Origin of the sequence: Pseudomonas sp. 57B-090624 (genome assembly GCF_003234055.1) — a bacterium.
Lineage (GTDB): Bacteria > Pseudomonadota > Gammaproteobacteria > Pseudomonadales > Pseudomonadaceae > Metapseudomonas > Metapseudomonas tohonis.
On record NZ_QKRU01000003.1, the window covers coordinates 55,892 to 162,533 of the forward strand.

General features: G+C 67.1%; 89 protein-coding genes (1 of these 89 only partly in view). 44 read left to right on the plus strand and 45 right to left on the minus strand.

Annotated features, from left to right (window positions below; genetic code table 11):
- The 7 genes from DMX10_RS02240 to DMX10_RS02265 all read left to right on the plus strand — a co-directional run.
- A protein-coding gene (locus DMX10_RS02240; RefSeq protein ID WP_111259576.1) for a PolC-type DNA polymerase III crosses the window boundary here: on the plus strand, window positions 1-349 show its end. 359 nt of this gene lie to the left of the window's left edge; 349 of the gene's 708 nt are visible here — the last part of the coding sequence; its start codon lies beyond the left edge, outside the window; the stop codon is at window positions 347-349.
- Between the two features lie 128 nt (window positions 350-477).
- Window positions 478-996 carry an RNA polymerase sigma factor gene (locus tag DMX10_RS02245; RefSeq protein ID WP_111259577.1) on the plus strand — a complete coding sequence of 173 codons (519 nt, stop codon included), beginning with the start codon at window positions 478-480 and terminating at the stop codon, window positions 994-996.
- A complete protein-coding gene (locus tag DMX10_RS02250; RefSeq protein ID WP_111259578.1) occupies window positions 993-1,943 on the plus strand; it encodes a FecR family protein in 951 nt (316 codons plus the stop codon). Before DMX10_RS02245 ends, DMX10_RS02250 begins: the two co-directional genes overlap by 4 nt.
- 155 nt (window positions 1,944-2,098) lie before the next feature.
- Window positions 2,099-4,525 (plus strand): TonB-dependent siderophore receptor, encoded by a 2,427-nt coding sequence (locus tag DMX10_RS02255; protein ID WP_111259579.1) that lies wholly within the window; start codon window positions 2,099-2,101, stop codon window positions 4,523-4,525.
- Window positions 4,526-4,592: 67 nt separating this feature from the next.
- Window positions 4,593-5,717, plus strand: a complete 1,125-nt coding sequence (locus tag DMX10_RS02260; protein WP_111259580.1) for a PepSY domain-containing protein — start codon at window positions 4,593-4,595, stop codon at window positions 5,715-5,717.
- Window positions 5,714-5,878, plus strand: a complete 165-nt coding sequence (locus tag DMX10_RS32925; RefSeq protein WP_178082911.1) for a hypothetical protein — start codon at window positions 5,714-5,716, stop codon at window positions 5,876-5,878. Before DMX10_RS02260 ends, DMX10_RS32925 begins: the two co-directional genes overlap by 4 nt.
- A gap of 79 nt (window positions 5,879-5,957) precedes the next feature.
- Window positions 5,958-6,908 (plus strand): lyase, encoded by a 951-nt coding sequence (locus DMX10_RS02265; RefSeq protein WP_111259581.1) that lies wholly within the window; start codon window positions 5,958-5,960, stop codon window positions 6,906-6,908.
- Between the two features lie 257 nt (window positions 6,909-7,165).
- Here DMX10_RS02265 and DMX10_RS02270 read toward each other — a convergent pair whose 3' ends face one another.
- From DMX10_RS02270 to DMX10_RS02285, 5 genes are all read right to left on the minus strand, one after another.
- Complete coding sequence (locus DMX10_RS02270) at window positions 7,166-9,241, minus strand: TonB-dependent siderophore receptor (RefSeq protein ID WP_111259659.1); 2,076 nt, start codon at window positions 9,239-9,241, stop codon at window positions 7,166-7,168.
- Between the two features lie 185 nt (window positions 9,242-9,426).
- Entirely contained in the window at window positions 9,427-9,594 is a 168-nt protein-coding gene (locus DMX10_RS32730; RefSeq protein ID WP_158545563.1) for a hypothetical protein, read from the minus strand.
- Complete coding sequence (locus DMX10_RS02275) at window positions 9,584-9,910, minus strand: hypothetical protein (protein ID WP_236206594.1); 327 nt, start codon at window positions 9,908-9,910, stop codon at window positions 9,584-9,586. The genes DMX10_RS32730 and DMX10_RS02275 overlap by 11 nt, the downstream gene beginning before the upstream one ends.
- Window positions 9,911-9,965: 55 nt before the next feature.
- The gene (gene creD, locus DMX10_RS02280; protein WP_111259582.1) at window positions 9,966-11,318 is read right to left on the minus strand and encodes a cell envelope integrity protein CreD; all 1,353 of its coding nucleotides are present in this window, start codon (window positions 11,316-11,318) and stop codon (window positions 9,966-9,968) included.
- 349 nt (window positions 11,319-11,667) lie between these two features.
- A complete protein-coding gene (locus tag DMX10_RS02285) occupies window positions 11,668-12,105 on the minus strand; it encodes a CBS domain-containing protein (protein ID WP_021217056.1) in 438 nt (145 codons plus the stop codon).
- A gap of 144 nt (window positions 12,106-12,249) precedes the next feature.
- Between DMX10_RS02285 and DMX10_RS02290 the strand changes: the two genes are divergently transcribed.
- Window positions 12,250-12,972 (plus strand): hypothetical protein, encoded by a 723-nt coding sequence (locus DMX10_RS02290; RefSeq protein ID WP_111259583.1) that lies wholly within the window; start codon window positions 12,250-12,252, stop codon window positions 12,970-12,972.
- 94 nt (window positions 12,973-13,066) lie between these two features.
- Here DMX10_RS02290 and creC read toward each other — a convergent pair whose 3' ends face one another.
- The 4 genes from creC to DMX10_RS02310 all read right to left on the minus strand — a co-directional run bounded on the left by creC (window position 13,067) and on the right by DMX10_RS02310 (window position 17,126).
- Window positions 13,067-14,491 carry a two-component system sensor histidine kinase CreC gene (creC, locus tag DMX10_RS02295; protein ID WP_111259584.1) on the minus strand — a complete coding sequence of 475 codons (1,425 nt, stop codon included), beginning with the start codon at window positions 14,489-14,491 and terminating at the stop codon, window positions 13,067-13,069.
- 13 nt (window positions 14,492-14,504) lie between these two features.
- Complete coding sequence (gene creB / locus DMX10_RS02300) at window positions 14,505-15,200, minus strand: two-component system response regulator CreB (protein ID WP_111259585.1); 696 nt, start codon at window positions 15,198-15,200, stop codon at window positions 14,505-14,507.
- Between the two features lie 89 nt (window positions 15,201-15,289).
- Window positions 15,290-15,808 (minus strand): ATP-dependent zinc protease, encoded by a 519-nt coding sequence (locus DMX10_RS02305; RefSeq protein WP_111259586.1) that lies wholly within the window; start codon window positions 15,806-15,808, stop codon window positions 15,290-15,292.
- A gap of 61 nt (window positions 15,809-15,869) precedes the next feature.
- Window positions 15,870-17,126, minus strand: a complete 1,257-nt coding sequence (locus DMX10_RS02310) for an HD-GYP domain-containing protein (protein WP_111259587.1) — start codon at window positions 17,124-17,126, stop codon at window positions 15,870-15,872.
- Window positions 17,127-17,290: 164 nt separating this feature from the next.
- Between DMX10_RS02310 and DMX10_RS02315 the strand changes: the two genes are divergently transcribed.
- Window positions 17,291-18,184 (plus strand): acyltransferase, encoded by an 894-nt coding sequence (locus DMX10_RS02315; protein ID WP_111259588.1) that lies wholly within the window; start codon window positions 17,291-17,293, stop codon window positions 18,182-18,184.
- A gap of 304 nt (window positions 18,185-18,488) precedes the next feature.
- Complete coding sequence (gene betT, locus DMX10_RS02320) at window positions 18,489-20,447, plus strand: choline BCCT transporter BetT (protein ID WP_178082912.1); 1,959 nt, start codon at window positions 18,489-18,491, stop codon at window positions 20,445-20,447.
- Window positions 20,448-20,648: 201 nt separating this feature from the next.
- Here the strand turns inward: betT and fdhA are convergent, their stop codons facing one another.
- The 7 genes from fdhA to glyA all read right to left on the minus strand — a co-directional run bounded on the left by fdhA (window position 20,649) and on the right by glyA (window position 29,565).
- Entirely contained in the window at window positions 20,649-21,848 is a 1,200-nt protein-coding gene (gene fdhA / locus DMX10_RS02325; RefSeq protein ID WP_111259590.1) for a formaldehyde dehydrogenase, glutathione-independent, read from the minus strand.
- A 176-nt stretch (window positions 21,849-22,024) separates the two neighbouring features.
- Window positions 22,025-22,882, minus strand: coding sequence for a formyltetrahydrofolate deformylase (gene purU / locus DMX10_RS02330; protein ID WP_111259591.1), 858 nt, complete (start codon window positions 22,880-22,882; stop codon window positions 22,025-22,027).
- A gap of 109 nt (window positions 22,883-22,991) precedes the next feature.
- Complete coding sequence (locus DMX10_RS02335; RefSeq protein WP_111259592.1) at window positions 22,992-23,633, minus strand: sarcosine oxidase subunit gamma; 642 nt, start codon at window positions 23,631-23,633, stop codon at window positions 22,992-22,994.
- Between the two features lie 57 nt (window positions 23,634-23,690).
- Window positions 23,691-26,711 carry a sarcosine oxidase subunit alpha gene (locus tag DMX10_RS02340; RefSeq protein WP_111259593.1) on the minus strand — a complete coding sequence of 1,007 codons (3,021 nt, stop codon included), beginning with the start codon at window positions 26,709-26,711 and terminating at the stop codon, window positions 23,691-23,693.
- Entirely contained in the window at window positions 26,708-27,034 is a 327-nt protein-coding gene (locus DMX10_RS02345; RefSeq protein ID WP_111259594.1) for a sarcosine oxidase subunit delta, read from the minus strand. Before DMX10_RS02345 ends, DMX10_RS02340 begins: the two co-directional genes overlap by 4 nt.
- A gap of 11 nt (window positions 27,035-27,045) precedes the next feature.
- Complete coding sequence (locus DMX10_RS02350) at window positions 27,046-28,296, minus strand: sarcosine oxidase subunit beta family protein (protein ID WP_111259595.1); 1,251 nt, start codon at window positions 28,294-28,296, stop codon at window positions 27,046-27,048.
- 15 nt (window positions 28,297-28,311) lie between these two features.
- The gene (gene glyA / locus DMX10_RS02355) at window positions 28,312-29,565 is read right to left on the minus strand and encodes a serine hydroxymethyltransferase (protein ID WP_111259596.1); all 1,254 of its coding nucleotides are present in this window, start codon (window positions 29,563-29,565) and stop codon (window positions 28,312-28,314) included.
- A gap of 504 nt (window positions 29,566-30,069) precedes the next feature.
- Here glyA and DMX10_RS02360 point away from each other — a divergent pair.
- Entirely contained in the window at window positions 30,070-30,375 is a 306-nt protein-coding gene (locus tag DMX10_RS02360; protein WP_111259597.1) for an NIPSNAP family protein, read from the plus strand.
- 167 nt (window positions 30,376-30,542) lie between these two features.
- Here DMX10_RS02360 and DMX10_RS02365 read toward each other — a convergent pair whose 3' ends face one another.
- Window positions 30,543-30,842 (minus strand): hypothetical protein, encoded by a 300-nt coding sequence (locus DMX10_RS02365; RefSeq protein ID WP_111259598.1) that lies wholly within the window; start codon window positions 30,840-30,842, stop codon window positions 30,543-30,545.
- A 233-nt stretch (window positions 30,843-31,075) separates the two neighbouring features.
- Between DMX10_RS02365 and DMX10_RS02370 the strand changes: the two genes are divergently transcribed.
- Window positions 31,076-32,119 (plus strand): low specificity L-threonine aldolase, encoded by a 1,044-nt coding sequence (locus DMX10_RS02370; protein ID WP_111259599.1) that lies wholly within the window; start codon window positions 31,076-31,078, stop codon window positions 32,117-32,119.
- 806 nt (window positions 32,120-32,925) lie between these two features.
- On the opposite strand, the gene gbcB is transcribed toward DMX10_RS02370, so the two are convergent.
- On the minus strand, window positions 32,926-34,029 hold the full coding sequence (gene gbcB / locus DMX10_RS02375) for a glycine-betaine demethylase subunit GbcB (protein ID WP_111259600.1): 1,104 nt from the start codon (window positions 34,027-34,029) through the stop codon (window positions 32,926-32,928).
- Between the two features lie 348 nt (window positions 34,030-34,377).
- On the opposite strand from gbcB, the gene gbcA reads away from it, so the two are divergent.
- On the plus strand, window positions 34,378-35,667 hold the full coding sequence (gbcA, locus tag DMX10_RS02380) for a glycine-betaine demethylase subunit GbcA (protein ID WP_111259601.1): 1,290 nt from the start codon (window positions 34,378-34,380) through the stop codon (window positions 35,665-35,667).
- A 249-nt stretch (window positions 35,668-35,916) separates the two neighbouring features.
- On the opposite strand, the gene DMX10_RS02385 is transcribed toward gbcA, so the two are convergent.
- On the minus strand, window positions 35,917-36,294 hold the full coding sequence (locus tag DMX10_RS02385; RefSeq protein ID WP_111259602.1) for an NUDIX hydrolase: 378 nt from the start codon (window positions 36,292-36,294) through the stop codon (window positions 35,917-35,919).
- A 532-nt stretch (window positions 36,295-36,826) separates the two neighbouring features.
- Between DMX10_RS02385 and DMX10_RS02390 the strand changes: the two genes are divergently transcribed.
- Window positions 36,827-37,135, plus strand: coding sequence for a hypothetical protein (locus tag DMX10_RS02390; RefSeq protein WP_111259603.1), 309 nt, complete (start codon window positions 36,827-36,829; stop codon window positions 37,133-37,135).
- Window positions 37,136-37,480: 345 nt separating this feature from the next.
- Here DMX10_RS02390 and DMX10_RS02395 read toward each other — a convergent pair whose 3' ends face one another.
- From DMX10_RS02395 to DMX10_RS02405, 3 genes are all read right to left on the minus strand, one after another.
- Window positions 37,481-40,036, minus strand: coding sequence for a fimbria/pilus outer membrane usher protein (locus DMX10_RS02395; protein WP_236208548.1), 2,556 nt, complete (start codon window positions 40,034-40,036; stop codon window positions 37,481-37,483).
- A 167-nt stretch (window positions 40,037-40,203) separates the two neighbouring features.
- Window positions 40,204-40,938, minus strand: coding sequence for a molecular chaperone (locus DMX10_RS02400; RefSeq protein ID WP_111259605.1), 735 nt, complete (start codon window positions 40,936-40,938; stop codon window positions 40,204-40,206).
- 176 nt (window positions 40,939-41,114) lie between these two features.
- Entirely contained in the window at window positions 41,115-41,750 is a 636-nt protein-coding gene (locus tag DMX10_RS02405; protein WP_111259606.1) for a response regulator, read from the minus strand.
- 167 nt (window positions 41,751-41,917) lie between these two features.
- On the opposite strand from DMX10_RS02405, the gene DMX10_RS02410 reads away from it, so the two are divergent.
- Window positions 41,918-43,126 carry an EAL domain-containing protein gene (locus DMX10_RS02410; protein ID WP_111259607.1) on the plus strand — a complete coding sequence of 403 codons (1,209 nt, stop codon included), beginning with the start codon at window positions 41,918-41,920 and terminating at the stop codon, window positions 43,124-43,126.
- 23 nt (window positions 43,127-43,149) lie between these two features.
- Here the strand turns inward: DMX10_RS02410 and DMX10_RS02415 are convergent, their stop codons facing one another.
- Window positions 43,150-46,761 (minus strand): ATP-binding protein, encoded by a 3,612-nt coding sequence (locus DMX10_RS02415; RefSeq protein ID WP_111259608.1) that lies wholly within the window; start codon window positions 46,759-46,761, stop codon window positions 43,150-43,152.
- A gap of 503 nt (window positions 46,762-47,264) precedes the next feature.
- On the opposite strand from DMX10_RS02415, the gene DMX10_RS02420 reads away from it, so the two are divergent.
- The gene (locus tag DMX10_RS02420; RefSeq protein ID WP_111259609.1) at window positions 47,265-47,891 is read left to right on the plus strand and encodes a response regulator transcription factor; all 627 of its coding nucleotides are present in this window, start codon (window positions 47,265-47,267) and stop codon (window positions 47,889-47,891) included.
- Between the two features lie 19 nt (window positions 47,892-47,910).
- Here the strand turns inward: DMX10_RS02420 and DMX10_RS02425 are convergent, their stop codons facing one another.
- From DMX10_RS02425 to choX, 4 genes are all read right to left on the minus strand, one after another.
- The gene (locus DMX10_RS02425; protein WP_111259610.1) at window positions 47,911-48,390 is read right to left on the minus strand and encodes a thioesterase family protein; all 480 of its coding nucleotides are present in this window, start codon (window positions 48,388-48,390) and stop codon (window positions 47,911-47,913) included.
- Window positions 48,391-48,463: 73 nt separating this feature from the next.
- Complete coding sequence (locus tag DMX10_RS02430) at window positions 48,464-49,429, minus strand: L-carnitine dehydrogenase (protein ID WP_111259611.1); 966 nt, start codon at window positions 49,427-49,429, stop codon at window positions 48,464-48,466.
- Between the two features lie 62 nt (window positions 49,430-49,491).
- Window positions 49,492-50,379 (minus strand): 3-keto-5-aminohexanoate cleavage protein, encoded by an 888-nt coding sequence (locus tag DMX10_RS02435; RefSeq protein ID WP_111259612.1) that lies wholly within the window; start codon window positions 50,377-50,379, stop codon window positions 49,492-49,494.
- A 91-nt stretch (window positions 50,380-50,470) separates the two neighbouring features.
- Complete coding sequence (gene choX, locus DMX10_RS02440; RefSeq protein ID WP_111259613.1) at window positions 50,471-51,409, minus strand: choline ABC transporter substrate-binding protein; 939 nt, start codon at window positions 51,407-51,409, stop codon at window positions 50,471-50,473.
- 238 nt (window positions 51,410-51,647) lie between these two features.
- Here choX and DMX10_RS02445 point away from each other — a divergent pair, with 238 nt between their 5' ends.
- The 8 genes from DMX10_RS02445 to DMX10_RS02485 all read left to right on the plus strand — a co-directional run bounded on the left by DMX10_RS02445 (window position 51,648) and on the right by DMX10_RS02485 (window position 61,002).
- Window positions 51,648-52,658, plus strand: a complete 1,011-nt coding sequence (locus tag DMX10_RS02445) for a GlxA family transcriptional regulator (RefSeq protein ID WP_111259614.1) — start codon at window positions 51,648-51,650, stop codon at window positions 52,656-52,658.
- 218 nt (window positions 52,659-52,876) lie between these two features.
- Window positions 52,877-53,854, plus strand: coding sequence for a dipeptidase (locus DMX10_RS02455; protein ID WP_111259616.1), 978 nt, complete (start codon window positions 52,877-52,879; stop codon window positions 53,852-53,854).
- Window positions 53,855-53,993: 139 nt separating this feature from the next.
- The gene (locus DMX10_RS02460; RefSeq protein WP_111259617.1) at window positions 53,994-54,524 is read left to right on the plus strand and encodes a 4-vinyl reductase; all 531 of its coding nucleotides are present in this window, start codon (window positions 53,994-53,996) and stop codon (window positions 54,522-54,524) included.
- Between the two features lie 16 nt (window positions 54,525-54,540).
- A complete protein-coding gene (gene dgcA / locus DMX10_RS02465; protein WP_111259618.1) occupies window positions 54,541-56,601 on the plus strand; it encodes a dimethylglycine demethylation protein DgcA in 2,061 nt (686 codons plus the stop codon).
- Window positions 56,602-56,712: 111 nt separating this feature from the next.
- Window positions 56,713-58,677 carry a dimethylglycine demethylation protein DgcB gene (gene dgcB, locus DMX10_RS02470; protein WP_111259619.1) on the plus strand — a complete coding sequence of 655 codons (1,965 nt, stop codon included), beginning with the start codon at window positions 56,713-56,715 and terminating at the stop codon, window positions 58,675-58,677.
- Window positions 58,678-58,723: 46 nt separating this feature from the next.
- Window positions 58,724-59,956, plus strand: coding sequence for an electron transfer flavoprotein subunit alpha/FixB family protein (locus tag DMX10_RS02475; protein ID WP_111259620.1), 1,233 nt, complete (start codon window positions 58,724-58,726; stop codon window positions 59,954-59,956).
- Window positions 59,946-60,725, plus strand: a complete 780-nt coding sequence (locus tag DMX10_RS02480) for an electron transfer flavoprotein subunit beta (protein ID WP_111259621.1) — start codon at window positions 59,946-59,948, stop codon at window positions 60,723-60,725. Before DMX10_RS02475 ends, DMX10_RS02480 begins: the two co-directional genes overlap by 11 nt.
- Window positions 60,726-60,756: 31 nt before the next feature.
- Window positions 60,757-61,002, plus strand: coding sequence for a hypothetical protein (locus DMX10_RS02485; protein WP_111259622.1), 246 nt, complete (start codon window positions 60,757-60,759; stop codon window positions 61,000-61,002).
- 246 nt (window positions 61,003-61,248) lie between these two features.
- Here the strand turns inward: DMX10_RS02485 and DMX10_RS02490 are convergent, their stop codons facing one another.
- The gene (locus DMX10_RS02490; RefSeq protein WP_111259623.1) at window positions 61,249-62,349 is read right to left on the minus strand and encodes a GlxA family transcriptional regulator; all 1,101 of its coding nucleotides are present in this window, start codon (window positions 62,347-62,349) and stop codon (window positions 61,249-61,251) included.
- Between the two features lie 415 nt (window positions 62,350-62,764).
- Window positions 62,765-64,141: an L-serine ammonia-lyase gene (locus tag DMX10_RS02495; RefSeq protein ID WP_111259624.1), complete on the minus strand. Its 1,377-nt coding sequence runs from the start codon at window positions 64,139-64,141 to the stop codon at window positions 62,765-62,767.
- A gap of 269 nt (window positions 64,142-64,410) precedes the next feature.
- Between DMX10_RS02495 and DMX10_RS02500 the strand changes: the two genes are divergently transcribed.
- The 6 genes from DMX10_RS02500 (at window position 64,411) to betI (ending at window position 70,888) form a co-directional block, all read left to right on the plus strand.
- Window positions 64,411-65,349, plus strand: coding sequence for a choline ABC transporter substrate-binding protein (locus DMX10_RS02500; RefSeq protein WP_111259625.1), 939 nt, complete (start codon window positions 64,411-64,413; stop codon window positions 65,347-65,349).
- Between the two features lie 672 nt (window positions 65,350-66,021).
- Entirely contained in the window at window positions 66,022-67,218 is a 1,197-nt protein-coding gene (locus DMX10_RS02505) for a glycine betaine/L-proline ABC transporter ATP-binding protein (RefSeq protein ID WP_111259626.1), read from the plus strand.
- A 2-nt stretch (window positions 67,219-67,220) separates the two neighbouring features.
- Window positions 67,221-68,105 carry a proline/glycine betaine ABC transporter permease gene (locus tag DMX10_RS02510; protein WP_111259627.1) on the plus strand — a complete coding sequence of 295 codons (885 nt, stop codon included), beginning with the start codon at window positions 67,221-67,223 and terminating at the stop codon, window positions 68,103-68,105.
- Window positions 68,106-68,156: 51 nt separating this feature from the next.
- Window positions 68,157-69,101 (plus strand): choline ABC transporter substrate-binding protein, encoded by a 945-nt coding sequence (locus tag DMX10_RS02515; protein WP_111259628.1) that lies wholly within the window; start codon window positions 68,157-68,159, stop codon window positions 69,099-69,101.
- Between the two features lie 132 nt (window positions 69,102-69,233).
- Complete coding sequence (locus tag DMX10_RS02520) at window positions 69,234-70,091, plus strand: glycine betaine ABC transporter substrate-binding protein (protein ID WP_111259629.1); 858 nt, start codon at window positions 69,234-69,236, stop codon at window positions 70,089-70,091.
- 203 nt (window positions 70,092-70,294) lie between these two features.
- Window positions 70,295-70,888, plus strand: a complete 594-nt coding sequence (gene betI, locus DMX10_RS02525) for a transcriptional regulator BetI (RefSeq protein ID WP_111259630.1) — start codon at window positions 70,295-70,297, stop codon at window positions 70,886-70,888.
- A 639-nt stretch (window positions 70,889-71,527) separates the two neighbouring features.
- Here betI and DMX10_RS02530 read toward each other — a convergent pair.
- Window positions 71,528-73,063, minus strand: a complete 1,536-nt coding sequence (locus DMX10_RS02530) for a BCCT family transporter (protein WP_111259660.1) — start codon at window positions 73,061-73,063, stop codon at window positions 71,528-71,530.
- Window positions 73,064-73,425: 362 nt separating this feature from the next.
- Here DMX10_RS02530 and betB point away from each other — a divergent pair, with 362 nt between their 5' ends.
- Window positions 73,426-74,898 carry a betaine-aldehyde dehydrogenase gene (gene betB / locus DMX10_RS02535; RefSeq protein WP_111259631.1) on the plus strand — a complete coding sequence of 491 codons (1,473 nt, stop codon included), beginning with the start codon at window positions 73,426-73,428 and terminating at the stop codon, window positions 74,896-74,898.
- 77 nt (window positions 74,899-74,975) lie between these two features.
- Window positions 74,976-76,667, plus strand: coding sequence for a choline dehydrogenase (gene betA / locus DMX10_RS02540; RefSeq protein WP_111259632.1), 1,692 nt, complete (start codon window positions 74,976-74,978; stop codon window positions 76,665-76,667).
- A gap of 57 nt (window positions 76,668-76,724) precedes the next feature.
- On the opposite strand, the gene torT is transcribed toward betA, so the two are convergent.
- Window positions 76,725-77,756, minus strand: coding sequence for a TMAO reductase system periplasmic protein TorT (gene torT, locus DMX10_RS02545; protein WP_111259633.1), 1,032 nt, complete (start codon window positions 77,754-77,756; stop codon window positions 76,725-76,727).
- 128 nt (window positions 77,757-77,884) lie between these two features.
- Between torT and mdtD the strand changes: the two genes are divergently transcribed.
- The 3 genes from mdtD (at window position 77,885) to DMX10_RS02560 (ending at window position 82,075) form a co-directional block, all read left to right on the plus strand.
- Complete coding sequence (mdtD, locus tag DMX10_RS02550; protein ID WP_111259634.1) at window positions 77,885-79,300, plus strand: multidrug transporter subunit MdtD; 1,416 nt, start codon at window positions 77,885-77,887, stop codon at window positions 79,298-79,300.
- Window positions 79,301-79,383: 83 nt separating this feature from the next.
- Window positions 79,384-80,766, plus strand: coding sequence for an ATP-dependent RNA helicase DbpA (gene dbpA / locus DMX10_RS02555; protein ID WP_111259635.1), 1,383 nt, complete (start codon window positions 79,384-79,386; stop codon window positions 80,764-80,766).
- A 70-nt stretch (window positions 80,767-80,836) separates the two neighbouring features.
- Window positions 80,837-82,075 (plus strand): diguanylate cyclase, encoded by a 1,239-nt coding sequence (locus DMX10_RS02560; RefSeq protein WP_111259636.1) that lies wholly within the window; start codon window positions 80,837-80,839, stop codon window positions 82,073-82,075.
- On the opposite strand, the gene DMX10_RS02565 is transcribed toward DMX10_RS02560, so the two are convergent.
- The gene (locus DMX10_RS02565) at window positions 82,072-82,806 is read right to left on the minus strand and encodes an ABC transporter substrate-binding protein (RefSeq protein ID WP_111259637.1); all 735 of its coding nucleotides are present in this window, start codon (window positions 82,804-82,806) and stop codon (window positions 82,072-82,074) included. The two genes, DMX10_RS02560 and DMX10_RS02565, sit on opposite strands and share 4 nt — an antisense overlap.
- A gap of 153 nt (window positions 82,807-82,959) precedes the next feature.
- Here DMX10_RS02565 and DMX10_RS02570 point away from each other — a divergent pair, with 153 nt between their 5' ends.
- Together DMX10_RS02570 and yccS are read left to right on the plus strand one after the other, a co-directional pair.
- A complete protein-coding gene (locus tag DMX10_RS02570) occupies window positions 82,960-84,138 on the plus strand; it encodes an NAD(P)/FAD-dependent oxidoreductase (RefSeq protein ID WP_111259661.1) in 1,179 nt (392 codons plus the stop codon).
- Between the two features lie 155 nt (window positions 84,139-84,293).
- Window positions 84,294-86,471, plus strand: a complete 2,178-nt coding sequence (gene yccS / locus DMX10_RS02575) for a YccS family putative transporter (RefSeq protein WP_111259638.1) — start codon at window positions 84,294-84,296, stop codon at window positions 86,469-86,471.
- 142 nt (window positions 86,472-86,613) lie between these two features.
- On the opposite strand, the gene DMX10_RS02580 is transcribed toward yccS, so the two are convergent.
- The gene (locus DMX10_RS02580) at window positions 86,614-87,045 is read right to left on the minus strand and encodes a transposase (protein WP_111259639.1); all 432 of its coding nucleotides are present in this window, start codon (window positions 87,043-87,045) and stop codon (window positions 86,614-86,616) included.
- A gap of 112 nt (window positions 87,046-87,157) precedes the next feature.
- A complete protein-coding gene (locus tag DMX10_RS02585) occupies window positions 87,158-88,606 on the minus strand; it encodes a PLP-dependent aminotransferase family protein (RefSeq protein ID WP_111259640.1) in 1,449 nt (482 codons plus the stop codon).
- Between the two features lie 179 nt (window positions 88,607-88,785).
- Between DMX10_RS02585 and DMX10_RS02590 the strand changes: the two genes are divergently transcribed.
- Window positions 88,786-89,019, plus strand: a complete 234-nt coding sequence (locus DMX10_RS02590) for a DUF1127 domain-containing protein (RefSeq protein ID WP_111259641.1) — start codon at window positions 88,786-88,788, stop codon at window positions 89,017-89,019.
- A gap of 39 nt (window positions 89,020-89,058) precedes the next feature.
- Here the strand turns inward: DMX10_RS02590 and DMX10_RS02595 are convergent, their stop codons facing one another.
- Both DMX10_RS02595 and DMX10_RS02600 read right to left on the minus strand, forming a co-directional pair.
- Window positions 89,059-91,086, minus strand: coding sequence for a methyl-accepting chemotaxis protein (locus DMX10_RS02595; RefSeq protein ID WP_111259642.1), 2,028 nt, complete (start codon window positions 91,084-91,086; stop codon window positions 89,059-89,061).
- Window positions 91,087-91,277: 191 nt separating this feature from the next.
- A complete protein-coding gene (locus tag DMX10_RS02600) occupies window positions 91,278-92,057 on the minus strand; it encodes an HDOD domain-containing protein (RefSeq protein ID WP_256604744.1) in 780 nt (259 codons plus the stop codon).
- A gap of 255 nt (window positions 92,058-92,312) precedes the next feature.
- Between DMX10_RS02600 and DMX10_RS32735 the strand changes: the two genes are divergently transcribed.
- Window positions 92,313-92,570, plus strand: a complete 258-nt coding sequence (locus DMX10_RS32735; protein WP_158545564.1) for a DUF1652 domain-containing protein — start codon at window positions 92,313-92,315, stop codon at window positions 92,568-92,570.
- Window positions 92,571-92,576: 6 nt separating this feature from the next.
- Here the strand turns inward: DMX10_RS32735 and DMX10_RS02610 are convergent, their stop codons facing one another.
- Together DMX10_RS02610 and DMX10_RS02615 are read right to left on the minus strand one after the other, a co-directional pair.
- Entirely contained in the window at window positions 92,577-93,329 is a 753-nt protein-coding gene (locus DMX10_RS02610; protein ID WP_218281306.1) for an ABC transporter substrate-binding protein, read from the minus strand.
- Between the two features lie 244 nt (window positions 93,330-93,573).
- The gene (locus DMX10_RS02615) at window positions 93,574-94,074 is read right to left on the minus strand and encodes a M48 family metallopeptidase (protein ID WP_111259646.1); all 501 of its coding nucleotides are present in this window, start codon (window positions 94,072-94,074) and stop codon (window positions 93,574-93,576) included.
- A 509-nt stretch (window positions 94,075-94,583) separates the two neighbouring features.
- On the opposite strand from DMX10_RS02615, the gene DMX10_RS02620 reads away from it, so the two are divergent.
- Window positions 94,584-95,273 (plus strand): polysaccharide lyase family 7 protein, encoded by a 690-nt coding sequence (locus DMX10_RS02620; protein WP_111259647.1) that lies wholly within the window; start codon window positions 94,584-94,586, stop codon window positions 95,271-95,273.
- A gap of 79 nt (window positions 95,274-95,352) precedes the next feature.
- Here the strand turns inward: DMX10_RS02620 and fba are convergent, their stop codons facing one another.
- The 7 genes from fba to DMX10_RS02655 form a co-directional block, all read right to left on the minus strand.
- Window positions 95,353-96,417, minus strand: coding sequence for a class II fructose-bisphosphate aldolase (gene fba / locus DMX10_RS02625; protein WP_021222606.1), 1,065 nt, complete (start codon window positions 96,415-96,417; stop codon window positions 95,353-95,355).
- A gap of 150 nt (window positions 96,418-96,567) precedes the next feature.
- Complete coding sequence (locus tag DMX10_RS02630) at window positions 96,568-96,888, minus strand: MliC family protein (protein WP_111259648.1); 321 nt, start codon at window positions 96,886-96,888, stop codon at window positions 96,568-96,570.
- Between the two features lie 42 nt (window positions 96,889-96,930).
- A complete protein-coding gene (locus tag DMX10_RS02635) occupies window positions 96,931-97,125 on the minus strand; it encodes a hypothetical protein (RefSeq protein WP_111259649.1) in 195 nt (64 codons plus the stop codon).
- A 68-nt stretch (window positions 97,126-97,193) separates the two neighbouring features.
- Window positions 97,194-98,357: a phosphoglycerate kinase gene (locus tag DMX10_RS02640; RefSeq protein WP_111259650.1), complete on the minus strand. Its 1,164-nt coding sequence runs from the start codon at window positions 98,355-98,357 to the stop codon at window positions 97,194-97,196.
- Between the two features lie 4 nt (window positions 98,358-98,361).
- Window positions 98,362-99,429, minus strand: a complete 1,068-nt coding sequence (gene epd, locus DMX10_RS02645; RefSeq protein WP_111259651.1) for an erythrose-4-phosphate dehydrogenase — start codon at window positions 99,427-99,429, stop codon at window positions 98,362-98,364.
- A 93-nt stretch (window positions 99,430-99,522) separates the two neighbouring features.
- Window positions 99,523-101,520 carry a transketolase gene (gene tkt, locus DMX10_RS02650; RefSeq protein ID WP_111259652.1) on the minus strand — a complete coding sequence of 666 codons (1,998 nt, stop codon included), beginning with the start codon at window positions 101,518-101,520 and terminating at the stop codon, window positions 99,523-99,525.
- A gap of 113 nt (window positions 101,521-101,633) precedes the next feature.
- On the minus strand, window positions 101,634-102,767 hold the full coding sequence (locus tag DMX10_RS02655) for a TDT family transporter (protein ID WP_111259653.1): 1,134 nt from the start codon (window positions 102,765-102,767) through the stop codon (window positions 101,634-101,636).
- A 105-nt stretch (window positions 102,768-102,872) separates the two neighbouring features.
- Here DMX10_RS02655 and DMX10_RS02660 point away from each other — a divergent pair, with 105 nt between their 5' ends.
- The 4 genes from DMX10_RS02660 (at window position 102,873) to DMX10_RS02675 (ending at window position 106,544) form a co-directional block, all read left to right on the plus strand.
- Window positions 102,873-103,754 (plus strand): LysR family transcriptional regulator, encoded by an 882-nt coding sequence (locus DMX10_RS02660; protein ID WP_111259654.1) that lies wholly within the window; start codon window positions 102,873-102,875, stop codon window positions 103,752-103,754.
- Window positions 103,755-103,830: 76 nt separating this feature from the next.
- On the plus strand, window positions 103,831-104,835 hold the full coding sequence (locus DMX10_RS02665) for a metalloregulator ArsR/SmtB family transcription factor (protein WP_111259655.1): 1,005 nt from the start codon (window positions 103,831-103,833) through the stop codon (window positions 104,833-104,835).
- Between the two features lie 12 nt (window positions 104,836-104,847).
- Window positions 104,848-106,038 (plus strand): methionine adenosyltransferase, encoded by a 1,191-nt coding sequence (gene metK, locus DMX10_RS02670; protein ID WP_111259656.1) that lies wholly within the window; start codon window positions 104,848-104,850, stop codon window positions 106,036-106,038.
- Between the two features lie 242 nt (window positions 106,039-106,280).
- Window positions 106,281-106,544, plus strand: coding sequence for a hypothetical protein (locus tag DMX10_RS02675; protein ID WP_111259657.1), 264 nt, complete (start codon window positions 106,281-106,283; stop codon window positions 106,542-106,544).
- Window positions 106,545-106,642 lie beyond the last annotated feature (98 nt).

Consider the following 106,642-nt stretch of genomic DNA (forward strand, 5'->3'; position numbering starts at 1 on the left):
CGACAGCCCGCTGCTGGCCTTCCACGCCCCCTTCGACCAACGCATGCTCGCCCGCGCCCTGCGCCAGGACCTGGGCCTGCGCCTGCGCCACCCGTTCCTCGACATCGCCGAACTGGCCCCCCTGCTCTGCCCCGACGCCGGCATCCGCAACGGCGGGCTGGACCAGTGGGCCGAGTACTTCGGCCTGCAGGTGCAACAACGCCATCACGCCAGTGCCGATGCCCTGGCCACCGCCGAGATGGCCCTGATCCTCTTCAGCCGCGCGCGCCAGCAAGGCCTTGGCAGCCCCGCCGCACTGGCCGCCGCCCTGGCCCGCTGGCAGCGTCGCCAGCAGCAACCCGGCCTCTGAGCCCGCGCCATGCGAACGGTCGTCGCCAGCCGACGGCCTGCGATTGCGGCCGGGTGCCAGCATCGGCATAATTGCGAATCATTCTCGCTCCATTTCCTACCAGCCTGCTTCGCGCGGCGGAGGTTGCAGTGTCGCTTGGGGAAACCACGAACCATGCTCTGGCGGGCGCGCTCTATCGCGACCATCGCGACTGGCTGCTCGGCTGGCTGCGGCGCAGCCTGAACTGCCCCCATCGGGCGGAAGACCTCAGCCAGGACACCTTCGTACGCATCCTCGGCAAGGCCGACCTGCACCAGGTGCGCGAGCCCCGCGCCCTGCTCACCACCATCGCCCGTGGCCTGCTGGTGGACCATTTCCGTCGCAGCGCCCTGGAACGCGCCTATCTCGAGGAACTGGCCCTGGTCCCCGAAGCGGTGCAGCCAGGCCTGGAGGAACAGGCGCTGATCCTCGAATCCCTGCGCGAGATCGACCGCCTGCTGGGCACGCTCTCCAGCAAGGCCCGCGCCGCCTTCCTCTACAACCGCGTCGACGGCCTCGGCCACGCCGAGATCGCCGAGCGCCTGGGCGTTTCCGTGCCGCGCGTGCGCCAGTACCTCGCCCAGGGCCTGCGCCAGTGCTACATCGCCCTCTACGGTGAACCGACGTGAACCGCGCCCCGGTTTCCTCACGGGTTCTCGACGAAGCCATCCACTGGCAACTGTGCCTGGGCTCCGGTGACGCCAGCGCGGGCGAGCAGGCGGAATTCCTCCAGTGGCACGCCGCCAATGCCGAGCACGCCCGCGCCTGGGCGCAACTGGCCGGCCTCGACCAGCAGTTCGTCGCCGCTGGCAACGCCCCGGCCCGCCGCGCCCTGTTGCGCTCGCCGCGCCGCATGCGCCGCAGCGCCAGCCTGCTCGGCCTGGTCCTGGTCGGTGCCCTGGCCCTGGGCCTGGCCAACCAGCAGCGCCCACTGAGCGACTGGCTGGCCGACGAAGTCACCGCCAGCGGCGAACAACGCGACCTGCTGCTGCCCGACAGCACCCACGTGCGCCTCAACAGCCGCAGCGCCCTGGACATCGAGTTCGACCCGGCCCAGCGCCGCATCCACCTGCGCAGCGGCGAGATCCTCGTCGAGACCGCCCACGGCGACCCGCGCCCCTTCGTGGTCGGCACCGAGAACGGCGACCTGCGCGCCCTCGGCACGCGCTTCCTGGTGCGCGCCGAGAAGAACGGCACGCGCCTGATCGTCCTGCAGTCGGCGGTCGCCGCCCACCCGGCCCAGGCCGACGACGAGCGCATCATCAAGGAAGGCCAGCAGGTGCTGATGCGCAGCACCCGCCTGGACACCAGCCAGAACGCGCCGGTCGGTGCCGACGCCTGGGTACGCGGCATGCTGGTGGTGGAGAACGCGCGCCTGGCCGACCTGCTGGAGCAGTTGGGCGAGTACCGCAGCGGCTACCTGGGCGTCGCCCCGGAAGTCGCCGACCTGCGCATCAGCGGCAGCTTCCCCCTGAATGACAGCGATCTCGCCCTCGACGCCCTGCCCCCCAGCCTGCCCGTGCGCATCGAACGCCATACCGGCTGGTGGACCCGCGTGGTGCCCGCCAACAATTAGCGCCTCATCCGGCGCTCCCTGGTAGCCCGGGCTTGAGCCCGGGAGAACCGGCATCCGGCAGACTTTCAAAAAAATTTCTCAGTGCCCCTATCACTTTTCCATCCTGATCCGGCAACAGGTCATTGAGACTTATTTCCTATCAGGAGTCGTTCGCAATGACGCTTGCCTTCCGCCCCAGCCTGCTTGCCGCCGCCATCGTTCTGGGCAGCCTGTCCGCCCATGCCGTCGCGCAAACCCAGCAGTACACCCTGCCCGCCGCGCCCCTGGCCAGCACCCTGAGCCGCATCGCCAGCGAAGCGGGCATCGTGCTGAGCATCGATCCGAGCCTGACCAGCGGCAAGACCGCCCAGCCGGTGCAGGGCGAGTATTCGCCGGTCGCCGCCCTGAACGCCGCGCTGAACGGCAGCGGCTTGCAACTGGTGCAGAACGGCAACAGCTACAGCCTGGCCGCGCTGCCGCAGGACGCCATGGTCCTGCCGAGCACCAACATCGACGGCGCCGCTGCCAGCGAAAGCGCCTGGGGCCCCACCACCGGCTACCTGGCCCAGCGCACCGCCGCCGGCACCAAGACCGACACCGCCCTGGCCGAAGCCCCGCGTTCGATCTCCGTCGCCACCCGCGAGCAGATGCAGGACCGCAGCGTCCACAGCCTCGACGACGCCGTGAAGTACATGCCTGGCATCGTCTCCGCCAGCTTCGGCAGCGACACCCGCTACGACTGGATGCGCGTGCGCGGCTTCGAGCCGACCCACTTCCTCGATGGCCTGCCGCTGCCGCGCGGCGTCTACGCCAACCCGAAGCCGGAAACCTGGAACCTGGACCGCCTGGCCCTGCTGCGCGGCCCGGCTTCCTCCGTATACGGCCAGACCCCGCCCGGAGGCCTGCTGGACATGGTCAGCCGTCGCCCGAGCGCCGAGACCCGCCACGAGATCGAGGTGCAGTACGGCAGCGACAACCATCGCCAGATCAACTTCGCCAGCACCGGCAAGATCGACGAGCAGGGCCAGTTCCTCTATGGCCTGAGCGGCGTGGTGCGCGACAGCGGCACGCAGATCGACCACGTCGACAACAAGCGCTACAACCTCGCCCCCAGCCTGACCTGGAACATCGACCCCGACACCACGCTGACCCTGCTGTCGCAGTTCACCCGCGACGATACCGGCACCACCAGCCAGTTCCGTCCGATCCAGGGCACCAAGATCGATATGCCGTTCGGCAAGATCTCCCACCACAAGAACCTGGGTGACCCGGACTACGACTTCTACGACCGCACCTACTATGCGCTGGGCTATGCCTTCGAACATCGCTTCAACGAGGTCTGGCAGTTCCGCCAGAACCTGCGCTACACCAAGTCCGAGCTGTCGTTCCAGACCGTCACCGTCAACAGCTACATCCCATCGCTCGCCGGCTTCGGCTACGTGGTCGACGCCAATGGCAATGTCGGTCGCAACAGCACCAACACCGATGAGGCGATCAGCCAGTTCGCGGTGGACAACAACTTCCAGGCGGACTTCACCACCGGCGGCATCGATCACACCCTGCTGCTCGGCCTCGACCACCAGCGCATCGAAACCGACTACATGTCGGTCTTCGGTACCGCCTTCAACGGCTACGCCCCGCCGGACATCAACGTCAACAACCCCGTATACGGCCAGCCGATCGTGCGTCCGCCGCGCTCCCTGGCGTTCTACGACTACAACCAGAAGACCATCCAGACGGGCCTCTACGTCCAGGACCAGATGGCCCTCGACCAGTGGCGCCTGACCCTCGGCGGCCGCGAGGACTGGGTGCACACCGGCACCACCTTCCTCAACCAGGGCGATGCCACCAACACCGAGCGCGACAAGGCCTTCAGCGGTAACGCCGCCCTCAGCTACGTGTTCGACTCCGGCTTCACGCCCTACCTGTCGTACGCAGAATCCTTCCAGCCCACCAGCAACGCCACCGCCTCGCCGACCGACTCGTTCAAGCCCACCGAAGGCAAGCAGTGGGAACTGGGCGTGAAGTACCAGCCGCCGGGCAGCGACATCCTGCTGAGCGCCGCCGTCTACGACCTGACGCAGCAGAACGTCTCGGTGACCAACCGCATCAACGGCACGCCGGTCACCAGCCAGGACGGCGAAGTGAAGGTCAAGGGCCTGGAGCTGGAAGCCGTGGGCGACGTCACCGACAACCTGAAGCTGATCGCCTCCTACACCCAGGCGAAATCCGAAGTGCAGGACGGCGAGTACAAGGGCAAGCGCCTGCAACTGATGCCCAACCGCCAGGCCTCGCTGTGGGCCGACTACACCTGGCACAACGGCGTGCTCGACGGCTTCGGCATCGCCGCCGGCGCCCGCTACACCGGCAACACCTTCGGCGACCAGGCCAACAGCGAGCTCGGCTTCGCCAAGTCCTACACCGTGTTCGACGCCGCCGTGCACTACGACCTCGGGCGCCTGGACAGCAGCCTGAACGGCGCGTCGCTGGCGCTCAACGCCACCAACCTGCTGGACAAGGACTACCTCTCCACCTGCGACGGCTACTACTGCTACTACGGTGACGAGCGCAGCGTCGTCGCCAGCGCCACCTACGCGTGGTGACCCCCTCGCCGCCAACCACGTACCACCGAGGCCGCCCGCCGGGCGGCCTCGGGCTTCCGGACGGATCATGAAAACCACCACCATCCGCCGCTGGTCCTTCGTCCACACCTGGACCAGCCTGATCTCGACGGCCTTCCTGCTGCTCCTGGCACTGACCGGCCTGCCGCTGATCTTCCACCACGAGATCGACCACCTGCTGGGCGACGCCCCGGTGCTGCGCGAGATGCCGGCGGACTCGCCGCGCCTCGACCTGCAGCAACTGGTGCAGGCCGCCGAGGCCCATCGCCAGGGCGAGGTGGTGCAGTACCTGGGCTGGGAAGACGACGAACCCAACGGCGTGGTGGCCATCACCGCCGCCACCGCCGGCACCGAGCCCAATTCCTCGCACACCTTCATGCTCGACGCCCGCAGCGGCGAGCCGGTGGCCATGCCTTCGGCCAACGGCGGCTTCATGATGACCATGCTGCGCCTGCACGTGGACCTGTTCGCCGGGCTGCCGGGCAAGCTGCTGCTGGCCTTCATGGGCCTCTTGTTCGTGGTCGCGATCGTCTCCGGCGCGGTGCTCTACGCGCCCTTCATGCGCCGCCTGGAGTTCGGCACCGTGCGCCGCGACCGCTCCCCCCGCACCCGCTGGCTGGACCTGCACAACCTGATCGGCATCGTCACCCTGACCTGGGCCCTGGTGGTCGGCGTCACCGGGGTGATCAGCGCCTGCGCCGACCTGGTGATCGCCGCCTGGCGCAATGAGAGCCTGGCCGCCATGGTCGAGCCCTACCGCGACGCCCCGCCGCTCACCGAGCGCGCCCCGGCCACGCGCCTGCTGGAGATCGCCGGCCGGGCGACGCCGGGCATGGCGCCGGACTTCATCGCCTTCCCCGGCACGCGCTTCTCCAGCGAGCACCACTACGCGGTGTTCATGAAGGGCAGCAGCCACCTCACCTCGCACCTGTGGACGCCGGTGCTGATCGACGCGCGCACCCTGGAGGTCACCGCCGTGGGCGAGCGCCCCTGGTACATGGACGCCCTGGCCATGTCCCAGCCACTGCACTTCGGCGACTACGGCGGCCGGCCCATGCAGCTGCTGTGGGCGACCCTGGACGTGCTGACCATCATCGTCCTCGGCAGCGGGCTCTACCTCTGGTGGGTGCGCCGACGCGCGCCGGCGCGGCAGCGCGGGGAGGCGACGGCATGAACCTGAAGCGCATCTTCGCCATGCCCGCGCTGCTGGCCGCGCTCACCGCCATCGGCCTGGTGGGCGCGCTGCTCGGCGACGGCATCTGGGACGCCCTGGCCTGGGTCGGCCTGGGCATCCCCGCCTTTCTCGGCATCCGCCCCTTCCTGCAGCGGCGCTGATCGGGCCGCCGGCAAATTCCGGCGAACCCCTGGAGCGCGGCGGCGTCCATACGTCTGTGTCCCAGACCTGGAGGTCGCCATGCTCCGCATCGCCGTAGCGGCCCTGTTCGCCGCCCTGCTCAGCACGACAGCACTCGCCGCCGAGGTGAAGTACTTCCCCCTGCCACCGGGCAGCGGCCCGCGTGACGTGGCGCCGGCCACCGATGGCCGTGTCTGGTACACCGCGCAGAAGCTCGGCCTGCTCGGGCTGCTCGACCCCATGACCGGGCAGAGCCAGCAGGTCGCCCTCGGCGCCGGCTCCAGCCCGCGCGGCGTGGTGGTCGGCCAGGACGGCGCGGCCTGGGTCACCGACGCCGGCCTCAACGCCCTGGTGAAGGTCGACCCGGACCGTCTCGCCACCAAGCACTACCCGCTGCCGGGCAACGCCGCCGACGCCGGCCTCAACAGCGCCACCTTCGATCGGGCCGGGATGCTCTGGTTCACCGGGCAGCACGGTTTCTACGGTCGGCTCGACCCGAAGAGCGGCGACATCGAGGTCTGGCGCGCCCCGGGTGGCGCCGGGCCCTATGGCATCACCACCACGCCCGATGGCGAGATCTGGTACGCCAGCCTCGACGGCAAGCACATCGCCCGTATCGACACCGCCTCCGGCCACGCCGAGGTGATCACCTCACCCGAGGCGCAGCAGGGCCCGCAACGCATCTGGAGCGATTCGAAGGGCACCCTCTGGGTCAGCGAGAGCGGCAGCGGCACGCTCAGCCGCTACGACCCGCTGGCCAACGCCTGGAACAGCTGGGCCCTGCCCGGCGACAAGGCCGACGCCCACGCCATGTTCGTCGACGAGCAGGACCGCATCTGGATCAGCGACTTCGCCAGCAATTCCATCCTCCGCTTCAACCCCTTCAGCCAGCGCTTCACCGCCTTTCCCAGCGACCAGGCCAACGCCCGGGTGCTGCAGCTCTCCGGCCGCATCGGCGAAGTCTGGGGCGCGGAGTCCGGCCTCGACCGGCTGGTGATGATCAGGGATTGAGCGGGTACAAGGCTCAACCCAGGCACCGTCATCCTACGGACCAGGTTCGTACTCGGCGCCAGCCTACCCGGGGTCACCCGCCGTAGGTTGGCGCCGAGTGCAGCGAGGCCCAACGGTGCAAGACCCAACCCCACCTCGGCCGCTGAATCGTAGGATGGGTAGAGCACCGCGAAACCCATGCTGAAGGCCCGGCACCCAAAGTATCTCCGTGCCGGGAATCGATGGGTTTCGCTTCGCTCTACGCCATCCTACGGCGATCAGAACCGATAGCTCGCGCTGGTCATCAGGGTGCGCGGGTCGCCGGGCATGATCTGCACGGCGCTGGTGGCGGTGGCGTAGTAGGTCTTGTCGGCGATGTTGGTCAGCGCGGCCTTCAGGTCCCACTGCTCCAGGCGGTAGCCGAGCAGGGCGTCCCAGCGGCCGTAGCCCGGCAGCGCCACGGTGTTGGCGTTGTCGGCGTAGCGGTCGCCCACCAGGGTCAGGCCGGTTTCACCGTACAGGCCCTGTTCCGGTTTCCAGCTGAGGAACAGGCTGCCGTTGCGCTCGGCCACGTCGCCGATGCGCTTGCCTTCCAGGCCGTTGTTGTCCTTGACGATCTCCGCGTCCTGCAGGCCGATGCCGCCGCGCAGGTACCAGTTGCCGTGGAGGCGGCCGCTGGCGGTCAGCTCGATGCCGCGCGAGCGCTGCAGGCCGGAGAGCAGGAAGTTTCCCGGGTTCAGCGGGTCGGAGGTGCGGCGGTTGTACAGCTCGATCTCGTAGACGGCCAGGGTGGTGCTGAGGTTGTCCTCCAGCCAGTCGCTCTTCACGCCCACTTCGTACTGGCGGGTGTGTTCCGGGCCGGTGTCGTTGGTGTTGGTGGTCGCGCCGGCGGTGACGCCGATCAGGCCGCCGCCCACCGGCGAGTAGGTCTTGCTGTAGGAGGCGTAGAAGGAATGGTCGCGCAGCGGCGTCCAGACCACGCCCACGCGGGGGCTGAAGCTGTCGTCCACCTGCTGCTCGCTGCGGCGGGTGAGGCGGTTCTGGCTGTCCACGTCGAAGTGGTCGTAGCGCAGGCCGAACAGCACCTGCCACTGCTCGTTCAGGGTCACCTGGTCCTGGATGTACAGGGCGCGGCTGTCGATGCGGTGCTGGGCATCGCTGCTGGCGACCATGCGCCCGGTCTGCTGGCGAGTGGTGTCGGGGTTGAAGATGTCCAGCGAGGGCGCGGCGTTCGCGGCGCCGGTGGCGTTGGTGTAGAGCTTCGGGTCGCGGTGCTGGTTGCCCAGCTCCAGGCCGGTGAGCAGACGGTGCTCCAGGCCGGCGGTGTGGAACACGCCTTCCAGCTCGACGTTGTTGAAGATGTTGCGGGTGGTCAGGTCCTGCTGCCAGCGGGCACGGCCCACGGTGCGGGCGGCGGCGTTGACGCTGGTGACGTAGGTGTTGTCGAAGTCGCTGTCGAGCTTGAACACGCCCAGGGTCTGGCGCAGTTGCCAGTCGGCGTCGATGTCGTAGGTCAGGCGCGAGCGCAGGGACTGTGCCTTGTCGTCGATGTAGTCGCGCTGCAGGTCGCTGTAGACGGTGTCGCGACCGACGTCCGCCGGGTGCCCATTGAGCCCGGGGATGCCGCGATCCGGGGTGCGCCGGTGGCGGCTGTATTCGTATTGCACCAGCCAGTTGAGGTCGGGGCTGAGCTGCCAGCTCATGGACGGCGCGAACAGCTGGCGGCTGGAGTCGATGCCCTTGCGGAAGCTGTTGGCGTCCTGCTCGCCCATGTTCAGGCGCAGGGAGAGGTTCTCGCTGGGGTCGGTGCTGAGGTCGGCATAGAGGCTGCGAAAGTCCTGGCTGCCCAGCTGCGCTTCCAGGGTCGAGTCCAGACCGGCCTGGGGCTGCTTGCTGATGCGGTTGACCAGGCCACCCTGGCTGCCACGGCCGTAGAGCACCGCCGCCGGGCCCTTGAGCACCTCGATGCGCTCGATGTTGTGCAGGTCGCGGGTGTACTGGCTGTCGTCGCGGATGCCGTCCAGGTAGAAGTCGTTGCTGGCGTCGAAGCCGCGGATGCGCAGGCCGTCGAAGCGGGTGTCGCTGGCGTCGCTGACGTTGGGCAGGCCGGCGAGGGCCTGGGCGATATTACGGGTGCCGTAGCTGAGCACATCCTCGGTGCGCACCGTGTCGATCGCCTGGGGCACGTAGCGCACCGGAGTGGCGGTGCGCGTGGCGGTGGAGACCTCTTTCACCCTCGAGTCCTGGCTGCGCTTGCCGTCGACTTCGATGGCGGGCAGCTCGGTGGCGGCCATGGCCAGCGGCGACAGCAGCACAGAGGCCAGGCTCAGGGCCAGGGGTGAAAGGGCAGGCAGTTTGGCAGGGGTCGACATGGGGCAGGTCCGCATCCTGGTAGAGGGTAAAAGAATCGGTTGCGGATGATATTTATTTTCATTTGATCTTTATAGTCATTTGCATCGAAATATTTACACGATGCTGACATTCCCTCGTCCTCTTCCCTCGCACCGCTCCAGGCCGCGCCGTCCTTGGCATGCGTCCTTCATCGGGCCTGGCGCCGCGCTTGCCCGGAGGGCTCCTGGCGGCCCGGCCAGGGCTCGAAACCGATCACCACGCCCTGCCTTTCCGCGCGGTAGCCGGGAAACAGTTCGGCGATCCGGGCCGCCAGGCGTCGGCTGGCGGCACGCTCTTCCTGCAGTTCACCGCGCATCGCGGGTGTCCTCCTCTTCGTCACGGCGCCGGTACCACAGGCGGAAGAACCCGGCTGCCAGCAACAGGGCGCCCTGGGAGAGCGCCACGCACAGCTGCAGGAAGGAGTTCACCGAGGGGTTGTTGCGCGGGTCGATGACGCCGGTCAGCGCATGCCAGAAGGACTCGGGCAGCACCATCAGCGCCAGGTTGGCCACCGGCTTGCCGGTGATCAGCCAGAGGTCGATGAAGCCGAAATTGCCGGCGAACATCAGGCCGCCGAGTATCAGTACCGAGACCACCAGGCCAAGGGCGAAGCAGGCTGTGAATTGCACCATTGCACGCATCGTTTCTTCCTCCTGAAGGGCGCGGCGGTGGCCGCGCCCGGGGTTATCAGCCCTGGACCTGGGCGGGTTTGACGGCACCAACGCCGTACCAGTCGAGCTTGCGGGTGAGCACCATCACGCAGGCCAGCAGGCCGAACACCAGCAGCGAGCCCATCAGCAGCGCGTAGTCCTCGGCGCTGAGCAGGCCGTAGAGCATCCCGTAGAGCGCCGCCAGCCCGGCGGTGAAGCCCGCGCCACGGGCCCAGCTGTGCAGCACGTGGCTGACGTAGAAGCCCACCAGCAGCACGCAGGCCGCCGCGGAGAGGCCGTAGGCCAGGGCGAACTCCAGGTGCTCGGACAGCGACAGCAGCAGCAGGTAGAAGAACGCCAGGGCCAGGCCCACCAGGGCGTACTGCACCGGGTGCACCGCCAGGCGCTTGAGCACTTCCATGAGGAAGAAGCCGGCGAAGGTCAGGCAGATGAACAGCAGGGCGTACTTGATGGCGCGATCGGTCTTCAGGTACTGGTCCACCGGGTCGACGAAGCTGACACCGAACACCTTGCTGTTGAAGGCCTCGCAACGCTCGGCGTAGGCACAGTTGGCCAGGGCCGCTTCCATGTCGGTGGCGAAGAAGCTGGTCTGCCAGCGGGCGCTGAAGCCGTCGTCACGCACCTCGCGCTCGGCGGGCAGGAACTCGCCGACGAAGCTCGGGTGCGGCCAGCCGGACTTCAGCTCCACCTGGCTGTCGCGCCCCACCGGGGTGATGCTCAGCGACTCGGTGCCCTGCAGCTTGAGGTCGAAGCCGAAGTCGAGGTTCTGCACCTCGCCCGCCTGCAGGCTGGGCAACGGCACATGCACGCCGCCGGCCAGTACCGGGTCGCCGCTGCCGGGCTGGAAGTCGAAGCTGCGACCGTTGAGTTCCAGCTTCAGCGCATTGCTGATGCCGCGGATGTCGCTGATGCCCACCGCAAGGAACGGCGCCTCGAAGCGGTAGTCGGCCAGCCCTTCCCCGATGCCGTAGTTGGCCGGCAGCAGGAACTGCCCGCTAATGCGGCTATCGCTCTTGTACAACCGCGCCTGGTAGATGCCCCGGGCACGCAGCTCGGTGTCCACCTCGCCGGCCAGGCGCAGGCGCTCCGGCAGGAAGAACAGGCGGCTGCGTTCCTCTTTCTCGTCGAGGTAGCGCTGGCCGGTCTTCTCGTTGGTCTTCCACTCACGGATCACGCGGCGGTAGGGCACCACCAGGATCGGCCCCGTCACCTGCTGGCTGTAGCTGGAGCTCTGGGCGATGTTCTCCAGCACGCCATTGCGCGCCTGCTGACGCTCGTCGATCAGGCCGTCGATCATCAGCAGCGGAATCATCAGCAACAGGATCAGCAGGGCAATGGCGCCCAGCTTGAAACCCAGGGTACGGGTCATCTCGGACTCTCCTCATGTGTTCTCGATGGGGAAAGTCTGGAGCCCGCCCAAGGCGGCGTTATGGGGGAAGTGTGGAGTTTGTGTGGGAATTGGGTGGAGAGGGGGGATCGCTCATGCGGGGATCGTAGGATGGGTAGAGCGAAGCGAAACCCATCAGCGGAATCGGGCGTTGCCCCATGGGTTTCGCTTCATTCGCAGAACGCCGCCCGCCCACCCTACGAGGTGCCCGATAATGCGTGATGCGCGAGACGGAACACGGCCCGGTGGATGGGTGAAGCGTCACCCACCCTACAGGCCACATTCGCGAATGAATTCGCTCCCACAAGGGGCCGGCGCCCACAGCAAACGATCAGCACGACCCGCGGATGTAGTCCTCCAGGTGGTGGATCAGGCTTTCCTGCTCGGCGGTGATGTCGCGCACCAGGTCGCGGATGGACAGCAGCCCGATCACCTTGCCGTCGTCCAGCACGGGCAGGTGGCGCAGGTTCTTCTCGGTCATCAGCTGCATGCAGAACTGGTTGCTGTCCTTCGGCCCGACCACGAAGAGGTTGGAGGTCATGATCTCCTGCACCTCGGTGCCGTAGGAGGAGCGGTCCTTGGCGGCCACGCGACGCACGTAGTCGCGCTCGGTGACGATGCCCACCAACTCGTCACGCTCCATCACCAGCACCGCGCCGATGCCCTTCTCGGCCATCAGTTCGGCCGCCTCCAGCACGGTGGTGGTGGGGTCGACCCGGTAGATGGTCGTGTGGGGCTTGCCCCGCAGTATTTCGGCGACGCTCTTCATTGGCTGCTCCCGGTTTTCTCGTTGTTATGTGCACCGCGTTCCATGCACGGCGACGGTTTGAGAATAGTCAATTGTGGGCACTCGCAAGACGCGGCAGAATCGCCGCCACTCGGGCCTTCCGGCCCTTTGGAAAAGGAAATTCCCATGCTCCCCCGCAAGACCCTCTTTGCCCTCACCGCCCTCTCGCTGCTCATGCTCGGCGGTTGCTCCAGCAAGAGCTATGTCACGCCCAGCCATGGCGTTCCCCTGGCCGGCATCGATGACGCCGATATCGAAGAGCTGTTCAGCAAGAAACCTGCCAGCCCCTTCCCGGCGCAGTTGAGCATCGTCCGTGTCACGAGCACCTATCGGGACGGGTTCGAGGTGGTGCAAACCCGCGACATCGAGTCCGACGCCGATCTGGCGCGCATCGCCGAACAGCCGCTGATCAGCCAGACCGCGCCCCTGAGCCGCCTGCTGGTTCCCAGCGACATGAAGAGCCTGAAGGACCTGCGCCTGCCCGCCGCGCGCATGCGTTCGGACCTGCTGCTGGTCTACACCGTGGACACCACCTTCTATGTCGACAGCACCCCGCTGGGTCCGCTGACCGCCGTTTCGCTGGGCTTCCTGCCCAACCACCAGGCGCATGTCACCGCCACCGTCGCCGGCATCCTGGTGGATGTGCGCAGCGGCTACATCTACGGCTCCACCGAGGCCACCGCCCAGGAAGAACAGCGCTCCAGCACCTGGTCCACCGAGGACGCGGTGACCGAATCGAAGAGCCGCGCCGAGAAGGCCGCGTTCGCCCGCTTCAGCGAAGGCTTCCCGGCGTTCTGGAAGGGTGTGACCGCGAAGTACGCCAGGAGCGTACCGGCCACGGCGGAGTGATTGCTCCGCGCTGAGGTGGATCACGCGGAGCCGGGCCACCCGAGCGCCTGGAGAGCCAGGCAGGCGGATGCACCAGGATGGTGCCTGCGCTAAGTCAGGCCAGCGGCAGGCGCAGGCGCACTTCCACACCGCCGTCGAGGTTGCAGACCTGCAGGCTGCCGCCGTGCAGCTGCGCCACTTCCTGGACGAAGTTGAGCCCCAGGCCGGTGCTCTTGCGGCCGCTGCCGGGGCGCGGCAGGGAATAGAAACGCTCGGTGAGGCGCGGCAGGGCGTAGTCGGGGATGGCCTCGCCCTGGTTGTACAGGCGCAGGTCCAGCTCATGGCCGTCGCGGCTCGCGGTGATGCGGATCAGGCCGCCCGCCGGGGTGAAGTCCAGGGCGTTGTCCAGCAGGTTGGCCAGCGCCTGGCGCAGCAGGAAGCGTTCGCCCGATGCCTCGAGACCGATGTTCACCGCATTCTCGATGCGGAGCCCGGCGGCCTCGATGCGCGCCGCCTGGGCCTGCAGCAGGTCTTCCACCAGGGGCGCCAGCGGCACCGGCACGCGCTCCTCCAGGCCCTGACGCTGCTCGACCTGGGCCAGGTACAGCAGGCGTTCGATCAGTTGCTGCAGGCGCGCGCTCTCGCCGCTGATATTGGCCACGAAGCGCTGGCGCTGCGCCGGGGGCATCTCGCCCTCCAGCAGCTCGGCCGCGCCACGGATGGCGGCCAGGGGGCTCTTCAGTTCGTGGGTCAGGGTGTGCACGTAGCGCTCGACGTAGGCCTTGCCTTCCAGCTCGGTGCGCATGCGTTCGACGGCCCGGGCCAGTTGCGCCAGCTCGCCGCCGCGCAGGGTGGGCAGCTCGGCGCGCTGGCCTTCGCTGACGGCCTGGGCGTAGCGGGTGAGGCGGCGCAGGGAGCCGCTGAGCCACCAGGACAGCAGCCCGCCGATCAGCAGGCCGAGCCCGATGAGCCCGGCACCGAGCCAGGCCAGGCGCATCTGCGAGCGGTAGATGTAGGGCTGCAGCGAGCGGTTGGGCTTGGCCACCGAGACCACGCCTATGATCCGGCCGTTGTCGCGGATGGGGGCCGCCACGTACATCACCGAGGAGTCCGGGTCGCTGGGGTCCTCGCGGGTGGAGCGGGCGCCGTACTGCCCGCGCAGGGTCAGCAGCACGTCGTTCCAGCCGGAATAGTCCTGGCCCACGGCCAGGCCGCTGGAGTCCAGCAGCACCTTGCCGGTGTCATCGGTGACGTAGATGCGGTGGTTCACCTCGGTCTTGCGCACGCCCCAGATCTCGGCACCGGGCTGGCGCTTGCCATAGGCCTTGAGCAGCTCGGGCAGGTTGCTCTGGCCCAGGGTGCCGTCGCGCACCGGGTCGCGGAGGATCTCGGCCAGCAGGTTGGCGGTGTCCACCAGGGTCTCTTCGGTGGACTGGCGAACGCCGGGGCGGATCTCGTCCATCACCGTGCTGAGCACGAAGTAGCCGGCCAGGCCGACGAAGAGGAAGTACACCAGGAAGATGCGGACGCCGAGCGGCATGGCGGGGCTCCGGTCAGGCGTTGGGGTCGTAGCTGTAGCCGAGGCCGCGATGGGTCTGGATCGGCTCGGCCTCGGCGTTCACCTGGCGCAGCTTGGCGCGCAGGCTCTTGATGTGGCTGTCGATGCTGCGCTCGTAGCCGGCATCGCTGGCCACGCCCACCGAATCGAGCAGCTGCTCGCGGCTGAACACCCGCTCGGGCTGCGCCAGGAGCGTCTGCAGCAGGCGGAACTCATGGCGGGTGAGGCTCAGCAGCTGGCCCAGGTAGTGGATGCGGAAACGCTCGACGTCGACCACGAAGGGCCCCTCGGCGGCAGCCGCCGCGACCATGGCGGGCGCAGCATCGCGCGGGGCGGTGCGCTTGAGGATGGCGCGCACCCGGGCGGCCACCTCACGCGGGCTGAAGGGCTTGACCACGTAGTCGTCGGCACCGATCTCCAGGCCGACCACGCGGTCGATCTCGGCGTCACGGGCGGTGAGGAAGATCACCGGCACCTCGGAAAAGCGCCGCAGGCGCTTGCAGGCTTCGAAGCCGCTGATGTCGGGCAGGCCGACATCGAGGATGACCAGGTCGAAGGGCTCGCGCGCCAGCAGTTCCAGGGCCTCGCCGGCCAGGCTCGACCAGGTGACGCCGAAACCGTCGGCCTGCAGGGCATAGACCAGGGTGTCGGCGATGGCCGCTTCGTCTTCGACAATCAGGATGTTGGGCATGGCGTCCGTGCAGGCGGGGAAATAGCCGGCACGGTGCCGCAGGCCTCGGGCGGCGTCAATCCCGCCGAGGCCCTTGGCTCAGCCGTGGCTCAGCACTGGGGCTTGCCGGCGGTGAACTTGCGCCCGGGGTAGATGGCGGCGCGGAACTCGCGCAGGGCCTTGGCGCCGATCAGCAGCGGGTAGTTGAAGCTGCTGCGGTCGGTGAGGTTGACCTCGACGGTGCGCTTGGTGTCGCCCAGGCACATTTCCATCTCGATCACCGGGCGCTTGGTCGGGTCGGCCTTCTCGCCCTCGTCGTCCTCGTCGTCTCCGGCTTCCTCGGAGCGCGTCTTGATCTTGCTGATGCGCGCCAGGCGGTGCTCGTAGAGGGTGTCGTCGGCGTCCTTGGTGGCCAGGCGGAAGCGCACCCAGTCCTCGCCGTCGCGCTGGAAGCGCTCGATGTCCTTGGCCGACAGCGAGGCGGTCAGGGCGCCGGTGTCCATCTTGGCCTTGAGGGTCTGGCCGATCTCCGGCAGGCGGATGTATTCGTAGCGGCCGTAGAGCTCGGGGTCCTCGGCGGCGAAGGCCGGCAGGGCGACCAGGGTCAGCAGGGCTAGGAAGCGTTTCAACGGGTGGTCCTCGGGATCAGGGTGCAGGGAGTAGGACTGGATGGCCGGCCATTGGTTCGCGTCACTTCGCCTTGGCGGGCGGCAGGCGTTCGCCGCCCCAGAGGGCGTCGAGGTTGCGGAAGCCCCAGTCCTCGGGGGCTTCGCGGCCGATGATGCGATCGCGCCCCTCGAGAGCCGCCAGGTCGATGGTCTCCTGGGGGATCGGCACCTTGGAGCGCGCGGAGAAGAACACCTTGACCCGGGGCAGCAGCAGGGAGCGGGCGTTCTGGTCGATCACCACGCCGAGGCGGCCGCTCTCCAGCCGCACCAGGGAGCCGGTGGGGTAGATGCCGACGGTCTTGACGAAGGCCTGGAAGACCTGGGGATCGAAGTGCCCCTTGGTCCACTCGGCCATCTTGTGCAGGGCCTCGGCCGGCGCCCAGCCCTTCTTGTAGGGGCGGTCGGAGGTGATGGCGTCGTACACGTCGCACACCGCGCCCATGCGCGCCAGCAGGCTGATCTGTTCGCCGCCGAGGCGATGGGGGTAGCCGCTGCCGTCGAACTTCTCGTGGTGATGCAGGCAGACGTCCAGCACCAGTGCGCTGACCTGGCGGCTGTCGATGAGCATGCGCGCACCGGCCTGGGGGTGGTGGCGCACCGTGGCGAACTCCGCGTCGGTGAGGGCGCCGGGCTTGTTCAGCAACTCCAGCGGCACGGCCATCTTGCCGATGTCGTGGAGCAGGCCGGCCAGTCCTGCTTCGCGCACCTGGGCCTCGCTGAGCTGCAGTTGGCGCGCCAGGGCGATCATCAGCGCGCAGACGGCGACCGAGTGCATGTAGGTGTATTCGTCGGAGCGCTTCAGCCGCGCCAGGCTGATCAGCGCATTGGGATGGCGCAGCACCGAGTGGGTGATGGACTCCACCAGTTCGGCGGCGTGGCCCAGCTCGATGGCATGGCCGAGGCGGGCGTCGCTGAACATCGCCATCACCGCCTCACGGGAGCGGGCGCAGAGCTGCACCGCGCGGGACAGTTCCTCTTCCATCGTCGCCGGGCTGACCACCACCGGCGGCGCCTTGGCGGCCTCCAGCAGGCGCGCCTGGGCTTCCTGCTGCACCTGCTCGGCGGTGCACCCGCCGCCGGCGGAGTCCGCGTCGCTGTCCAGGCCTCTGGACGTGTCTATCCACACCTCGGTGACGGCGCTGTCGAGGATGCGGGCGAGGTCCTTTTCGGATTTCAGCAGGAAGCTGCTCTTCCAGAAGGGGTGGTCCATCCATGAACCGCATAATTCCTGGACGTACATGCCCAGGCGCAGGTCGGACACAGCGATCTTCTTGAGCACGGTAACTACTCGATGGAAATACGCGAATGCGGCTCCATCATGCCTGATGGCCAGCTGCCAGGACAGCCACCCGAACGGGACTTTCGCACCCCGTCACGTCTTGGCAAGCGAAGCCCGCTGCGTATCATGGCAACGCCACCCACAGGCCAAGGAGCCGAGGACCTATGCGGGCGCTGCTGACCGGTATCACCACCATCCTGCTCATCCTGATCAACACCCTGGTGCTGATCGGCCCCATGCTGCTGATCGCCCTGCTGAAGCTCGTGCTGCCGGGCCAGGCGCTCAAGGACGCCTGCTCCCGCGCGGTGATGTGGATCGCCGAGACCTGGGCCGAGAACGACAAGCGCATCTTCGCCCTGCTCACCCCCACGGTCTGGGACATCCGGGGCGGCGGCGGCCTGCGCGGCGATACCTCCTACCTGGTGGTCTCCAACCACCAGTCCTGGGTGGACATCCCCGCGCTGGTGCAGGCCTTCAACCGCAAGACGCCCTACTTCAAGTTCTTCCTCAAGAAGGAGCTGATCTGGGTGCCCTTCATCGGCCTCGCCTTCTGGGCGCTGGACTACCCCTTCATGAAGCGCTACTCCAAGGCCTTCCTCGACAAGCACCCGGAGATGAAGGGCAAGGACCTGGAGATCACCAAGGCCGCCTGCGAGAAGTTCAAGCGCCTGCCGGTGACGGTGGTGAACTACCTCGAAGGCACGCGCTTCACCCCGGCCAAGCAGGCCCAGCAATCCTCGCCCTACCGCCACCTGCTCAAGCCCAAGGCCGGCGGCGTGGCCTTCGTGCTCGCCGCCCTGGGCGAGCAGCTCGACGCCATGCTCGACGTCACCCTGATCTACCCCGGCAAGCAGGTGCCCGGATTCTGGGCCCTGGTGTCCGGCCAGGTGCCGAAGGTCATCGTCGACATCCAGACCCGCGACATCGACCCCTCGCTGTGGCAGGGCGACTACGAGAACGACCCGCAATTCCGCCAGCACATCCAGGATTGGGTGACCCGCCTCTGGGCCGAGAAGGACGCGCGCATCGAACAGCTGCGCAGTGAACTGCAGGGCTGAGCCCGCCAGCCGCGCCCTCCCTCAGCATTTTCCGACGAAACGGCACAACCCCCTTGAGCACTGGCTCAGGGGGCTGCGATGTCCTGCGCGACGGGGTGTGGGAATTGGCCGAAAAGGCGCTTGCCGTGTTTATATTGAACGCTCGATCAATTTAAAAGGAACCTCGACGCCCTCTTCCGTTTCTCATCAGGCGCGTGCCTGAACCTGCGTCAAAGGAGCATTTCTTGTCGACCCCCTCCCCCTTCCGCCAAAGGGCCGCCCGACCATGAGCGTGCCCAATCCCCCCGGCAGCCTGCCGCTGCGCATGAACACGCCCGTCCTCTTGGGATCGGCGGGCTTCGTCCTGATCTTCGGCCTGGTAGTCGCGATCTTCACCGAGCAGGCCGGCGCCTGGTTGCTGCAGGCCCAGGCCTGGGCCGCCAACAGCGTGGGTTGGTACTACCTGCTGGCCATGACCCTGTACCTGGTGTTCGTGGTCGTCACCGCGCTGTCCGGCTACGGCAAGATCAAGCTCGGCGCCGACCACGACGAGCCGGAATTCAGCTACCTGTCCTGGGCCGGCATGCTGTTCGCCGCCGGCATCAGCATCACCCTGTTCTTCTTCTGCGTCTCCGAGCCGCTGACCCACCTGCTGCAACCGCCGCAGGGCGAGGCCGAGGGGCCCGAGGCCGCGCGCCAGGCGATGCAGTTGCTGTTCCTGCACTGGGGCCTGCACGGCTGGGGCGTGTTCGCCCTGGTGGCGATGGCCCTGGCCTATTTCGCCTACCGCCACAACCTGCCGCTGGCGCTGCGCTCGGCGCTCTACCCGCTGATCGGCAAGCGCATCAACGGCCCCATCGGCTACACGGTGGACGCCTTCGGCATCATCGCCACGGTGTTCGGCCTGGGGGCGGACATGGGCTTCGGCGTGCTGCACCTGAACGCCGGCCTCGACTACCTGTTCGGCATCCCCCACAACCAGTGGGTGCAGGTGCTGCTGATCGCCCTGATGATGGGCGCGGCGGTGCTGGTGGCGGTGAGCGGCGTCGAGAAGGGCGTGCGGGTGATGTCCGACGTCAACATGCTGCTGGCCTGCTCGCTGTTGCTGTTCGTGCTCTTCGCCGGGCCCACCCAGCACCTGCTGAACATGCTGGTGCAGAACGTCGGCGACTACCTCAGCGCCGTGCCGGCCAAGAGCTTCGACCTCTACGCGTGGAACAGCCCCTCCGGCTGGCTGGGCGACTGGACGGTGTTCTACTGGGCCTGGTGGATCGCCTGGGCGCCCTTCGTGGGGCTGTTCATCGCGCGCATCTCGCGCGGGCGCACCATCCGCGAGTTCGTCTTCGGCGTGCTGTTCATCCCCCTCGGCTTCACCCTCGCGTGGATGTCGATCTTCGGCAACAGCGCCCTGGAGCTGGTGCTCGACCACGGCATGACCGAACTGGCGGTCGGCGCCATCGAAGACCCGTCGATGGTGATCTACAAGCTGCTGGAGACCTACCCCTGGAGCCGCACGGTGATCGCCGTGACGGTGTTCGTCAGCTTCGTGTTCTTCGTCACCTCCGCCGACTCCGGCACCGTGGTGCTGTCGACCCTCTCCGCACGCGGCGGCGAGGAAGGCGAGGACGGGCCCAAGTGGCTGCGGGTGTTCTGGGGTGCGATGACCGCCCTGATCACCAGCGGGCTGCTGTTCGCCGGCAGCATCGACGCCCTGAAGTCGGCGGTGGTGCTGACCTCCCTGCCCTTCTCGCTGATCCTGCTGCTGATGATGTGGGGCCTGCACAAGGCCTTCTACCTGGAATCCCAGCGCCAGCGCGCGCGCCTGCATTCCCTGGCGCCGCTGGACCAGCGTCCGCGCAAGGGCGGCTGGCGCCAGCGCCTCAGCCAGGTCGTGCACTTCCCCTCGCGGGACGAGGTGTACCGTTTCATGGAACAGCAGGTGCGCCCGGCCATGGAGGCGGTCGCCGAGCAGTTCCGCGAGAAGTCGCTGCGGGTGGAGACCGAGCTGGACCCGGCCAACGCCAGCCTCAGCCTGGAAGTCGGCCATGGGGAGGAAACGCCCTTCCTCTACCGGGTGGTGATGCGTGGCTACTTCACGCCCTCCTTCGCCGTCGCCGGGCTGGACGCGCGCAACCTGCGCAACCGCCGCTACTACCGTGCCGAGGTGCACCTGGCCGAAGGCAGCCAGGACTACGACCTGGTGGGCTACAGCCGCGAGCAGATCATCAACGACATGCTCGACCAGTACGAACGGCACCTGCAGTTCCTGCACCTGGTGCGTTAGCTAGGGAGCCCGGGCTACGGAGCAGTCCGTAGGATGGGTAGAGCCCTGCGAAACCCATCCTACGTCCTACAGCAAGCTCCGGGCCGTAGTAGGTCGGGTGAAACCCGACATGCCTTCCCCCATAAAAAAGAGGAGCCCAAGGGCTCCTCGAAAACAGGTACCGCAACGTAGCAGACGCGGTACCGGGGGTTTGCGGGTGGGTCAGGCGGCGCTGAACAGCTTGTGCGGGTCGATGACGAATTTCTTCGGCACGCCGGCGTCGAACTCGCCGTAGCCACGGGGCGCATCGTCCAGGCCGATCACCTGCACGCCGACCACTTCGGCGATGTTGATGCGGTCCCACATGATCGCCTGCATGAGTTGGCGGTTGTACTTCATCACCGGGGTCTGGCCGGTGTGGAAGCTGTGCGACTTGGCCCAGCCGAGGCCGAAGCGGATGCTCAGGCTGCCCAGCTTGGCGGCGGCGTCCACGGCGCCCGGGTCCTCGGTGACGTAGAGGCCGGGGATGCCGATCTTGCCGGCGACCCGCACCACCCCCATCAGCGAGTTGAGCACCGTGGCCGGCGCCTCGTGCTGGGCGCCGGCATGGCCGTGGCCTCGCGCTTCGAAGCCCACGGCGTCCACCGCGCAATCCACCTCCGGCTCGCCCAGCAGGGCGGCGATCTGCTCGTGCAGCGGGGTGTCCTTGGACAGGTCGGCGATCTCGAAGCCCTGGGCCTTGGCGTGGGCCAGGCGTACCGGGTTGACGTCGCCGACGATGACCACCGCAGCCCCCAGCAGGCGCGCGGACGCGGCAGCAGCGAGGCCGACCGGGCCGGCACCGGCGACGTAGACGGTGGAGCCCGGGCCGACGCCGGCGGTGACCGCGCCGTGGTAGCCGGTGGGCAGGATGTCGGAGAGGCAGGTCAGGTCGCGGATCTTCTCCATGGCCTTGTCGCGATCCGGCAGCTTCAGCAGGTTGAAGTCGGCATAGGGCACCAGCACGTACTCGGCCTGGCCGCCGGTCCAGTCGCCCATGTCGACATAGCCGTAGGCGCCACCGGCGCGGGCCGGGTTGACGGTGAGGCAGACGCCGGTGTGCTGCTCCTTGCAGGAACGGCAGCGGCCGCAGGCGACGTTGAAGGGCACGGAGACCAGGTCGCCGATCTTCAGGTTCTCGACATCGCTGCCCTTCTCGATCACCTCGCCGGTGATCTCGTGGCCGAGCACCAGGCCGACCTGGGCGGTGGTACGGCCACGCACCATGTGCTGGTCCGAGCCGCAGATATTGGTGGATACCACGCGCAGGATGACCCCGTGCTCGATCTTGCGACCGCGCGGGTCCTGCATCTTGGGATAGTCGATCTTCTGTACCTCGACCTTGCCTGCGCCGAGATAGACGACACCACGATTACCAGACATGCATGAATCTCCTTTGTTGTTGTGGATACAAAGGCGCGACCTGGGCCACGCGGCCTTGTACTGGAGCTTGTGTCTGTTGCCGGAGCCGCCGATGGACCTTGGCAGGGCGGCTGCCGAAAGCTGTAGCCCGGACTTCGGTCCGGGGTCGGGCACGCTCCCGGGCTGCGTCTGTTGGTTCAGAGCACCACGGTGCGGTTGGCGTTGAGGAACACCCGGCGCTCGATGTGCAGGCCCACGGCCCTGGCCAGGGTCAGGCACTCGATATCACGGCCCTTGGCGATCAGGTCCTCGGGGTAGTGGGCGTGGTCCACCGGCTCCACGCCCTGGGCGATGATCGGGCCTTCGTCGAGGTCGTTGTTGATGTAGTGGGCCGTGGCCCCCACCAGCTTGACGCCCTTCTGGTACGCCTGGTGGTACGGCTTGGCGCCCTTGAAGCCGGGCAGCAGCGAGTGGTGGATGTTGATCGCCCAGCCGTCCAGGCGCCGGCACAGCTCGGGGGACAGCACCTGCATGTAGCGGGCGAGCACCACCAGTTCGGCGCCGGTCTCCTCGATCACCTGCAGGACGCGCCGCTCCTGGGCGGGCTTGTCGTTGGGGTCGAGGGGGAAGTGGTGGTAGGGGATGCCGTGCCAGCGCGCCAGGGGCTCCAGATCGGGGTGGTTGGACACCACCGCCACCACGTCCATGGCCAGTTGGCCGATGCGCTGGCGGTAGAGCAGGTCGTTCAGGCAGTGGTCGGCCTTGCTCACCATCAGCACCACCTTGGCGCGGTAGCTCGGCGGGGTCAGCTCGACCTGCATGTCGAAGGGCGCCACGCGCTCGGCCAGGGCGGCGCGGAAGGCCTGCTCCTCGAAGCCGTCGGGCTGGCGGAACTCGATGCGGATGAAGAAGCGCGCGGAGAGCCGGTCATCGAAGGAATGGTGCTCGGTGACGTAGCAGCGCTGCTCGTAGAGCAGGCGCGTCACCGCGTCCACGGTGCCCAGCACGCTGGGACAGTGGGCGGTGAGGATCCAGGTATCGGGGGTGCGGCTCATGTCGGGACCTCGGTAATCCACGCTATCCGGGGGCGTAGGGTGGATGACGCTTCACCCATCCACCTTCGCTGTCCTGCGGTGGACGAGAAAGGCATCGTCCACCCAACCTTCAGGCCTTGATCGCCAGCCCGTACTCGGCACTGGCGTCCTGCAGCCAGAGCCAGAAGTAGTCGGAGAAGCTGCGGCGGATCAGCAGCTCCCAGGTCTCCTCGCCGGTGTGGCGGATCACCAGCTGCGACTTGGCGAAGGTGGTGCCCACCGCCTTGCCCACCGGGAAGTTGCTCGGGTGCACGTCGTAGGGCGTGGACTTCATCAGCACCTCGCGCACCTTGGGCCCGCTCAGCTCCAGCACGGTCTGCCCGCCGCTGACGTTGACCACCGCGTGGTGCAGCCCCGACAGGGCCTCGCGCAGGCGCTGCTCGGCAGCGAACTCCTCGCCACGGGGGAGGATCAGCAGCCACTCGTCCGGCGACAGCCATTGCAGGGAGGTCTCGCCGCTGGCCACCAGGGTCAGCGCCACCGGCAGCTCCAGGCCCAGGGCCTTGTGCACGCCACCGGCGAAGGCCGGGTCACGGGCGTCGCCACGCAGCACCAGGTGCCCGAGCAGCTTCTTCTCGCGCAGGGTGACGCCGGCAGCGCCGGACTTGCCCAGGGCGCCCTTGCCGGCCAGCTCGTCGAGCCCGGCATGGAACAGCGGCGACTCGCCGGCCAGTTCGTCCGGACGCTGCTTGTACACGTTCACTGCGCTCATTTCTCACCTGCCTGGTGCACGAGGGCACCGTCGAATTCCATGGTCTCGGCCCGTTGCTCACACATTCTGGCGCTCCCCTTTCGGGTCGTAGAACACCGAGCTGACGATCTCCGCCTCGATCACGCTGCCGTCCGCCAGCGGGGCGAAGACCTTCTCGCCCATGCGCTTGAGGCCGCCCCGCACCACCGCGAGGGCAAAGGAATGGCCCATCGCCGCGCTCATGTAGCTGGAGGTGACGTGGCCGACCATGGTCATGGGGATCGACTGCTTCGGGTCGAACACCAGTTGCGAGCCTTCCGGCAGCACCTTGTTCGGGTCCAGGGGCTTGAGGCCCACCAGTTGCTTGCGGTCTTCGCGCAGGCAGTCCTCGCGGTTCATGCCGCGCCAGCCGATCCAGGAGAAGGGCTTGTTGCGACCGACCGCCCAGCCCATGTCGAGGTCATCCGGCGTGACGGAACCATCGGTGTCCTGGCCGACGATGATGAAGCCCTTCTCGGCCCGCAGCACGTGCATGGTCTCGGTGCCGTAGGGGGTGAGGTTGTACTTGTTGCCGGCCTCGATGAGTTTTTCCCAGACTCCGGCGGCGTAGTCGGCCTGCACGTTGACCTCGTAGGACAGCTCGCCGGTGAAGGAGATGCGGAAGACCCGCGCCGGCACGCCGCCGACCAGGCCTTCCTTCCAGCTCATGAAGGGGAAGGCGTCCTTGTCCAGGTCGATGTCGGTGACCTCGGCCAGCAGCTTGCGGCTGTTGGGGCCGGACAGGGTCATGGTGGCCCAGTGGTCGGTGACCGAGGTGAAGTACACCTTGAGCTCCGGCCATTCGGTCTGGTGGTAGATCTCCAGCCACTCGAAGATGCGCGCGGCACCGCCGGTGGTGGTGGTCATCAGGAAGTGGTTGTCGGCGAGGCAGGCGGTCACGCCGTCGTCCATCACCATGCCGTCTTCCTTGCACATCAGGCCGTAGCGGGCCTTGCCCACGTCCAGCTTGGTCCAGGCGTTGGTGTAGACGCGATTGAGGAACTCGCGGGCGTCCGGGCCCTGGATGTCGATCTTGCCCAGGGTGGACGCATCGAGGATGCCCACGCTCTCGCGCACGGCCTTGCACTCACGGGCCACGGCGGCGTGCAGGTCCTCGCCGTTCCTGGGGAAGTACCAGGGGCGCTTCCACTGGCCGACGTCCTCGAACTCGGCGCCATTGGCCAGGTGCCAGCGCTGCATGGCGGTGTAGCGCTTGGGCTCGAACAGGTGCCCGCAGTGGCGGCCGGCAACGGCGCCGAAGGCCACGGGGGTGTAGTTCGGGCGGAACATGGTGGTGCCCATTTCCGGGATGCTGATGCCCAGCGAACGGGCGGCGATGGCCAGGCCGTTGATGTTGCCCAGCTTGCCCTGGTCGGTGCCGAAGCCCAGCGCGGTGTAGCGCTTGACGTGCTCGACCGACTCGAAGCCCTCGCGGGTGGCCAGCTCGATGCCGGCGGAGGTGACGTCGTTCTGCAGGTCGACGAACTGCTTCGGCGCACGGGCGGTGGGCTTGTCGTGGGGCACCTGGAACAGCGCGAGGGTGGCCTCCTCGTGGCGCTTCTCGGCCTTCGGCAGGGTGCCGGTCACGTCCTTGAAGCCGGCCTCGGCGGCCGCCTTGGCGCCCGCCTCGAAGCCGTCGGCCAGGGTGTCGCCCAGGGCGAACACGCCGTTCACGGCACCGGCACAGATGCGCTTCTGGAAGCCGCCCTCGCCCGGCACGAAGGCCAGGATGCCCTCGCGCCAGGTCGGCTTGCCGCCCAGGTGGGAGGCCAGGTGCACCACGGGGCTGTAGCCACCGGAGCTGGCGATCAGGTCGCAGTCGACCACCTCGCCGGGGCTGGTGACCTTGTGCGCCTTGACGTCGATGGCGCAGATGCGGGCACCGGTCACGCGCTTGCTGCCACGGGCCTCGATCACGGCGCTGCCGGTGAGGATGCGCACGCCACGGGCGCGGGCCTCTTCGACCCAGGCGCCGCGGGGGTTGCTGCGGGCGTCGGCCACGGCGACCACTTTCTGCCCGGCATCGAGCCAGTCCAGCACCAGGCGGTAGGCGTAGTCGTTGTTGGTGGACAGCACCAGCTCCTTGCCCGGCGCCACGCCGTAGCGGCGCACGTAGGTGGAGACGGCGCCGGCGAGCATGTTGCCCGGCACGTCGTTGTTCGAATACACCAGCGGGCGCTCGTGGGCGCCGGCGGCCAGCACCACGCGCCTGGCACGGACGCGGTGCACGCGATGGCGCGCCTGGCCCATGGGCGCGGTCTCGCCGAGGTGATCGGTGAGGCGCTGGTGGATGGTGAGGAAGTTGTGGTCGTGGTAGCCGTTGACCGTGGCGCGCGGCAGCAGGGTCACTTCCGGCAGCTTCTCGAGCTCGGCGATGGCCTGGGCCACCCACTCGGCGGCGGGCTTGCCGTCGAGGGTCTCGCGGGTGTCGAGCAGGCTGCCGCCGAATTCTTCCTGTTCGTCGGCGAGGATCACCCGCGCACCACTGCGGCCGGCGGCCAGGGCCGCGGCCAGGCCGGCAGGGCCGGCACCCACTACCAGCACGTCGCAGTGGCGGTTCATGTGGTCGTAGATGTCGGGGTCGTTCTCGGTCGGCGCGCGACCGAGGCCGGCGGCCTTGCGGATGTACTTCTCGTAGGTCAGCCAGAGGTTCTGCGGGTACATGAAGGTCTTGTAGTAGAACCCGGGCGGCATCATCTGCCCGCCGACCTTGCCGAGGATGCCCATCAGGTCGGTGTTGACGCTCGGCCAGCCATTGGTGCTGCCGGCCACCAGCCCGGCGTAGAGCGCCTGCTGGGTGGCGCGCACGTTGGGCACCTGGGTGGCGGGCGTGGAGCCGATCTGCAGGATGGCGTTGGGCTCTTCGGCACCGGCGGCGACGATGCCGCGCGGGCGGGAGTACTTGAAGCTGCGGCCGACGATGTCGACGCCGTTGGCCAGCAACGCGGCGGCCAGGCTGTCGCCGGCGTAGCCCTGGTAGCTCTGCCCGTTGAAGGTGAAGGTCAGGGGCTGGCTGCGGTCGATGCGGCCACCCTTGGAAAGACGGTTGGGCTGGCTCATGCCGTTACTCCTTGGTCCACGGCTTTCTTCTCCTGGGTCCCGGCTTCGGTGATGGCGGGGCGCTCACCGACCTTGTAGGTCTCGAGGATTTCGTAGGTCACGGTGTGGCGGGTGACGTTGAAGTACTTGCGGCAGCCGGCCGCGTGCACCCACAGCTCGTGGTGGATGCCGCGCGGGTTGTCGCGGAAGAAGATGTAGTCGCCCCACTGCTCGTCGGTGCAGGCGTTGGGGTCCAGCGGGCGCGGGATGTGCGCCTGGCCCTTGGCATGGAATTCCTCTTCGGAGCGCAGCTCGCCACAGTGGGGGCAGAAGATGTGCAGCATGGCGGGTCTCCTTAGTGAGCCACGGCAGCGGCGCCGTGCTCGTCGATCAGTGCGCCGTTGTGGAAACGTTCGATGGAGAAGGGCTTGGCCAGCGGGTGCATCTCGCCCTTGGCCAGGCTCGCCGCGAACACGTGGCCGGAACCGGGGGTGGCCTTGAAGCCGCCGGTGCCCCAGCCGCAGTTGAAGAACAGGTTCTTCACCGGCGTCTTGGCGATGATCGGGCAGGCGTCGGGGGTGGTGTCGACGATGCCGCCCCACTGGCGGTTCATGCGCACGCGCGAGAGCACCGGGAACATCTCGACGATGGCCTGCAGGGTGTGCTCGATGGTGGGGTAGGAGCCGCGCTGGCCGTAGCCGTTGTAGCCGTCGATGCCGGCGCCGATGACCAGGTCGCCCTTGTCGGACTGGCTGATGTAGCCATGCACGGCGTTGGACATGATCACGCTGTGGATGACCGGCTTGATCGGCTCGGACACCAGCGCCTGCAGCGGGTGGGATTCCAGCGGCAGGCGGAAGCCGGCGAGCCTGGCCATGTGCCCGGAGTTGCCGGCGGTGACCACGCCGACGCGCTTGGCGCCGATGAAGCCGCGGTTGGTCTCGACGCCGATCACCACGCCATCCTGTTTGCGGAAGCCGATGACCTCGGTGTTCTGCAGCAGGTCGACGCCCAGGGCGTCGGCGGCACGGGCATAGCCCCAGGCCACGGCGTCATGGCGGGCCACGCCGCCACGGCGCTGCACGGTGGAGCCCAGGACCGGGTAGCGGGTGTTCTTGCTGCAGTCGAGGTAGGGGATCTCCTCGGCCACCTGCCTGGCGTCCAGTAGCTCGCCGTCGATGCCGTTGAGACGGTTGGCGCTCACGCGGCGCTCGGAGTCGCGCAGGTCCTGCAGGGTGTGGCAGAGGTTGTAGACGCCACGGGCGGAGTACATGACGTTGTAGTTGAGGTCCTGGGAGAGGTTCTCCCAGAGCTTCATCGCATGCTCGTAGAGGTGCGCCGACTCGTCCCACAGGTAGTTGGAGCGGACGATGGTGGTGTTGCGCGCAGTGTTGCCACCCCCCAGCCAGCCCTTCTCGACCACGGCGACGTTCTTCACGCCGAATTCCTTGGCCAGGTAGTAGGCCGTGGCCAGGCCATGGCCGCCGCCGCCGACCACGATCACGTCATAGACCGGCTTGGGCGTGGGGTTGCGCCACATGCGCTGCCAGTTCTCGTGGTGGCTGAGGGAGTGCTTGAACAGGCCGAAGCCGGAATAACGTTGCATGCGCGTGCTCCTGGATCAGCGGTACACGGGGAAATCGGCGCAGAGGGCCGCGACCTGTTTGGCCACCTGGGCCTCGACATCGGCGTCACCGAGGTGGTCGAGGATGTCGCAGATCCAGCCGGCCAGCGCGATGCTCTGCGGCTCCTTGAAGCCACGGGTGGTGATGGCCGGGGTGCCGATGCGCACGCCGGAGGTGACGAAGGGCGATTGCGGGTCGTTGGGCACGGCGTTCTTGTTCACGGTGATGCCGGCGCGGCCCAGGGCGGCGTCGGCGTCCTTGCCGGTCAGGCCCTGCTTGATCAGGCTGACCAGGAACAGGTGGTTGTCGGTGCCGCCGGAGACCACGTCGTAGCCACGCTCGATGAACACCCGGGCCATCGCCTGGGCGTTCTTGATCACCTGGGCCTGGTAGGTCTTGAAGCCGGGTTCCAGCGCTTCCTTGAAGCACACGGCCTTGCCGGCGATGACGTGCATCAGCGGGCCGCCCTGGGCGCCGGGGAACACGGCGGAGTTGAGTTTCTTCTCGATCTCCTCGTTCTTGCGGGCGAGGATCAGGCCGCCGCGCGGGCCGCGCAGGGTCTTGTGGGTGGTGGTGGTGACCACGTCGGCGTAGGGCAGCGGGTTCGGGTACAGGCCGGCGGCCACCAGGCCGGCGACGTGGGCCATGTCGACGAACAGCAACGCCCCGACCTGGTCGGCGATGGCGCGGAAGCGCGGGAAGTCGAGGGTCTTGGAGTAGGCGGAGAAGCCGGCGACGATCATCTTCGGCTTGTGCTCCACGGCCAGGCGCTCGACTTCGTCGTAGTCGATCAGGCCGGTGCGGGTGTCGATGCCGTACTGCACGGCGTTGTACAGCTTGCCCGAGGACGACACCTTGGCGCCGTGGGTCAGGTGGCCGCCGTGGGCCAGGCTCATGCCGAGGATGGTGTCGCCGGCATTGATCAGCGCCAGGTAGACGGCGGCGTTGGCGGAGGAGCCCGAATGCGGCTGGACGTTGGCGTAGTCGGCGCCGAACAGGGCCTTGGCGCGGTCGATGGCCAGCTGCTCGACCTTGTCGACGTATTCGCAGCCACCGTAGTAGCGCTTGCCCGGGTAGCCCTCGGCGTACTTGTTGGTCAGGCCGCTGCCCTGGGCCTGCATCACCCGCTGGCTGGTGTAGTTCTCGGAGGCGATCAGCTCGATGTGGTCTTCCTGGCGGCGCTCCTCTTCCTGCATGGCGCTGAACAGTTCGTCGTCGTAGCCCTGGATCTGGTCGTGCTTGCTGAACATCGCTGATCTCCTGACGCGCCTGCGGTGGCGCCTGTCGTTTGGTACGGGGGCTTCCCGTTTGCAGCGATGGTATGACTCGCCCTGCCTTGCCAGATGCCTACGGACGCCACGGGAGAATGCGTTTGCGACATGCAAAGGGTCGCAATCGAACATCCTTGCAGCTGACCCGGTCACCCACAGTTTCCGTGGACCAAGCTGTGGATAAGCTGTACACCCCGCGCTACCGGCCAGGGCCCATGCAGGCTGTGGCCCATCGAGCATTTATTGAGCGATATCAGGCAGTTAGCGAATTTCTTACGCACAGAAGCTGTGCAGCGATCTGTGGACAAGCTGTGCGTGGATGCCGCAACGCCAGGATTGACGGGGCTTTCGACCGGCTGTACGTGAACCGATCAGCCCGCAGCAGGCGAAGATGCCCACAGCGACGCGCCTGGACAGCGAGGGTGGCAGTGGATAGTTTCGACTCCCCCGCGGCATTCCGCACGCGCCTGGACGAGCAACTGCATGATCACCTGCTACCTGCGCTACATCATCGATCCGTACAAGCTGGCCGAATTCGAGCACTACGGAAAACTCTGGATTCCCCTGGTGGAGAAATTCGGCGGCACCCACCACGGCTACTTCCTGCCCTCCGAAGGCGCGAACAACGTCGCCCTGGCGATGTTCAGCTTCCCCAGCCTGGCGGCCTACGAGGACTACCGCACCCGCTCCATGGCGGACGCCGAGTGCATCGCGGCCTTCGGCTATGCCGAGGCAACCCGTTGCATCCTCAGCTACGAGCGCAGCTTCTTCCGTCCGGTATTCGGCTGAGTACGCCCTCGCCCCCGGACCGAAGCCGGGCGACGCCCAGGGAAAACCGCCCACAAAGACCGTGGACCACCCTGTGGATAAGCTGTGCGACGAACGCGCAGGGCCAGGCACGGCGCAGGATGGCGCCGCCTGGCTCTTTTTTGCTCAGGGCCCGGCGGCCCGGTGGGTCAGTTCAGCTGGGTGAGGCACTTGTTGGTGACGCTCAGCAGCCGCTCGTGGGTGGCCTTGGGCAACGGCGTCTTCTGGGCCTTCAGCTCGTCCAGCTCGGCCTGGCTGAATTCGGCGCTGACCCGGTCGGCCGCGCAGCCGCAATATTTCTGCAACTTGTCCGCGCTGACTTGGGCCTGGGCCCCCGCCATGCACTCCTTGACGAAATGATCACGCTCGCCTGCGGGCCATTCGGCTGCCTGTGCGCAAAGGCTCACGAGCCAGGGTGCGGCAAGGGCGATCAGGTAGGGATAGCGCATCTGTGACACTCCTCATTGATGGCAAGGTCCGTCCCCGTGCAGGCACGGTTATGTTGTGAGCGGCAAAGACCCCGGCGAGTTCCTCCCGGCATCCCCGGCACCGGACCGGGGACAGCGCCTGGTTTAAAAAGGATGTCGCCTGGAGTCATTTGCGGGCGTCCATCCTGTCGTAAAGTTAGTTCCCATCCGCCTGCCCCTCCCGGGGACCCGGGCGACAGGACCAAGGACCCGAGATGACCGACCAGACCCAGCAATTCGCCAGCGACAACTATTCGGGCATCTGCCCCGAAGTCTGGGCCGCCATGGCCGAGGCCAACCGTGGCCACGAGCGCGCCTATGGCGACGACCAGTGGACGGCGCGCGCCGCCGATCACTTCCGCCAGCTGTTCGAGACCGATTGCGAAGTGTTCTTCGCCTTCAACGGCACCGCCGCCAACTCCCTGGCCCTCGCGTCGATGTGCCAGAGCTACCACAGCGTGATCTGCTCCGAGACGGCCCACGTGGAAACCGACGAATGCGGCGCGCCGGAGTTCTTCTCCAACGGCTCCAAGCTGCTGCTGGCCCGCACCGAGCAGGGCAAGCTGACGCCCGAGGCGGTGCGCGAGATCGCCCTCAAGCGCCAGGACATCCACTACCCCAAGCCGCGCGTGGTGACGCTGACCCAGGCCACCGAAGTGGGCACCGTGTACCGGCCGGAGGAAGTGCGCGCGATCAGTGCCGTGTGCAAGGAGCTGGGCCTGCGCCTGCACATGGACGGTGCGCGCTTCTCCAACGCCTGCGCCTTCCTCGGCTGCACCCCGGCGGAGCTGACCTGGAAGGCCGGCGTCGACGTGCTGTGCTTCGGCGGCACCAAGAACGGCATGGCAGTGGGCGAGGCCATCCTGTTCTTCAACCACGAGCTGGCCGAGGACTTCGACTACCGCTGCAAGCAGGCCGGCCAGCTGGCCTCGAAGATGCGCTTCCTTTCCGCTCCCTGGGTCGGCCTGCTGCAGGACGATGCCTGGATGCATTATTCCCGGCACGCCAACAGCTGTGCCCAACTGCTGGCCGAACTGGTGGCGGACGTGCCGGGTGTGAGCCTGATGTTCCCGGTGGAGGCCAACGGCGTGTTCCTGCAGATGTCCGAGCCGGCGCTGGACTACCTGCGCGCCCGCAACTGGCGCTTCTACACCTTCATCGGGGCCGGCGGCGCGCGCTTCATGTGCTCCTGGGACACCGAGAAGGACCGCGTGCGCGAGCTCGCTGCCGACATCCGCGCCGCCATGGCCAACACCTGACACGTCCCTCCGGCCTGGAACCCCGGGCCGCGCTCCTTTCCTTCCGTTCGAGGCGCCCTGCGAAACCGGGCGCCTCCCACGCACCCGTCGCACACCCCGGATGAGGTTCCGCCGGAGATATCCTCAGGCGGCGGCTTATCCTCGATTTCAGTGCATCACCCTGTGGACAAGCTGTAGAGCGACGGCCAGGCGCCAGGCAGGGCGCCATCTGTGTAGAACAGGTCGTTTTATGAGCGTATTCAGAGCGTTATGAATATTCGGCACACAATTTCTGTGCGGCGATCTGTAGGCAACCTGTGGATAAACTGCCACAGGCCACGGGATACGTCCGCTGCAGGGAATCGATCAGATAATGAGCAGCGCTGTAGGCCGCGTGGCGCCTGGGGCAGCCCGGATGCGACACACGCAGTCTGGCAACGCCATGCCTGAATTTGTCCCCTGCTGCGGTGGAGGCTTCTGTGGACAAGCTGTGCAGCGTCGCCTGGATGCCTTGCGCCCCGTGGGGCGTGGCTTTCAGGCTATTTATCGAACGATTTCATGGGGATGGCGGCGATCTTGTGCACAGCCTCTGTGCAAGGAGCTGTGGCCTGCCTGTGCATAACCCGCCGCATCGCCCGCCCCACGGTGGATACAGGCGAGCGGTCAATCCTTGATCAACGCCCCGCTCGCTGCCGAGCCCTTGCCAGCCGGGCCTCGGAGCCTGGTGACAAACCCACAGAAGCCGTGCACCAGCCTGTGGACAAGCTGTTCGCCAAACGCCAGGGGCCCCACGTGCCGGGGCCTGCGGGCGATCGATCAGTTACTGATCAATAGTCGATGGCGACATCACCCTTGGGCACGCTGCAGCAGGAGAGGATGTAGCCCTCGGCGACGTCGTCGTCGGTGATACCGCCGTTGTGCTCCATCTCCACGTCACCCGCGGTCTTCATGACCTTGCAGGTGCCACAGATGCCCATGCCGCAGGCCTTGGGGATATGCAGGCCGAGCTTGGCGGCGGCGGTGTGCACGGTCTCGCCCGGCGCCACGCGGATGCTCTTGCCGGTGCTGGTGAACTCCACCAGGTTGAGGTCGGCCGCCGGCACCGCCGGTGCCTCCGCCGCTTCGGCCGCATGCTCCTTCACCTCGGCGCGGATTTCCGGCGGGGTGGGGCCGAAGGCCTCCTCGTGGTAACGCTGCATGTCGAAGCCGTTGGCTTCGAGCAGGCGCTTGACCGCGCTCATGTAGGGGGTGGGGCCGCAGCAGAAGATCTCGCGCTCCATGAAGTCCGGCGCGATCAATTGCAGCATCGGCTGGCTGAGGTAGCCGCGATAGCCGGACCAGGTCTCGCCGATGTCGTACTTCTCGCAGACCAGGTGCAGCTTGAAGTTGCCGACGCGCGAGGCCATGTGGCGCAGCTCGCGGTGGTAGATGATGTCCTTCGGCGTGCGCGCGCTGTGGACGAAGACCATGTCGACGTTGGCGTTGGTGTCGAAGAACCAGCGCGCCATGGACATCACCGGGGTGATGCCGACGCCGCCGGAGAGGTAGAGCACCTTGTCGGCCGGGAAGTCGATGGCGTTGAACAGGCCGACCGGGCCATGCACCGGGATGACGTCGCCTTCCTTGAGGTTGTCGTGCAGCCAGTTGGAGACCTTGCCACCCGGCACGCGCTTGATGGTGATGGAGAAGCTGTAGGGCACCGACGGCGAGCTGGAGATGGTGTAGGAGCGCATGATCGGCAGGCCGTCGATCTCCAGCTCCAGGGTCACGAACTGCCCGGGCTTGAAGAAGAACACCATCGGCTGATCGGCCATGAAGCAGAAGGTGCGCACATCCCAGGTCTCCTGGATGACCTTCACGCAGCGCATCAGATGACGGCCGTTGGCCCAGGTCTGTGTCGTCACCGGATTCAGGAAGCTGTTGCTGCTCATAACGCATCTCCGCGCGGCCGGAAATCGGCCCCAATGGAGCGGATTCTGCGTAAGCGAAAAAGCGCCCACTTACCTGCCAGCGACATTCACATGCTTATCGCGACCTGCCAGCAACGCCAAGGGCTGCGGAGTCGGAAACGGATGTGGCCGTGTCGTCCATGGATAAGGTCGGGTCAGTCCCCGACGCCACACTCAGCCCCAGCCGAACACAAGCAAACGAGCGACATTCCCCCCTCTATCAGCGCGCTATCGGCGGCGTCGGAAGGGGAGGTGAAGCCGCCTTGCGTCACGACCGAAAGCCATTTTCGCGGAGGCCGCCCAGCGCGCCCCGCCACTGAGGAGTCAACGATGGATATCACTTCCACCCTGAGTCTGGGCGATCCGCTGGACCCGGCGCGCAAGGCCACCGCCGAGATGCTCCGCGAGCGCGACCACAGCTTTTCCCTGCCGCAGCCGTTCTACAACGACGAGCGCCTGTTCCAGATCGACATGCAGGAGATCTTCCACAAGGAGTGGCTGATCGCCGGCATGACCTGCGAGATCCCCGCCAAGGGCAACTACCTGACCCTGCAGATCGGCGACAACCCGATCATCGTGCTGCGCGGCGCCGAGGGGCAGGTGCATGCCTTCCACAACGTCTGCCGCCACCGCGGCTCGCGCCTGTGCGTCAGCGACAAGGGCAAGGTCGCCAAGCTGGTCTGCCCCTACCACCAGTGGACCTACGAGCTGGACGGCCGCCTGCTGTTCGCCGGCACCGAGATGGGTGCCGACTTCGACCTGAAGGACTACAGCCTCAAGCCGGTGAAGGTGAAGACCGCCGGTGGCTACATCTTCATCTCCCTGGCCGAGAACCCGCCGGCCATCGACGACTTCCTCTCCACCCTGGCCCATTACATGGAGCCGTACGACATGGAGAACACCAAGGTGGCCGTCCAGACCACCCTGATGGAAAAGGCCAACTGGAAGCTGGTGATCGAGAACAACCGCGAGTGCTACCACTGCAACGGCTCGCACCCCGAGCTGCTCAACACCCTGCTGGAGTGGGACGACGTCACCGACCCGCGTGCCAGCCAGGCCTTCAAGGACCAGGTAGCCGCCTGCACCACCGCCTGGGACGCCGAGAAGATCCCCTATGCCCACGCCAGCTTCGGCCTGCGCAACCGCATCGTGCGCATGCCGCTGCTGCAGGGCACCGTGTCCATGACCATGGACGGCAAGCAGGGCAGCAAGAAACTCATGGGGCGCATCCAGAACCCGGACCTGGGCTCCATGCGCATCCTCCACCTGCCGCACTCCTGGAACCACTGCATGGGCGATCACATGATCGTCTTCACCGTGTGGCCCATCGGCCCGCAGGAAACCATGGTCACCACCAAGTGGCTGGTGCACAAGGACGCGGTGGAAGGCGTGGACTACGACGTGGCGCGCCTGCGCGAGGTGTGGGACGCGACCAACGACCAGGACCGTCGCCTCGCCGAGGAGAACCAGCGCGGGATCAATTCCACCGCCTATCAGCCGGGGCCCTACTCCAAGACCTACGAGTTCGGCGTGATCAATTTCCTCGACTGGTACAGCGAGCGCCTGCTCAACAACCTGGGCGACGTCCCCGCCACTCGCTTGCGCCAGGTCGGCGAATAAGGCGATGAGCCTGAGCCTGGGGTTCGTCCTGCTGCTCACCCTCTACACGGCGCTGGCCTGTCGCAAGGGACGGCGCCCCGAGGCAACACACTGAGGTCCCGCAAGGGACACCCTCGCCCCCACCAGGTCGTCGGCCCTGGCGGGGGCTTTTTTTGCCCAGGTCCCGCACGCCAGGCCACCATGGCCCGGGTCTCAGCCCGGGAAACCGGCACGGAGCAGGCGCGAGAGAGCTTCTCGGATGGCGTGAGCCTATGCGCCTGGCCGCTGGCAGGTCTTGAGCAGGCGGCGGATGGCCTTGTTGATGCTGCGCTTGCCCAGGTCCTCGACGGAGAACCAGCGGCAGTCGGCGATCTCGTTCAGCGGCGTGGGCTGCTGGGATGCCGGCATCGGCGCTTCGAAAACGTAGTGAAGGGTCGTGTAAAGCTCCAGGGGCGCGATGTAGTCGAGGGTCTCGAGCGCGAGCCCGGTCTCCTCCACCAGTTCGCGGAACGCCGCCTGCCCGGGCGCTTCGTCCGCCTCGATCCGGCCGCCTGGCAACGTCCACTTCGACCTGGGTTTGCGCACGAAGAGAATCTTGTCTTCCATGCGGCAGATGACGGTCGCCCGTTCTTTGATTGCCCTGCCCATCTGCTCACCCCCTGCCACTGCGTTGAAAGACCGGAACGGCCACGAAAACCCTCGTAACCAAGGCAAGAAGGGGGCCAGACATGGCCGGCCCCCACACGAGGACGCGCCTGTATCTAACGTTAGGCGCCCTTGGCGATATCTGCCTCGCGCAGAAACTTGGAACAGGACATTCCGGGGAAGATTCCCGGTCTATTCACCGTGGCAGGCGAATCCGCCACGTGGTTCGGGTGAAGACACCCGCAAGAAGCCGGCAGGAAACGAGGGGTGGATGCGCAGAAAGACCGGAAGCCCGACGGAAATTTCTGCGAGGCGGATAGTGGAGTATCCCACGTGTCACGAGGAAGTTTGTAGGTCGGATTAGTCCGACTCACCACCGAACCGGACCGGGTTCACAGCCTGGCGCCAAAGGACCGGGATAATGCGAAACCATCAGGCTCCTACAGTTAGAACCTACAAAAAATCCGGATCGCCAAAGTGTGGATCGTAGGAGCCATCTGATTTTTACTCAGTTCAGCCTGTAAGGAGTGCTGAGATGAAACGACTACTGACTATTCCCCTCCTCGCCCTCATCTGCGTCGCCGGCCTGGCCCAAGCGGAAAACGCGCCAGCGGCCCTGGGGCAGATCACTTTCGTAGGAAGCATCTGCAAGGACCTTTGCGATACCCCTACAAGCACCTGGCTCGAACATGTAGGACGCCGCAGCGGCCTCAGCCCCATCGGCCGATCGGAGCCCCGCGGGCGAGGCCATTGCGCAGGCCTGGGTGAAACCAGCTCGGTGAGCATGACCAGCATCGCCTCCCGCACGGGCGACGCCGGGATCATCACGGTGGTCTACAACTGAGGCCGCATGTCGAGCACACCACGAATGCCTATCCGGTACGCGGCACTGCGAGCCGCCATCGCACGGGATCGTGCATGGCGGCAAGGATTCGCTCGATCGACCAGCAAGCTGGCGCGAGAGCTGGAGCCTGCGGCCATCGACCTGCAGGGCCATGCCCGCTTGCACGCCGGTCGAGACCGAGCGGGATGATCCATGGGGCGCAATGAAGACTGGCGAGCCTGCGATCGAGCGGCGAGGCCGCCGACTCGGAAGCCCAGGTGTGAGGGATCGCGTGCCGGCCAGGGACGCATCAGCACCGGTCCGAGCGCCCGCGCCAATGCATGGCGAGCCGCACGGCCGGCAAGATCATTCGGCTAGCGCGATCTCGGTCCGCCCACCGAGCGTGACGCAGCGCACCTCGACCTGTTGGTAGCTGGGGTCGTCCGGGTCCTGCTCCGGCAGTTGGTAGTCGACCCGACAGGCCTTGTCCGGCCCCTCGCCCCAACGCACGATCAGCACGCCCTCACGCGCGAGCCCGCGCAGGAATGCCCGGCCTCCCTGCCCCACCATGGCCAGGGACACACCCTGGTCATCGATGACGTCTGAGCCCAGCGGCGGGATCTGGCCATCTTCGCGAAGGATGCGCAGCAACACCGGCACGCCAGTGATGGTCGGGTAGCTGAGCATCACCACGGCGCCATGGCGCGGGGCCACTGCCTGCTCGGTGATCTGCAGCTCGACGTTGCGCAGGGTACCGACCGGGTCGATCACGACCTGGTTGTGGCGGTAGGGGGCGAGGCCGCCGACCACTGCGTAACCGTTGCTGCCGACACGGGCGCTCATGTCGTTGCTGACATAGGCGCCTTCCGCCCCCTTGGCCTCGATGACGGCAAAGGTTTCGCTCTGGCTCTGGGTGAAGTTGATCCCACCCGGGTGGGCCACCAGGCTGCCACCGATGCCGACGCTCTGCTGGCGGTAACCGGTGCCCTCGCTGTAGCTGGCGTTGAGCGACGCCGCCGGTGCGAAGTAGTGGACGCTGCCACCGGCGTTGCTGGAGCGGTCGCCCTGGTCACTGCTGCGCGAGCCGTAGAGGCTGTAGTTCATCTGCGAGCGCTCGCCCGCGACACCGCTGAGGCTGGCCTGGATGTTGTTGCGCTTGCCGGCTTGGCTGACCGAGCTACTGAGGAAGGGCGAGCGCACATCACGCCCCAGGGGCACGCTGAATGACAGCAGGTACTGGTTCTCGTACCCCGAGCCCATGCGCGTCCGGCCTGCGGAGGTGCTCATGGTTCCCCAGTTGAAGCCGTTGGAGTAGCCAGCCTGGAAGGTCATGTCGCTGCGCTGCCCGGCGTTCCAGTAGTTCTGCGCCGAACCGCTCAGGTAAAGGCTGCCGAAGTTGGCCCCCAGGGGCTGGCTGATGTTGGCTTGCAGTCGGCTGCGCTGGCGGTAGAGACGGCTTTCGGGGTTGCCGACGGACTGCGCGTAGTCGCCGAACTCGAGATATCCCTCGCTGGAGAAGCGGTAGGCAGCCAGGGTGAAGTTGGTCTGGGTGCTGTCCAGGAGCTTGCTGTAGGTGACCCGGTAGCTTTGGCCGCTCCTGGGGGCGGAGTCGGCGACGGGACGCTCGGTGACATGCGAGCGGGTGACATCGAACGCGACGGCCCCCAGCCCGGTGCTGATCGCGACACCGCCCTGGGCGGCCATGTACTTTTCGGCCACGATGCTGCCCAGGTAGCCGGTGAAGGCGTTGGTCACACCGCGCTGGTAGGTGCCCATGACGAACTTCGGCGATGCGTCCAGGCCACGGTCCCGGTACTCGCCGGCAGTCACGCTGAAACGCGATACACCAGGGCGCAGCAACTGCGCCACCGAGGCGTAGGGCACGACGAAGGAACGCTGGCGGCCATCGGCCTCGGTCACCGTCACCTCGATGTCTCCGGAGTAACCCGAGTCGTAGAGGTCATCGATGGCGAAGGGCCCGGGGGCCACCGTCGCCTCGTAAAGCACCGATTGCCCCTGGCGCACGGTGACCTTGGCGTTGGTTTCCGCCACGCCACGGATCACGGGAGCGAAGCCGCGCTGGGAGTCGGGGAGCATGCGGTCGTCGGAACTGATCTGCACGCCTCTGAAAGGTACGCTCTCGAACAGCTCGCCAGGCGTGTAGTAGTCGCCGACCGTGAGCTGCGAGCGCAGGCCGGTGAGGTCGCGCTGGGCATAGGTGCTGGCGTTGCTGTAGTGGCTGCGGGTAGGGCCGCCATCCTGGCTGGAGCGGTTGTAGTAGCCATTGGAGCGCAGGCGCCACTCACCGATGTTGATGCCGTTGTTGAGGCCCAGGGACAGCTGGTTCGAACCAATGCCGCCGCTGTGGCTGCGGTAGCCGCTGGCGTTGTAGCCGATGAAGCCGGCCGTGACGCCGGCATCCCAGTCACGGGGGTCCACTTGCCCGCGTGCCTGTCGCCCCAGATAGGCCTGCGGGATGCTCAGGTGGGCGCTCAGCTCGGACAGATCGACCTCGACCTGCGCCTGCGGCACCAGGCGATCGAGCTCGATGCAATCCTCGTTGTCCGTAATCGATTGCCGTGCGGCCTGAGGGTCCGGCAGGTTCGCCAGCTCGATGCCGAAGGTGCCGACGTGCTCGGGCTTGAAGCAGTAGCGCTGGATGAGCGCAGCGCCCTCGCCTTCGCTGAGCACCCGCAACTCGTGCCGCCCCTTCCAGGTCTGGTTGACGTAGATATCCAGGAGATAGGTGCCAGGAGGCAGGGCGTTTGCGTTGGCGAAGCGCGACAGGTCGACGGCCTCTTCAGCACCGCTACCGAAGAACGCCGGGTTGAAGACGGCATAACGGGCCGGGGAAACCGCTTCGTCCGCGTCCACCTGGTTCCAGTCGCTGAGCGCCAGGGAGGCGGCAAGGGCCACGGCCATGACCTTGAGCCGTCCCACACGGGGTGCGAGACGCACCCTGCGGGTGCCACGCGTAGACGATCCCCGATACCTGTCTGAAAGAGCTTTCATAGTCGTACCTGGCGCATCGATGAATGGCGCGCGAACGATCGAGCGGCATCAGCGCCTTGCGCGCACGAGCCGCCTGCTCACGGCTCCAGCCTCGCCTCGTGCCCAATGGACGAGCCGTAGTCGTTGATCCACTTCGTCACCACCTTGGCGGCCGTTCCCCGTTGCACCGTGCCCGACAGAGGGAAGTCGCGACTGCCGAGCGGCGGCACCATCCCATCGCCAGCCTCGTGCGCCCGCCCGCCGACATTCAGCGAGACGTCGCTGAACGACACATGGAAGGCGCTGGGGTTGCTCGCTCGCAGCACGCTTTGCGCGCCGTTCTGCACCAGCCGCCAGCTGATCTGCTGGGCCGCTCCGGACGCGCTGCCCGGCAAGCCGGACGGTCGATAGAAGAGTTTCAGGCGGGTGCGGATGGCGAACTGCATGGAGTTGCCGCTGTCCGCCGCAGGTTGTGGCGGGACATCCAGGAGGTTGAGCCAGAACACCGTCTCGCGGTCAGTGGGCAGCGCCTCGCCCGTGAACGCCAGGCGCAGGCTCTGCCCCTTGCCCGGGTCGAGGCGGAAGATCGGCGGCGTGAGCAAGAAGGGCGCATCGGCCTGGTCCGGCTTGCTCGACGGATCGCCGCGATCGATCCAGGCCTGCGCCAGGGAAGGCTGCGTACCGTCGTTGCTCACCCGTACGCTGATTTCCTGCTGCTTGGCGGGATAGATGAAGCGGGTGCCGTTCACCACCATGCCGGCCTGCACGCTCGGCAGGAAGGTGGCGATGAAGAGTGCGGCGATCAATCGGGTGATCCTGGCGGTGGGATGCATCGGTTTTTCCTGAATGGCCGCCGCCCGGGGCGGGCCGGGCGGGTGGCGATTGATCCTGATTCGTGGCGGGGAAGGCGGGAACGAAGGCCGCAGTGGCGGCGCGCCTTTTCCCGGGGGAGGATGATATCGAGCGACACACCCGCCATCCGGCATCGAGCGCCAGGGAAGGACCCCGGCTAGGAAGCGGTGCTGTTGGCCAGGTCGTTGCGCCGGGCGAATTCGATCAGCTCCAGCAACGAGCCGAGGTTGAGCTTCTGCTGGATGCGGCTCTTGTAGGTACTGACGGTCTTGTTGCTGAGCAGCATCAGGTCGCCGATCTGCTTGTTGGAGAGGCCCGACGCCAGGTACTGCAGCACCATCAGCTCCTGGTTGGACAGACGTGCGACCAGCTCGGCCTCGCTGGTCAGCGCGGCCTGGCCCGCCTGCAACGCATCGGCCGGGTAGAAGGAAAACCCCGCGCTGATCGAGTTGATCGCGATGACGAGGTTCTGCAGGTCCTCTTCCTTGCTGACGAATCCCTTGGCGCCAGCCTGCATGCAGCGCTGGCAGAAGCTCTCGGCGGGTTGCGACGTGAGCACCAGCACATGGCTGTCCAGTCCCAGGGCGCGGATGCGCGCGATCACCTTGAGCCCGTCCAGGCGCGGAATGCCGATATCGAGGATGACGATGTCGGGCTCGTGCTGGCGGATCAGTTGCAGCGCATCGACACCGTTGTCCGTCTCCGCAAGCACCTGGATGCCATTGCGTTCCAGCAGCATGCGCACGGCGAGGCGGATGACGGGGTGATCGTCGACTATCAGGGCACTTCTCATGTCGGTCTCTTCTGGGGCGACGCGGGCTCGACGCCGAAGCACGGCAACCATGGCCACGCCCAAGCACTGATGAAATTTCCTACAAGTTTCCGGGAATCTTCGCCTAGCTCGTTGCCGAGCCTCCTAAGTAACGTGACCGGCATCACAAATCTGCCGAGCGAAACCCGATGAAGAACATAAGCATTCTGGTGCTGGAAGACGAACCCTTCCAGCGCCTGCTGGCGATAGCCGCACTGGAGAGAATGGGTCTGGACCGGATCCAGGGAGCGGAGGACGGCGACCAGGCGCTGGCCATGCTACAAGCCTGCGGCGGTGTCGACATCGTGCTCTGTGACCTGCGCATGGCCGGCATGGACGGCCTGGCCTTCCTCCGCCATGCCAGCCAGCGGGGCCTGTTGCGCGCGGTGATGCTCGCCAGCGCGGTCGAGCCGGTGCTGCGCCAGGCCACCATCTCGATGATCCGCTGCCTCGGCGTGGAATTCCTCGGCGATCTTGGCAAGCCGTTCGACATCAACCGGGCTACCCGCCTGCTGCGCGGCTTCGCGCCCGAGCAGGAGCAGTTGCCCGCATCCCCCGAAGTGATCGAATTGCCGTCCCTGGCGGAAATAGCCGAAGGCTTCGAACGCGACGAGTTCGAAGCGTGGTTCCAGCCCAAGGTCGACATGCGCGACGGTGCGTTGCGTGGCGCCGAGATGCTCGCTCGCTGGCGTCACCCCCAGCACGGCGTCCTGTCACCGGCACAGTTCCTGCCGCAGATGGAGGCCAGCGGCCTGGTGGACCGCCTGTTCTGGCGATTGCTGGACCAGGGGCTGGCGGTGCAGCAGGAACTGGCGCAAGAGGGTCGGCAGGTCGAGCTGGCCATCAACATCCAGCCCATCCAGCTGGGCGACCGGCAGATGGTCGAGCGGGTGGCCCGGCGCCTGATGGACAGCGGCCTGCCCGGCGAGGGGCTGACCTTCGAGGTGACCGAGACGGGCCTGCTGCGCGCCCCGGCCACCAGCCTGGAGAACCTCGTGCGCCTGCGCCTGATGGGTTGTGGCCTGGCCATGGACGATTTCGGTGCCGGCTACTCCTCGCTCGACCGGCTGTGCGCGCTGCCCTTCAGCCAGATCAAGCTCGACGCCTCGTTCATCCGCAAGCTGCACAGCCAGCCCCGCTGCGGCGCAGTCATCCGCAGCAGCGTGACCCTGGCCGAGGCGATGGGTATTTCCCTGGTGGTCGAAGGCGTGGAGACCCTGGAGCAGAAGACACTGTTGATGGAGCTGGGTTGCGTCCAGGCCCAGGGCTACCACTTCGCCCGGCCCATGGATGGGTCGGCCTTCCGTCGATGGATCGGCGATGCCCGCCCACCGGCGGCCACCCGGCTGCCGTCCTGACCCCAGGCTCCGCCTTCGCCCGCTCAGGGCGCGGGGGCCGCAGCTCCTTCGGTCAGGTAATCACTCAACTCCAGTTGCAGACGCTCCAGCGCGCGCACCAGGTCTTCGACTCCCCGGCGCAGGCCGTCAGGGGCACTGGGCACCGTACAGGCCTCCATCAGCCGCTGGCACGCCGCGATGACCTCCTCGGCCCGCACAACACGGGCCGCGCCGATCAACCGATGTGCCAGCTCGGACAGGCCCGCGCTATCACCCCGCTCCAGCAACATGCCGAGCAAGGCGAGGTCCTGGCCATTGGTGGCCATCAGCTCGCCGAGCAGGTTGCGCACCAGCAGCGGGTCGCCACCGGTCAGGGGTTGCAACGGGGATAGGTCGAACAGTCCGGTGACCGACAGGCCCTCCGCCTCGAGCAACTCCCCGCCGCCATCACCAAAGACCCGCTGCAGGGCGGCGAGCCCGATGGGCTTGACCAGGCACTCGTCCATCCCGGCGGTCAGGCCCCGCTCGATCTCATCGGCCTGCGCATCGGCGGTGAGTCCGAGGACCAGCGTGCGAGGCCGCACACCATCGCGCTCCTCGCGGCGTATCGCCGCCGTCAGCTCGGCCCCGCTCATGCGGGGCATGTGGCAGTCGGTCGCCACCGCGTCGAAGTGCCGGGCGCGCCAGCGTTGCAGGGCGTCCTGGCCATCCGCCGCCTCCTCGGCCTCATGACCGAGGAAGACCAGTTGCTGCTGGAGAATCTGCCGGTTCACCGGATGATCGTCGACCACCAGCACCCGCAGGCGCCGCGCCGGGCCGGCCAGGGGGCCCGGTGCGGGCACGGGCTCGGGAACGGGGTCGAGGCGGTGCAGGCGCAGCTCCACCTCGACCCGCGTGCCACGCCCCGGCTCGCTGTCCAGGGCCAGCTGGCCGCCCATCATCGAACAGAGCGAGCGGCAGATGACCAGGCCCAGGCCGGTGCCTTCGGCCAGTTGGTCGGCGCGCTCGATCCGCGAGAAGGGTTGGAACAGCCGCGCCTGGTCCTCGGGCGCGATGCCGATGCCGCTGTCCTCCACGACCAGCACCACGCGCAGCATCCCGGGCTCGGCAAGGTCCCCCGTGACGCGCACGCCGACCCGCCCGGCAGGGGTGAACTTGATGGCATTGCTGACCAGGTTGGAGAGGATCTGCTTGAAGCGCATGCCATCGACCAGGACGTCGCCCTGGATGCTCGAGTCGATTTCCAGCACCAGCTCCAGGCGCTTCTGCCGGGCCAGGCCGTCGAACACCCGGGCCACCGACTCCACCAGCTCGCGCAGGTTGGCGCGCGCCGGGGCCAGGCTCAGGCGTCCCGCCTCGATACGGGCGATGTCGAGGATGTCGCCGATCAGGGTCAGCAGGCTGCGGGCCGACCCATAGGCCACCTGGATGCCGGCCGGGTCGATCGGGCCGTGCTCCGCGCGCTTGAGGGCCAACTCGAGGATGCCGATCACCGCATTCAGAGGCGTACGGATCTCGTGGCTCATGGTCGCGAGGAAGGCGGTCTTGGCTCGACTGGCATCGTCGGCCAGGTTCTTCGCCTCCTCCAGTTCACGGACCAGATGATGATGCTCGGTGATGTCGATCCAGCCACAGATCACGCCCTTGACCGCGCCGGTCGAATCCTGGAAGGGCTGGGTCCAATGGTCGATCCACAGCCTGCGCCCGCCCAGCTCCAACTCGTGCACACCGCGCACCAGCTGCCCGTCGACCATCGCCTGCAGGTAGCCCTGGTGGAAATAGGGCGCGGCCTCGAACGCCAGGGGCAACTCCGGGGCCGTCGTCCCGAGAATGTCTTCGCGCGCCAGCCCCAGGGTGTCCAGGTAACTGCGGTTGCACGACAGCAGGCGGCCCTCGGCATCACGCACGAAGACAGGTTGCGGCATGCAGTCGATCAGCGTCTCGATGAAGCGCAGTTCGTCGTTCAGTTGCCGCTCCGCCGCCATGCGCTTGCGCACCTCGCGGCGCAGGCGCAGGCCCCAGGCCAGGGCCAGGGCCAGCAGCACCAGCGCGCCAATCACGATCTGCAGGATCAGCTGGTTGTAGTCACGCCAGGTCTGCGCACTCATGGCCGGGCTGCCGCGCCAGCGATTGGCAGCAGCGTTCAGCTCGTCTGGAGTCAGGCTGGCCAGGGCCTTGTCGAGGATGGACTGCAGCTCGACATCGGCCCGGCGCATGGCGAAGTTCGCCGTGGCCGGCTCGATGGGCACCAGCTCAGCCACCGCCAGGCGATTGCGGAACAGCCGGACCACGTAGTAACGGGCCGTGGGTAGCGACACCAGGGCCGCATCGGCGTCGCCGCTGTAGACAAGGTTCATCGCATCCAGCGTCGAACCCGCCTCGACGATTTCGGCACCGGGGTAGGTGTCCCGGACCTCCGCCATCGCCACATGCCCCCTGGCGATGGCGAGCCGCTTGCCCTCCATGCCGTCGAGCGGTTCGGCGAGGCCGTCATCGCCACGCGGCGCCACCAGCACGTAGGGATTGGTCATCACCGGGCGGGTGAAGCGCAGCAGCGCCTCACGTTCGCGCCCCTGGCTGAGGATCGCCAGGTCGGCGCTGCCCTGCTGCAGGCTGTTCATCTGGTCGGTGAAACCACCACGACGGCTGATCGCCTCGAAGCGCAGGCCGGTCCGCAGGGACGTCATTTCCAGCAGGTCGGCGGTGATACCGCGGAACTGGCCCTGGGCATCGAAGAAGGCCATGGGTGCCATGTCGTCGTCGATCACCAGGCGCACCACAGGGTGACGCTCCACCCAGCGGCGCTCCTCCTGCGTCAGGGGCAGGGGCTCCAGCGCCGGTATCACACCGCTGCCGATCCAGCGCCGGGTGATCTCATCCAGGCGCGAGCGGCCCAGGGCATGGAGCGTGGCATCCAGGCCGCGCAGCAGCGGAGCATCGTTCGAGCGCACGATGAAAGCCACGCCATCGGCCTTGAGCTCGGCGAAACGCTCGAAGCGCACCATACCGTGGAAGCCCCGGTTGATCCGGTAGTAGGCGGCGAGTACATCGCCGAGGAACAGGTCGGCCTTGCCGAAGGCCACCGCGGCCATCGCCCCGTCCACCGACTCGGCGGCCACCAGGCGTGCCCCGGGAAACCCCCGGTGCAGGGCCGGGTCGCCCAGGTATTCGGTGGTGGTGACCACGGTCAGCCCGGCCAGGTCCACGGGAAACTCGCGCGTGTCCTCCTGGCGGCGGAAGAGCGCCGCGTGTTCGATGGCGAAAGGCTGGCTGCGCGCCACGCTGGCACCGCGCAAGCCGTGGCTGGATGCGGTCGTCATGTCGATCTCGCCCGACTCCAGTGCCCGCGCGAGGGAGGCCTGGTCCGGCAGCTCGCGCAGGACGATGCGCATGCCCAGCATCTGCCCGACCAGCGCGGTGGTGTCCGCCGTGATGCCCTCGAAACTGCCGTCGCGCTGCAACATCGCCATCGGCGCCTCGGCATCGCCGGCCACGCCGAGCACCAGGTCACGCTTCTGCCGCAACCAGTGCCAGTCGCTTTCGGATATGGCCAGCTCCTGCTGGTCGACCTGCAACTGGCTCGACAGATGCAGGGGCACAGCGCCCACGGGGGCGGATTCGACCGCCATCGGCGACAGCAGAAGGAGCCCCAGCATGAGCGACCGGACGGATACGCAAAACCACGAAATGCCGTGCAACGTGGCGACCTCCCTCTGCCTGTTGGACTGGAACAATGCCCATTACAGGAAGTGACTGATATTCATTGACTGAGGAAGCCTAAAAACTTGCCTACATGGATTGTAGGAAACTTCCCAAACAACCGATCGCGGCGCGCACCGCGAATATACTTCTCGCCTCACATATTCAGCCAATTCCATGAGCGGCCAAGCCCAAAAGCCTATGGCAGCTCGTGTCGCCTTGTTTGGCGTACGCAATAAACATTAGGAATTGTCTGAACGACATCAACATAACTTCTGAAGAAATATCCCATATGCAAGGAAAGTCCGATACGGACTATCGCTGGCTACGGATAACTTGTTCGCGCCGCCTCTATCGGTAATAGCAAGAAAACCAATCGGAAGAAGTGCCAACCCTGTTTCGAACGGCTTTGTGTGCGTGCCGTGGAGCAACGGGAAACTCACCAAGGAGAAATGAACGGATGAGTAAGATCCTGCTTATCGACAACCAGCCCATGATCCGCTTCGCCACACGCGTCCTGCTGGAGCGTGAGGGCTACGACATCGTCGGCGAGACCGAGAACGGCGTGGAGGGCCTGAGCCTGGCGCGTTCGCTCAGGCCGGACCTGGTCATCCTCGATATCGCCGTGCCCAAGCTGGACGGCATGGAGGTGCTCACCCGCCTGGCGGCGATGGACGTCAACCTCAAGCTGCTGGTGCTGACTTCGCTGCCTGCGGCGCTCTATGCCAACCGTTGCCTGCAGGCCGGCGCCACCGGTTACCTGTCCAAGCAGGAACAGGCCGTCAGCCTGATCGCCGCGACCAAGTCGGTGCTTTCCGGCTACAGCCTGTTCCCCAGCACCGTGCACCTGCCCGTGCCGTCCCAGGCCGGCGAGGACACCCAACTGCTCGACAGCCTGTCAGACCGGGAGCTCGCGGTGCTGCAGAACCTTGCCAACGGCAAGAACAACAAGGAGATCGCCGAGCAGCTGTTCATCAGCCACAAGACGGTGAGCACCTACAAATCCCGACTGATGGACAAGCTGAAGACCCGCAACCTGGTCGACCTCATCGACTTCGCCCGCCGCTACGCCCTCCCCACGGCCTGACCGGGCGGCCCGGGCTCACTCAGCGTGCGGGTGGCAAGCCGATGACCCGCGCGACATGCACCGGCAGTGGCAACTGCCGGTGCGCCTCCAGCAGCCCCGCTACACGCCCGGCCACCGCTTCGGCGAAGGGCGCCGATCGCGCGCTCTCGCTCTCCACGTTCATCAGCATCTGCTCACTGGCCGCCAGCAGCTCATCGCCGCCGGGGTAGTACAACCCATGGTGGATGTGCAATCGCTTGGCATCGCTGGCCAATACCTGGGTGCGCACTTCCACATGCGCGCCCTGCTTCACCTCGGCGAGGTAGTTGAGGTGGCATTCCAGGGTATAGAGCGTATGCCCGGCCGCAGCCCTCCCCGCCTCGTCGAGGCCGATACGCTCCATCAGCGCATCGGTGGCGTAGCTGAAGATCAGCAGGTAGAAGGCGTCGCGCAGGTGGCCGTTGTAGTCCACCCACTCGGCGGGGATGAGGGTGCTGTAGGTGGTCAGGGCATGGCTCATGGGGCGGTTCCTGGCGATAGGCCCTCCCCGTGAGGGAAGGACCATTGGCTAAGGTCGGGAAGCGGTTGGCGCGTCAGTCGGCGAAGGCGAAGCCGTGCTTCTCCTTGGTCGCCTTCACCGCGTCCAGCACCGCCAGCAGGCAGTCATCACGATAGCGCTCCAGTTCGGCGATGCTGCGCGAGCCCTGCTGCTCGGTGGTGCCTTCCACCACGCTGTCGATCAGCGCCTCGGTCAGCTCCGGAGCCGGCAGGTAGGTCCAGGGCAACTGCAGCGCCGGGCCGAACTGCGCCATGAAGTGGCGCATGCCCGCGTTGCCGCCGGCCAGGGTGTAGGTGAGGAAGGTGCCCATGAAGGACCAGCGCAACCCTGCGCCGAAGCGGATCGCATCGTCGATCTCGCCCGTGCTGGCCACGCCGTCGTTGACCAGGTGCAGCGCCTCGCGCCACAGCGCTTCCAGCAGGCGGTCGGCGATGAAGCCCGGCACCTCCTTGCGCACGTGCAGCGGGCGCATGCCCAGTGCGGTGTAGATCTGGATCGCCGCCTGCACGGCTTCGGGCGCGGTCTTCTCGCCCCCCACCACCTCCACCAGCGGCAACAGGTAGACCGGGTTGAACGGGTGGCCCACCACGCAGCGCTCCGGGTGCACGGCGTCGGCGTAGAACTCGCTGGGCAGCAGCCCCGACGTGCTGGAGCCGATGATCGCCTCCGGGCGCGCCGCCGCGCTGATGCGGGCATGCAGATCGAGCTTCAGGTCGAGCCGCTCGGGCGCGCTTTCCTGGATGAAGTCGGCATCGCGCACGCATTCCTCGACCGTCTCGACGAAGCGCAGCCGCTCCGGGGAGGCGCCGGGCGCCAGCCCCTGCTGCCGCAGCGCCGGCCAGGCGTTGGCGATGCGCGCACGCAGGGCGGCCTCGGCACCGGGCGCCGGGTCCCAGGCGACGACGTCGAGGCCGTGGGCCAGCGCGCGGGCGACCCAGCCGCTACCGATGACGCCGCTGCCAAGAGCGGCGAAGGTCTTGATGTGGGTGATGAAGGCCATGGTGGCTCCTGGTCCTGTGTCCGATAGGGGCCCGGGGTGAAGTCCGGGCCAGGGGAGAAATGTCAGCCGCGACGCTTGAGGTTCATCTTCTCGCGGCCCTCGGCCGGGCTCAGGGCGCGGCCGCCGAGGCGTTCGATGATCTCCACCGCGCGCTCCACCAACTGGCCGTTGCTGGCGTGCACGCCACGGTCCAACCAGATGTTGTCCTCCAGACCGACACGCACGTTGCCGCCCAGCAACATGGCCTGGGCCACCATCGGCATCTGCGAGCGGCCGATGCCGAAGCCGGCCCAGGTGGCGCCCGACGGCAGGTTGTCGGCCATGGCCTTCATGGTGGTGGTGTCCGCCGGCGCGCCCCAGGGGATGCCCAGGCAGATCTGGAACAGCGGGTCGTGCAGCAACCCTTCCTTGAGCATCTGCTTGGCGAACCACAGGTGGCCGGTGTCGAAGATTTCCAGTTCGGCCTTCACGCCCAGTTCGGTGATGCGCCTGGCGCCGGCGCGAAGTTGCGCCGGGGTGGAGACGTAGATGAAATCGCCATCGCCGAAATTCAGCGTGCCGCAGTCCAGGGTGCAGATCTCCGGCAACAGCTCCTCGACATGCTTGAGCCGCTCCAGCGGGCCCACCAGGTCGGTGCCGGCGCCGAACTCCAGGGGCTGCTCGCCCTTGCCGATCTCCAGGTCGCCGCCCATGCCGGCGGTGAGGTTGATGATCACGTCGGTGTCGCTTTCGCGGATGCGCTCGACCACCTCGCGATAGAGCGCCACGTCGCGGCTGGGCTTGCCGGTGCGTGGGTCGCGCACGTGGCAGTGGGCGACCGTGGCGCCGGCCTTGGCCGCCTCGATGGCGGCCGCGGCGATCTCCTTCGGCGTGACCGGGATGGCCGGGTGCTTGCCGACGGTATCGCCGGCGCCGGTTACCGCACAGGTGACGATGACTTCATGGTTCACGGTTGCAACTTCCTTTCTCGGGGCGATCGGGTGCCGTGCGCGGCGGGCCGCGCACGGGCGTGGGTCGATGACTGCGGTGAAGCGTCGGGACTTACTTGAGCGAGGCGATGACCGTCTCGGCGCCGTCCTTGCCGTCGAAGGTGGTCACCCCGGCCAGCCAGGCCCTGACCACCTCGGGGTTGGCCTTGAGCCAGTCGCGGGCGACCTTGGCCGGCGCTTCGCGCTCCATGATCGGCTGCATCAGGCGGCTCTCCTGCTCGCTGGAAAAGCGCAGGTTGGTGAGCAGGCGATCGGCGTTGGGGCAGCGCTGGGCGAAGTCCGGCGCGGTGACGGTGGAGACCGTGGCGGCGCCGTCGTTGGGGCCGAACACGTCATTGCTGCCGGTGAGGTAGGTGATCGGCATCTGGATGTTCATCGGGTGCGGCTTCCAGCCGAAGAACACCACCGGCTTGTGGTTCTTCACCGCGCGCGATACGGCGGTGAGCATCGCCGCCTCGCTGGACTCCACCAGCTTGAAGCCGCCGAGGCCGAACTGGTTCTCGTCGATCATCTTCTTGATCGCCGTGTTGGCGCCGGAGCCCGACTCGATGCCGTAGATCTTGCCGCCCAGCTGGTCCTTGTAGCGGGCGATGTCGGCGAAGGTCCTGAGCCCCTCCTCCGCCGTGTAGGTAGGCACGGCCAGCACCGCCACGGCGTCGTCCAGGGACGGCTGCGGCGCCACCTTGACCGAGGCGCTGTCGAGGAAGGGCTGGATGTTGTCATCCATGATCGGCTTCCAGTAGCCGAGGAACACGTCCACCTGCTTCTTCTGGATGCCGGCGAAGATGATCTGCTGCGACGCCTGGGTCTGGGTGGTTTCGTAGCCGAGGCCGGCCAGCAGCTCGGAAGCCACGGCGGTGGTCGCGACCACGTCGGTCCAGCCGACCGCGCCGATGCGGATCTTCTGGCAACTGGCGTCGTCCGCCGCCATCAGGGTGGAACTGAACAGGGTGAGAAGACAGCAACCCGCGAATGCGTTGAGACCTTTCATCGAATGCTCCCTACAGCCATACGGTTATCGGGCCGCGTGGCCCGTCTGTTGTTGTGCCGGGGCCAGTCACGCCCCGCCGTTCGCGGGCCCTGTTGCACCCGTGGCAGCCAGATTACGCAGCGCACCCAGGGGCAAATCGAACTAAAACGACCGAATGTTGAACGGGAACGACCACCTGCATTGCCTTGCGCCGCGTCCTGCCTTCTAGTGTGGCGACGCCTTCGCGAGGACGCCTGCCATGCCCCAGACCCTGTGGTTCCTCCTGCTGCCCGGTTTCTCCATGATGGGCCTGATGTCCGCCATCGAACCCCTGCGCGTGGCCAACCGTTTTCGCGGCGAGCTCTACCGCTGGCGCCTGCTGAGCCTGGAAGGCGGCCCGGTGGAAGGCAGCAACGGCATGTCGCTGAACGTCGACGCCGCGCTGGAACGCCCCGGTGCCGGCGACTGCCTGTTCGTGGTCGCCGGCTTCGAGCCGCTGGCCAGCTACACGCCCCGCCTGGCCCACTGGCTCAAGCGCGCCGACCTCGACGGCGCCACCCTGGGTGGCATCGATACCGGCAGCTTCGTCCTCGCCGAGGCGGGCCTCTTCGCCCGCCAGCGCCTGACCCTGCACTGGGAAGCCATCGAAGCCTTCCAGGAACGCTACCCCGGCCTGCTGCCGACCCAGGAGCTGTTCGAGATCGACGGCCGCCGCATCACCAGCGCCGGCGGCACCGCCACCCTCGACCTGATGCTCACCCTGATCGGCCGCGACCACGGCGACGAGCTGGCGGTGGAGGTGTCCGAGCAATTCGTCCTCGGCCGCATCCGCACCCATCAGGACCACCAGCGCATGCAGATCACCCGCCGCTACGGCGTGCACAACCGCAAGCTGGTGCAGGTGATCGGCGAGATGGAGCGCCACTGCGAACAACCCCTGGGCTCCTGTGAGCTGGCCGCCCTGGTGGGCGTCACCCCGCGCCAGCTGGAGCGGCTGTTCCGCCTGCACCTGGACGACACGCCATCGGGCTTCTACCTGGCCCTGCGCCTGGAGAAGGCCCGCCAGCTGCTGCGCCAGACCGACATGAGCGTGCTGGAGATCGGCGTCGCCTGCGGCTTCGAGTCCTCCTCCTACTTCTCCCGCTGCTACCGCAACCGCTTCGCCGCCTGTCCCAGCCAGGACCGCCACGAACACCCCGCCGGCGAAGGGACTACGCCCGGCGCCCGCATGCGGGATCACGCACGATCGCCATCAGATCAAAGAGCTTGAGCACAGATCGCTTGCATTTCCACCCCATGCCGTTGACGCACCGATACCTGTCGGCCGGCGGTGCCGCCCACCCGGCTTGTCCATCCACGACCCCGCATTGACGCTTTCGGCAATCCCCCCGTCGCTTTTGCGCGATAGCGCCGAAAGCCCCGGCGATATGCTCGGTTCAAAGCGCCGGCAGAAGATTCGGCGCACCAAGAATCAAAGGGGACAGCCTGATGAGCCCAGCCGAACTGCACGCCGACAGCATCGTCATCGATGGCCTGATCATCGCCAAGTGGAACCGCGAACTCTTCGAGGACATGCGCAAGGGCGGCCTGACTGCGGCCAACTGCACCGTTTCCGTGTGGGAAGGCTTCCAGGCCACGGTCAACAACATCGCCGCCAGCCAGAAACTGATCCGCGAGAACAGCGACCTGGTGATGCCCGTGCGTACCACGGCCGATATCCGCAAGGCCAAGGAACAGGGCAAGACCGGCATCCTCTTCGGCTTCCAGAACGCCCACGCGTTCGAGGACCAGATCGGCTACGTGGAGGTGTTCAAGCAGCTCGGCGTGGGCATCGTGCAGATGTGCTACAACACCCAGAACCTCGTGGGCACCGGCTGCTACGAGCGCGATGGCGGGCTCTCCGGCTTCGGTCGCGAGATCGTCGCCGAGATGAACCGCGTCGGCGTCATGTGCGACCTCTCCCACGTCGGCTCCAAGACCTCCGAGGAAGTCATCCTCGAATCGAAGAAGCCGGTCTGCTACTCCCACTGCCTGCCGTCGGGCCTCAAGCAACACCCGCGCAACAAGTCCGATGAAGAGCTGAAGTTCATCGCCGACCACGGCGGCTTCGTCGGCGTGACCATGTTCGCGCCGTTCCTGGCCAAGGGCATCGACTCCACCATCGACGACTACGCCGAAGCCATCGAGTACGTGATGAACATCGTCGGCGAGGACGCCATCGGCATCGGCACCGACTTCACCCAGGGCCACGGCCAGGACTTCTTCGAATACCTGACCCACGACAAGGGCTACGCCCGCCGCCTGACCAACTTCGGCAAGATCATCAACCCGCTGGGCATCCGCACCGTGGGCGAATTCCCCAACCTCACCGAAACCCTGCTGGGGCGCGGCCACAGCGAACGCGTGGTGCGCAAGATCATGGGCGAGAACTGGGTGAATGTCCTCAAGGACGTCTGGGGCGAATGACGCCGGCCCGAACCGAACACGAACGTAGGGTGGATGACGCTCTTTTCATCCACCAGCCCACCGCGCGGTGGCTCATCTCTGCGGCGGATGACTGAAGCGCCATCCGCCCGATACCTGAACTGAATTCGGAGTTATCCACATGGCCAAACACGCCCCCGAACTGCCCATCGAAGTCGACAGCGAGACCGGCGTCTGGACCACCGACGCGCTGCCCATGCTCTATGTGCCGCGCCACTTCTTCGTCAACAACCACATCGGCATCGAAGAGGTGCTGGGTGCCGACGCCTATGCCGAGATCCTCTACAAGGCCGGCTACAAGTCCGCCTGGCACTGGTGCGAGAAGGAAGCCGAATGCCACGGCCTGGAAGGCGTGGCGGTGTTCGAGCACTACATGAAGCGCCTGTCCCAGCGCGGCTGGGGCCTGTTCAAGATCCAGGACATCGACCTCGACAAGGGCACCGCCAGCGTCAAGCTCGAGCACTCCGCCTTCGTCTACGTCTACGGCAAGGTCGGGCGCAAGGTCGACTACATGTTCACCGGCTGGTTCGCCGGGGCCATGGACCAGATTCTCCAGGCGCGCGGCAGCAGCATCCGCACCGTCGCCGAGCAGGTCTACAGCGGCTCGGAAGAAGGCCACGACGATGGCCTGTTCATCGTGAAACCCCTCTGAGGCGAGGCACGGCATCATGGCGTTCGAAGCAATGTTCCAGCCGATCCAGATCGGCAAACTGACCATCCGCAACCGCGTGCTCAGTACCGCCCACGCCGAAGTCATCGCCACCGATGGCGGCATGACCACCGAGCGCTACGTGAAGTACTACGAGGAGAAGGCCAAGGGCGGCATCGGCCTGGCCATCTGCGGCGGCTCGTCGGTGGTGTCCAGCGACAGCCCGCAGCAATGGTGGAGCTCGGTGAACCTGTCCACCGACCGCATCATCCCGCACTTCCAGAACCTCGCCGACGCCATGCACAAGCACGGCGCCAAGATCATGATCCAGATAACCCACATGGGCCGGCGCTCGCGCTGGGACGGCTACAACTGGCCGACCCTGATGTCGCCGTCGGGCATCCGCGAGCCCGTGCACCGTGCCACCTGCAAGACCATCGAGGTGGAAGAGATCTGGCGCGTCATCGGTGACTTCGCCCAGGCCGCGCGCCGCGCCAAGGCCGGCGGGCTGGACGGCGTCGAGCTCTCCGCCGTGCACCAGCACATGATCGACCAGTTCTGGAGCCCACGCGTCAACAAGCGCACCGACGAATGGGGCGGCACCTTCGAAGGCCGCATGAAGTTCGGCCTGGAAGTGCTCAAGGCCGTGCGCGAGGAAGTCGGCCCCGACTTCTGCGTGGGCCTGCGCATCTCCGGCGACGAGTTCCACCCCGACGGCCTGTCCCACGAGGACATGAAGCAGATCGCCAAGTACTACTGCGACACCGGCATGCTCGACTTCATCGGCGTGGTCGGCTCCGGCGCCGACACCCACAACACCCTGGCCAACGTCATCCCCAACATGAGCTTCCCGCCGGAGCCCTTCCTGCACCTGGCGGCCGGCATCAAGGAAGTGGTCAACGTCCCGGTGCTGCACGCACAGAACATCAAGGACCCGAACCAGGCCACGCGCATCCTCGAGGGCGGCTACGTGGACATGGTCGGCATGACCCGCGCGCACATCGCCGACCCGCACCTGATCGCCAAGATCAAGATGGGCCAGGTGGACCAGATCAAGCAGTGCGTCGGCGCCAACTACTGCATCGACCGCCAGTACCAGGGCCTGGACGTGCTGTGCATCCAGAACGCCGCCACCACCCGCGAGTACATGGGCCTGCCGCATATCATCGAGAAGACCACCGGCGTAAAACGCAAGGTGGTCGTCGTCGGCGGCGGCCCCGCCGGCATGGAAGCGGCCCGCGTGGCGGCCGAGCGCGGCCACGACGTGACCCTGCTGGAGAAGAAGGACCAGCTCGGCGGCCAGATCAGCATCGCCGCCAAGGCCCCGCAGCGCGACCAGATCGCCGGCATCACCCGCTGGTACCAGCTGGAGATCGCCCGCCTCGGCGTCGACCTGCGCCTGGGCACCGCTGCCGACACCGACACCATCCTCGACCTCAAGCCCGACATCGTGGTGCTGGCCAACGGCGGCCATCCCTTCATCGAGCAGAACGAGCACTGGGGCGCGGCAGAAGGCCTGGTGGTCAGCGCCTGGGACATCCTCGAAGGCAAGGTGGAGCCCGGCAAGAACGTGCTGGTCTACGACACCATCTGCGAGTTCGGCGGCATGTCGGCGGCGGACTACCTCTCCGAGAAAGGCGCCCAGGTGGAGATCGTCACCGACGACACCAAGCCCGGCGTCGCCATGGGCGGCACCACCTTCCCCACCTACTACCGCAGCATGTACCCCAAGGACGTGATCATGACCGGCGACCTGATGCTGGAGAAGGTCTACCGCGAGGGCGACAAGGTGGTGGCCGTGCTGGAGAACGAATACACCGGCGCCCGCGAGGAGCGCGTGGTCGACCAGATCGTCATCGAGAACGGCGTGCGCCCTGACGAGAGCCTGTACTACGCACTCAAGCAAGGCTCGCGCAACAAGGGCCAGATCGACGTCGACGCGCTGTTCGAGATCAGGCCGCAACCCTGCCTGTCCGAACCCGGCGACGGCTACCTGCTGTTCCGCATCGGCGACTGCGGCGCCCCGCGCAACGTGCACGCGGCGATCTACGACGCCCTGCGGTTGTGCAAGGACTTTTAAAAGCAGCCACAAGCGGCAAGAGGTAAGCCGCAAGCAGGAGCCGGAGCGGGACTCGGCTCTTGCTTGCAGCTTGAAGCTTGTCGCTTGCCGCTGCGGCCAAGGTGGTTATCCATGTTGAGCACATTGCTTCCGATCCTTCTTTTCACCGCCCTGGCACTGGCCGTACTCGGCTCCGCCAAGCGCTTCCTCATGTGGCGCCGAGGCCGCCCGTCGCAGGTCGACTGGCTCGGCGGGCTGATGAAGATGCCGCGCCGCTACCTGGTGGACCTGCACCACGTGGTCGAGCGCGACACGTACATGTCCAGGACCCACGTCGCCACGGCCGGCGGCTTCGTCCTGGCGGCGCTGCTGGCCATCCTGGTTCACGGTTTCGGGCTGCACAGCCGCATCCTCGGCTTCGCCCTGCTGGGTGCCACCGCGCTGATGTTCGTCGGCGCCCTGTTCGTCGCCAAGCGCCGCCTCGACCCGCCCTCGCGGCTGTCGAAAGGCCCGTGGATGCGCCTGCCCAAGAGCCTGCTGATGTTCGCCGCGAGCTTCTTCATCGCCACCCTGCCGGTGGCCGGCATCCTCCCCGCCGGCTTCGGTGGCTGGTTCCTCGCGGCCATCCTCGCCGTTGGCGTGGCCTGGGGCGTGTCCGAGCTGTTCTTCGGCATGACCTGGGGCGGGCCGATGAAGCACGCCTTCGCCGGCGCCCTGCACCTGGCCTGGCACCGCCGCGCCGAACGCTTCGGCGGCGGCCGTTCCACCGGCCTCAAGGCCCTGGACCTGGCCGACCCGAGCGCCCCCCTGGGCGTGGAGAAACCCACCGACTTCACCTGGAACCAGCTGCTCGGCTTCGACGCCTGCGTGCAGTGCGGCAAGTGCGAGGCCATGTGCCCGGCCTTCGCCGCCGGCCAGCCGCTGAACCCGAAGAAGCTGATCCAGGACATGGTCATCGGCCTGGCCGGCGGCAATGACGCCAACTTCGCCGGCAGCCCCTACCCAGGCAAGCCCCTGGGCGAACACAGCGGCGGCCCGCACCAGCCCATCGTTGCCCTGCAGGGCAAGGCCCTGGTAGACGCCGAGACGCTCTGGTCCTGCACCACCTGCCGCGCCTGCGTCGAGGAGTGCCCGATGATGATCGAGCACGTCGACGCCATCGTCGACATGCGCCGCCACCTCACCCTGGAAAAGGGCGCCACCCCGAACAAGGGCGCCGAGGTGCTGGAAAACCTCATCGCCACCGACAACCCCGGCGGCTTCGCCCCCGGCGGGCGGCTCAACTGGGCGGCCGACCTGAACCTGCCACTGATGAGCGAGAAGAAGCAGGCCGACGTGCTGTTCTGGGTCGGCGACGGCGCCTTCGACATGCGCAACCAGCGCACCCTGCGCGCCTTCGTGAAGGTGCTCAAGGCCGCCAACGTCGACTTCGCCGTACTCGGCCTGGAAGAGCGCGACAGCGGCGACGTGGCCCGTCGCCTGGGTGACGAAGCCAGCTTCCAGCAGCTCGCTCGACGCAACATCGCCACCCTGGCCAAGTACCGCTTCACGCGCATCGTCAGCTGCGACCCCCACAGCTTCCACGTGCTGAAGAACGAATACGGCGAGCTCGGCGGCCACTACCAGGTCCTGCACCACAGCACCTTCATCGACGAACTGGTGTGCAGCGGCATGCTGAAGCTCGGCCAGAGCAAGGCCGGCAGCGTGACCTACCACGACCCCTGCTACCTCGGCCGCTACAACGGCGAGTACGAAGCCCCGCGTGCCGTGCTCAAGGCCATCGGCATCGAGGTGAAGGAAATGCAACGCTCCGGTTTCCGCTCCCGCTGCTGCGGCGGCGGTGGCGGCGCGCCGATCACCGACATCCCCGGCAAGCAGCGCATCCCCGACATGCGCATGGTGGACATCAAGGAGACCGGTGCCGAAGTGGTGGCCGTGGGCTGCCCGCAGTGCACCGCGATGCTCGAAGGCGTGGTCGCCCCGCGCCCGGAGATCAAGGACATCGCCGAGCTGGTCGCCGAAGTGCTCATCGAAGCACCGGTGGAAGCCAGGAAGCCGGCGGCGGCCAAGCGTGAAGACGTGGCGGAGGTGCACTGATGAAGTGCCGTTGCCGCCAGCGCCCCCCTCGGACGGAGACTCAACGATGAGCGACATCATCCGCCGCGACCCGCGCGCCGAGCGTATCGCCCGCAACCGCCTGCACCCGCTGCACGCCACGTTGCAGCAACAGGGCCAGACCACCTGGATGGGGCCCAACGGCGTCATCCGCAAGAACCCCCATGCCATCGCCGCCGGCTTCATCGGTCCCGCCGGCATCAAGCGCATCGACCGCAGCGGCGCCCAGCAAGGCACCACCAGCAAGCGCAGTGGCGCCAGCGAGGCCGTGCAGGTGCCGCTGCACCTGGTGGTGCAACCGGCCTTCTACATCGCCGTGGTGCCGGACATGGTCGGTGGCCGCCTCGGCAGCCACGACAAGGACCTGCTCGGCCTGGCCAACAGGCTCGCCGGGCCGGACGGTGCGGTGGTCGCGGTGCTGTTCGGCGAGGACAAGGAAACCGCCTTCGACAACGCCGGTGTCGACCGCATCCTGCGCATCCAGGGCGAGGCCTTCGACGGCTACGCGCCGGAAGCGCGGGTGCTGGCCCTGAGCGCCGTGGAAAGCCAGCTGGCCCCGCGCCACTGGCTGTTGCCCGACAGCCGCAGCGGCGGCGGCGAGCTGGGCCGGCGCCTGGCCGCCAAGCTCGGCGAACGTCCGGCCACCCGCGTCTGGCAAGTGGACGGCGAGCAGTGCAGCGGCCGTGCCGGGGCCGGTCGCGAGGACCTGGTACGCGCCACGCCACGGCTGATCCTGGCCGCCGCCGAATGCGCCGAGCCGGTCAGCGAGACCCGCCACGAAGCCCGCCCCATCGAACTGCAAGCCAACATCGCCCGCAGCCTGCCGCGCATCGAGGACCTCGGCGCGGTGGCCGTGGACCCGGCGCAGATCCCCATGGCCGAGGCCGAGTTCATCCTCTCCGGCGGCAACGGCGTGAAGGACTGGGCGCTGTTCCACGAGGCCGCCAGGGTCCTGGGCGCCACCGAAGGCGCCTCGCGCGTTGCGGTGGACGACGGCCACATGCCGCGCAACCGCCAGGTCGGCGCCACCGGCACCTGGGTCACCGCGCGGGTGTACCTGGCCGTGGGTATCTCGGGCGCCATCCAGCACCTGCAGGGCATCGGCGCCTGCGACAAGGTGGTGGCGGTGAACATGGACCCGGGCTGCGACATGATCAAACGCGCCGACCTCTCGGTGATCGGCGACTCCGGCGCCATCCTCGCCGCGCTGATCGAACGGATCACCGCTTACCGTCAGGGGGGCGCACGCGATGCTGCATGACGAACTGAACATCATCACCCTGGTCTCCGTCGGCGCTCACCCGACTTCCGGTCGCGCCCGGCGTGCGGAGCAGGACGCCCGCGCCGTCGAGCTGGGCCTGCGCCTGGGCGGTGATCGCCTGCAGGTGCTGCACGCCGGCAACCCGCGCGAGGAAGCCCTGCGCGCCTACCTGGGCATGGGCCTGGCGGAAATCGCCGTGCTCGAACAGCCCGCCCAGGCTGACGCCCTGCCGGCACTGGCGGAGTACCTCGCCGACGCCGGCGCGCATCTGGTGCTCACCGGCAGCCAGGCGGAAACCGGCGAAGGCTCGGGGATGCTGCCCTTCCTGCTGGCCGAGAAGCTCGGCTGGCCGCTGGTGGTCGGGCTCGCGGAAGTGGAGAAGGTGGAGAACGGCGTGGCCCAGGTGCTGCAGGCCCTGCCCCGTGGCCAGCGACGCCGGCTGCGGGTGCGCCTGCCGCTCCTCGCCAGCGTCGACAACGCCGCCCCGGTGGCGCGCCAGAGTGCCTTCGGCCCGGCCCGGCGCGGCACACTCGAGGCCTGCGACGTCGAGGTGGTTGAAGACACGCTGCTGGCCGAGGCACGCTTGCAACCGGCCCGGCCAAGGCCCAAGCGGCTCAAGGTGATCAAGGCCAAGACCGGCGCCGAGCGGATGAAGGCGGCCACGGCCAAGGCTTCCGGCGGGGGCGGCAAGGTGCTCAAGGACCTGTCGCCAGCCGAGGGTGCCGAGGCTATCTTCAAGCTGTTGATGGAAGAAGGAGTGCTGCGCTGACGCGCAGCCCGATGACCGGAGGAGACAGGCCATGATGCATGCCGATCTGATCGACCAGGAAGACTTCCGCGAGCGCCTGGTGGCGCTGGGGCTGGCCATTCCCTCGGGGGTGAGCGCCGAACAGGCCTGCGAGCACGCCGTGAGCGGCCTCAGCCCCGAACGCGCCGTGGCCCTGCGGCGCCTGGTGGAGGAGCTGCTGGGCGGCAGCGCCACCCTGCTGCCCAACGTGCGCGAGGCCATTTCCCGCACCCTGTTGCCGGCGCTGGTACCACGCTGATCCACCTGCAACGAAAAAGGGCGCCGATGGCGCCCTTTTTCATGCCCGGAACCCATGCACAACGCCCCGTAGGATGGCGTAGAGCGAAGCGAAACCCATCACTCTCCGGCACTGAAATGACCCTGGCGCGGGCCGGCAGCATGGGTTTCACGGAGCTCGCGGAACGCCGCCCGACTCATCCTACGAATTGCGCCCGGAACTGGCCTCCGGGGTGAAAGGGGCCGCAAAGCGGCCCCGGGGAGTGCTTTACAAGCGCACGCTGGCGAAGGTCGACTCGCCCTGGGCACGGGTGAGGGCCGCCATGGCGGTGGAGGACGAGGGGCGCATCAGGTCCTCGGGCATGGGCACCAGCGCCACCACGTTGGCGTTCTGGTTGGCGCGCTCGTCACGCGGCGGAATGCCGAAGTACTCGCGGTAGCACTTGGAGAAATGCGGCGTGGAGACGAAGCCGCACACCGAGGCCACTTCGATGATCGACATGGCGGTCTGCTTGAGCAGCTGGCGCGCACGGATCAGGCGCAGCTTCAGGTAGTAGCGCGAGGGCGAGCAGTGCAGGTATTTCTGGAACAGCCGCTCGAGCTGGCGGCGCGACACGTCGACGTAGCAGGCCAGCTCGTCGAGATCGATGGGCTCCTCCAGGTTGGCCTCCATCAGCGCCACGATTTCCTGCAGCTTCGGCTGGTTGGTGCCGAGCATGTGCTTGAGCGGCACGCGCTGGTGGTCCTGCTCGTTGCGGATGCGTTCGTAGATGAACATCTCGGAGATCGCCGCCGCCAGTTCGCGGCCATGCTCGCGGGCGATCAGGTGCAGCATCATGTCCATCGGCGCGGTGCCGCCGGACGAGGTGTTGCGATTGCGGTCGATGGAGAACAGGCGCGTGGTGATGGCGGCGCGGGGGAAGGCCTCCTGCATCGCCGCCAGGCATTCCCAGTGCACGCTGCAGTCGTAGCCGTCGAGCAGCCCGGCCTTGGCCAGCGCCCAGCTGCCGGTGCACACGGCGCCGAGCTGGCGCCCCTGGCGGGCTTGCGATTGCAGCCACTGCAGGTGTTCGCGGGTGACGCTGTGCTGGATGTCGACACCGCCGCAGACGATCACCGCGTCCAGTGCCGGGGCGTTCTCCAGGCTGGCGTCGGGGGTGATCTGCAGGCCGTCGCTGGCGCTCACCGGCAGGCCGCTCTGGGTCAGGGTGAACCAGCGGTACAGCTCCTTGCCGGAGAGCTGGTTGGCCATGCGCAGCGGCTCCACCGCAGAGGCCAGGGAGATCAGGGTGAAGTTGTCCAGCAGCAGGAAGCCGATGGATTGGGGAGCGCGGTTCTGGGGCTGGGAGCCCTGGTTGGACTGTGACATCTGAAAACCCTCACGCTAAACACGCTGTGAACCTTCGTTGCGAGGTTCTCTTCTTATGGTTCTGGTACGGCGACTGACCCAGATGAGTTGCCCCTGATACGAGGCAAAGGTCATGCCTAAATTGTTCGCGCGTTCAATAAAAATGCACAAGCGCATCCAAACCCCATGCCAGCGGGGCTAGGCGAGAGCGACAGAAACATTCTGTTAGCGACCGCCAGGCCGCGTGGTTCGCGGGCTCTGGGGCATTAGGTAGCACCTGCTGGCGGTGCCGTTGTCACCCCGCTACATCCGGGAATACCGGGCGTAACAGACGAGCGGCAGCGCGAGTGACCAATCGGTCACGCCGGGTTCGCATCGCATCCCCGGGCGTCGCACCAAAAGCTGGCAGGCGGACGCACGGGGGAGCGAAAGCGGGTCAGCATTCGATGGCGCTGACGGCCAGGCCGCCGCGCGAGGTTTCCTTGTACTTGTCGTGCATGTCCGCGCCGGTGTCACGCATGGTGCGGATCACCCGGTCGAGGGAGATGAAATGCTCGCCATCGCCACGCAGGGCCATCTGTGCGGCGTTGATGGCCTTCACTGCGGCGATGGCGTTGCGCTCGATGCAGGGCACCTGCACCAGCCCGCCCACCGGGTCGCAGGTCAGCCCGAGGTTGTGCTCCAGGCCGATCTCGGCGGCGTTCTCCAGTTGCTCCGGGGTGGCGCCGAGCACTTCGGCCAGGCCGGCGGCGGCCATGGCGCAGGCCGAGCCCACCTCGCCCTGGCAGCCGACCTCGGCGCCGGAGATGGACGCATTCTTCTTGCACAGGATGCCCACCGCAGCGGCCCCGAGCAGGTAGTTCACCACGTCGTCGTCGGAGGCTTCCGGATTGAACTTCATGTAGTAGTGCAGCACCGCCGGGATGATGCCTGCCGCGCCATTGGTGGGCGCGGTGACCATGCGCCCGCCGGCGGCGTTCTCCTCGTTCACCGCCAGGGCGAACAGGTTGACCCACTCCATGGCACTCATGGTCGAGCCGATGACGTTGGGCTTGCCCAGCTCCAGCAGGCTGCGGTGCAGCCGCGCGGCGCGGCGCCGGACATTGAGCCCGCCGGGCAGGATGCCTTCCTGGCTCAGGCCGTTTTCCACGCATTCGCGCATGGCCGCCCACAGGCGCAAGAGGCCGCTGCGGATGTCCGCCTCGCTGCGCCAGGCCTTCTCGTTGGCCAGCATCAGTTCGGAGACGCGCAGGCCGTGGCGCTTGCACAGGCGCAGCAGCTCTTCGGCACTGGAGAAGTCGTAGGGCAGCCGGGTGTGGTCCTGGTCGAGCTGGCCGGCGGCGGCCTGCTCGGCGTCGACGACGAAACCGCCGCCGACCGAATAGTAGGTATCGCGGTGCAGCTCGCCGCTCTCACCGAAGGCCACCAGGGTCATGGCGTTGGGGTGATACGGCAGGTTCTCGTCGAGCAGGCGCATGTCGCGCTGCCAGTCGAAGGGCACCGGCAGGCAACCATCGAGCGGCAGGATCCCGCTGGCGAGCAGCTCGGCGATGCGCGGGGCGATCTGCCTGGGGTCGATGCGGTCCGGCCACTCGCCCATCAGCCCCATGACCACGGCGCGATCGGTGCCGTGGCCAACCCCGGTGGCGGAGAGCGAGCCGTAGAGGTTCACCTCCAGGCGCGTCACCCGCTCCAGCAACTGCCGCTCACGCAAGGCGCCGACGAAGAGCACGGCTGCCCGCATGGGGCCGACGGTGTGGGAGCTGGAGGGACCGATCCCGATCTTGAACAGGTCGAACACGCTGATGGCCACGATGGTCTCCGCGAGAGGTGGTGGGGCTTGGGCCACATGATCGGCATTTCCGGACGCCCCCGCCGCCCCACACCGACCCGCTCGTGTCCAAATACGTCGCGGCGACGCACAGGCGAAAAAAGCGACAGTACCTTTCTGCTTGCGACCTGCTTCGTAGAAGCAGGCGCGACTTCGTCACATGATCCGGGCGCACCCGCACCGGCCAGCAGCAGTCCGTTCGCCGCGCGGACAGGCGATCGCCCACCCTCGACACTGCTGTGGAAGTCCCCATGAACCCATTTATCAACCGGTTCCTGGCCGTAGCGCTCTGCACCCCGCTGCTGGCCCAGGCCGTAGAACCGGAATCCTGCAAGACCGTCCGTTTCGCCGATGTCGGCTGGACCGACATCACCGCCACCACCGCCGTCACCCGCTATGTGCTGACCGAGCTGGGCTACAGCACGCAGGTCAAGCGCCTCTCGGTGCCCGACACCTACAAGGCGCTGTCGGAGAAGAAGATCGACGTGTTCCTCGGCAACTGGATGCCGAGCATGGAGAACGACATCAAGCCGTACCGCGAGAACGGCTCGGTCGACACCCTGGGCGCCAACCTCAAGGGCGCCAAGTACACCCTGGCGGTGAACCAGGCGGCCTATGACGGGGGCCTGAAGAGCTTCGCCGACCTGGCCCGGTTCAAGAACGAGCTGGGCGGGAAGCTCTACGGGATCGAACCCGGCAACGACGGCAACAAGCTGATCCAGAAGATGATCGACGAGAAGGCGTTCGGCCTCGCCGACTTCAAGCTGGTGGAGTCCAGCGAGAGCGGCATGCTGTCCCAGGTCAAGCGCGCCGAGCACCTCAAGCAGTGGGTGGTGTTCCTGGGCTGGGAGCCGCACCCGATGAACAACCAGTTCCAGATGCACTACCTGGCCGGAGGCGACGACTATTTCGGCCCCGACTTCGGTGGTGCCACCGTCTACACCAACACCCGAGCCGGCCTGGCCAAGGAATGCCCGAACCTGGGGAGGCTGCTCGGCAACCTGCAGTTCAGCCTGGAAATGGAAAACCACCTGATGGGGGCGATCCTCAACCAGAGCACCAATCGCCGGCGCGAGGCCAAGGCCTGGCTCAAGGCGCATCCCGAGCAACTGGAGAAGTGGCTCGATGGGGTCACCACCCGTGACGGGAAAATGGCGAATGCCGCTCTCGGGCTCGCCGCAGCGCCATGAATTTCGCTTTTTCGCCATTGCGCTGAAGCCCCCGGCAGCTCTTGCCTATGGCCATGTCAACCCCTGAAACCCGCGCCCTGCGCGGGTTCCAGCATTTCTATCCGGTGAGAAAATTCTGTTATGGTTTTTTTCGGCAACCGACCTGGTGTCGTCGCCCAACACGTCAGAGTCGTAAACCGACAATTGCCCGGCCACCGAGGCTATATCGTTGACTCAGCCGATTTCGTCGCTGTCGCTTCAAGCCAGAACTGACAGACCGGGGCCCTCAGCCCCGGACCGAAGAACAGAAAACGGCGGAGCCCCCTGTGACAGGCTTCCGCCCTACAAGAAATTTCGGATGTACGCGCACCTCCGGTCGAGGTGTTGAACGACCCAAGGATCGGGTTTCGTAGCACTGCCAGAGGGTTTGGAAAGCGGTTTGCAATACAGCGGAATGAAGGTCAGGAACTCAAGGAATCGAACGGTCGTCCATACACCCGAGGTGTCATGGCGGACCGCCGAACCCGTGTCGTGCCGTCCCCCCGCCGCCCGTTGCGCGATCTCCCTGCCACACCCTGGAACCAGTAAACCCACACAGGCAATAACAGTCGGCATCGCCTGTCGGCGCGTCCCCGTGGCGCCCGCCGGGTCCCGTGTAGCTGATCTGGATGTCTACTGAAGGGGAACCATCCCATGCAGTCTGGAAAAATCGTGGTCCAGAACCTCTACAAGGTTTTCGGCCAACAGCCACAAGAAGCCATCGACTTGCTCAAGCAAGGCTGGAGCAAGGAGAGGATCCTCGCCGAACGTGGCGCGGTGATCGGCGTCAGCGACGTGTCGTTCAGCGTCGAGGAGGGCGAAATCTTCGTGCTCATGGGCCTCTCCGGCTCGGGCAAGTCCACCCTCATCCGCCTGATCAATCGCCTGATCGAACCCACCGCCGGTGACGTGTTCATCGACGGGCAGAACGTCGCCAAGCTGCCCAAGGCGCAGCTGATCGACCTGCGTCGCCGCGACATGAGCATGGTCTTCCAGTCCTTCGCCCTGATGCCCTCGCGCACGGTGCTGGACAACGCCGCCTTCGGCCTCGAAGTGGCCGGCAAGAGCAAGAAGGAGCGCGAGCGCCGCGCCATGGAAGTACTGGAGCAGGTGGGCCTGGCGCCCTTCGCCCAGAAGTACCCCCATGAACTGTCCGGCGGCATGCAGCAGCGCGTCGGCCTGGCGCGCGCCCTGGCGGTCGACCCTTCGATGATCATCATGGACGAGGCCTTCTCGGCCCTCGACCCGCTCAAGCGCCGCGAGATGCAGGACGTGCTCCTGCAACTGCAGAAGACCCACCGCCGTACCATCATCTTCGTCTCCCACGATATCGAGGAGGCCATGCGCATCGGCACCCGCATCGGCATCATGGAAGGCGGCAAGCTGGTCCAGGTCGGCACCCCGCAGGAGCTGATCGAGAAGCCCGCCAACGACTACGTGCGCAACTTCTTCGACACCGTCGACACCAGCCGCTACCTCACCGCCGGCCAGCTCAAGGCCGACAGCGTCCCGCTGTACGTGCACAACGGCAAGGCGCCCGACGCCCAGCAGGTATGCCAGGAGCTGCAGGCGCTGGACAAGCACTACGCCTTCATCGTCGACGAGGACAACAAGTTCCGCGGCTCCATCAGCCTGGAGAAGATCGCCCTGCTGGTGGAGGAAGGCCAGACCAGGAGCCTGGAGCCCGAGCTGCTCAAGCACATCGTGCCGGTGCCCGAGGACCTCCCCCTGGAACAGGTGATCGAGCGCCTCGTGGACAACGAAGGTCCCATCCCAGTCGTCGACCAGGACGGCCATTACTGCGGCGCCATCAGCAAGGGCCGCCTGCTTAGCCGCCTGCAGGGGGAATGACCATGAGCGAGAAACTGGATCTGGGCAGCTGGGTCAACGATGTCGTCCAGCACCTGCTGGACAACTACAGCGGCGCCTTCGAGAACATCGGCGCCGTGGTCAGCGGCTTCTCCGAGCTGATCGAGCGCTTCCTCATGTGGCCGCCGGCCTGGCTGGTGATCGCCGTCTTCGTCGGCCTCGGGCTGTGGCGCATCGGCGTCAAGTTCGCCCTGTTCACCGCCGTCGCCTTCGTGCTCATCGTGCTCACCGGCTTCTGGGAGCAGACGGTGGTGACCCTCGGGCTGACCTTCTCCTCGACCCTGATCAGCCTGCTGCTGGGCGTGCCCCTGGGCATCTGGGCGGCGAAGAGCGAGCGGGTGGCCTACATCATCCGCCCCATCCTCGACTTCATGCAGACCATGCCGGCGTTCGTCTACCTGATCCCCGCCGCCATGCTCTTCGGCCTCGGCCGCGTGCCCGGGATCATCGCCACGGTGATCTTCGCCATGCCCCCGGCGGTGCGCCTGACCAGCCTCGGCATCCGCCAGGTGAACAAGGAAATCGTCGAGGCCGGGCAATCCTTCGGCTGCACCAGCTGGCAGCTGCTATACAAGGTGCAGCTGCCGAACGCGATGCCCTCGATCATGGCCGGGGTCAACCAGACCATCATGATGGCGCTGTCGATGGTGATCATCGCCTCGATGGTCGGTGCCGGTGGCCTGGGCAACGACGTGCTCGCCAGCATCCAGCGCCTGGACATCGGCCTGGGCTTCGAGAGCGGCATGGCCGTGGTGCTGCTGGCGATCATCCTCGACCGCATCACCGAGAGCTTCGGTACCCCGCAGACCGCTTCCCGCGGCCGCCTGTTCGGCTGGTTGAGCGCACGGGCCAAGCTGCAACGGCAATGACGCATACCTAGAAAACAAGAGCCATCACTTTCCAGTAGCAGGGAGTTGCAGATGATGAACATGAAGAAGATCGCGGGTGCCGGCTTGCTGGCCTGCGCGCTGGTGCAAGGCGCGTGGGCGCAGGACCCGGAGAGCTGCAAACAGGTGCGTTTCGCCGAGATCGGCTGGGCCGACATCTCGGCCACCACCGGCGTCGCGATGGTCCTCACCGAGGGCCTGGGGTACACCCCGCGCAAGATCATGGCTTCGGTCCCGATCGCCTTCACCGGCGTGAAGAACAAGCAGATCGATGTGTTCCTCGGCTACTGGGCGCCCTCCATGGACGCCGTGATCGAGCCCTTCACCAAGGACAACGGCGTGAAGGTGCTGCCGACCGCCAACCTCGAAGGCGCCAAGTACACCCTCGCCGTGCCCACCTATGCCGCCGAAGCGGGCCTGAAGAGCTTCCAGGACATCGCCAAGTTCAAGGACCAGCTGGGCGGCAAGATCTACGGCATCGAGCCGGGCAACGACGGCAACCTGCTGATCGACAAGATGATCAAGGGCGACCAGTTCGGCCTCGGCGGCTTCCGCATGGTCGAGTCCAGCGAGGCCGGCATGCTGGTCCAGGTGCAGCGCGCGGTGAAGAAGAAGGAGCCGGTGGTCTTCCTCGGCTGGGCCCCGCACCCGATGAACACCCAGTTCGACATCACCTACCTCGCCGGTGGCGATGACGTGTTCGGCCCGGACTTCGGCGCCGCCAAGGTCTACACCGTGGTACCGCCGGATTACGAGGCGCGCTGCGGCAACGTCGGCAAGCTGCTGAACAACCTGCAGTTCAGCGTCGAGATCGAAAGCCAGCTGATGGACCGCGTCCTGAAGAAGGAAGACCCGGTGGTGGTCGCCAAGGACTGGATCAAGGCCAACCCGGCGATCCTCGACAAGTGGCTGGCAGGCGTCACCACCCTCGACGGCCAGGACGGCGCCGCCGCCGTGAAGAAACACGTCGGCCTCTGATTTTCCGCTTCCCGTCTCCTGCAGCCATGGCCCAGCCGGGTCATGGCATGCAGCGCCACCCAGCCCGCCCGAGAACGGGCCCGTGGCATCCAACGTAGCTAGCTGCCAATCCCACCTGATGGAGCATTACGTATGCGAAAGCTGAAGTCCCTGTGTCTGCAATCCATCGGCATCGCCGCCCTGGCCATCGGCCTCGGCAGCGCCCACGCCGCTGACAAGCCCACCCTGAAGATCGGTTACGTCAACGGCTGGGACGACAGCGTCGCCGCCACCCACGTCGCCGGCGAAATCCTCAAGGAGAAGCTCGGCTACGGCGTCGAGCTCAAGCCCGTGGAGCCCGCCATCATGTGGCAGGGCATCGCCCGTGGTGACCTGGATGCCACCCTCTCCGCCTGGCTGCCCGCCACCCACGGCGAGTACTTCGAGAAGCTCAAGGACAAGGTCGTCGTCCTCGGCTCCAACTACAAGGGCGCCAAGATCGGCCTGATCGTGCCCGACTACGTCCAGGCCAAGTCCATCGAGGACCTGAACAAGTACAGCAAGGACTTCGACGGCAAGATCACCGGCATCGACGCCGGCGCCGGCGTGATGCGCCGCACCGAGGACGCCATCAAGCAGTACAACCTCGACATCAAGCTGATGCCCAGCTCCGGCCCGGCCATGGCCACCGCGCTGACCCGCGCCGAGAAGGCGCAGAAGCCCATCGTCGTCACCGGCTGGATCCCGCACTGGATGTTCGCCAAGTGGAAACTGCGCTTCCTCGAGGACCCGAAGAAGGTCTTCGGCGACGACGAGCACGTCGACACCGTGGCCAACCCGAGCCTGGAAACCAAGGCGCCGGAAGCCACCGCCTTCCTCAAGAAGTTCTCCTGGAGCGGCGAGGAAGTGGGCGCCGTGATGCTGGCCATCCGCGAGGGCGCCAAGCCCGAAGAGGCCGCCAAGGCCTGGATCGCCAAGAACCCCGAGCGCGTGGCCGAATGGCTTAAATAAGCGCTGGCGGCTCCGCCACGGCGATGCGTGCCCCCGGTGCGCATCGCCGTTTTTCGTCCTGCATCCCCCTTTCCCGGCACTTCACGTCGCATGCCTTTGACCGACAGGTCATCCCTGAAGCGACCTTCTTGATTGATCGATCAATTTGATACGCCCTAGACTGCGCGCTTTCCCTCGCTCGAATTCGCCATCTGGAGTGACTGATGCCCAAGGTCGGAATGCAGCCGATCCGCCGTTCGCAACTGATCAACGCGACCCTCGAAGCCGTCGACCAGGTCGGCATGGGCGATGCCAGCATCGCCTACATCGCCCGCCTCGCCGGTGTCTCCAACGGCATCATCAGCCACTATTTCAAGGACAAGAACGGCCTGCTCGAAGCCACCATGCGCCACCTGATGCAGGCCCTGAGCACGGCCGTGCGCGAACGTCGCGCGGCCCTGGGCGACGACTCCGCACGGGCGCACCTGCGCGCCATCATCGACGGCAACTTCGACGACAGCCAGGTCAACGGCCCGGCGATGAAGACCTGGCTGGCGTTCTGGGCCACCAGCATGCACCAGCCCGCCCTGCGCCGCCTGCAACGGGTCAACGACCACCGCCTCTACTCCAACCTGTGCTGCGAATTCCGCCGCGTGCTGCCCCAGGAATCCGCCCGCGCCGCCGCCCGTGGCCTGGCCGCGCTGATCGACGGCCTGTGGCTGCGCAGCGCCCTCACCGGCACCACCTTCAACGCCCGGCAGGCGCTGCAGATCGCCTACGACTACCTCGACCTGCAGCTGGCCAAGGCGACCGGCTGACGCACGTAATAGCGGCGCTGCGCGCCGCTTGGCGATTGAAATGGCTCTGTCTGTGTTAGCTGTTGTGGTTTTAATGCAAGCGCTCAAGCACCGTGCTTTCCGGGCGCCCAAGGATTCGTGCCACCTCCACCGCATGGGTTTCGCTTCGCTCTACGCCATCCTACGAAAGCCGCCGCTACGTGCACGTTGGGTTGGTGCGCACATCAATGTGTGGATTTGAGCGAAGAAAGTTGGAGCAGCCGCCAACGCCCCTCCAGGAGGCCGAACGCAGTCGTTGCGCAGGGGGACGAGCGGCATGGATGCCGCGAGAGGCGCGCCAGGCCATGGATGGCCCATCGCGCCGGCGCCCGATAGCGACGATGGAGTGAGGGAACCCCGGCGAAGCCGGGGCCGGATGATGGGGCAAGCCCTTTTGGTTCCTTTTCTGTGGTTCGGCATCCCGACGACTGAGAAAAGGGACTCGCCCGGGTGGGCGAAACCAGAAACATCACCAGAACTCGGCAATCAGCTGGACTCAAATCCTCTAGCAACACTTAACGCAGACAGAGCCATTGAAATCGCCCCTACAAGTCATCCTTCATCCGCCACAAACGAAAACGCCCCGGGGTTTCCCCTGGGGCGTTGTTCATTGCGGGCCGGTCAGACGGGGCCGGGCGCGATCACCGGTGAGTGCCGGTTCATCTCCTGCGCCTCCATGTCGATGCGCATGGCCTTGAGCAGGGCGAACATGTAGAGCAGCAGCACCACCGAGAACGGCAGGCCGGCGAGCACCACCACCGTCTGCATCGCCGTGAAGTTGCCGGCGAACAGCAGGCCGATGGTCACCAGGGTGATCAGTACCGACCAGAAGATGCGCAGCCAGTTGGGCGCGTCCTCGTCCAGCTCGCCGCCCTTGCGCGAGAGGTTGGCGAGCATCACCGAGCCGGAATCCGCCGGCGTCAGGAACAGCACGAAGCCCACGCAGATCGACAGGCCGATCACCGCCTTGGCCCAGGGGTAGTGCTCCAGCAGCAGGTAGATGGACATCGCCGGCTGCTCCAGCGCGGCCTTGCCCAGTTCGGTCGCGTTCTGGTCCATCACCAGGTCCAGCGCGCTGTTGCCGAAGACCGACAGCCAGGCCAGGGTGAAACCGAGCGGGATCAGCAGCACGCCGCAGACCAGCTCGCGCACCGTGCGGCCACGGGAGATGCGGGCGATGAACATGCCGACGAAGGGCGCCCAGGAGATCCACCAGGCCCAGTAGAACAGGGTCCACAGGCCCATCCACGCCTCGCTCTTGCCGGACTGCCCGGTGTACACGTAGAGGTCGAAGGTCTTCAGCACCAGGCCGTTGAGGTAGTCGCCGAGGTTCTGCACCAGCCCATTGAGCAGGTGCAGGGTGTCGCCGGCCAGCAGCACGAACAGCAGCAGGCCGCTGAACAGGATGATGTTCAGGTTCGACAACCGGCGGATGCCCTTCTCGATCCCCGACACGGCGGCCAGCGTCGCCACTGCGCTCATCACCAGGATCACCGTCAGCAGCGCGCCCTGGCTATGGGGGTAGCCGAACAGGTACTCCAGGCCGGAGGAGACCTGCAGCGAGCCGATGCCGAGGTTGGTCACCAGGCCCAGCAGGGTGACGAAGATGCCGAAGCAATCCACCGCATTGCCCACCGAGCCCTTCATCAGGCGCTCGCCGAACAGCGGGTAGAGCGCCGAGCGCAGCGCCAGCGGCTGCTTGTGGCGGTAGGCGAAGTAGCCCACGGCGAGGCCCACCAGCGCGTAGATCGCCCAGCCATGCACGCCCCAGTGGAGGAAGGTCAGCTGCAACGCCTGGCGCGCCGCGTGCTCGGTGCCTGCCTCGCCTTCCGGCGGGTTGTACAGGTGGTCGATGGGCTCGGACGCGGCGAAGTACAGCAGCGAGATGCCGATGCCCGAGGAGAACAGCATCCCCGCCCAGGCACCGTAGCTGAAGTCCGGCCGGTCGCCGTCCGCGCCCAGGCGCAGGTTGCCGTAGCGGGAGAAGGCCACGTAGAGCACGAAGAACAGGTAGGCCCCGATCGCCAGCATGTAGTACCAGCCGAAACTGCGCGAGAGCCAGCTCTGCGCCTTGTTCAGCCAGAGCCCGGCCCCCTCGGGGAAGAGGATCAGGGCAACGGTGAGGATCAGGATCAACGCGGTGGAACCGAAGAACACCACGGGGTTGAGCCGCGCACGCGACTCGGGATGCAGCGCAAGGGAAGCGGTACTCATGTGGAGAAGAGCTCCAGGGCAGTGAAAGCACGCGCCTGACGGCGCAACGACAGACCCGCGCCGCCCTGCCGACCCGCTCATGTAATCCGGCGAAGCCTCTGCAATGCGGCCTGAAGAGGTGCGGCGATGTGCCGCAGCCCCGTTCATGGAGCGCAGCTTATTCTTTGTTGTTTGAACGTTCAATAAAAATAAAGTAGGCTCGTTTTCATGCATCCGGGCGGCTCCACCGTGCCCGGGACTCCGACAAAGGGCCCGCCCCGAGCGCGGCCCGCCTTGCGTAAACGAGACCTGAGAGGACGAACCCCATGGCCCGATTCGAAGACCAGAAGCTCTACATCGGCGGTCGCTACGTCGACTCCACCAGCGGCGCCACCTTCGAGAGCATCAACCCGGCCAACGGTGAGGTCCTCGCCAACGTGCAGCGCGCCGGCAAGGAAGACGTCGAGCGCGCCGTCGCCAGCGCCATCGAGGGGCAGAAGATCTGGGCCGCGATGACCGCCATGCAGCGTTCGCGCATCCTGCGCCGTGCGGTGGAGATCCTCCGCGAGCGCAACGACGAGCTGGCCGCCCTGGAGACCCTGGACACCGGCAAGCCCCTGGCCGAGACCCGTGCCGTGGACATCGTCACCGGCGCCGACGTGATCGAGTACTACGCAGGCCTCGTGCCCGCCATCGAGGGCGAACAGATCCCCCTGCGCGAAACCAGCTTCGTCTACACCCGCCGCGAGCCGCTGGGCGTGGTCGCCGGCATCGGTGCCTGGAACTACCCGATCCAGATCGCCATGTGGAAATCCGCCCCGGCCCTGGCAGCCGGCAACGCGATGATCTTCAAGCCCAGCGAAGTCACCCCGCTGACCGCCCTCAAGCTGGCCGAGATCTACACCGAGGCCGGCGTACCGGACGGCGTGTTCAACGTCCTCACCGGCAGCGGCCGTGAAGTCGGCCAGTGGCTGACCGAGCACCCGCAGATCGAGAAGATCTCCTTCACCGGCGGCACCGCCACCGGCAAGAAGGTGATGGCCAGCGCCTCCAGCTCCTCCCTCAAGGAAGTGACCATGGAGCTGGGCGGCAAATCGCCGCTGATCATCTTCGAGGACGCCGACCTCGATCGCGCCGCCGACATCGCCGTCATGGCCAACTTCTTCAGCTCCGGCCAGGTCTGCACCAACGGCACCCGCGTGTTCATCCCGCGCGTGCTGCAGGCGCGCTTCGAGGCCAAGGTGGTCGAGCGCGTCAAGCGCATCCGCCTGGGCAGCCCGCAGGACGAGAACACCAACTTCGGCCCGCTCACCAGCTTCCCGCACATGGAGAGCGTGCTCGGCTACATCGAGTCCGGCCGCAAGGAAGGCGCGCGCCTGCTGATCGGCGGCGAACGCGTCACCGACGGCGACTACGCCAAGGGCGCCTACGTGGCCCCGACCGTGTTCACCGACTGCACGGACGAGATGACCATCGTCCGCGAGGAAATCTTCGGCCCGGTGATGAGCATCCTCGTCTACGACACCGAGGAAGAAGCCATCCGCCGCGCCAACGACACCGACTACGGCCTGGCCGCCGGCATCGTCACCCGCGACCTGGCCCGCGCCCACCGCGTGATCCACAAGCTGGAGGCCGGCATCTGCTGGATCAACACCTGGGGCGAGTCGCCCGCCGAGATGCCCGTCGGTGGCTACAAGCAGTCCGGCGTGGGCCGCGAGAACGGCCTCACCACCCTCGCCCACTACACCCGCATCAAGTCGGTGCAGGTCGAGCTCGGCGACTACTTCTCCGTCTTCTAAACGGCAACCCGAAGCGGGAAGCCAGGAGCCTCGAGCGCCCTGGCTTCCAGCCCCCAGCCATTTAAAGAGAGAGCCTCATGTCTCAAGAATTCGACTACATCATCATCGGTGCCGGCTCAGCCGGTAACGTACTGGCCACCCGCCTGACCGAGGACGCCGGCACCAGCGTCCTGCTGCTCGAAGCCGGCGGCCCCGACTACCGCCTGGACTTCCGCACCCAGATGCCCGCCGCCCTCGCCTATCCGCTGCAGGGCCACCGCTACAACTGGGCCTACGAGACCGACCCCGAGCCCTACATGAACAACCGCCGCATGGAATGCGGTCGCGGCAAGGGCATCGGCGGCTCCTCGCTGATCAACGGCATGTGCTACATCCGCGGCAACGCCCTGGACTTCGACAACTGGGCCAAGGCCCCGGGCCTGGAAGACTGGACCTACCTCGACTGCCTGCCCTACTTCCGCAAGGCCGAGACCCGCGACATCGGCCCCAACGATTACCACGGCGGCGACGGCCCGGTGAGCGTCACCACGCCCAAGAACGGCAACAACCCGCTGTTCCACGCCATGGTCGAGGCCGGCGTACAGGCCGGCTTCCCGCGTACCGAAGACCTCAACGGCTACCAGCAGGAAGGCTTCGGCCCGATGGACCGCACCGTGACCCCGGAAGGCCGTCGCGCCGCCACCGGTCGCGGCTACCTGGACCAGGCCCGTGGCCGGCCCAACCTGACCATCGTCACCCACGCCACCACCGACCGCATCCTCTTCAGCGGCAAGCGCGCCAGCGGCGTCGCCTACCTGCACTGCGACGGCAACGAGCCGATCATCGTCAACGCCCGCCGAGAGGTGCTGCTGTGCGCCGGCGCCATCGCCTCGCCGCAGATCCTGCAGCGCTCCGGCGTGGGCCCGAGCGCCCTGCTGCGCGAATTCGACATCCCCGTGGTGCACGACCTGCCCGGCGTCGGCGAGAACCTGCAGGACCACCTGGAGCTTTACCTGCAGTACGCCTGCAAGGAACCGGTGTCCATCTACCCGGCCACCAAGTGGTGGAACCAGCCCGCCATCGGCGCCAACTGGCTGTTCCGCGGCAAGGGCCTGGGCGCCAGCAACCAGTTCGAGGCCGGCGGCTTCATCCGCACCCGTCCCGAATTCGCCTGGCCCAACATCCAGTACCACTTCCTGCCGGTGGCGATTAACTACAACGGCAGCAAGGGCGTGCAGGAACACGGCTTCCAGGCGCACATGGGCTCCATGCGCTCGCCGAGCCGCGGCCGTATCCGCCTGAAGTCCCGCGACCCGCGCCAGCACCCGAGCATCCTGTTCAACTACATGGCGTCCGAGCAGGACTGGCAGGAGTTCCGCGACGGCATCCGCATCACCCGCGAGATCATGGCGCAGCCGGCACTGGACAAATACCGTGGCCGCGAGCTGAGCCCCGGCGCCCATGTGCAGACCGATGCCGAGCTGGACGAATTCATCCGCACCCACGCCGAAACCGCCTTCCACCCCTCCTGCTCCTGCAAGATGGGCAGCGACGAGATGGCGGTGGTCGACGGCCAGGGCCGCGTGCACGGCATGCAAGGGCTGCGCGTGGTGGATGCGTCGATCATGCCGGAGATCATCACCGGCAACCTCAACGCCACCACCATCATGATCGCCGAGAAGATCGCCGACCGGATCCGTGGCCGCCAGCCGCTGCCCCGCAGCACCGCCAGCTACTACGTGGCCGGCGACGCCCCGGTGCGCACCCAGCCGCAGCGCAAGGCCGGCTGACCCCCGGGGGCGGCTCGCACCGCCCCCGCCTCTCGCAGGGCCCGCGAATCATCCGCGCTATTCCGGCAGCTCCTGGCGGATCATCCAGTGCCCACCCGGCGGCATCAGCCTGCTGATGTCGAAATCCTCCAGGCTTTCCCGATCGAGCATCTGGATGCGCGGGCTGACCCAGTAAGCCTCCCCCTTGTGCTCCAGCGCCCGCACCGCCAGGTCGATGGCGATGCGCGCCTGGGTCACCGGCGAGTCCGTCGGCGCGGCCAGCACCCGCCCCTGGCGGATCTCCTCCAGCACCCGCTCGGTGGCGTAGAGCGACACCACCTGCGTCTGGAAGCGCGACGGCGAGCCGCTGACCAGTTGCCCGGCGAAGGCCGCCGCCTCGGCATTGGCCAGCAGATAGTCCAGCCGCGACTCGCGCCCCAGCAACCCGCGCACCAGGGCCGCCTGGGTCGAACGATCCACCGGACCGTAGCCACCGTCGGCGAGGCGCACCGGCGCGCCCTCCATGGCCGTGCGCAACCCGCGCTCGGCGTCCAGTACCCAGCCGGCGTCCCTGGGGCCTGGCAGCCAGCCCAGGTTGAGGGGGCCTGCACCCGCCCGCCCGCGTATGTAGCCCAAGGCCTCGCTCGCCATATCGGCGAAATCCACCCGCGAGTGAGCGGTCACGCCCGCGCAGTCGATGCCGTTGACCAGGTCGATCACCGGCGTGCCACTTTTCTTCAACTGGTCGATTTCATGGCAGAGCCCGCGCGCCTCGATGGCGCCGATGACGAAGGCGTCGGCGCCGAGCTGGATGCAGCGGGCCAGCTGGGCGCGCTGCATGGCCGGGAACTGGTAGCCACCGGCTTCGTAGATGCCCAGTTGCACGCCCTGGCGCCGGGCCTCCTCGTGCAACCCCCAGGCGACGCCCCACCAGTAGCGGTCGATGCCATGGGGCAGCAGCGTGCAGATGCGCCAGGGGCGGCTGGCACGGGTGAGGGGCACGTAGTCACGAGCCTTTGCATCGGCGATCACCGATACCGGGAACCACTCCGTCGCGTGGCAGGGCACCAGGGCCAGCAGGGAGAGCAGCAGCGCACAGCAGATCCGCATAGGGGCCATTTCGCAACGAAGAAACAAGGGGAATGAGCACAGCCTAGCAGCCGGCGACAGGTGCCGGCGGGGTGACAGCCCGCCCGCCGGCGCCTAAAGTCCGCAAGGTCGCCCGCCCGAGGAATCCCATGCCCGACCTGCCCAGCCTAGACGCCCGCACCGCCCGTCTGCTGCCCTGGCTGGTGGCCGTCGCCTTCTTCATGCAGGCCCTGGACGGCACCATCCTCAACACCGCCCTGCCCGCCATGGCCCGCGACCTGGCCGAAGACCCGCTGCGCATGCAGTCGGTGATCATCGCCTACATGCTCACCGTGGCCCTGCTGATCCCCGCCTCCGGCTGGATAGCCGATCGCTTCGGCACCCGGCGGATATTCTTCGGCGCCATCGTCCTGTTCAGCCTGGGCTCGCTGTTCTGCGCCCTCTCCGCCACCCTGCCGCAACTGGTCGCTGCCCGCGTGGTGCAGGGGCTGGGCGGCGCGCTGATGATGCCGGTGGGGCGCCTGGTGGTGCTGCGCGCCTACCCGCGTACCGAGCTGGTGCGGATCATGAGCTTCATCACCCTGCCCGGCCTGTTCGGCCCGCTGATCGGCCCCACCCTCGGCGGCTGGCTGGTGGAATACGCCACCTGGCACTGGATCTTCCTCATCAACCTGCCCGTCGGCCTGATCGGCGGCTGGGCCGCCTGGCGCTTCATGCCCGACTTGCGCAGCAGCGGCCCGGTGCGCCTGGACGTCTACGGCTTCCTGCTGTTCGGCACCGCCATGGTGCTGATCACCATCGCCCTGGAAGGCCTGGGCGAGCTGCACCTGCCGCACGTGCGCGTGATGCTCCTGCTGCTCGGCGGCCTCGCCTGCCTCGCCGCCTACTGGCTGCATGCCGTGCAGGTCGAGCAGCCCCTGTTCGCGCCCTCGCTGTTCCGTACCCGCACCTTCGCCGCCGGCATCCTCGGCAACCTCTTCTCGCGCCTGGGCAGCGGCGCCCTGCCCTTCCTCACGCCCCTGCTGCTGCAGGTGGCTCTGGGCTTCCCGCCGGCCCAGGCGGGCATGACCATGATCCCGCTCGCGCTCTCGGCGATGATCGCCAAGCCCCTGGCCAAGCCGCTGCTGGACCGCCTCGGCTACCGCCGCCTGCTGCTCGGCAACACACTGCTGCTGGGCGCGATGATCGCCAGCCTCGGCCTGATCGACGGCGACACGCCCTATCCGCTGCTGCTCCTGCACCTGGCGGCCCTGGGGGCGGTGAACTCCATGCAGTTCACCGCCATGAACACCGTCACCCTGCTCGACCTCGACGACCACCAGGCCAGCAGCGGCAACAGCCTGCTCTCGGTGGTCATGCAACTGTCCATGAGCCTGGGCGTGGCGGTGGCCGCCGCCCTGCTCGGCGGCTTCGGCAAGCCCGACACGCCCAGCGTGCTGGCGGCGTTCCAGGCCACCTACCTGTGCGTCGGCACCCTGACCCTGCTGGCGGCCGCGATCTTCTTCCAGTTGCCCCCGGACAGCGGTCGCGCCGTGCGTCGGGTGCCCGGCGATATGGAGGAATAACCGTCGCTGCGACACCGGGACGGCAGGGTGGCCGCGCGCCATCCTGCTAAACTGCGCGCCAATCCGATTGCCAGGCCCCACCCGTGACCACCAACGCCTTCTCCACCCTGCCCCTGTCGGCCGCCATGCTGGCCAACCTCGATGCCCTCGGCTACCACGAGATGACCCCCATCCAGGCCCTCGGCCTGCCGGTGATCCTCAAGGGCCGCGACCTGATCGCCCAGGCCAAGACCGGCAGCGGCAAGACGGCGGCCTTCGGCATCGGCCTGCTCGACCCGCTCAACCCGCGCTTCTTCGGCTGCCAGGCGCTGGTGCTGTGCCCGACCCGCGAACTGGCCGACCAGGTGGCCAAGGAAATCCGCCGCCTGGCCCGCGCCGCCGACAACATCAAGGTGCTGACCCTCTGTGGCGGCGTGCCCTTCGGCCCGCAGATCGGCTCGCTGGAGCACGGCGCCCACATCATCGTCGGCACCCCGGGCCGCATCCAGGAGCACCTGCGCAAGGGCACCCTGAAGCTCGACGGGCTCAACACCCTGGTGCTGGACGAAGCCGACCGCATGCTCGACATGGGCTTCTACGACAGCATCGCCGAGATCATCGAGCAGACCCCGGCCAAGCGACAGACCCTGCTGTTCTCCGCCACCTACCCCAAGGGCATCGCCGAACTGGCCGGACGCTTCCTGCGCGACCCGCAACAGGTGAAGGTCGAGGCCCTGCACGACGACAGCCAGATCGAACAGCGTTTCTACGAGATCGACCCGGCCCAGCGCATGGACGCCGTGGTGCACCTGCTGCTGCACTACCGCCCGCAGTCCAGCGTCGCCTTCTGCCACACCCGCCAGCAGTGCCAGGAACTGGTCGAGCACCTGCACACCAACCGCATCTCGGCACAGACCCTGCACGGCGAACTGGAACAACGCGAGCGCGACCAGGTGCTGACCCTCTTCGCCAACCGCAGCTGCAGCGTGCTGGTGGCCACCGACGTGGCGGCGCGCGGCCTGGACATCGCCGGCCTGGAGGCGGTGATCAACGTCGAGCTGTCGCGCGATCCGGAAATCCACGTGCACCGTGTCGGTCGCAGCGGCCGCGCCGGCGAGAAGGGCCTGGCCCTGAGCCTGGTGGCGCCGGCCGAGGCCAGCCGCGCCCAGGCCATCGAGGACCTGCAGAAGGCCCCCTTGAACTGGCAACGCCTGGACGAACTGGTGCTGCGCAATCGCGACCCGCTGGTGCCGCCGATGGCTACGCTGTGTATCAGTGGCGGGCGCAAGGAGAAGGTTCGCCCGGGCGACATCCTCGGCGCCCTGACCGGTGAAGCTGGCATTCCGGGGGCGCAGGTTGGCAAGATAGCCATCTTCGATTTCCAGGCCTTCGTGGCCGTGGACAGGAGCATCGTCAAACAGGCTCTCAAGCGCCTGAGCGACGGCAAGATCAAGGGTCGCTCGTTCAAGGTGCGGGCACTCCAGTAACGCCCCGGAAAGGTTCGTCCTGTATGACAGCGCAGGCGGGGATACCCGCCACGCAGCAAGGGAGTAGGTCGTGCGCAATATTCTGGTCGTCGAAGACAGCCCGCTGGTCCTGAAGATCCTCGAGCACCTGTTCCGTCAGGAGCCGGACCTGCAGCCCGTGTTCTGCGCCTCCTGCGCCGAAGCCGAGGTGCTGCTGGAAACCTCCGCCGCCTTGTTCTTCGCCGCCATCGTCGACCTCAACCTGCCGGACGCGCCCGACGGCGAGATCGTCGACCTGGTGCTGCGCTACGAACTGCCCTGCGTCGTCCTCTCCGGCTCCTACAAGGAGCAACGCCGCGACGAGCTCCTGCTCAAGGGCGTGGTCGACTACGTGCTCAAGGAAAGCCAGCACTCCTACGAATACGTCTTCCGCCTGCTGCACCGCCTGGTGCGCAACTGCGGGGTGAAGATCCTGGTGGCCGAGGACTCCGAGGCCACGCGCAACTTCGTGCGCCGCGTGCTGACCCCGCACCTCTACCAGATCATCGAGGCCCGCGACGGCGACGAAGCCCTGCACATCCTCCAGGAGCAGCCGGACATCGACCTGCTGCTGGTGGACCACGGCATGCCCGGCATCAGCGGCTTCGACCTGGTGAAGATGCTGCGGCAGAAGCTGCACCGCACCGAGCTGATCATCCTCGGCCTTTCGGCGGACCAGAAAGGCTCGCTCAGCGCCATGTTCATCAAGCACGGCGCCGACGATTTCCTGCGCAAACCCTTCTGCACCGAAGAGCTGAACTGCCGGGTGATGTCGACCCTGGAGCGCCGCGACCTGATGCGCGCACTGAAGCAGGCGGCGCTGTTCGACTCGCTGACCAACCTCTACAACCGCCGCGCCTTCTACGAACAGGGCCTGCAGCTGTTCCAGCAGGCCCAGCGTGCCGGCCAGGAGCTGAGCGTGGCGATGCTCGACCTCGACTTCTTCAAGCAGATCAACGACAAGTTCGGCCACGCCAGCGGCGACACCGCCCTGGTGATGTTCTCGCGGGTCCTGGCACACGCCTTCCCAGACGCCCTGCTGGGCCGGCTCGGCGGCGAGGAATTCGCCCTGGTCAGCAAGGGCGACGCCCCCACCGTCAAGGCCGCGCTCGACCAGCTGCGGCGCAACTGCGCCCGCCTGAAGTACGCCGCCGATGCACCACCGCTGTCATTCAGCGCCGGCGTCTACCAGGGCGTACCGGAGGATCTGGAAAGCCTGCTGCACGAGGCCGACCAGCGCCTCTACCAGGCCAAGCACGAAGGCCGCGGGCGGACCATCGCCAACCGCTAGAAACCGTGCCGGTCGAAGATGCGCTGGTAGGTCCCGTCATCGCGCATCGACTGCATCGCCCGGTCGAAGTCCTCCACCACCTGGCGATGCATCGGGTGGCTGCGCCGCACCAGGATCGCCAGGTTGTTCTCGCTGAGCGGTCGCGGCAGGAACTCCAGCTGGCCCTTGAGCTCCTTCAGCTCGCGGTTGAGGTGATAGCGCGCCACCAGCTCATCCTCCAGGGTCAGCTGCACGCGCCCGGCGGCGAGCATGCGCGCGCCCATCTCGAAGCCCATCACCGGCACCCGGTCGAGGGTCGGGTCCTGGTCGAACTCCGCTGAATAGGCATAGCCGCGCACCACGGCGATGCTGTAGGGGCGCAGGTCGGCCAGGGTCTGGAAGTCGATCTTGGCGCCGCGGTGGCGGAGGAAGCGCACGCGGTTGACCAGGTAGGGCCTGGAGTAGAGCCCATAGACGGCGCGGGCCTGGTCGTACCAGGCGTTGATCACCACGTCGTAGTCGCCCACCTCCAGCCCGCGCAGTGCCCGCGCCCAGGGGACCTCGACGTATTCGGTGCTGTGCCCGGCGCGCTCCAGTGCCGTTACCACCAGGTCCACCGCCAGGCCGCCCTCGGGCAGGCTCGCATCGGTGAACGGCGGCCAGGTGTCGGCCACCAGCCGCAGGTGCTCGGCGCGCAGCGGGCCCGAGCACAGCAGAACGAGCAACAACAGGACACTGCAGGTCTTTTTCATCCATGGCTTCCACTGGGGCTGGGACGGTCGGCATCGCCGGACTGCACGCATTTCCCTTGCCAGCCAGCGGAGAGCGCTGGTCGCGGCACCTCCATAGGGTAGACTTCGCCACCGGCGCGCGCCTTGGCCGATTCGACTTCCGAGGGTGGTTTCTTGTTCGTGACTGACGTGGTGATTATCGGGGCCGGCGCCGCCGGCCTGTTGTGTGCTTCGAAGACCGCCGCGCGCGGACGCAAGGTGCTCCTGCTCGACCACGCGAACAAGGCCGGCAAGAAGATCCTCATGTCCGGCGGCGGGCGCTGCAACTTCACCAACCTCTATACCGAGCCGGCCAATTTCCTCTCCGCCAACGCGCATTTCTGCAAGTCGGCCCTGGCCCGCTACACCCAGTGGGACTTCCTCGAGCTGGTCAACAAGCACGGCATCGCCTACCACGAGAAGAAGCTCGGCCAGCTGTTCTGCGACCACAAGGCCAGCGACATCCTCGCCATGCTCCTGGCCGAGTGCGACGAACACGGCGTCGACCTGCGCCTGGACACCGCCGTCACCGGCATCGCCCGCCACGACGCCGGCTACGAGCTGCAGACCGGCATCGGCCCGGTGCGCTGCCAGTCCCTGGTGATCGCCACCGGTGGCCTGTCGATCCCCACCCTGGGCGCCACCGGCTTCGGCTACCAGGTCGCCCGCCAGTTCGGCCATGAAGTGCTGCCGACCCGTGCCGGCCTGGTGCCCTTCACCATCACCGACCAGCTCAAGGAGATGTGCACCGAGCTCTCCGGCACCTCGGTGGACGCCCTGGTGAGCTGCAACGGCGCCAGCTTCCGCGAGAACATCCTGTTCACCCATCGCGGCCTCAGCGGCCCCGCCATCCTGCAGATCTCCTCCTACTGGAACCCGGGCGACACGGTGTCGATCAACCTGCTGCCCAATCTCGACGTGCCCGCCTGGCTGGTGCAGCAGCAGGGCGAACGCCCCAATGCCGAGCTGAAGACCCTGCTGGGCGAGCTGTTCACCCGCAAGTTCGCCGGCCTGCTGGCCGAGCGCTGGTTCGTCTCACGGCCGATGAAGCAGTACAGCCTGGCCGAGCTGCAGGCCATCGCCGAAGCCCTCGGCGACTGGCAGGTGACCCCGTCCGGCACCGAGGGCTATCGCACCGCCGAAGTCACCCTGGGCGGCGTCAGCACCCACGAGGTCTCGTCCAAGACCATGGAGTCGCAGAAGTCCCCCGGGCTGTACTTCATCGGCGAAGTGCTGGACATCACCGGCCACCTCGGCGGCTTCAACTTCCAGTGGGCCTGGGCCTCGGCGCACGCCGCCGCACAGTTCGCCTGAGGCGGCAGCATGCCTGACGGCGCCAGCGCCTGCGCATTCACGCCAGCGGGTGTAACCCGCCTCGCCCGGGCAGCATCCAAGCGGTAACCTCTCGCCATCGGCCCACGCACACCCGCGCAGGCCGAGCCCCCGGACCGCACGCCCACAAGGCCGTTATGCCATCGACCTCGCTCCGTCACTCCCTGCGCCGCCTCTGGGCCCAGGACAAGTTCAGCTACAGCCTGCGGGTGTTCGTCGCCCTCACCGGCAGCATGGCGCTCTGCTGGCAGCAGGACCGCATGGACCTGCTGATCCCGCTGTTCCTCGGCATCATCGCCAGCGCCCTGGCCGAGACCGACGACAGCTGGCAGGGCCGCCTCAATGCGCTGCTGGTGACCCTGGGCTGCTTCAGCATCGCCTCCTTCTCGGTGGAGCTGCTGTTCCCCTACCCCTGGCTGTTCGTCTCTGCCCTGGCGCTGGCGGCCTTCGGCCTGACCATGCTCGGCGCCCTGGGCGAGCGCTACGCCACCATCGCCTCGGCGACCCTGATCCTGTCGATCTACAGCATGATCGGCGTCGACCAGCGCGACGGCGTCGGCCACGACCTCTGGCGCGAGCCGGCGCTGCTGGTGGGCGGCGCGGCCTGGTACGGCCTGCTCTCGGTGATCTGGCAGGCGCTGTTCACCCACCAGCCGGTGCAGCAGAGCCTGGCCCGGCTCTACCGTGAGCTGGGGCGCTACCTCAAGCTCAAGGCCAACCTCTTCGAGCCGCTGCGCGAGCTGGACGTGGAGGCCAAGCGCCTGGAACTGGCGCAGCAGAACGGCAAGGTGGTGGCGGCGCTGAACGCGGCCAAGGAAATCATCCTGCACCGCGTCGGCAACGCCCGCCCCGGTCCCAAGGTGAGCCGCTACCTGAAGCTGTACTTCCTCGCCCAGGACATCCACGAACGCGCCAGCTCCTCGCACTACCCGTACAACCAGCTGGCCGAGGCGTTCTTCCACAGCGACGTGCTGTTCCGCTGCCAGCGCCTGCTGCGCCAGCAGGGGGGCGCCTGCCAGGCGCTCGGCCAGGCCATCCAGATGCGCCAGCCGTTCGACTACAACGACGGCACCCAGGCCCTGGACGACCTGCACCGCTCCCTGGAGCACCTGCGCATCCAGAGCAACCCGGCCTGGCGCGGCTTGCTGCGCTCGCTCAACGCCCTGGCCGGCAACCTCTCCACCCTCGATCGCCTGCTGACCGACGCCAGCAACCCCGACGCCCTCGCCGAAGCCCAGGACAGCAGCCTGCTGGACCGCTCGCCCAAGGGCCTGAAGGACGTCTGGGAACGCCTCAAGCAGAACGTCACCCCGACCTCCCTGGTGTTCCGCCACGCCCTGCGCATGGCCATCGCCCTGTGCGTCGGCTACGGCGTGCTGCACCTGATCCACCCCAGCCAGGGCTACTGGATCCTGCTCACCACGGTCTTCGTCTGCCAGCCGAACTTCGGCGCCACGAGGCGCAAGCTGGTGCAGCGGATCATCGGCACCGTCATCGGCCTGGCCCTGGGCTGGGCGCTGTTCGACCTGTTCCCCAGCGCCCTGGTGCAATCGCTGTTCGCCGTGGTCGCCGGGGTGATCTTCTTCGCCAACCGGTCGACCCGCTACACCCTGGCGACGGCGTCGATCACCCTGATGGTGCTGTTCTGCTTCAACCAGATCGGCGACAGCTACGGCCTCTTCGTGCCGCGCCTGGTGGACACCCTGCTGGGCAGCCTGATCGCCGCGCTGGCGGTGATCTTCATCCTCCCCGACTGGCAGGGCCGTGGCCTGCACCGCGTGGTGGCCAACACCCTGGCCTGCAACGCCCGCTACCTGCGCCAGCTGGTGCAGCAGTACAACGCCGGCAAGCGCGACGACCTCGCCTACCGCCTGGCCCGGCGCAACGCCCACAACGCCGATGCGGCGCTGTCCACGACGCTGGCCAACATGCTCATGGAACCCGGTCACTTCCGTAAGGAGGCGGACATCGGCTTCCGCTTCCTGGTGCTCTCCCACACCCTGCTCAGCTACCTCTCCGCCCTCGGCGCGCATCGCGCAACCGAACCCATGGCGCTGGAGGGCAGCCTGCTGGGCAATGCCGCCGAACGCATCGCCACGGCCCTGGAAGAGATCGCCAACGACCTCGCCGCGCGCAAGCCGGTGACCATCCACAGCGACAGCGAGGAAGCCCTGGCCAAGGAGCTGGAACAGCTCCCCGAGGACATGGACGAGCGCGCCCGCCTGGTGCAGACCGAACTCGGTCTGATCTGCCGCCAGCTCGGCGCCCTGCGCACCCTGGCGGCGCACCTGGCGAGTGGGAAGAAGGTGGAGTGAGGGCCCCTGCCGCCCAAGGAACCCTGCGCTCGGACAATCGCGAATGAATTCGCTCCCACAGAAAAGCACGGTGCCCCGTGGGAGCGAATTCATTCGCGAAGCAGGCCGCAGGACTGCCACCCGCTCACAGCCACACCGCGTCTCAATGCGGGTAATCACCAAGGCGCTGTACCAGTCCCGCCCTCAGCGGATTGGCGACCACATAGCGCGCAATCGGCAGCAATTCATCCTCACGCCTCAGCGCCCGGTCATGGAATCCTGGCTGCCAGACCTTCCCTCCATCGTCCAGCGACAGGCCCAGGCGCCTTGCGGTGCGGCCCTTCAGCGCCTTGACCACCGATGACAAGGGCATTGGCCCGCTGAGCCGCATCAGCCAGTGGAAATGATCGGGCATCACCACCCAGGCCAGTGACTGTGCCAAGTTGCCGTGTTCCAGGCGCCTCAGTTCACCCACCAATAACCGAGCGTGCATGAAATCGGCGAAGAGCGGGCGCCGCTCGGCCGTAGTCGCGGTGATGAGATAAACCCTGCCGAGTTCGGAAACGCGCCCTTTGCGCAGGTCGCGACTGCCCACTGGCCAGCCCTCCTTCCATGGAAAGCTGGGACTCTAATCAACGGGGAAAGACATGGCTGCGCGAGCGCGCCCAGGAAAACGCCGGTCTATCGGTAGCCGAAGGCCGCCGAGTTCAAAGCATCGCGAATGAATTCGCTTCCACGGTCGTCTCCTCCATCAACGCCTTCACCGTCTCGCCCACCTTGCGCACGGCGGCTTCCTGCTCGGCATCGGGCTTGCGCGAGTAGTTCATGCGCAGGCAGCTGCGGTATTTGCCGGAGGCGGAGAACAGGCTGCCGGAGGCGATCTGTACGCCCTTGTCGAGCAGGGCGCGATTCAGCCGCAGGGTGTCGAACCCCTCGTCCAGCTCGACCCAGAGCATGAATCCACCCTGGGGCCGGCTGGCGCGGGTGCCTTCGGGGAAGTACTTCATCACCCAGTCGATCATCTGGTCGCGGCCGTTCTGGTACTGGCTGCGCATGCGCCGCACATGGGGCTCGTAGGCGCCGCTGGCGAGGAATTCGGCCAGGGCGATCTGCGGCTGGGTGGCGGTGGCGCCGGTGGAGATGTACTTCATGTGCAGCAGCCGGTCGAAGTAGCGGCCGGGGGCGATCCAGCCGATGCGGATGCCGGGCGCCACGGTCTTGGAGAAGGAACTGCACAGCAGCACGCGGCCGTCCTCGTCGAAGGACTTGATGGTGCGCGGACGCGGGTAGCGGTAGGCCAGGTCGCCGTAAACGTCGTCTTCGATGATCGCCACGTCGTAGCGCTGGGCCAGGGTCAGCAGGGCGCGCTTGCGGGCCTCCGGCATGATGTAGCCCAGGGGGTTGTTGCAGTTGGGGGTGAGCTGGATGAGCTTGATCGGCCACTGCTCCAGGGCCATCTCCAGCGCCTCCAGGCTGATGCCGTTGATCGGGTCGGTGGGCAGTTCCAGGGCCTTCATGCCGAAGCCCTTCAGCGCCTGCATGGCGCCGTGGAAGCTTGGCGAGTCCACCGCGACTATGTCCCCCGGCTGGCAGATGGCGCGGATGGAGGCGGACAGCGCCTCGTGGCAGCCGGTGGTGATGATCAGGTCGCTGGCCGGTATCTGGCAGCCGGCATCCACCAACAGCCGGGAAATCTGTTCCCGCAATGGCAGCGAGCCCTGGATGGCGTCGTAGTACAGGCCGCCCAGGTCCGGACGCCGGGCGACCTGCGCCAGGCTGCGCAGCAGCGGTCGCAGGGTCGGGCTGGTGACGTCGGGCATGCCCCGGCCCAGTTGCACCAGGCCGTCGCGGGCGCCGCGCTTGACCAGCTCCAGCACGTCACTCCATTGCGACACGTCCACCGGGCGCTGCGCCGCGCGGGTCATGGCCGGCAGCGCCGGGGCCGCGCGACGGGGCGGCACGAAGTAGCCGGACTTGGGCCGGGGCACGGCCAGGCCGCCATCCTCCAGCAGGCGGTAGGCCTGCTGGACGGTGCTGAGGCTGACGCCGTGCTCCTGGCTCAGGGCGCGGACCGAGGGCAGGCGGTCGCCGGGCCGGTAGTAGCCCTGCTCGATGCGAGCGGCGAGGGTTTCGGCGAGCTGGGTGTAGAGCTTCATGACAGTTCCCCTTGCGTGGAGCCCGCTTTCTACGGACCGGTACAGATGACGGGTAAATTGTGGATTCAGACGCTCCACTGCGCAATCTGTATGAAAAAAATAACAGATCCTTGAATCTGTATCGCTTTTTACCCGCCGCGCATCATGTCTTCCATACACCCCGGCATGAGGAGATCGACATGAACGGCCTGAGCGATACGCGGCTGAGCCTCCACGCGAAAGAACTGGAGCTGGAGCACCTGCGCGTCCGTGCGAGCACCCGCTCCGCGGGAGACGGCCGCTGGCATCGCTTCTGGCGCCGCCTGCAAACCCGCAAGGCGCTGCTGGACCTGGACGAGCAGGCCCTGCGCGACATCGGCCTGACTCGCGAGCAGGCCCGCGACGAGGCGCTGAAACCGTTCTGGAAGCTCTGATGAAGGCCGGCCGCCCACAGGCGGCCGGTTGCCCGGCAATCAGGCCAGGCGGAAGCGCGACGTGTTCTGGTTCAGGGCCTGGCTGCCGCGATGCAACTGCTCGGCGGCGGCCTGGACCGACTGGGCCCCTTGCAACAGCAAGCTGGCGGCCTGGTCGACCTGCTGGATATTGCCGCTGACCTCGTCCGCCGTTGCGGCCTGTTCCTCGGCGGCGGTGGCGATCTGCGCCAGGCGGTCGCTGACCCGCTGCACCGCATCGGCGATACCGGACAGGTCCTCACCCATGCTCAGCACGCTGCCCACGTCGCCTTCGGCCTGCTTGAAGGCGGCCTCCATCAGGGCGACCGCCTGGCCGACCACGCCCTGCAGGCTGGCGACGGTGTCGCCGATCTCCTGGGTGGAGTCCTGGGTACGCTGCGACAGGCTGCGCACCTCGTCGGCCACCACGGCGAAGCCACGGCCCTGCTCCCCGGCGCGCGCCGCCTCGATGGCGGCGTTGAGCGCCAGCAGGTTGGTCTGCTCGGCGATGCCCTTGATCACGTCCACCACGCGGTTGATCTGCTGCGCCTGGTCACGCAGCTGCTGCAACGCGGAGACGGTGTCGCCCAGGCGCGTGCTCAGTTCGCGCATGCTGGCTCCGGTGCGGGCGCTGCGCTGGTTGCTCTGCATGGCGATTTCACGGGTCTGCTGGGCATCCTGGGCCGCCCCCTCGCAACTCTCCGCCACGCTCTGGGCGGTGGCCGCCAACTCGTGCGCGGCAGCGGCGATCTGGCTGACCTGGCCCTGCTGCTGCTCCACCGAGGTGAGGGTGTCCTGGGCCTGGGCGTTGAGCTGTTGCACGGTCCCGCCCAGTTGCCTGCTCTCCAGGTTCACGCCTTCCAGCGAGCTGCGCAGCTGCGCCAGCGCGGCATTCAGCGCTTCGGCGATCTGCGCCAGGTCATCGCGGCCATGCACGGCCGCGGCCACGCGCAGGTCGCCGGCGCGCAGGCCCTCGGCGGCCTCGGTGATGGCAGCGGTGCCACGGCGGATGGCGGCGTTCAGGCACAGCAGCATGTACAGGGCCAGCAGGGTGAGCAGGCTGAAGGCGCCGATCACCTGGACCATGCTGCGCAGCGCCTGGGTACGGAAGTCGCCGAGGCGTGCCTGGAAGCGCTCGGTCAATGCCTGCTGCAGCGCTACCAGCTGCCCATCGAGGCGCTCGACCTGCTGGACGAACTCGGCGGTGCCGAGGGTGAAGGGGTTGGCCTCGAACATGCCCTTGTCGACCCGGGCGAGGAAGTCGCTCATGGCCTGGTCGGCCTGGCGGAACGGACCTTCCAGCGCGGCGTTGACGTCGGACGCCTGGGCGATGGCGTCCTGGGCCTTGCGCAGTTGCCGCGCGGTGTCGTCCAGGGAGCGGCGCAGGTCACGCACGGCGACCCGGCTCTGCAGGGTGAAGTGCTGCGACACCACGGCGCCATGGGCGTTGGCAGCGAAGCTGCCGAGCAGCTCCTGGGCGCGCGGCTGCACGTAGGTGAGCTGCTCCATCATCAGGTAGGTGTCCATCCCCGGGTCGAGGATGAGGCCGGTCTCGGTGGCCACCTGCTCGCGCAGGGATTGCAGGCTTTGCAGCACGTCCTGGAAGCGCTCCAGGGCATCGGGCAGGGCCAGCGGAGCCAGGGCCTGGAAGCCGATGCGCTCACTGCGCGAACGGGCCTCCTCGTACAGCTTGCGGCTCTGCGCGCCGAGCCCTTCCGCCTTCAGCTGCGCGTCGACCTTGGCCAGGGCTTCCTGCAGGCGGCCGCCACGTTGTTCGAGTTGCGACCTGGCGGCGTCCTCGGTGCCCTTCCAGCGGGCCAGGAGCAGGCGCTGGGCGCCCACTTCGTGCTGGGCGTCGGCCAGGGTGGCGATCACCCGCATGCCGCTGAGCTCGCCGTCGACCAGGCCGAGGCGGTCCAGGTAGGACGCGGTGATCACCCACAGGGCATAGCCCAGCGGCAGGATGAACAGGAGGAAGAGCAGCTGGAACTTGCGTGCGAAGCTGAACCCTTCGAGCAGACGCACGCCCGGCGTGAGTAATGCTGTCATGACGACACCTCAGTGGACCCGGATCGGCAGGTAAGCCGAAAGCCTGCATCATGCAAAAGCCGAACCCGGGGTGGCACCCAAGAACGCCGATGCCGCCGGAAAGGCTGCGCACGGCGCATTACGAGGCTCTCCGGCCAGCGGAACCCCGCAGCGACCCTGCGACGGGAAGGCAATGCACCCGAACGGTGCAACTACTGGAGCAGCGACTCCACCCGCTGGATCTCGGCGCGCTGGCTGGCTACCAGGGCCAGGCCATTGCCGCTGGGGTCCAGGGCATTGAGGGGCGGCTGCAACTTGCGATAGGCAGCCAGCTCCCGCAGCGGCGGCAGCAGGGCGGTGGGCCCGGCCTCGCGGAGCGCGTGGAACAGGCCGAGGTTGATCAGGTCGACGAGCTCGACGCCGGGACCGCTGGATTCGTCCCAGGCGCCCAGGCCGCGCACCACTGCAATATAGCTGTCGTCCACCGCCCACTTCTTCAGGACGATGACGCCGAGGGACTTGCCGTATTCCCGGCACAGGCGCGAGTAGAGCTCGGGCGAGGGGATCTGCTGGGCGTCCTTGAACGCGGACAGGATCGCCAGGGCACCGATGTCGCTGAGCACGCTGGCCAGCAGCACGTGCTCGGAAGAGGCGTGCCCGAGCAGGCGCGCGAGCACGGCGCTGATGCTGCCGCGCCGGGCCAGGCGGCTCCAGGTGTCGACGAAGAGCTTCTTGTGCGAGGCGCTGTGCAGGGTGAACAGGCTCTTGATGCTGTGGACCATGGTGATGCGGTCCACCTCCAGCATGCCCAGGGTGCGGATCACATCCTCCAGGGTCTTGGGCGGCAAGGCGGTGCGCAGGCGGGTGCTGGCCGCATGCTTGACCAGCGTTGCGCTCAGCGCCGGGTCCTTGTTGATGACCCGCGCTAGGGAAGAGGTACTGGCATCCGGATTGGCCAGGGCCCGGCGGATCTCCATGGTGATCATGGGCAAGCTGGGGAGCTGCTCTTCACCGTTCATCAATTGCGAAACCAGACGCCTATAGATCGAATAACCCGACTCTTCAGTACTCACGACAGTCCCCACATGGCCTTGTGCCAGTGTAGCCATCGGCGCTGCCGGCAAACAGTGCAGCGCCACTCCGCCGACGAGCGACACGCAGGTACGGGGAACCGAACGCCCGCCGCACGTTCCACTCCATGGGTGGGTAGCGTCCACCTTCCCACCCACAGCACCGAGGCCATTCCCGTGGAAACCGAACGACTGTCCAGGACCCTGGACTTCATGCGTACCCAGTTGCTGCCACTGGGGTTCTCCGGGCACATGGACAGCGACCGCAGCCTGCATGTGCTCATTTACGACCAGCGCACCCGCAAGACCATCCTCGAGTCCGCCGGCATCCCCTTCTCCGCCACCTGCGGCAAGGCCGAGGCGCTGCACCTGGTCCAGCGCCTGAAGCGCGACATCGACGCGCAGTTCCAGGCCCCGCCACGTATCGCGCCATGACGCCCCTCAGGGGATGGTGACGCCCTGGCGCAGGGCAAGCGCGCTCAGGCGGCCCTCGGCGACCAGGCTGGCGAAGGCGTGGTCGAAGTCCTTGCGCAAGGCGGCATGCTCGTCGGTCCTGGGGAAGGCGAAGTAGCCGTCCTGGGTATCGATGATCGGTTGCAACTGGCTGATGGCCCCGTGTTCCAGGGTGTCGATGCGTGGCCGGGTGTTGCGCTCGTTGCTCGCCAGCAGGTCGATGCGGCCCATCACCAGCATGCGTATCGCGTTGTCGACGCTCTCGATGCTGTGCAGGTCCATCGCCTGGCGGCCCTGGTCGAAGCTCGGCCCGTAGGTCCAGCCACGGATGACCCCGATGCGCTTGCCGGCCAGGTTGGCGTAGTCGCCCTGCCAGGCGAGAGCGAGGCCGGAACGGGCGAAGAACACGATGCGGTCGCGGTAGAAGGGGCGCTGGCTGAAGAGGAACAGCCCCTCGCGCTCCGGCGTGCGATAGGGGCCGATGAGGATGTCCGCGCGCCCCTGTGCCACCATCTTCTGCGCCCGGGCCCAGGGGTAGACCTCGAAGCGCACCGTGTCGCCCATGCGCTGCACCACCTCGCGCAGCACGTCAGGGCCGAGTCCGATGAAGCGACCTTCCACGGTCTGTCCGAACAGGCGCGGGAACTCGGCCCCCACGGCCAGCCATTCGCGGGCCGGCGCGGATGGTGCGAACACCAGGCACAGCAGCACTGGACACAACATCCGTAGGTAGCGGCTCATGCCCGCGAATACTCGACGACAGGGATGGGGAGAGCCTAGCAGGCTTTTTCCGGCGGACGCGAGCCGGTACGGGGAGCTCACCGGAGCATTCGGCGGAGCCTTTGGGACGGGGCCTACATCGACCAACCGGGACGCATGGGTATAGTCGGCCCCGTCATGCCCGCCTCAGGACTGCGCTCATCCTGCAGCCCTCCACAGCTGGGGTTGGGCATGACACTCCCCCTCCCTCCCCACCCATTGCCCTTCAGTTTCCCGCCTCCAGCTCGCGCTGGATCAGGTACAGGCGCAAATCGAACTCCAGTTGGTGATAGCCCGGCAGCATGTGTTCGCAGAGCTGGTAGAACGCCTTGTTGTGGTCGCGCTCGCGCAGGTGCGCCAGCTCGTGCACCACGATCATCCGCAGGAACTCCGGCGCCGCCTCCTTGAACAGCGAGGCCACGCGGATCTCCTTCTTCGCCTTCAGCTTGCCGCCCTGCACCCGCGAGATCGCCGTGTGCAGCCCGAGGGCCTTCTGCACGACATCCAGCTTGTTGTCGTAGACCACCTTGTCGATGGCCGGCGCATTGCGCAGGTGCTCCTGGCGCAGGGCATTGGTATAGCCGTAGAGGGCCTTGTCGCTTTGCACCTCATGACGATCCGGGTAGCGCTTGGCGAGGTATTCGCCCAGGCGGCGCTGCTCGATCAGCAGGCGGATCTGCTCCTGCAGGTGGGCGGGGTAGGACTGGATGTAGCGGAGCGGGTTCATGGGGGATCGGTGCGGCCGGGGGGAAAGCCCGCATTCTACCGCCGGTGACAGTTTGCGACGCAGCCTGTCAGCGCAGCGGCAGACGCCCGGCGACCGTTCATCGGATGCCCTCGAAGCCCCTGCCCGCCCCCAGCGAAACGGGGCTGCCGCTGCGCTTACGGAAAAATGACGCCAATGATTCGGCGCAAGCCGCATTCCACCTGAGGACGGCATTCCGGACATGAACCATCTGGTTAGTTTTTACGATAGCACCTTGATGGCAAAGCCCGTTCCAGACGGCTTTTTGACAGGCCCGACGGCGACGATCGGTGATTAACAAGGGGCTTGCACAACCCTATAAAGCGTTCCGCGAGACGGCGTAAATGCCTTCGGACGACACGGCAGCCCCCTGCCACTCCCTAGCTTTCACTTTTAGTTCGTGTGCAGTTGGCCGGATGCCGCAGTAAGTGATTACGTCTCGTGGATGAGATAGCACCCGACTGAAAGTTCTCTTAGAGAACTCAGTCAAAATGATCGATCTCGGAACCTGGAACCTCACCATCCCCGTCGGTAGCCCTTCGGTGACCATCGAAACCCCCGCCCTGATGGGTGGCTATCAGGACAACTACTTCAAGGCGGCCAACGGCACCCTGTTCTTCTGGACCCCGGTGAACGGCAGCGCCACCGCCAACGCCGTCTACCCGCGCAGCGAGCTGCGCGAGACCTACGCCGACGGCAAGCTGCGCAACTGGACCTATGGCGCCGCCGACAACTACATGAGCGCCAACCTGGCGGTCGGCCAGGTCCCGTCCACGGGCAAGATCGTCATCGGCCAGATCCACGCCTTCGGCAGCACCAGCCCGCTGCTCAAGCTGGAGTACCAGTTCAAGACCAAGACCGGCACCGGCAACATCGTCGCCAAGGTGCGCAACACCCCCACCGACGAAGCCGGTGCGGTGGTCACCCTGCTCAGCGGCGTGAAGCTCAACCAGCGCTTCACCTACGTCATCAACATGTCGCCCACCGGGCAGTTGAGCATCCTGGTCAACAGCACGATGTTCACCCAGCAGCTGGACCCCACCTGGGCGCCCAAGCCGCTGTACTTCAAGGCCGGGGTCTATGCCCAGGACAACGCCGGCGACGCCACCGAAGCCGGCAGCGCCACCTTCTACAACCTGAAGCTCGAGCACCGGGCCCTGGCGAGCAGCACCGCCCAGTAAGGACGCCGCATGCGGGTTCCAGGCCCCGGAAAGCAGAAAGCCCCGCGAATGCGGGGCTTTCCGTTTACAGCACCAGAACTCAGTTGACCTTGGCGGTCAGCTCGCCCTTGGCGTACCGCTGGTACATGCCTTCCAGGGAGATCGGCTTGATCTTCGAGGCGTTGCCGGCAGTGCCGAAGGCTTCGTAGCGGGCGATGCAGATATCACGCATGGCGACGATGGTCTTGGCGAAGAACTTGCGCGGGTCGAACTCGCTCGGCTGCTCGGCCATCATGCGGCGGATGGCACCGGTGGAGGCCAGGCGCAGGTCGGTGTCGATGTTGACCTTGCGCACGCCGTGCTTGATGCCTTCGACGATCTCCTCGACCGGCACGCCGTAGGTTTCCTTGATGTCGCCGCCGAACTCGTTGATCACCTTCAGCCACTCCTGCGGTACCGAGGAGGAACCGTGCATCACCAGGTGGGTGTTGGGGATGCGCTTGTGGATTTCCTTGATGCGCTCGATGGAGAGCACGTCGCCGGTCGGCGGCTTGGTGAACTTGTAGGCACCGTGGCTGGTGCCGATGGCGATGGCCAGGGCATCGACCTGGGTCTTCTTGACGAAGTCCGCAGCCTCTTCCGGATCGGTCAGCAGCTGGCTGTGATCCAGCACGCCTTCGGCGCCGACGCCGTCTTCTTCACCGGCCATGCCGGTTTCCAGGCTGCCCAGGCAACCCAGTTCGCCTTCCACGGACACGCCGCAGGCGTGGGCGAAGGCTACGGTCTGCTGGGTCACGCGGACGTTGTAGTCGTAGTCGGCCGGGGTCTTGCCGTCTTCACGCAGGGAGCCGTCCATCATCACCGAGGAAAAGCCCAGCTGGATGGAGCGCTGGCAGACGTCCGGGCTGGTGCCGTGGTCCTGGTGCATGCACACCGGGATGTGCGGGAACTCTTCGATGGCCGCCAGGATCAGGTGGCGCAGGAAAGGCGCGCCGGCGTATTTGCGGGCACCGGCGGAAGCCTGGACGATCACCGGGGAATCGGTCTTGTCGGCCGCTTCCATGATGGCGCGCATCTGTTCCAGGTTGTTGACGTTGAAGGCCGGGACGCCGTAGCCGAATTCGGCGGCGTGGTCCAGCATCTGGCGCATGCTGATGAGTGCCATGGTGTTTCAGTCTCCCGAGTGGGTGGGCATTCGAAATGCGAAGCCTGCCGCAGGGGCAGGCCAGGTTCAAGTTCCATGGAGGACGGCGAGCGTCCTCCCGTAAAAACCGGCCGGCGATGACGCCGGCCCGGTGCAATAGTCGGCGCCGGTTCAGGGCGCCTTGCAGCCGCGACCGATCAGGTCATCGGTGGCGACCCAGTACACCAGTCCCTCGTCACCCTTGGTGTGGAAGGCCAGGCGGCTGTCGCTATAGAGCGCGCCGGACCCCGAAGGTTCTTGCTTGAGGCGGTAGACGATATCGCCGCCGCCCAGGCGCAGGTCCACCTGCTCCCGGTCGGCATCGACGAAGCGCCACAACACCTCGGCCTGGCTGTCGCAGACCCAGCGGGTCCACTCGTCGTCCGCAGGCGCCTGGACACCCGCACAGCCGCCCAGCGCCAACAGCGCCGCAAGGGCGAACATGCCTTTCATCCTTTCACTCCCTTGGCCAGAAGGCCGTTCACCCGCAACGGGTCATGGACAGTGCTGCTCCTGGCTGCCGTTGACGGTGGGGTCACCGCTGCTCTGGGCCTCGACGCGCTGGTCGTCCTGGGATTGCGGCAGGATGACCTGGGGCGGGCTCAACACCTCGCAGGTGGCGGGGGAAGAACCTCCCGCACAACCGGTGAGCATCGCGAACAACGACAGCAGGATCAGGTTGGTACGCATGGCGGCAACTCCTTTTCTCGGGTCCTGTTCAAGGGACCACGGGCCACCGCCATGGTTTAGCCGCTATTTCAGGCCTTGGCGCGCTGTTCCAGCACGTCCACGGCCGGCAGGACCTTGCCCTCGACGAACTCGAGGAACGCGCCGCCGCCAGTGGAAATATAGGAGATGCGCTCGCCGACGCCGTACTTGTCGATGGCCGCCAGGGTGTCGCCACCGCCAGCGATGGAGAAGGCCGGGCTCTCGGCGATGGCCTGGGCCAGCACCTGGGTGCCGTTGCCGAACTGGTCGAACTCGAAGACGCCGACCGGGCCGTTCCAGAGGATGGTCTTCGACGACTTCAGCAGCTCGGCGAACTGGGCGGCGGTCTGCGGGCCGATGTCGAGGATCATGTCGTCATCGGCCACGTCGCCGATGAGCTTGACGGTGGCCTCGGCGGTCTCGGCGAATTCCTTGGCCACCACCACGTCAACCGGCAGCGGCACGCTGACCTTGGCGGCGATGGCGCGTGCGGTATCCAGCAGGTCGGCTTCGTGCAGGGACTTGCCGACCTTGTAGCCCGCAGCGGCGAGGAAGGTGTTGGCGATGCCGCCACCGACGATCAGCTGGTCGCAGATCTGGCTCAGGGAATTGAGCACGTCGAGCTTGGTGGAGACCTTGGAGCCGGCGACGATGGCGGCCATCGGGCGGGCCGGGTTGCCCAGGGCCTTGCCCAGGGCGTCCAGTTCGGCGGCCAGCAGCGGGCCGGCAGCGGCGACCTTGGCGAACTTGGCCACGCCGTGGGTCGAACCCTCGGCGCGGTGGGCGGTGCCGAAGGCGTCCATCACGAACACGTCGCACAGGGCGGCGTATTTCTGCGCCAGCTCGTCGGCGTTCTTCTTCTCGCCCTTGTTGAAGCGCACGTTCTCGAACAGCACCACCTGGCCGGGGGCGACGTCGACGCCGTCCAGGTAGTCGGCCACCAGCGGCACGTCGCGGCCCAGGGCCTTGGCCAGGTACTCGGCGACCGGCTTGAGGCTGTTCTCCTCGGAGAACTCGCCTTCGGTGGGACGACCCAGGTGCGAGCAGACCATCACCGCCGCGCCCTTCTCCAGTGCCAGCTTGATGGTCGGCAGGGAGGCGAGGATGCGCGCATCGCTCTTCACGACACCGTCCTTCACCGGGACGTTGAGGTCTTCGCGGATCAGTACGCGCTTACCCTGGAGGTCGAGGTCGGTCATTTTCAACACGGTCATGGGGTCAGTCCTTCACGGGGCTGGATGTTGTGGAAACAGCGGAAACCCGCAGGTAGTGGCCTGCGGTGTCGAGCATGCGGTTGGCGAAGCCCCATTCGTTGTCGAACCAGGCCAGCAGGTTGACCAGGCGCGGCCCGGACACACGGGTCTGGCTGCCGTCGACGATGGCGGAATGGGGGTCGTGGTTGAAATCGCAGCTGGCGTGGGGCAGCTCGGTGTAGGCCAGGAGGCCCTTGAGCGGGCCGCTTTCGGCGGCCTCGCGCAGCACGCGGTTGATCTCGGCGGCACTGGTGTCGCGGGCGGTCTGCAGGGTGATGTCCAGGCAGGACACGTTCACCGTCGGCACGCGGATGGCCTTGGCCTGGATGCGCCCGGCCAGCTCCGGCAGCAGCCGCTCGATGCCCCTTGCCAGGCCGGTGGAGACCGGGATCACCGACTGGAAGGCCGAGCGCGTGCGGCGCAGGTCCTCGTGGTGATAGGCGTCGATTACCGGCTGGTCGTTCATCGCGGAGTGAATGGTGGTGATGGAGACGTATTCCAGACCCACGGACTCGTCGAGAAGTTTCAGCAAGGGCACGCCGCAGTTGGTGGTGCAGGAGGCGTTGGAAACCAGGGTCTCGGTGCCGACCAGGCTGTCCTGGTTGACGCCGTAGACGATGGTGGCGTCGATGTCCGCCTCGCTGGCCATCGGCTGGGAGAACAGCACGCGTGGCGCGCCGGCCCGCAGGAAGCGCTCGGCCTGGGCGCGGTTGGTGTACTGGCCGGAGCACTCGAGCACCAGGTCGACGCCCAGCGCCGTCCAGTCGATGCCCTCGGGCGCCGGGTTGCGCAGCACCTTCACGCAGTCGCCGTTGATGTGCAGGCAATCGCCGTCGACCTTCACGTCCCCCGGGAAGCGGCCATGGGTGGAGTCGAAGCGCGTCAGGTACTCGATGCTGGCCTGGTCCGCCAGGTCATTGAGGGCGACGATCTCGAAGCCATCACGCCCGCCACGCTCATGCAGCGCACGCAGGACGCAACGACCGATACGGCCGTAGCCGTTCAGGGCAACGCGGAAAGGAGTGCTGGGCATCTGATCGCGAAGAGCTCGAAGCCGGAAGCTTGAAGCCGGAAGAAGGGCGCACGGGGCGCTCCAGCTTCCAGCCTCCGGCTTTCGGCTTCCGGCTCAGTCCTCCAACAGTTCTTCAGCGGTGGCGACGATGTTCTCGACGGTGAAGCCGAAGTGCTCGAACAGGGCCGGTGCCGGGGCGGACTCGCCGAAGCTGGTCATGCCGATCACGCGGCCTTCCAGGCCCACGTACTTGTACCAGTAGTCGGCGTGGGCGGCTTCGATGGCGATGCGCGCACCGACCTGCAGCGGCAGCACGGACTGCTTGTAGGCGGCGTCCTGCTGGTCGAACAGGCTGGTGGACGGCATGGAGACGACACGCACCTTGCGGCCGGCAGCGCTCAGTTGGTCGAAGGCCTGTACCGCCAGGCCGACTTCGGAGCCGGTGGCGATGAGGATCAGCTCGGGCTCGCCGTCGCAATCCTTGAGCACGTAGCCGCCACGGGCGATGTTGGCCAGCTGGGCGGCATCGCGTGCCTGATGGGGCAGGTTCTGGCGGGAGAAGATCAGCGCGCTCGGGCCGTCATTGCGCTCGATGGCGGCCTTCCAGGCCACGGCGGATTCCACCGCGTCGGCGGGGCGCCAGGTGTCCAGGTTCGGGGTCGAACGCAGGCTGGCCAGTTGCTCGATGGGCTGGTGGGTCGGGCCGTCTTCGCCCAGGCCGATGGAGTCGTGGGTGAAGACATAGAGCACGCGCTGCTTCATCAGGGCGGACATGCGCACGGCGTTGCGGGCGTATTCCATGAAGATCAGGAAGGTCGCGCCGTAGGGGATGAAGCCGCCGTGCAGGGCGACGCCGTTCATGATGGCGCTCATGCCGAACTCGCGGACGCCGTAGAACAGGTAGTTGCCGGCGGCATCCTCGGCGGAGACGCCCTTGCAGCCTTTCCACAGGGTCAGGTTGGAGCCGGCCAGGTCGGCGGAGCCGCCGAGGAACTCGGGCAGCAGCGGGCCGAAGGCGTTCAGCGCGTTCTGGCTGGCCTTGCGGCTGGCGATGGTCTCGCCCTTGGCGGCGACTTCGGCGATGTAGGCAGCGGCCTTCTCGGCGAAGTCGGCCGGCAGCTCGCCCTTGATGCGACGCTGGAATTCAGCGGCCAGTTCGGGGTGGGCGGCGGCGTAGGCGGCAAAGCGCTCGTTCCAGGCGGCCTCGCGTGCGGCGCCGGCTTCCTTGGCGCTCCACTCGGCGTAGATGTCGGCCGGGATCTCGAAGGGCGCGTGGTTCCAGCCCAGGTTGGCACGGGTCAGGGCGATCTCGTCGTTGCCCAGGGCAGCGCCGTGGCACTCTTCCTTGCCCTGCTTGTTGGGCGAACCGAAGCCGATGATGGTCTTGCAGCAGATCAGGGTCGGCTGCGCGCTCTTGCGCGCGGTCTCGATAGCGGTGCGGATCTCGTCGGCGTCATGGCCGTCGACATTGCGGATCACCTGCCAGCCGTAGGCTTCGAAGCGCTTCGGCGTGTCGTCGGTGAACCAGCCATGGACCTCGCCGTCGATGGAGATGCCGTTGTCGTCGTAGAAGGCGATCAGCTTGCCCAGGCCCAGGGTGCCGGCCAGGGAGCAGACCTCGTGGGAGATGCCTTCCATCATGCAGCCATCGCCCAGGAAGGCGTAGGTGTAGTGGTCGACGATCTCGTGGCCTTCACGGTTGAACTGCGCACCCAGCACCTTTTCGGCGAGGGCGAAGCCCACGGCGTTGGCGATGCCCTGGCCCAGCGGGCCGGTGGTGGTCTCGACGCCGGCGGTGTAGCCGTATTCCGGGTGGCCCGGGGTGCGGCTGTGCAGCTGGCGGAAGTTCTTCAGGTCATCGACGGTGACGTCGTAGCCGGTGAGGTGCAGCAGCGAGTAGATCAGCATCGAGCCGTGGCCGTTGGACAGCACGAAACGGTCGCGGTCGGCCCACTGCGGGTTGTTCGGGTTGTGCTGCAGGTAGTCCCGCCACAGCACTTCGGCGATATCGGCCATGCCCATCGGGGCGCCGGGGTGGCCGCTGTTGGCTTTCTGCACCGCATCCATGCTGAGGGCACGAATGGCATTGGCACGCTCACGACGGCTGGGCATCGCTGATCTCCTGCGGGTCTGAAAAGACGCTGAACGAAAAAAGGCGGCTATTTTCGCCCAGCGGGCAGGCTTCGGGCAATGACAGATGGTCGAAGATGCGCCGTCGCCCGATTTCAGCCCCGCGCCGGGCCCGCGAGGGGGCACAGGCAGGGCGCGCGGAACAGCTCGCCATGCCAGATGCCGGCCAGGGTACGACGCATCACCAGGACCCAGACGGTGGCCAGTTGCAGCGCCAGCAGGGCGCCGACGCCGGCGAACAGCGCGAGGCCCGTCTGCCGTTGCAGCTCGAAGGTGGCCAGGGCGAACACCCCGAGCGGGAAGGTGAAGCCCCACCAGCCCAGGTTGAAGGCCATGCGCTGGCGGATATAGCGACGGGTGAACAGGCAGGCCGTGACCAGCCACCAGAGGCCCGCCCCCCAGAGCACCAGGCCGCCCACCAGGCCGATGGCCGGCAGCAGCTCGGCCACGCCCTGCAAGGGCGAGCCGGCCAACGCAGCGGGTGCGGCACGGCCCAGCGCCAGCAGCCCCAGGCAGCCGGTGGCCAGCGGCCCCAGGGGCAGCCAGCTGGTGGCGGCGAAATCGGTATCCGGCAGCTTGTGCAGCGCCAGGCGCAGCAGCACCAGGGTGATCAGCGAGAAGGCCAGGGCCATCGACAGGCCCCATAGCAGGTAGCCCATCACCAGCAGCAGGCGCGCATCGGCGGCGTCCAGGTGCGGGGCGATGACGCCGGCACTGGCGGCTGCCACCTCGGGCGCGACGATGGGCAGCAGCCAGACGGCGGTGAGCTTCTCCAGCGCGTGCTCCTGGCGGGTGAACATCAGGTAGGGCACCAGCAGCGCCGCCCCCAGGGCCAGCGCCACATCCAGCCACCAGAGGCCGTGGGCGACGGCATGGGCGGTCTCCCCCCAGCGCGAACCGCCATAGAGCACCAGGCCGTTGATCAGGGTCGCCAGCCCCATGGGGATGGCGCCGAGGAACATCGACTGCACCGGGTGCGCCAGCATCGGCGCGACGGTATCCGGGTGCAGCAGCAGGCGGGCCACGAACAGCACTGAGCAGGCCGCGAACAGCAGGGCATTGAACAGCCACAGCGCCTCGCCGAGGCGATGCAGGGCCGGCACCTGCCAGGGCAGGGCGCCCAGCACCAGCGCCAGTACGCCGGTGCCCATGGTCACGGCGAACCAGCCGGGAATGAAGTGGCGAACCAGCGCACGCGGTTCGACGAGTCGGGAAAGGGGACGAGGCATGATGGCTCCGGTCGGGTGGACCCGTTGCAGAAGATGACTGCACGGTAAACCCGGGCGTGCTATACGAAAAATACATCCTCGATATGCACGGCATGCCTTTCATTTATGAATCTCCATCACCTCAAGGTGTTCCTCGCCGTCGCCGAGAGCGGCAGCATCAGCGCCGGCGCCGAGCGCCTGCACATCAGCCAGCCGGCGGTGACCCGCGAAGTGCGCGAGCTGGAGGCGCGCCTGGGGGTCCCCCTCTTCGACCGCCAGCCCCGCGGCGTGACCCTGACCGAAGGCGGCGTGCGCCTGCACCGCTATGCGCAACGCATCTTCGCCCTGGAACAGGCGGCCGAGGCGGACCTGCGCAGCTTCGCCGGCCTCGACGACGGCGAACTGCGCCTGGGCGCCAGCGCCACCCTGGGCAGCTACCTGTTGCCCGGCCTGATCGCCCGCTTCCACCTCCGGCACCCGGAGATCCGCGTCGACCTGCAGGTGAGCAACACCCGCGAGATCACCCAGGCACTGGCCGACGAACGCATCGCCCTGGGCTTCGTCGAAGGCGACTTCGATCGCGCGAGCCATGCCTTCAGCCTCCTGGAGCGCGACCGCCTGCTGCCCGTCTGCGGTCCCGGCCACCCCCTGGCGGCCCGTGGCCGCCTGCATGCGGCCGAGCTGGCCGACCAGGCGCTGTACCTGCGCGAGGATGGTTCGGGCACCCGCGCCAGCATCGAGCAGGCCTATGCCCGCCAGGGCCTGGAGGCACGCCCGCGCATGGCCATCGCCAGCACCGAGGCGCTGAAACGCCTGGTGCGCGACGGCCAGGGCATCGCCTGGCTGTCGCAGCGGGTCATCGAGGACGATCTCGCCGCCGGCCGCCTGCTGGCGCTCGATGTGCACGACCTGCGTATCGAGCGCGAGATGCACCTGCTCTGGCACCCCACGCGAACCCTGAGCCCCGCGCCGGCCGCCTTCCTCGCGATGATCCTGGACAAAAAATAACCACCCATCGGCAATATCAAAACTTTTTGATATTGCCGTTGCGAGCCGCAGGAGCGGGGACTAGACTGCGCCACCTATGAACCTGCGCGTACCCCAGATCCGCCACGACGACTGCGACGAGCTGGCCGCACTGTGCAAGGCCGGGGGCGACCCGCTGCGCCTGAACGTGCTGCGTGCCCTGGCCAACGATTCGTTCGGGGTGCTGGAGCTGGCGCAGATCTTCGCCATCGGCCAGTCCGGCATGAGCCATCACCTCAAGGTGCTGTCCCAGGCAGCGCTGGTGGCCACGCGCCGCGAAGGCAACGCGATCTTCTACCGCCGCGCCATCGCCCAGGGCGATCGCCTGGGCGGCACCCTGCACGGGGCGCTGCTGGAGGAGGTCGATGCGCTGCAACTGCCGCTGGAGGTGCAGGCGCGGATCGCCGAAGTGCATGCCCAGCGCGAGGCGGTGAGCCGCGAGTTCTTCGCCCGCTCGGCGGAGAAATTCCAGGCCCAGCAGGACCTGATCGCCGGCCTGCCGCAGTACCGCGACAGCGTGCTGGCCCTGCTGGACGCACTGAACCTGCCGGCCAGCGCCTGCGCCCTGGAAGTGGGTCCGGGCGACGGGGGCTTCCTCCCCGACCTGGCCCGGCGCTTTGCCCGTGTCACCGCGCTGGACAACAGCCCGGCGATGCTGGAACTGGCGCGCAGCCGTTGCGCCGCCGAAGGATTGGGCAACGTCGAGCTCAAGCTCGCCGACGCCCTGGATGACGAACACGAGGCCGCCGACTGCGTGGTGCTGAACATGGTCCTGCACCATTTCGCCGCCCCGGCCGAGGCCCTGAAGCAGCTGGCCCACCACCTCCTTCCGGGAGGCAGCCTGCTGATCACCGAGTTGTGCAGCCACAACCAGAGCTGGGCCAGGGAGGCCTGCGGCGATCTCTGGCTCGGCTTCGAACAGGACGACCTGGCCCAGTGGGCCGCCGCAGCAGGGCTTGCGCCCGGCGAGAGCCTCTACATTGGTTTAAGAAACGGCTTTCAGATTCAGGTACGGCACTTCGCCAAGCCGGATTCGCGAAGCGACCTCACCCACCGGTATTAAAGGAACCGTTAGATGAGCGAATACTCCCTCTTTACCTCCGAGTCCGTGTCCGAAGGCCATCCGGACAAGATCGCCGACCAGATCTCCGATGCCGTCCTCGACGCCATCATCGAGCAGGACAAGCACGCCCGCGTGGCCGTGGAAACCCTGGTCAAGACCGGTGTCGCCATCGTCGCCGGTGAAGTCACCACCAGCGCCTGGGTCGACCTCGAGCAGATCGTCCGCGACGTCATCTGCGACATCGGCTACACCAGCTCCGACGTCGGCTTCGACGGCGCCACCTGCGGCGTGATGAACATCATTGGCAAGCAGTCCCCCGACATCAACCAGGGTGTCGACCGCGCCAAGCCGGAAGACCAGGGTGCCGGCGACCAGGGCCTGATGTTCGGCTACGCCAGCAACGAGACCGACGTGCTGATGCCGGCACCGATCCGCTTCTCCCACGCCCTGGTCGAGCGCCAGGCCGAGGCCCGCAAGTCCGGCCTGCTGCCGTGGCTGCGCCCGGACGCCAAGTCCCAGGTCACCTGCCAGTACGAGAATGGCAAGGTCGTCGGTATCGACGCCGTGGTGCTGTCCACCCAGCACAACCCGGAAGTCTCGCTGTCCGACCTGCGCGAAGCGGTGATGGAGCTGATCATCAAGCACGCCCTGCCGGCCGAACTGCTGCACAAGGGCACCCAGTTCCACATCAACCCGACCGGCAACTTCGTGATCGGTGGCCCGGTGGGCGACTGCGGCCTGACCGGCCGCAAGATCATCGTCGACTCCTACGGCGGCATGGCCCGTCACGGTGGTGGCGCCTTCTCCGGCAAGGACCCGTCCAAGGTCGACCGCTCCGCTGCCTACGCCGGCCGCTACGTGGCCAAGAACATCGTCGCCGCCGGCCTGGCCGAGCGTTGCGAGATCCAGGTCTCCTACGCCATCGGCGTGGCCGAGCCCACCTCCATCTCGATCAACACCTTCGGCACCCACAAGATCGCCGAAGAGAAGATCATCAAGCTGGTGCGCGACGTGTTCGACCTGCGTCCCTACGCGATCACCAAGATGCTCGACCTGCTCCACCCGATGTACCGCGACACCGCGGCCTACGGCCACTTCGGCCGCACCCCGGAGCAGAAGACCGTCGGCAACGACACCTTCAGCACCTTCACCTGGGAGAAGACCGACAAGGTCGACGCCCTGCGTGCCGCCGCCGGCCTGTAAGGCTTCGCGACACAAGGAAGCCCGGCCCTGTGCCGGGCTTTTTCATGGGCGGCCTTCAGCCTCCTCATCCCCGCCGGCAGAGGCGCGATAGCCATTTGCCGCATTCGTGAATCGGTCGAGCTTTCCCCTGCCCCAGCAAAGGGGCGCCGCTGCTAGAATCCGCGCCCTCTCGCCCCTCCCTCACGGATGACTCGAGCGCCCGGGGCGAGCAAGCATTGGCGCTGGAGCCCAAGGAGATACCCATGCGCAGCACCTCCATTCTTCCCGCCGCCCTCTTCGCAGCCCTGTTCGCCGTCCAGGCGCAGGCCGTCGACCTGGGCAACCCCCTGGGCGACAAGCTCAACAAGGGCTGCGAGGAAAAGAGCGCGGAAGCACAGGCCAAGCTGGACGAGGCCAAGAAGGAACAGAACGGCCTGGGCGCCAGCCTGCTCGGCTCGGTGGCCGACAAGGCCGAGAAGCAGCTTTCCGAAGGCTGCGAGAAGCTCGACGAAGCCAACAAGGGCTGAGCAGAGGGGGCCGACGAGCGTCGGCCCTTCCTGTAGGACGCCGCCGCACACCCCCTTCCCACACGCAGCGCCAGCCCGTCGAATCCATCGCATTGGCG

Bases quoted from the DNA above. Each gene is read 5' to 3' on its own strand.
- DMX10_RS02255 (WP_111259579.1), top strand. From the start codon at position 2,099: ATGACGCTTGCCTTCCGCCCCAGCCTGCTTGCCGCCGCCATCGTTCTG.
- DMX10_RS02260 (WP_111259580.1), top strand. From the start codon at position 4,593: ATGAAAACCACCACCATCCGCCGCTGGTCCTTCGTCCACACCTGGACC.
- DMX10_RS32925 (WP_178082911.1), top strand. From the start codon at position 5,714: ATGAACCTGAAGCGCATCTTCGCCATGCCCGCGCTGCTGGCCGCGCTC.
- DMX10_RS02265 (WP_111259581.1), top strand. From the start codon at position 5,958: ATGCTCCGCATCGCCGTAGCGGCCCTGTTCGCCGCCCTGCTCAGCACG.
- DMX10_RS32730 (WP_158545563.1), bottom strand. From the start codon at position 9,594: ATGCGCGGTGAACTGCAGGAAGAGCGTGCCGCCAGCCGACGCCTGGCG.
- DMX10_RS02275 (WP_236206594.1), bottom strand. From the start codon at position 9,910: ATGGTGCAATTCACAGCCTGCTTCGCCCTTGGCCTGGTGGTCTCGGTA.
- creD (WP_111259582.1), bottom strand. From the start codon at position 11,318: ATGACCCGTACCCTGGGTTTCAAGCTGGGCGCCATTGCCCTGCTGATC.
- DMX10_RS02285 (WP_021217056.1), bottom strand. From the start codon at position 12,105: ATGAAGAGCGTCGCCGAAATACTGCGGGGCAAGCCCCACACGACCATC.
- DMX10_RS02290 (WP_111259583.1), top strand. From the start codon at position 12,250: ATGCTCCCCCGCAAGACCCTCTTTGCCCTCACCGCCCTCTCGCTGCTC.
- creC (WP_111259584.1), bottom strand. From the start codon at position 14,491: ATGCCGCTCGGCGTCCGCATCTTCCTGGTGTACTTCCTCTTCGTCGGC.
- creB (WP_111259585.1), bottom strand. From the start codon at position 15,200: ATGCCCAACATCCTGATTGTCGAAGACGAAGCGGCCATCGCCGACACC.
- DMX10_RS02315 (WP_111259588.1), top strand. From the start codon at position 17,291: ATGCGGGCGCTGCTGACCGGTATCACCACCATCCTGCTCATCCTGATC.
- betT (WP_178082912.1), top strand. From the start codon at position 18,489: ATGAACACGCCCGTCCTCTTGGGATCGGCGGGCTTCGTCCTGATCTTC.
- fdhA (WP_111259590.1), bottom strand. From the start codon at position 21,848: ATGTCTGGTAATCGTGGTGTCGTCTATCTCGGCGCAGGCAAGGTCGAG.
- purU (WP_111259591.1), bottom strand. From the start codon at position 22,882: ATGAGCCGCACCCCCGATACCTGGATCCTCACCGCCCACTGTCCCAGC.
- DMX10_RS02335 (WP_111259592.1), bottom strand. From the start codon at position 23,633: ATGAGCGCAGTGAACGTGTACAAGCAGCGTCCGGACGAACTGGCCGGC.
- DMX10_RS02340 (WP_111259593.1), bottom strand. From the start codon at position 26,711: ATGAGCCAGCCCAACCGTCTTTCCAAGGGTGGCCGCATCGACCGCAGC.
- DMX10_RS02345 (WP_111259594.1), bottom strand. From the start codon at position 27,034: ATGCTGCACATCTTCTGCCCCCACTGTGGCGAGCTGCGCTCCGAAGAG.
- DMX10_RS02350 (WP_111259595.1), bottom strand. From the start codon at position 28,296: ATGCAACGTTATTCCGGCTTCGGCCTGTTCAAGCACTCCCTCAGCCAC.
- glyA (WP_111259596.1), bottom strand. From the start codon at position 29,565: ATGTTCAGCAAGCACGACCAGATCCAGGGCTACGACGACGAACTGTTC.
- DMX10_RS02360 (WP_111259597.1), top strand. From the start codon at position 30,070: ATGATCACCTGCTACCTGCGCTACATCATCGATCCGTACAAGCTGGCC.
- DMX10_RS02365 (WP_111259598.1), bottom strand. From the start codon at position 30,842: ATGCGCTATCCCTACCTGATCGCCCTTGCCGCACCCTGGCTCGTGAGC.
- DMX10_RS02370 (WP_111259599.1), top strand. From the start codon at position 31,076: ATGACCGACCAGACCCAGCAATTCGCCAGCGACAACTATTCGGGCATC.
- gbcB (WP_111259600.1), bottom strand. From the start codon at position 34,029: ATGAGCAGCAACAGCTTCCTGAATCCGGTGACGACACAGACCTGGGCC.
- gbcA (WP_111259601.1), top strand. From the start codon at position 34,378: ATGGATATCACTTCCACCCTGAGTCTGGGCGATCCGCTGGACCCGGCG.
- DMX10_RS02385 (WP_111259602.1), bottom strand. From the start codon at position 36,294: ATGGGCAGGGCAATCAAAGAACGGGCGACCGTCATCTGCCGCATGGAA.
- DMX10_RS02390 (WP_111259603.1), top strand. From the start codon at position 36,827: ATGAAACGACTACTGACTATTCCCCTCCTCGCCCTCATCTGCGTCGCC.
- DMX10_RS02395 (WP_236208548.1), bottom strand. From the start codon at position 40,036: ATGGCCGTGGCCCTTGCCGCCTCCCTGGCGCTCAGCGACTGGAACCAG.
- DMX10_RS02400 (WP_111259605.1), bottom strand. From the start codon at position 40,938: ATGCATCCCACCGCCAGGATCACCCGATTGATCGCCGCACTCTTCATC.
- DMX10_RS02405 (WP_111259606.1), bottom strand. From the start codon at position 41,750: ATGAGAAGTGCCCTGATAGTCGACGATCACCCCGTCATCCGCCTCGCC.
- DMX10_RS02410 (WP_111259607.1), top strand. From the start codon at position 41,918: ATGAAGAACATAAGCATTCTGGTGCTGGAAGACGAACCCTTCCAGCGC.
- DMX10_RS02415 (WP_111259608.1), bottom strand. From the start codon at position 46,761: ATGCTGGGGCTCCTTCTGCTGTCGCCGATGGCGGTCGAATCCGCCCCC.
- DMX10_RS02420 (WP_111259609.1), top strand. From the start codon at position 47,265: ATGAGTAAGATCCTGCTTATCGACAACCAGCCCATGATCCGCTTCGCC.
- DMX10_RS02425 (WP_111259610.1), bottom strand. From the start codon at position 48,390: ATGAGCCATGCCCTGACCACCTACAGCACCCTCATCCCCGCCGAGTGG.
- DMX10_RS02430 (WP_111259611.1), bottom strand. From the start codon at position 49,429: ATGGCCTTCATCACCCACATCAAGACCTTCGCCGCTCTTGGCAGCGGC.
- choX (WP_111259613.1), bottom strand. From the start codon at position 51,409: ATGAAAGGTCTCAACGCATTCGCGGGTTGCTGTCTTCTCACCCTGTTC.
- DMX10_RS02445 (WP_111259614.1), top strand. From the start codon at position 51,648: ATGCCCCAGACCCTGTGGTTCCTCCTGCTGCCCGGTTTCTCCATGATG.
- DMX10_RS02455 (WP_111259616.1), top strand. From the start codon at position 52,877: ATGAGCCCAGCCGAACTGCACGCCGACAGCATCGTCATCGATGGCCTG.
- DMX10_RS02460 (WP_111259617.1), top strand. From the start codon at position 53,994: ATGGCCAAACACGCCCCCGAACTGCCCATCGAAGTCGACAGCGAGACC.
- dgcA (WP_111259618.1), top strand. From the start codon at position 54,541: ATGGCGTTCGAAGCAATGTTCCAGCCGATCCAGATCGGCAAACTGACC.
- dgcB (WP_111259619.1), top strand. From the start codon at position 56,713: ATGTTGAGCACATTGCTTCCGATCCTTCTTTTCACCGCCCTGGCACTG.
- DMX10_RS02475 (WP_111259620.1), top strand. From the start codon at position 58,724: ATGAGCGACATCATCCGCCGCGACCCGCGCGCCGAGCGTATCGCCCGC.
- DMX10_RS02480 (WP_111259621.1), top strand. From the start codon at position 59,946: ATGCTGCATGACGAACTGAACATCATCACCCTGGTCTCCGTCGGCGCT.
- DMX10_RS02485 (WP_111259622.1), top strand. From the start codon at position 60,757: ATGATGCATGCCGATCTGATCGACCAGGAAGACTTCCGCGAGCGCCTG.
- DMX10_RS02490 (WP_111259623.1), bottom strand. From the start codon at position 62,349: ATGTCACAGTCCAACCAGGGCTCCCAGCCCCAGAACCGCGCTCCCCAA.
- DMX10_RS02500 (WP_111259625.1), top strand. From the start codon at position 64,411: ATGAACCCATTTATCAACCGGTTCCTGGCCGTAGCGCTCTGCACCCCG.
- DMX10_RS02505 (WP_111259626.1), top strand. From the start codon at position 66,022: ATGCAGTCTGGAAAAATCGTGGTCCAGAACCTCTACAAGGTTTTCGGC.
- DMX10_RS02510 (WP_111259627.1), top strand. From the start codon at position 67,221: ATGAGCGAGAAACTGGATCTGGGCAGCTGGGTCAACGATGTCGTCCAG.
- DMX10_RS02515 (WP_111259628.1), top strand. From the start codon at position 68,157: ATGATGAACATGAAGAAGATCGCGGGTGCCGGCTTGCTGGCCTGCGCG.
- DMX10_RS02520 (WP_111259629.1), top strand. From the start codon at position 69,234: ATGCGAAAGCTGAAGTCCCTGTGTCTGCAATCCATCGGCATCGCCGCC.
- betI (WP_111259630.1), top strand. From the start codon at position 70,295: ATGCCCAAGGTCGGAATGCAGCCGATCCGCCGTTCGCAACTGATCAAC.
- betB (WP_111259631.1), top strand. From the start codon at position 73,426: ATGGCCCGATTCGAAGACCAGAAGCTCTACATCGGCGGTCGCTACGTC.
- betA (WP_111259632.1), top strand. From the start codon at position 74,976: ATGTCTCAAGAATTCGACTACATCATCATCGGTGCCGGCTCAGCCGGT.
- torT (WP_111259633.1), bottom strand. From the start codon at position 77,756: ATGCGGATCTGCTGTGCGCTGCTGCTCTCCCTGCTGGCCCTGGTGCCC.
- mdtD (WP_111259634.1), top strand. From the start codon at position 77,885: ATGCCCGACCTGCCCAGCCTAGACGCCCGCACCGCCCGTCTGCTGCCC.
- DMX10_RS02565 (WP_111259637.1), bottom strand. From the start codon at position 82,806: ATGAAAAAGACCTGCAGTGTCCTGTTGTTGCTCGTTCTGCTGTGCTCG.
- yccS (WP_111259638.1), top strand. From the start codon at position 84,294: ATGCCATCGACCTCGCTCCGTCACTCCCTGCGCCGCCTCTGGGCCCAG.
- DMX10_RS02585 (WP_111259640.1), bottom strand. From the start codon at position 88,606: ATGAAGCTCTACACCCAGCTCGCCGAAACCCTCGCCGCTCGCATCGAG.
- DMX10_RS02590 (WP_111259641.1), top strand. From the start codon at position 88,786: ATGAACGGCCTGAGCGATACGCGGCTGAGCCTCCACGCGAAAGAACTG.
- DMX10_RS02595 (WP_111259642.1), bottom strand. From the start codon at position 91,086: ATGACAGCATTACTCACGCCGGGCGTGCGTCTGCTCGAAGGGTTCAGC.
- DMX10_RS02610 (WP_218281306.1), bottom strand. From the start codon at position 93,329: ATGAGCCGCTACCTACGGATGTTGTGTCCAGTGCTGCTGTGCCTGGTG.
- DMX10_RS02615 (WP_111259646.1), bottom strand. From the start codon at position 94,074: ATGAACCCGCTCCGCTACATCCAGTCCTACCCCGCCCACCTGCAGGAG.
- DMX10_RS02620 (WP_111259647.1), top strand. From the start codon at position 94,584: ATGATCGATCTCGGAACCTGGAACCTCACCATCCCCGTCGGTAGCCCT.
- fba (WP_021222606.1), bottom strand. From the start codon at position 96,417: ATGGCACTCATCAGCATGCGCCAGATGCTGGACCACGCCGCCGAATTC.
- DMX10_RS02630 (WP_111259648.1), bottom strand. From the start codon at position 96,888: ATGAAAGGCATGTTCGCCCTTGCGGCGCTGTTGGCGCTGGGCGGCTGT.
- DMX10_RS02635 (WP_111259649.1), bottom strand. From the start codon at position 97,125: ATGCGTACCAACCTGATCCTGCTGTCGTTGTTCGCGATGCTCACCGGT.
- DMX10_RS02640 (WP_111259650.1), bottom strand. From the start codon at position 98,357: ATGACCGTGTTGAAAATGACCGACCTCGACCTCCAGGGTAAGCGCGTA.
- epd (WP_111259651.1), bottom strand. From the start codon at position 99,429: ATGCCCAGCACTCCTTTCCGCGTTGCCCTGAACGGCTACGGCCGTATC.
- tkt (WP_111259652.1), bottom strand. From the start codon at position 101,520: ATGCCCAGCCGTCGTGAGCGTGCCAATGCCATTCGTGCCCTCAGCATG.
- DMX10_RS02655 (WP_111259653.1), bottom strand. From the start codon at position 102,767: ATGCCTCGTCCCCTTTCCCGACTCGTCGAACCGCGTGCGCTGGTTCGC.
- DMX10_RS02660 (WP_111259654.1), top strand. From the start codon at position 102,873: ATGAATCTCCATCACCTCAAGGTGTTCCTCGCCGTCGCCGAGAGCGGC.
- DMX10_RS02665 (WP_111259655.1), top strand. From the start codon at position 103,831: ATGAACCTGCGCGTACCCCAGATCCGCCACGACGACTGCGACGAGCTG.
- metK (WP_111259656.1), top strand. From the start codon at position 104,848: ATGAGCGAATACTCCCTCTTTACCTCCGAGTCCGTGTCCGAAGGCCAT.
- DMX10_RS02675 (WP_111259657.1), top strand. From the start codon at position 106,281: ATGCGCAGCACCTCCATTCTTCCCGCCGCCCTCTTCGCAGCCCTGTTC.